We start from the raw sequence: 94,012 nt of genomic DNA, 5'->3' as shown, positions 1-94,012 counted from the left end.
AAACCAATCGCTGTATAGATAAAAAAGTTTTTTTAAAAACAAAGGAATCGTGAGAAAACATGAGTATATGTCCAAACTTAGGGGGTTGACCCGATATATTTTTTGAAATGTCCCATATTCACTTTCAAACGAGCATAAAGCCCTTCTAACGAGCAAAAATTTTTAAGAAAAAGCTAAAATTCTTAAAAATGAGCGATTTTTTTCTTAAAAAGTAAGCTCCATTAGCGGAAAACCAACAGTTTTTATAAAAAAAACATAGATTTTCAACAAAAACTGTTAATTTTTTTAAAAATTTTTACCGTAAATGTAATCTTTGGATCCTACTTTTTAAAAAAATGATCTGGCCTAGGGCAATATGCATAATTTATTCTACGAAGCCTATTAAAAATAAAAGAGAAGAATGGTCCAAGTTAAGAATATTGAGAGAAGGGTTCTTGATCTTCATTAAAATGTCAATGAACCCTTCTTCAATTATGTTTACCCCACCACTTCAAAACAACCTCCTTGCTAACCTCAAAGCTTAATTTATAACCTTAAGGACTGGCTGTAACTATTTTTCATCTAATTTCCTTCACTTTTCAAATTCATCCAAAAGAGAATCCGTTTCTTTACTTTTTCAAACAAAATCATTATGGATAAAATAATGAAACTATTAAAAATCAGACCGGCAAGCACATGATCATATTGCGAGAAATCGGTGTAATATTGTACAAAATGACCCATTCCGGACTGAGCGCCAAACATTTCAGCCATCATCAGGACGATAAATGACAATGTTAGGGCTGTTCCCGTACCCGATAAAATATGAGGGGAGCTTGCAGGCAGGATCACTCTAAACACTAAATCCTTTCCTTTTAACCCCAGTGTTTTAGCATTATCCCAATAATGCTTTTCAATTAAAACAACCCCTTGGATTGTTCCTAGAAATATCGGCCAAAAAGCCCCGATAAAAAGGATTGCAATCGATGCAAGTTTAAATGTAGGCAACAGGGCAATCGAATACGGAATAAATAAAGTAGGTGGTAACGGACTTAACGTATGAAAAAAAGGTGCCAGTATTTCTCTTGATTTTTGATGAAGTCCGAAAAATAGTCCCCCACTAATTCCCAGCAATAATGCAGCCGCAATTGCTGGAATTAATAATCCCATCGAACTAATAAACCCTGTTACTAACTCTCCAAAAGCTCCTACCAGTGCTTTAAGGATGTCTTGTGCAGGCGGAAAAATAATTGGGTTAAGCCAATCACTAAACGAAGTGATGATCACCCAAACAGCGATAAGTGCAATAGCAATTAATAAAGTAATGGAATATTGTCGTATGAGCTTTATCATCCAATCCCTCTTTTATAGATTTTGTTTTTGGTAGCGTTCCAGTGTCTTTTGATAATATTCATCCTCTGGATGTTCCTTAATTAGTTCGTTCAATGCATCTTCATAGAATGTGAGATTGAAATGTTTGTTAATATCCACACCTTTTTCATCTTGAACATAGCCAAGGTCTTTCATTTGCTCCCACATTTTCACCACTTGTTTTTTATTTGGGTCTGCAGAGTTAACAAGATGTTTTTCATTGACAATTTCATTGACTGTTTTTTCATCGACCTTAAGTCGTTCCTTTGAAACCTCAACTGCTTTTTCAGGCGTTTCTAATTTCACCCGCTCAGCTTGAATGATCCCTTTCACAAATTTCTTATATGCTTCCGCATCTTCCTTCGATATGTCTCCTCGACTGACTACGCGGCAGCAAACATGACCCGGTTGTACATCATTGCTCCATGCTACAGGAGCTAAGCCTGCAGCTTGTGCCTTTGTTAAAAACCCGGTGCTTGCGAAAGCGACATCGACTTTGCCGGAACCTGCGGCTTCGATAAGATTCGCCATTGTTTTAAACTCGACAATATTTACGTCTTTTTCAAGATCTAAACCAGCTTTTTTAAGAGCTGAGCGGTAGACAATATCCGGAACACTAAGACGAACAGTTCCGATCGTTTTGCCTTTATAATCTGCAAAGTTCTTATATTGATCCTTATCTTTCTCAGGTACATAAATCGGGTGTCCCCCCTCCATGTATCCACCGATAATATCAAGATCAGCCCCTTGTGAAATAAATGCTAACGGGGTAGACGTACCAAACGTCAAACCAATGTCAATTTTGTTTGCTTGCAAGGCATTGATTCCATCCGTCGAAGCATTAAATGGTACTAGTTCTACTTCTAAATTTTCTTTTTCAAAATATCCCTCTTGAATCGCAATATCCACAAGTGGCGCTCCATTTGCTTTTAAATATCCGACGCTTAAATGATATTTTTTCTCTTCCCCATTCTTCGTAGCCGTTTTCTCAGCAGTCCCGCATGCGGTTAAACCTATTAAAGAAGTTGCCAATACACCGCTTAATAACCAGTTTCTTTTTGATAAAAGCCTCATCCAATACCCCTCCTATATTCCTTCCCCACTTGAAACCTGACCAGATTGATTTAATCGGTCAAAAACGCCTTTATTCATGACTCCTAATAAATAGTCTCGTAATGCAATAAATTTTTGGCTTTCAAACAATGTTTTTCTGTTTCTTGGCCTTTCGAATGGGACATCAATAACATCCATAATTGTGCCAGGCGGCCCAGGTGAAAACATGACAATTCGATCAGCTAAAAATATCGCTTCTTCCACATCGTGTGTCACAAACACAATCGTTCGGTTTTGATCACGATTTATTTGCAGAATTAGCTCCTGTAAATGAATTCTTGTTATGGGATCCAGTGCCCCAAATGGTTCATCCATGAGCATTAAATCTGACCCGACCGAAAATGCTCTGGCAATCGCAGCCCGTTGCCTCATTCCTCCGGACATTTCACCTGGATATTTTTTTATAGCATGGCCCAAATGAACGAGGGATAGATACTGCTCCGCCAATAACTGCAGTTCTTTCTTTGTCTTCGTTTTCTTAAATTTTTGTTTTAATGCCAGAACTAAATTCTCTTCCGCTGTTAACCAAGGAAACAGGGAATAATCTTGAAATACTACCGTACAATCTGGAACGAAATCGGTTATATCCTTTTGGTCAACGATAATGTTTCCTGATTTCGGTTGTGACAAGCCCGCCAGCATACGAAGGAAGGTGCTCTTCCCGGAGCCACTGGGACCCATTAGAACGATTAACTCTCCTTCTTTAATTTCGAGGTTAATATCTTTTAATATTTCTGTTTCACCGTAATTAAAATAAATTGAGTTCGCTTCAAGCTTGGTAACGGCCGAATTTTTTGAAGATGGCGGTGACAGCTGTAATGTTTGTCCCATAGATAGCCCCTCCTTAGCTTAAATTTTGATTGTGGATTATTTTTATTTTTCACATAAGATTAGTCGGTTTAATTCCAATCAAAAGCGCTTAAGCCTTCACCGTACTCCTTACCTTTGGAAAATCTAATCCAAGGTGTTCACGTAATGTATTTCCTTCGTATTCCGTTCGGAATAATCCTCTATTTTGCAGTTCAGGTATCGTATGATCGACGAAATCCTTTATCCCACCAGGGAAATATGGAAATTTCACATTAAATCCGTCACATGCACCATTCACGAACCAATCACTTAATTTGTCTGCAACCGTTTCGCCTGAACCAACTATGAATAAGTGCCCTTGGCTTTGAACGAAATATTTGGCCAGTTGTTGAATGGTCCAATTTTCCTTCTTAGCTAAGTCTGCCAATAATTCAAAGCGGCCCTTTTCTCCATTCACTTGTGCAACATCCTTTAATTCTGGTAAATAATCGTTAGGAGAGTATTGTGATAAATCATGCTCAACATAGCGTGATAACCAACCAATTCCTAATTCTGGCAGGATTAGTTCTTGGAAATGTTCAAATTTCTCTTGTGCTTCCTTTTCGGTTTTTCCAACAAACGGAACAATTCCCGGCATAATATTTAAATGCTTTGGATTTCGGCCATGCTTTGCCACTCTTTGTTTTATTTCATCGTAAACCAGTTTTGCTTCTTTAACGGTTGATGGAGCAATGGTGAATAAAATATCTGCATGCTTTGCAGCGAATTCCCTTCCATCTTCTGAGGCACTAGCGGTTACAATGATTGGATGTCCTTGTGGAGGTCTCGGAATATTGATTGGACCTTTTACTTTATAAAATTTTCCTTCATGGTTAATTGCGTGTATTTTACCAGCATCTAAAAATTGACCCGATTCTCGGTTAAAAAGAAGTGTATCATCCTCCCAGCTGTCCCATAGCTTCTTCGCTACTTCTACAAATTCTGCACCTTGTTCATACCGAAGTGAATGATCGATTTGTTGGGCCAGGCCGAAATTAGCCGCTTCATGATCGTGAGCAGTAGTCACGACATTCCAAGCCGCTCTACCTCCGCTCATATGGTCAATCGTTGCAAATTTTCTTGCAACATTAAAGGGATGATTAAATGTCGTTGACAAGGTTGCAACCAATCCAATTTTACTTGTTACTGCTGCCAAAGTAGCCATCATTGTTGTTGCTTCCAAACGAATTTGTGGTGTATAGGCGATATCTTCCTCATTATGTGCGAGTACGTCAGCTAGAAAAAGCAAATCAAATTTCCCTTTTTCAGATAGCTGAGCAATTTCCTTATACAGACTTAAGTTTGTTACCTGTTCCGTTTTTGTTTCAGGATAACGCCAAGCAGCTAAATGATGGCCCAAAAACGTTTGGAAAAAAGCGCCCAAATGCATTTGTCTTTTTTCACTCATATTCCTTCCTCCTAGTTATGTTGTAACGTTTTGTTCGAATTTCGAAAATGTTTAATTGCAGAAGCCGATGCTAGACTTACTACCATATCATTTAGTGGTGGATTAAATGCCCCACATTGGACATCCCGAAAATACCTTTCAAGCGGGAGATCCTTTGATAACGAATTCCCACCTGCTATACTCATCGCCAGCTCTACAACTTTTTTTGCATGATTGCAAATGGTGTATTTTGTTATATCTACTTCATTTTGCAACTGATTTCTTAGGTGTAAATTGTGATCCCATTTTTCTGCCAATCCATATAATAAGGATCTCGATACGGTAATAAGAATTTCAATTTCTCCTATTTTTTGCTGAACATGAGGGGCTTCCAAAATAACAGCACCCAGACTTGGAGAGTACTTTTCACTTGCATACTTGATAATAAATTCTCTGGCCGCTGTCGCTATCCCCAAATAAATTGCCGGCAACTGCAACCGATAGGCACTGCTATTGCCATTGAAACGATCCGGTACACCCTTTTCGGAATAAGCTAATAGAGCCTCGTCTGGGACAAAAACATTATTCAGTTCAATGTCAAAACTGCCCGTTCCTCTCATTCCAAGGACATTCCAAGTATTGATCAATGTAACAGAATCATTTTTTTCGATTAAGAATTCAGCGATTTTGTCTTCCTCTTCCACATAAGCCAAAACGGTAAAGTGGTTTACAATGGGTGCCAAGGTCGCAAACGCTTTTCGGCCGGTAATGATATAGCCGTCTTCTGTTTTTCTGGCAATGGTTGATGGATTGCCACCCCTTACCACATTTCCAGTTTCACGCTCTGTGGCGTAAACATTTAGTAAAGAACCTTCTTCAACGGCTTGTTTGCATACTTCAGCAAATACTTCTTCCTTCCAAGGACGAAAATCGCTGAGACTAAAGAATGTCATTAAATGCCATCCTACCCCAAGTGCCGTTGAACCAGAAGCTTTCGCTAATCTTTCCTGGACCAGCAATATTTCATATAGAGAAAGTTCCTCACCGCCATATTGTTTAGGAATGGTTAGCTTAATATAGCCCTCTTTCCGCAAAATTTCGTAATGCTCATACGGAAATTCCCCAGTTTCATCATATTTTGAAGCGGTTTTTGAAATTTGTTCCGCAACCCGCTCTGCATAGGCGACAAGATTGGCATCCCGCTCATTTCGAATCGTTTGATTACTGTCACTCATATTCTTTCATCCTCCTTTGTTGATTTTTTGAAAATAAAAAAGACCTTAACCTCAAATCCGAAGATTTGAAATTAAGGCCTCTGGTAATCCAGTCAGCTTATTTTTCTATTTTCAAAAAATTACATTAATTCCTATCTGTTTAGTCATATTAACAACAAATCCTTTTTCTGTCAATAAAAAAATCAGGGGGACGGTTCTTGCGTCACCCGTTTGCCCTTTCGAGTGACAAATAGATACGCAAGAACCGTCCCCTTGATTGCCCCATGGTTGCCCTTGATTATGCTACTTTGTTTATGTCGATTTTCTTTCCTTCTTTAAGTCGCTTTTGATAATCAGCTGCTGCTGTGAAAAGGACGTCTGTTGATGAGTTGAGTGCTGTTTCAAAGGAGTCTTGTAGAACACCGATGATAAAGCCTACTCCAACTACTTGCATCGCAACATCATTTGGAACTCCAAATAGGCTACATGCAAGTGGAATCAATAATAATGAACCGCCGGCAACACCTGAAGCACCGCAAGCAGCTACAGTTGATAGTACGCTAAGGATGATTGCTGTTGGGATGTCCACATCAATATTTAGTGTGTGAACCGCCGCAAGTGTTAAAACAGCAATGGTAACTGCGGCACCAGCCATATTGATGGTTGCTCCAAGCGGAATGGATACAGAATACGTATCTTTATCTAAACCTAATTTTTCACATAATTTCATATTTACTGGAATGTTCGCGGCAGAGCTACGAGTAAAGAATGCAGTAATTCCACTTTCTCTGATGCACTTGAATACAAGTGGATATGGATTCTGACGAACTGTTGCAAACACGATAATTGGATTGACAACTAGTGCCACAAAAAGCATACAACCAATTAAAACAAGAAGTAATTTTCCATAGCTTAGTAATGACTCAATACCATTTGTTGTAATAGACTCAATCACAAGACCCATAATTCCAAATGGTGCAAACTTGATTACCCAAGTTACGATCTTCGAAAGCGCATCTGAAAAATTCGAAATCAATGTTTTTGTTGAATCCGGAGCATTTTTTAACGCTAAGCCAAGTACAACCGCCCAAGCTAAAATACCGATATAGTTCGCATTAAAAATAGCTTTAACCGGGTTATCAACAACGTTTAGTAACAATGTCTTTAGAACCTCTACAACACCACCTGGAGGTGTCAAACCTTCAGCGCCTTTAACGAGTGTTAAGCTAACAGGAAAAATAAAACTTACAATAACGGCGAATAATCCTGCTAAAAATGTACCTAAAAGATATAGGAAAAGAATTGTTTTCATATTCGTTTGCTGACCACTCTTGTGTTGAGCAATGGCCGACATTACCAAGAAGAGCACCAACACAGGTGCAATACCTTTTAAAGCACCTACAAATAAAGAACCTAAAATGACAACAGGCTTTGCTACTTCTGGAACCGCTACAGCTAAGGCAATACCGATAATCAAACCTACGATGATTTGTTTTACCAGGCTCAATTGATTCCACATCTTTAATACACTTTTCATAGATTTTTCCCCCACTAGTAAAATAAAATGTAAGATGGCCAAAATCGGGCTGTTTTCTCTGATAACCCTTCGTCTAATACAGATAGATAAGGTCGAAGTTAACGATTTCTTCGATGGTTGGAAAACCCAACCACATTCCACTCCATAAAGACAACTGTCTTTCTCATAAATAGTATTATAATTACTTTTTTGATATATTACAATATTATTATTTTGATTAAAAAATGTTTTAACTATTAAAATATTCACATTAATTACAAAGTCGTTTTGCTCTAGACGTTTTATTATTATGTTAAAAAAAGAATATCTTGAGAAACAAAAGCTTTTCCCTTTCATTAGTAAAAGAAAAGCAGTGCTTTGATTTTTCAAAAACACTGCCTGCATTTTACTTAAATTTTAAAGCTTGGCCACATACAACGGATTACAAATGATTGAGCTCAATATGTAACCCGACACATTACAAATATTTCTTCATTGTTTTTTTCCATTTACTATAAATTTCATAATCGATTGCTTTGACTTGAGTTTTGAACATTTTCAATAAACCTAAACTGCTTAATCCCATAAAAAAATATTTAGGTACAGGGCGGTTTCGAGTAAAGGACTTCACATGATCGATGACCTTAATCGTTCCGTTATTCGTTACAATGTAATGACGCAAATATATATCATAGTCAGTAAAATTTAACGACTTCATTTCTTTTTGTAAAGCGATAATCTGTTTTGTTATCTCAATAGGTATGGTCCCTTTTTCCTTTAAGTAATCTTTTAGATTTGTTCCCTCAATATATTCCATAACCATATAGTTGGCTCCTGAATCATAAAATCTCGGAAAATAAGCTGATGCTTGGACTTTTCGAAGTGCTTCCACTTCCCATCGGCAATGTTTCTCTTCTGGATATATTTTTACACATTGTTTATTTGACAATTTAAAAACAGCACCTTGCACCCCTCTGCCAACTAATTTATAAGGTGTTGGATTGCTGATCACCTCGACATCATTCCACTCATTGAAGCCAGAAACTTTAATTAATGTAAAATCATTCAACTTCCGTTATTTCCCCCTAATTTTGTATTTACTTATATTATGTTGTTCATTGACAAAGTGTTTGTACATATTCATAGATTTCAAATATCCGGTCCTGTATAATTCTTTTTAAAGAACATAAATATTCTTTAAAAAGGGCGGGAGGTTTCCATTTTGAAACAGTTTGGTTTAATTTTTCTATCCATGCTAACTTTTTTATTTACTTCGTTGGCCACTACATATGCAGAAAAACCTACAAAGCAAGAACCGATTGTTCAGATCTCTTCAACAAATGATTACAAACAAATTACGCTGCACTATTCTTTAATCAATTCTAGAAAGATTCCAGACCTTTATGTCATAAAAAGAGACGGAAAAACTATATACGAAGGATCTACTCAAACCTATACCGATACCAACTTGCACTCAGATACAGACTATTCCTATACAGTTGAAGCCTGGTTTAGAGATACTCTATTAGCAGCTACTTCTTACAATACTTCAACTTATCTTATTCCGGTCTCTTCCCTTTCTGTTTCGACAACAACCTTGCAGGATAATACTGTTCAGGTTTACTGGAACCCAGCTAATTCAGTATTTTCAGCAGATCGATATCAAGTATGGATAGGGATGGAATTACTATATGAGGGAAATTACCCTGAACAGCCCATTACACTTCCTTCCCTTGCCCCTGGTAATTACACCGTTCAAGTTAAGGCTTGGTATCAGGATGAGTACATAGGAATGGGAAGTCAAGAATTTCAGTTTCAACAACCTGAGCCTATTTCGATTGCTTCAATTCAAGCAACATCTACTTTAAACACTGATTTCTCTGCTGATATCAATTTCCAATTAGAAGATTCAGTAGCTAATCCCGACCATTATATCGTTTATTTAAATGGAAACATCGTTTTCAATGGTACCCTTGAGGAATTAAGCGTCCATATTCAAAATTTAAATCCGAGTCAACAGTATACTGTCAAGATTGAGGCCTATAGCCAAATGAATCTGATTGCAGAAGGTAGCTGTAGTTTTACTGCGCCTCATCTCATTGAAGGATCCTATGAATTAATATATTGGAACCCGGATACAAGTGATCATGAGCTTAATCTTTTATTCACGTTTGATCAGAATTTACAAGCTCCAGATCAAATGGTGATTACTAAAAAAAGTATGTTTTATAACAACAATCAATTGGAAGAATCCTTAAATGAGGTTGTTTTGTATAATGGAGCACCTATCAAATCTTTGGTTGAACATTTTAATCCAGGGGAAGCCACCAACTACTATTACATTGCCAACTATAAAAACGGGGTACTTGTAGGGGTAGGATACTTTAAGATTCCGAATTTCATTTACTATTAAGTTTAGATATAGGAGACTAGCGAAGAGGAAACGTTTTACTGATTTAAGAGGACACTGGTTCCGTTATTTCCCTCATTTTCGGCTATTTTGGTAGTTTGGAGGACATAGGTTCCGCTATTTGGCTATTTTCATGTGTTATTGCTTGATTTTTGATGCGATAAGGGCTCTGGTGTCCGCTAAAGTTAAAAAACTAGTAGTTTTAACCTAAATAAGGGATTCTATGTCCGCACAATTCTTTAGAGGACACTGGTTCCGCTATTTCTCTTATTATCGGCTATTTTGCAAATTTGGCGGACACTGGTTCCGCTATTTGGCCATTTACATGTAAAACTGCTTGATTTTTGACCCAATAAGGGCTCTGGTGTCCGCTAAAATTAAAAAACTAGTAGTTTTAACCTAAGTAAGGGATTCCATGTCCGCACAATTCTTTAGAGGACACTGGTTCCGCTATTTCTCTTATTATCGGCTATTTTGCAAATTTGGAGGACACTGGTTCCGCTATTTCTCTTATTTTCGGCTATTTTGGTAGTTTGGAGGACACTGGTTCCGCTATTTGGCCATTTACATGTAAAACTGCTTGATTTTTGACCCAATAAGGGCTCTGGTGTCCGCTAAAATTAAAAAACTAGTAGTTTTAACCTAAGTAAGGGATTCCATGTCCGCACAATTCTTTAGAGGACACTGGTTCCGCTATTTCTCTTATTATCGGCTATTTTGCAAATTTGGCGGACACTGGTTCCGCTATTTGGCCATTTACATGTAAAACTGCTTGATTTTTGACCCAATAAGGGCTCTGGTGTCCGCTAAAATTATAAAACTAGTAGTTTTAACCTAAATAAGGGATTCCATGTCCGCATAATATTTTAGAGGACACTGGTTCCGCTATTTCCCTCATTTTCGGCTATTTTGAAAATTTGGCGGACATTGGTTCCGCTATTTGGCCATTTACATATAAAATTGCATGATTTTTGACCCAATAAGGGCTCTGGTGTCCGCCAAAATGATAAAACTAGTTTTTTTAACCTAAATAAGGGATTCTATGTCCTCACAATACTTTAGAGGACACTAGTTCCGCCGTTATTTCCCTCATTATCGGGACCACTTTACCGGTTTGAGCACAAATAAGTGGTCACATGAAAAATTCATGTCACCACTTACCTGTGCTAGCCTGTCTAAAATCCCTGTTTTTCTAACCATTCATATAAACTTTTCTCACGGTATGATTTTTTCTTTTCGTCTCCATCGTACTTTCCCAATTTCAGCTCATCATGGATATTTCCATCCATAAGGAAAATCACTCTGTCTGCCCTTGCAGCCACTTTGGCATCATGGGTCACAATGATGACGGTAGTCCCTTCGGTATTGACCGCATTGATGATATCCATCACTTCTCTTGTCGTACTGCTGTTTAGCGCTCCGGTAGGTTCATCCCCAAATAAAATATCCGGCTGATTGATCAGTGCCCGACAGACTGCTGCGCGTTGTAGCTGTCCGCCTGAAACCATTTTAATATCATGATCCGCGACACTTGCAATGCCTGTTTTTACCATAAGCGCTTCGGCATTCTGATTTACCTGTTCTCTGGACAGCTTTCCAGACTTAAACCCCGGAAGGATAATATTATCCCGGATTGATAGATTTTTTAGTAAATAGGAATGTTGAAAAATAAAGCCCATCTGCATTAACCGTACTTCACTCATCTTTTCATCATCTAGCTTAGAAATATCTTTACCACAAAACAACACATTGCCGGAAGTGGGTCTGTCCATTCCACTTATACTATAAAGCAGTGTTGATTTTCCAGAGCCGGACTGCCCCATAATCGCGATGAACTCACCTTCAACAACCTTAAAATTTATATTATTTAACACCTGTGTATCCTCAAAGTTTTTACATAAATTCTCTACATCTACTATCGTTTTCACATTCGCACCTCCTTCGTTTGCTATCTGTTAATAATAGAAATAATATTGTATTTTTTAATGGTTCTCACGACTATCCAAGTTACAAACAGGGTCAGCCCCAGTATAAGCAGCGGACAAATGATATACTCGATTACAGGATTGGCAATAAGCTCAACCTTCTTAATCCCAAGTCCTGCAACGCTTAACGCAGCGTTAATAATCTTTTCTCCTAAGACATCCGTTAAGATTATTCCGGTCAAGATGCCGGTTATCGAAACGCATCCTATTTTAATCATGTACTGCTGCTTAATATCATGTTCTGAAAATCCTATCGCTTTTAAAACGGCTATTTCTGATAAATCCTTTGCCAGACGCAGTTTTAAAAATAAAACTGTGATCAGCATCGCTAAACATGCGCCAATGATGACAATCGCCAAAACAATCGTCCGAAGCTGTTTTACAACTCCGCCCAATGTCTGGTTAATGAATTCTTCCATCGGGTCTACCGTAACTCCCGCTCCCATGGTTTCAGACCATTCATCCGCCTTTTTTTCCACTTCTGCATTACTTTTTAGATTCACTGAAAATGAATATTTTTCAGCTTTAAGTCCTGGAAAATCATTTTTTGACTTAGCCGTATATCCTCCACTGGTAACGTCCTGATAAATTCCAGAAATAACAACTTCCTGCTTTTTATCACCAAAGAAAAGGATCATTTTGTCCCCGGAATCTTTACCGATTTTCTCAGCATTAAGATAGGAAATGGCTATTTCAGTTTCCTTTTCGGGAGGCTTCCCACTTAGATACTGCAAATCCTCTCCCGACTGGTCTCCACAGTCTATGTGCAAATTCATCAATTCCTCTTCAGCATCAGCGGTTTGAACACTTACTCTTCGATATTCATAATAGTTTTCAATGGCAACGTCATTTTCCAAAACCTGTTTTACATCTTCATAGCCGGTTTCTAAATGCTCTCCATTTTCCACTTCAATCAGGATATCCTCCAGAGAACTTCCCATATATGTAATAAATTCAGGCGCCTCAAAGGTATTCAACAAATTAACAGGGACTAGGATCATCAGGACTGCAATCAACACAACGGCAAAAACAATAGTCCAATTTTTAAACTGATAGAAAACCTCACGTATACCCATCAGCCAGTTAACAGCAAGTTTCTTAGCTTTATATAGTCCGTCCTTCATACCGCCTTTATTTTTTTCAAATCCCTTTCCACTGACCAGTGCATCCACAACAGTAACCTTTTTGATTTTTTTTAAAACTTTTTTACAATAGTAGTTAATAAGTAGAAAAACAAGGAAACCAACAAAAAGGGATAGTATCACAGCTAATGCGGATATCCTTATGTCTCCAAATGTAGCACTGATATGCTTTGTCACTACACCGCTAAGCAGTAAGGCCAAAATATATCCTGCGATAACACCTGCCATAGCTAACGCCCGGTACTTATAAAGATAAAGGTTCCTAATTTCGGCAAATGGAAGTCCAATCGCTTTCATCGTCCCGATTTCACCAATGTCCTCCTCCAAAGCAGCCATAATCGTGAATTTGACACAGATAAACGAAACAATGATTAGAAGGATGCTCACCAGAAGCAAAACAAAGACAGTAATAATATCCGTTAAAGCACTCAGCATAAAAATGATCGTATAGGTGATCGCCTGACCATTTTGAGGAAGCCCTGCGTTTTCATAGGCGGTCTGAAAATCCGCAGCCTCTTTTGAATTAGTAAAGTACGATTCTATCAGATATTCATTCTCGCCCACCTTTCCGGAAAGCTCATCAAAATCTTTGTCGCTTATTAGGATCCTGGTAGAGGAAGCCATGGTCGAATTCATCATCGAGTCCAAAATGAATTCTTTAATGACAAACTCCTTTTTTACATTATTATTGGTCAAAAGGACACGATCGCCGATTTCCATACCATACTCTTCCTTCAAAATGACGGGCATCCCCATTTCGCCTTCTTGAAGAGTTACTTTTTCATGTTGGGAATTTAACAGTAAATCCTTTTTTTCATTCTGCTTTACAAGACCTATGTCAAGACGGCAGTCTGATAGATCGTTCCTATCCTCGTCACTAACAACAGTAAGAGAGTCACCGAAGACATCAATCATCGTATCCGTTTGCCAATACGTTATGCCTTTATAGTCGGACATAAACTCATCTATTTTCGCCTGATTGATTTCTCCTTTGTGCATCTGAACGAAGTGTGGTGGCTGTGCCGTCTTATATAATTCAGAAATCGAAGTAAAGGTTTGTACCGCCATCACCACTGACAACACTGCTAGACATGCTGAAAACATCATAAATAATAGTAAGGCCAGGTTAATCACTTTATTTCTGATTAAATCATTCTTAACAATTAACCACTTCATTTGTTCTACCTTCCATCTCTTTAATGCTTTTTCTCAAGCCAAAATTAAAGGCAAACACGTAGTTGACATAGATACACTCATCTGTTCTTCTTCCGGACTTATAACATACATCTCCATCTTATACCTATTAGTTTCTGTATACAATTTTTTACAATAATAGTTTTTGGACATCCTACGGATAGTTGCTATTTTTCTTGAATTTTTCGATTGCACTACTTTTAATTAAGATTTATTTGTTTAAAATAAATATGTATAGTTAATTAAAATGAAACAATAGAAATATATAGTTACGTGAAAGGAAAGAATTTCGTGATTAAAAAAACTGATGTAATTGAAAGGTTAAACACATTAATTGGCCAGGAGCTAACTAGCCAAGGGCTTCATGAGGCGTTGTTCTGCGAAGAAAAACATAAAAAAATACTACGCCGCTTCAATGCCGGCACTTACACATATGTTCAGTACAAAATTCAAATAGGTAATAACTCTGATCTGCCATCCTATGTCGACATTACGATACCAGGAAACCCCTACAAATACAGACTCGGATTGGAAGAAAGAGATGGACAAATGATCATCCATTCTGAAGCGAGAATCAATTATTCTATTTAAATCGAGTATGTTACGTTAATCGTACAGGGACCGTTCTTAAACGAAGAAGAGCTGACTTGTTTCTGCAGCGACAGAAATATGTCAGCTCTTTTTATGCTATATGTTCAAGAGCCACTTAGATGAACACCGTAAATTTGGTGAGAGTTTACTCCTCATCCCAGCGGTATTTTTTATTCTTTCGCAGTTTATCGAGACTACAATTCATGCAAAGTCCGTTATGACAACATATCACCTCGCCACATTTTGGACAGCGCCACCTCTCCTCTTCTTTTTCAAGGAACCTCTCCATTCCATTTTCTATAAGGAATTCAAGGTTTTCGATCATGCTCATATGGTACTTAGTGCAATATCGTTGATTGAGTGCTTTCAACCTTTTACATGGGAAATCTACGCACTCATAGCAAAAACGAACCAGTCCTTTTCCCAGCAAATCACATTGTTTTTTCATGTAGGTGCAATTTTTTCGGCGTGGCAGGCAGCCGGGGCAGTATGACTTTCTAAATCCCTGCTTCTTGAGATCGTATTTCATCGCCAGATAACTGACACATATTCCACAGTTCATCCCACAGGGTGCAATAAGTTTAGCTTCCATATCGGTATCCCCTCAACCGGAATCATCATTTGTTCGTATATCAAAGTTTTTTCTTAATTTTTTTCCTAGATCTAACTCTGATTGAAATTAATACCTTGATGTCATTAATCGTTTCTTTATTTTTAACCTCAATCATCAGCCAGCGTCCACCAGCAGAAAATGCCGTTTTTCGGTACAATTCCTTCAGATAAGGCGTAAATATGTCCGCCTCCAACATCCTTTCCGTCTCTTCCTCCTCTTTCGCTCCGACTACGATTAAAGCAATAAAAAAGCCTTTCATTGGATAGAGCGTACATAGGGACTTACCACTCTTCTTGTATTTTATATTCCAACCCGGTTGTGCGGAGCATTTGCTATAAGACATCTCGGGTTTGATCTGATATTCTTCTTCGATATATGAGGTGAGTTCATACCAGGTCGATTGAGCCTCTCCAAGAAAATGCCTTATATCTTCCATTGAAGGCCTGTCGTTAACATTAAAAAGTTCACTCCATTTCATACGCCATCCTCCCTTTTCATATTAGACCTTGTAAAAACAACAAAAGCTTGTCCCTCCATTTCCTCGCTAAATGAGGTACAAGACCTAGTAAGCAAAGAATTAGAAGTGACAAGCTGCACCATCATTATTGATTTAATTATAAAACAACAGGGACGGTTCTGTCGCTTCCTTTTGAAGCAGCAGAACCGTCCCTATGATTACTTATAAAACACCTTGTCAATATTGTATTTTGATTTTAGTTCATTAATAATATGCGTTTCGTAAATTTCTCTATGTACGGGGTCTTCCACGAAACAAACCCGGATTTTAAAGACTTCATCACGATGCGTTTTGATCGGGGAAACATTATCCTCAAAATGCCTTTTAATTCTTTGTCTCAGTTTTCTTGCTTTTCCAACAAACAGAAGCTCCTGTTCCTTGTTATAAAACATAAAGATACCGCCCTTATCTCTAGGGATAAGATGGAAATCAGTAAATCCATAAATATTACTAGTTTCGGGATCGTTCTGTTTGGTAATCGTTACATCTGGTTTTGGTATGGTTATGTTAATCACTTGGTTACACTTCCTTCTTTAATTACTCTATACATCTTACCATAAAATGATACAACTTATCGAAACCCATCAAGATAAGGTTTTACTATTTCTGCGAGAATTATTAACAAAATATTCATTCTATTATTCCCGTTCGACCTTTCTTTTTTTATAAAATAGACATAGAGTTTCAAAAATATGAAAGGATGTGGACTATGCCATATAAATCTCGTGTTGAATCTACTGAATTACAAATTCTTAGGTGCTTAAACACTCGAATGAACTTATCTGAAAAAGACAAGCAGCACTATTTCAACCTTCAAAAGGGCTATGAAGGGGAGATAATGTTTGATGCTTTGACAGAGAAACTTCTACAATGTGAATGCCTAATATTAAATGATTTGCTTTTAAAAATGAATAACACAACGTTCCAAATCGACACTCTTATTATCTTTTCTGAAACGATTTTCTTTTATGAAGTAAAAAATCACGAAGGAGATTATTATTACGAAACAGATCGATTTTATAAGAAACCCAAATCTGAGATGAATAATCCACTAACGCAAATATCCCGAAGCGAATCCTTGTTACGCCAACTACTACAAAATCTTGGATTCAATTACCCCATTGATGCTTCGGTCGTCTTTATCAACCCCGAGTTCACCTTATATCAAGCACCTCTCAACAAGCCGTTAATATTCCCAACACAAGTTACTCGATACTTGAAAAAACTGAACACAGTCCCATCAAAATTAAATGGAAAACATAAGTTGTTAGCTGACAAATTAATTTCACTGCATATTGAAGACTCTCCTTATAAACAATTACCACAATATAATTATGGGCAAGTCCGAAAAGGGATGACTTGTGGTATTTGCAACTCATTTTCGATTTCTGTCCAGGGGAGGAAATGTGTTTGTAATGACTGCGGGTATGAAGAATTCGTTTCTGCTGCCGTCATGCGGAATGTAAAGGAAATAAAGCTTCTTTTTCCCAATCTAAAAATTACTACAAATCTTATTCACGATTGGTGTAAAGTGATTAAATCTAAAAAAAGAATAAAACGGATCCTCGAAAAAAATTTAAGAATTGTTGGAGTACATCGATGGGCTTATTTTGAATAGACTAGTTTTAGGATTGCCAAAAAACAACAAACTTCATATCCTTCATAGATTACTATGAAGGATTTTTTTGCGCCTTTTTCTGGATTTTGTCCTTCATATCACTTATGAAGGACTTTTCCCTTGTACTCCGCCTTCATTTTGTCCTTGATAACCCTTCTTAAGGACATTTCACTGGTGCTCACTCTCCTTTTTGTCCTTGAGACACTTTCTCTTGGACATTTTACTAGTGCTTCCACTCCTTTTTGTCCTTGAGACACTTTCTCTTGGACATCTCCACGGCTCTCACTCTCCTTTTTGTCCTTGACACCCCTTCTCTGGGACATTTCCATAGCTTCCTCACGCCTTTTTGTCCTTGATACCCTCTCTAAAGGACATTTCTATAACTTCCGCACGCCTTTTTGTCCTTGAGACACCCTCTCTAGGACATTTTCACGGATCTCACACGCCTTTTTGTCCTTGAGACACCTTCTCTAGGACATTTCCACGGATCTCACACGCCTTTTTGTCCTTGAGACACCCTCTCTAGGACATTTCTCTGGCTCTCACACGCCTTTTTGTCCTTGAGACACCTTCTCTAGGACATTTTCACGGATCTCACACGCCTTTTTGTCCTTGAGACACCTTCTCTAGGACATTTCCACGGATCTCACACGCCTTTTTGTCCTTGAGACACCCTCTCTAGGACATTTCTCTGGCTCTCACACGCCTTTTTGTCCTTGAGACACCTTCTCTAGGACATTTTCACGGATCTCACACGCCTTTTTGTCCTTGAGACACCTTCTCTAGGACATTTCCACGGATCTCACACGCCTTTTTGTCCTTGAGACACCCTCTCTAGGACATTTCTCTGGCTCTCACACGCCTTTTTGTCCTTGAGACACCTTCTCTAGGACATTTTCACGGATCTCACACGCCTTTTTGTCCTTGAGACACCTTCTCTAGGACATTTCCACGGATCTCACACGCCTTTTTGTCCTTGAGACACCTTCTCTAGGACATTTCCATCACCGCGCCGCTTCTTTTTGTCCTTGACACCCCCTCTCAAGGACATTTCCATACCTTCGCCCCTCCTTTTTGTCCTTCAAATAAACCAATCACTGCTCCAACCTTCATAACTCGTAATCGACAAAAAATCAAAATGAATACAAAAAAAAGAGAACAGGATAAATCATCCCATTCCCTAGCGCGTTCGATACTACCCCCACCGAACCTCAATTTACTAATCACTATATTTCGGCAAACTAATCATCGCCTTAAATAAATCTCCATCTATTTGAATCGTAAATTTGCCTTTTTGTATATCAATCAGACTTTTCGCAATCGATAGACCTAATCCACTGCCTTGACTTGAGCGCGATTCATCTCCTCTTTTAAAGCGCTCCATTAACTCGTCTGCTGAGATATTTAGCTCGTAAGCTGAAATATTTTTGAAGGTAAGAAGGATTTCGTTCTCAAACTCCTCGATATCAATATAAACCCGTGACTCTCTCAGCGCATATTTAAAAATATTGGACAAAAGATTCTCAATCGATCTCCACAATAATTTCCCATCGGCCATCACATATACCTTATCAGAAGGATAATTCAACTTAAAATCTAAATCCAGCGCTTCAATTTTTTCATTCACTTCTCCCAACCCCTGGGTTATTAAAGAAAGAATATCTACCCGTTCAAAGTGAACCGGAATATTTCCACTGGAAGCCTTTGAGGCCTCAAACAAATCATCAGTAAGAACCTTTAATCTTCTCGATTTTTGCTCCAATATTTCGATATATTCGTCAACTTTTTCAGGGTCCTGTTCTTTTTTCAGTAAATCAACATAGGTGATGATCGAGGTTAAAGGGTTTCGAATATCATGTGAAACATTCGTAAGCAGCTCCGTTTTTAGCCGCTCGCTTTTCAGTTCACTATCAACGGCATTTTTCAGCCCATCGGCGATACTGTTTATATTGGCGGCCAACCCGGCGAACTCTCCTTTGCCCTCAACCGTAATACTATGCTGAAGGTTTCCATCCTTTATTCTCTCTACACCTTCTTTGATTGTATTAAATGCCTTTATTTTTCTAAAAGCAAACCAGGCTGCCAGGCCAATTGTTACCGGAAACATGAAGAAGGTTAGTGCAACTAATACCGGATAACCGACTACGATCAGTACTGTCTTTACGCCAACGCTTCCGCTTTTATATACATCCCCAACAAACTTAACCAGCTTATAGAAAATACTGAAAATCAAGGTGTGTTTGATAAACGTCTTATTCTTGAAATGTCTTATGAGTGATAGAATCAGCACAAAGCCAACAGTGGCAATAGGAATCGTAATTGGAATGATCAATTGGTCAATATGTTCAAACACACCCTCTACCATTGCAACCCAAGATGCAATCAGGCAAAGGCAAAGCACTATATTAATATCATTAAATAATTTATCCCCTACATTTAAGTGCAACTCTTCGTCTTTAAATGATTTTCGTCCGATCACCACTACCAGGTATAAAAATGACACGATAAATCCAAGGAAAAATGCGATCAGTAAATAGAAGCTCTCGGTAGCCTGCGCTTTATTTTCCTTCCATTCTTTTACTTTAAGATTTAAAAAGTCATCAGTAAAAGCAACATAAACAACACTGCTTTCCGGATTCAATTCATCTATTCTTTCGGTAATCCGATGCAAATTTTCATTTTCATTAATCTCTTTTGGATAAAACTCACTATTGTATTTCTCAAACAATAAATAAGTAGGATAATTCTTCAGTTGCTCTTTTTCGATCTTCGAACTGTTTGAATAAACATTTACCCCATCACTGGCAAAATACAACGGGTTTTCGTGGTCTTCTAAATTCTGTAACAGTAAATGATATATTTTTAAATCATTCCTAATTAAGTTATCCCTTGCTTGAGTTATCTTTTCTGCATATTCTACTTTAAACGTTTCATAGTTTTTCTCTTCGCCTATTTCAGGGTTATAGCTTTTGGAAGTTACTTTAAACTCTTCAAATAAATTTTCTTCTTCATTTCGTAAGTACTCTTCACTAATCGTCCCGCCATTTAAAATATGTTCCTCATTTTTATATTCACCAATTAACCTTGTTAAGTCGCCAATTATTGTTTCGCTTTCGCGAACATATGAATTGCTTTTAAAATAGTCATCTTCAAAAACGATGCCAAAATCACCATCATTTAATACTTCAACTTCTACAAATTTTTGTATAAGGCCGGTAAAACATAAAATCATAATGATAAAAATGACTAGTTTCGTAATAAACGAGTGGCTATAATTTTTCGACTTTGTACCCAACTCCCCACACCACCTTTAAATACTTTGGTTCCTTTGGATTGATTTCTATTTTTTCTCTGATTTTACGAATATGAACGGTTACGGTATTTTCGGGGCTAAACGACGTTTCATTCCAGACCTTTTCATAAATCTCTTCTATTGAAAATACCTTTCCTGCGTTTGCCGTCAGAAGCTTTAAGATCTTGTATTGAACGGGTGTAAGATGGACCTCATCTCCATCGACGGTTATTACTTTACTTTCATCATCGATGATGAGTCCCCCTGTTTGAAATACATTACTCTTCGTTTCTAGACTTCCAAATGTGATATATCTTCTAAGCTGTGATTTAACCCTTGCTATGAGCTCTAACGGATTGAATGGCTTTGTGATATAGTCGTCTGCGCCTAAATTTAAGCCTAGTATTTTATCGGTATCTTCAGCTTTAGCGGAAAGCATAATCAACGGAATTTTATAGTCCTCCCGAATTTTCGCGGTTGCTCTTATTCCATCCAGCTTAGGCATCATAATATCCATGATGATGAGGTGAATTTCATTTTGTTCAACCACTTCGATAGCTTCTATTCCATTGAAAGCTTTGAAAATTTTGTAGCCTTCACTTTCTAAATAGACACCTATCGCATCTACGATTGCCTTGTCATCATCACATACCAATATGTTCATGCTCGTTCACTCCTGAATATGTATTTGAACATCATCAATCCCTCCTTTTTTTCTCTCTAAGGGAATGATATCAAGCAAATCTTAACAAACACGTTATGCAAATCTTAAGATTTTCTTAGTATTAAAAAAAAGCCAACGTAGGCTCTTATTAGGAAATAAATATACATAAGTAACTATATCAGTTTCCTGTAATTTTACATACACTATTACGAATGCAACTATAAGGAGTGGAAAAATGACTACTAATGTAGTTTCAAATGTTAGATTAGCCTTGGCTCATACGGTACAAGCAATTCGATTTGCCAAGAGTGCATTAAACCTCTTTCAAAAATTGTCCTCTTTTCCCTCGGCCCCTAATCCTATTAAAGAACAATACTACCAGGATACGATTGACCATCTCACCGAAGCTTTCCTTGCCATTAAAGCTTTGCTTTTCGATTCTGAGTATGCCATTGACCCCAGTTATCCCGCCAATCCTTTAGTTCCTCCAATCCAAGACAATCAAGTACTTATAAAACTATCAAACAATCGAGCAGCCCTCGTCCTTGAGCGGACAAACAATGCCATTAACAACATTGACCAAGCTATATTGTTAAGTAGTGAGAATGATAAACTTAGCGGCCAGCTCGTTTTTATTAGATTTGATTTAGTTTCAGCAAGAGATGCACTCGTTGCCGGTTTTAATTCACCCAATTATCAATAGGGACGGTTCTTGTGATTCCAAAAAGGAAGCACAAGAACCGTCCCCTTATTCCACTGAAAATATATCATTTACCACTTTTTCCGAACTTTCATCTGCTAACAGCAGAATATAATCATTTGGCTCAATTACGGTATCTCCTCGCGGAATGATGACTTCATCCTCATTGCGTAAAATGGCGATGAAGACGCATTTTGAAGGAATGTTCAATTCTTTTATCACTTTTTTAACAGCGTTTGATTTTGGATTTACGGTTACTTTAGCAATGGAAAAATTGCCACGATTCAATTTCATCAAAGTCGATATATTTTCCATATCCATTTCTTCCACAACTATTTGGGCCAGTAAATCTGATTGATTGATCGAAACATCCACCCCCATATCACGATTGTAAAGCCACGCATTCCGTGGATTGTTGACACGTGCCACTACCCGGGGGATCCCAAATTCAAACTTGGCGATCGTAGAAGCCACCAGGTTTACTTCGTCACTGCCTGTAACAGCCACTAATACATCCGCAGATTGAATACCTGCAACTTCCAATGTATTGGGATCGGTTCCGCTTCCCAAAATAACGATTTCCTCTGAGAAATCTTTGGTTAATTTTCCAACAAGAAATTCTCGGTTTTCAATAATTTTTATATTTAAACCATTTTCTAATAATAAATAGCCTATATGAGCACCGGCTTGACCTCCACCAATAATAATGACATTCATCGTTTCTCCCCCCTATACTAATCCTAACATTGCCTTTAATTTACTTATGGCACTTGTGACCACTACAATATAAAGGACATCATGTGCTTCTAAAATAGTACCTGATACTGGGATAAACGCCTTATTTCCGCGGGAAATTGTCACTACTTTAATTTCCCCGACACTCCTTAACTCACTTACCGGTCGGCCAATTAACAATGCCGGGGTTTCAATTCTAATCATTTCGACATTCCCATTTTCCGGGACCCAAACACTGTCCAGCTGATTATAACTTAACAGTTCAGTTACTCTTTGAATCCCCCACACGATTGGGGAAATGGTTTGGATCCCAAAGCTTTGATAAATATCTGCTTTCCTTGGATCATATATACGGGCAATAACACGCGGGACTCGATATTCGTTTTTAGCAATACGTGCAAGTAACGCATTCGTCTCATCATTATCTGTAGAGGTAATAACCGCATCTGCCATTCTGATATTTGCCGCTTCTAACACTTTCTTATCAATTCCGAATCCGACTATCGTTTGACCATGAAAAACATTGGGTAATTTCTTAAATGCATCCTCTTGACGATCTATTATCGTTACCTCATGCCCTTTGGCTTGCAAATTGATGGCCAGCCCTGCGCTCATATGACTACACCCAATAATAATAGCCTTCATTTCTTTCACCCTTTTCCATTTTTTTAAAGCTTCATATTGTTATGAGCAAACTTTCTGGAAAAAGCTTTACGTATTTCTTCAATTGCTAGAATAATAGGCGGAATACAGAATAGGAAGAGCCAGCTGCTCACTCCTATAGGTGCGGTTCCAAAAACTTTTTGAAATAAAGGAACATACATAATCATTAATAGAAAAGCGATTTCTAAAATAATCCCAATATTAATGGTGCGATTTTTCCAAAGTCCTTTTCTAAAAACAGATTGGCTTTCAGTACGACAATTCATTACAGCGGCAATTTGGCTAAATACAATGCCGGATAATGTCATCGTGGTAGCGATAATGTAAATTTCGCTGCCTTCTGGAGCCCAGCCTGCTGCTGAATAACCATTGATATAGTTGACAAAGAAGAAGGCAAACATTGACACAATGGATTCTAAAATACCGTACCAAAGAAACGCTTTTAAGATAATTTTTTTATTTAACAAAGGTTCAGTTAAGTTTCTAGGTGGTTTATTCATGATTCCTTTTTCCGGTTCTTCAGCCCCTAAGCCTAATGCAGGAATTAAATCTGTACCAAGATCGATAAATAAAATTTGCATAATCGTAAGCGGTATGGGAATCGCCCCTTTTGAAAATAAGAAGAACGCCGAAGGAACCGCTTCAGGCACATTACTATTTAAAATATACAGTAAGAATTTTCGAATATTATTATAGACAGCACGTCCTTGTTCGACTGCGTGAACAATCGAAGCAAAGTTATCATCGGTAAGAATCATATCGGCTGCCTCTTTTGCAACATCCGTACCCGCAATCCCCATTGCGACTCCAATGTCTGCCCTCTTTAAAGCAGGCGCGTCATTGACTCCATCACCGGTAACCGCTACGATTTCGCCCATTTGTTGTAAATTATCGACGACACGATACTTTTGTTCTGGAGCCACACGGGCAAAAACGATTTCCCCTTTTAAGGCAGTCTTTAATTCTTCATCAGACATATTTTCGAGATCAATACCTGATATAATACGTGGATGTTCACCTTTGACAATGCCAATTCTTTTTGCAATACTTTCAGCAGTCAGGCCATAGTCACCCGTAATCATCACAATCCGAATCCCAGCTTTATGGGCTTCTGCTACAGCATCGGCAACTTCTGGCCGAGGCGGATCCGCCATCACCACTAACCCAATGAAGGTCATCCTTTGTTCAATATTCTCTGGAGAATAAGAACTTAAATTTGCCGGGATATCTTTGTCATCTCTTCCAATATAACGAACCGCAATGGCTAAAACACGCAATCCTAGCCGTGCATACTCATCATTCGCTTCCATTGCACGTTGTTTAACAGCAGCTGTTAATGGAGTGACATCTCCATTTATAAAAACGGTATCGCATAAATTAATTAGCTCTTTTGGAGCCCCTTTTGTATAAGCGACTCGATTTTTTCCGTTAACGGGGTGAGCTAATTGATGAATCGTTGTCATTCTTTTTCTTCTGGAATCAAAATGCAATTCACGAATTCTCGGCAGATCTTTTTGCAGCTGCTCAACACTTATTCCAGCTTTTTCAGCGGCAACCCCTAAACAAGCCTCGGTTGGATCACCCAAAACGGTAAACGCACGGTTTTCTTCATTTGGAGCAACCACTCTGGCATTACTGCAAAGACTTGCAGCCGTTACGATTAATTTTAATGCTGAGTTAGAATCTACTGAAATGACTTGACCATTATCCAATATTTTTCCTTCTGGAGCATATCCAGTACCTGTAACTTCTAGTTCTCTGTCTGGCAACCATATATTGTTCACGGTCATTTCGTTTTGAGTCAACGTTCCCGTTTTATCTGTACAAATAACCGAAGTACACCCCAGTGTCTCAACTGATGAAAGATTTTTAACTAAGGCATTTTTCTTTGCCATTCGTTGAACACCCTGCGCTAATGCCAGTGTAACGGTTGGAGATAATCCCTCCGGAATGAAGGCGACAATCATCCCTAAAGCGAAAATAAACGATTCAGCGATAGGATCCTTTACAAAGAATATAGCCAATAAAAAGAAACAAACACCGAATGTCATGGCAATGATGGAAATTTGTTTCGTCAACCGATTTAGTTCCTTTTGGAGTGGGCTTAATTCATGGATGACATTTTGCGTTAATTTTGCGATTTTTCCAAACTCGGTATCCATACCGGTCTTGATAACAACAGCTTGCCCAGAACCGGTTGAAACAGTACTTCCTGTGAAAATCAAATTGGAAGTTTCAAAGATTGTTAAATCATCGCGGCTGATCGCATCCGAAAACTTTCGAACCGGATTGGATTCACCGGTTAGCGCAGATTGATTAATCTGTAAATCGCTTGACTTAACAAGTCTTGCATCGGCGGATATTTTATCGCCTTCTTCAATCAGCATCACATCCCCGGGAACAAGATCATCTGTAAGAATTTGTTGTTCTTGCCCATCGCGAATAACACGTGCATAGGAAGCGAGCATTTGTTTTAATGCCTCGGTCGCTTTTCCGGCACGATATTCTTGAATAAAACTAAAGACCCCATTTATAAGATTGACACACCAAACAGCAATACCCAACTCTGGCATTCTAGCAATAAATGCAATGGAGCCACTTATCCATAATAGAATCGCCATCATACTCGTAAAGTTGGCTAAGAATTGAATATAAAGCGGTTTCCCTTGTTTCTCTTTAATCGTATTTTTACCATACTGCGCTAATCTTTTATTTGCTTCTTCTGCTGTTAAACCTTCTTCTTTTGTTTGTAAATGTTCAAAGACCTGACCTGGGACCAATTTAGATATGGTTTGCTCTAAATCATGAGACTCTCTTTTTGCATCCATTTTAAAGTTCCCCCATGTTTAAACTTTTTACAACTAGACTGCAAGGTTCATTAGTATTGATCACCTCTTATATATCCATTGAGGTTTTTAAAAAGACCAAATTAACATATAAAAAATAAAAAAGCGTCCGTTTATTACGAAAGCTTTTCTCTTGGTAGCAGCTATTCATCTGAAGAAATAAAATCTAGAAAATATATATCAAGATAATAATACTCCCGTTTTTGAAAAGTGTAAATTTTAAGCAATTAACAGCTATTTATTAATAACAATCGATAATTTATAGCTCACATAATTGCTCAAGTCTGTCAAAAATTCATCTAATATTTCATTGGACGGGAATTTACTTTCGAGAAGATAACAACTATCTCCACTGATTTTGTAGTTATTTATTACGTATTGTTCGTGTTTTTTTATAAACGATAGATAAGGTTGATGATTGGTGCTTTTCGTATAAATATGTATGATTGAGTGGACTGAAAACCCCATTTTCGCTTGATTGACTTTAATAGTATATCCCTCAATAATGCCCTGATCTTCTAATTTCGCAACTCTAGCGGAAGTAGCTTGACCAGTCAAATGTACTTTCTCTCCCAGTTCTTTCATCGTGATACGACTGTTTTCGGAAAGCTCATCTAAGATCCGTATATCGGTATGATCTAACATTTATTCAACTCCTTTCATTAATCAAGTCAAACGACCAAAAGACTTGATTCTATCTATGTAACTGCTAATTGGTCATAGTATAAACTATACGTAGTTCAAAGAAAAGGAGTTATTTAATATGAATATACAACAAATTCGAAACGCTACTGTAGTTGTCCAATATGCAGGAAAAAAGTTTTTAATTGACCCCTTTCTGGCAGATAAGGGGACTTATCCACCTTTCCCTAATTCGTTAAGACAAGATCAAAATAATCCTTTAGTGGGGTTACCCATATCGATTGACAATATTATTTCTAATCTAGATGCTGTCATTGTCACTCATCTGCACTTGGACCATTGGGATGCTGCTGCTAAAGAGGTATTGCCAAAAGATATTAAAATGTTTGTTCAAAACGAAGCGGATGCTGCTGAAATCTTGAAAGCCGGGTTCCAAAACGTTGAAGTATTAACAAAAAGCACCTCTTTTGAAGATATCCAATTAATTAAAACAAAGGGCGAGCACGGCAGAGGAGAAATATTAAAGCTTGCGGGTCAAGTCTGTGGAGTTGTATTCAAACATCGTAATGAGAAAACCTTATATTTTGCTGGAGATACGGTTTGGAATGAAGCTGTTCAGGAAGTAATCGAAACACACAAACCAGAAATCATTGTTGTCAATGGCGGTGAAAATCAATTCCTGGAAGGCGGTTCGCTCGTAATGGGAAAAGATGACATCTATGAAGTGTACAAGGCCGCACCTCATGCAAAAATTATCTCTGTCCATATGGAAGCTGTCAACCACTGGACATTATCCAGAGAAGAATTAAAAAGCTTTATTAGTGAAAAAGGAATTTCCTCTGATATTTTAGTGCCAGATGACGGAGAGTCATACTCATTTTAAGAAAGGCTGTGTTAAAGAACAATGTTGATTTTTGTACGATGTTGATTGGAGCGGAAGGTGCGAGACTCCTGCGGGAACAGCGGGAAAGGTGAGACCCCGCAGGAGCGTAGCGACGAGGAGGCTCACCGCCCGCCCCGCGGAAAGCGAGCACCTGAAGCGGAAATCAACACCCAAGTTTAACAGAGCCTTAAGAAAAAGAACAGACAGAGAAATTTTCTAAAGAGCTCCTACAAAGCTAAGTTAATGAACGGACACAGAGGACCTGATTTTGCAAAATTACCTTTTTTCAAGACTTAAGAGGACATAGGGTACCTTATTTTGCTCAAATAGCCTTTTTTCTATACCTATGAGGACACAGGGTACCTTATTTTCATAAAAACCACTAAAAAATGCCAATTTATGATCAAATAAGGAACCTGATGTCCGCTTAGCCTTTCAAAACAACCCTTTTTGTGAAAATAGCGAACCTGATGTCCGCAACCAAATATGGCAATCCATTTCTATCTGTTCTTGTCCTTTATGAATTTTTCCGTCGTGCTTCCAAAAAGAGCAAACCAGCTAAAGGTCCGCTCTTATGAAAGATCATCGTCCGAAAATGGTTCTTTAATCTCAATAAATTCCGGTGAAGTATGAGTAGCCATAATTCCGTGATAACTAATATCCAGGCCAACTTCTTCTTCTTCCTCTGTCGAACGGATTGGCACCCAAATATTAATGAGTTTTAAACTAATCCATGTTAACCCAAAGCCCCAAGCACATAATACGACTAGGGCGATTACTTGAATCATTAATAAATGCCAGCCACCATCTGTAAAGAGACCACCTTCCGTTGCAAAAAGTCCAACAGCGACTGTACCCCAAACGCCAGAAATAGCGTGAACAGGAAATGCTCCAACGGGATCATCTATTCCCCTAGCCTCCAGCCAGTTAGTCGCAGCCATCATCAATAATCCGGCAACGGCTCCGATAAATAACGCCGACAAATCACTCACATATGCACATCCCGCTGTTATGCCGACTAGCCCTGCCAGTGAACCATTTATCACAGATGGCGCATCTGACCGACCGTAGCGAAACAGGGTGTAAAACATAGTTACAGCTCCACCCGCTGCAGCTGAAAGCATGGTGACAATCGCAATATGACCAATTCGAACATCGGTTGCAGCCAAAGTACTGCCCGCATTAAAACCAAACCAGCCAAACCATAATAAAAATGCGCCAACGGATGCGAGCGGAAGATTACTCGGCAAGGCAACCGAACTCGTTCCGACGGATGAAAACTTCCCTGTCCTCGGACCTATTAGAATTGCTGCAGCTAATGCGGCAAATCCACCCAACGCATGGATGACCGCTGAACCGGCAAAATCCTTCATGCCTAATTCAGCTAACCAACCTCCACCCCATACCCAATGGCCGGCAATCGGATAAATAAAGGCTGTCATGATTACCGCATAAAGAAGATAGGCACGAAAATTCACCCTTTCTGCTACTGCGCCAGAAACGATTGAAATAACGGCAATTACAAAGGCACCCTGAAAAAGCCAATAAGTGTCCAGTGAAATCGTAAGGTCTATATGTGATAAATCACCAGTCATAAAGAAGCCATTTGTACCAAATAAGCCTAATAGATCAGCGCCGTACATAAGACCAAACCCTAAAATAAAATAACTAAGAGTCCCGATTATAATGTCCGCAAAAACCTTCATGATGATATTTACACTATTTTTCTTACGAACAAATCCAGCCTCTAATAGAGCAAAACCGCCCTCCATTAAGATAATCATCGCAGCTGTTAATACGACCCAAATGGTATCCATTCCGGACTGCAAAGCTTCAATATTCACTTTAACGAACCTCCGCTTCCTTCCAAGCTTTTATTTCCTCCATCAAAAGCCCGGAGAGGAATATTTCGCTTTTACTTGGCTCTGAATGGACTAAAGAAATCAGTTTATCTACTAAAACAATACTTTGTTTGATTTTTTCAATACTTTTAAATCGATCTTTCACGTACACCATATATTCAACGGCTTGATGATGACTCGGTGCGCGGCTAGTAAACAACTTTTTTATAGGAGACAACGAACGATACATGGCATCTTCTAATCTTCTTTTTTCTTCATATTTAATTATTTTTTCCTTAATCATTCGAATTTCTTCTTCTTTATTCTTCTTGATGCAATCTAATGCATCTAGAAGCTCATCCGAATTAATTTGAAAAATATTGAATTCATTCACTTCATCAATTAAAATCATGTTAATTCTCCTAACATAACCACGTAACTTCTTCTATCATTATATGGATAAGCACCTAAGGAGTCAATATTTTATAAATATTTTGTTAGAATACTACTTTTTATTATAAATCATCTAATTTAAAGACCACTAATTCCTAGTAGCGGATTTTTTTCTTGCCGTTTTGAGGGAATTTAACTTGTTTTAGGTGGAGGCTAATTTGTCAAAGTAATTTTCGGTTTTTTTAAACAGAAAAGAGCAGGAACTTTTGAATAGATCCTGCTCTATTTATGTCTTATGGGGGATTAGTACCCTCTATTTTCGTTTTATCATGATTTTAGGGCACTAATTGGAGGATTAGTTCCCTCTTTTTTAATTTCACCATGATTTTAGGGCACTTACAGGGCAAGCGGCCCCCTCTTTTGTCCTCATGTTAAACTCTGAGAGATCTTCAATTTTGTTGATTATCTCGAAATCAAGATAATTAACAAAAAGAAAAGCAACCATTCTGCAAGTGGACAAAAGAGATAGTTCCTCTGCGCCCTTTCTCAGACACCCCATTGTCTCATGACTTGTTTTTCTGCTAAAAGTTTTATCTCTTCGCAGCTCACTTCCTTATTTGTAATAACGTTAGTTTGATAATTTTTATTCTTATATTTAACCGTTACGATGACTTCTATCATTGCGACCTGCCTCCTTTCAAAAATATTCTGCATTAGCGGCAATGGTTAATTTACGATTCTTTGTGATCCAGGCATAAATATTGTGCGAAGGCTGCGCGGGAGAAAACTGCGAATTTCTTCTTCGTTATAGCCAACCTGTAATCTTTTTTGGTCCTGGATGATAGGGCGGCGCAGCATTTTTGGATTATTAATTAATAGTTGATACAACTGATGAAGCGGAAGGGTATCAATATTAATATTTAATTGTTGATATGTTTTTGAATTGGTTGAAATGATTTCATCCGTTCCCTCTTCAGTCAATTGAAGAATCGATTTTATTTCACTCTCGGTAAGCGGCTCAGATAAAATGTTTCTTTCGATATAGTCAATTTGATGCTCCTCAAGCCACGCTTTCGCCTTCCGGCACGAAGTACAGCTTGGTGTAGTATATAGATTTACCATTTTGCAACACTCCTTAATGAAGTTGGATTAGTTTGCTTTTTATATAGTATTAATCATTCAGTGAAATGTAACTAAAAAATATACAGTTAGCAGTCAATACAACCTTTTGTATCGACCTTGCCTAATCAGAACTTTTAATTCGATCTAGAACATGCCTAATCGTGATTTGATTTAAATATGATTGAAGATGAAACTCTGCTTCATTAAAAATTTCATCCATTACACTCTGCGTATTTGAAGAAATCACACATGTTTGTTCAGGATCACCTGTGCACCAGTTCGGCTTTAAAGCGCCAACCGAAACGGTCAAATATATTTCCGACAATGTTATCTCATCAGGATCCGAGCTTAGTATATAACCTCCGCCAATCCCCTCTTTAGTCTTTACATAACCATTTTTTCGTAACAAACTCATTACCTTCCGAATTCTGGCCGGATTGGTACAAACGTTTTCGGCAATGACTTCACTATTTGCCATCTGATCAGGTAAGTTTGCTAATAAAACCAGACTATGCAAAGCAATGACAAAATCACTATTCACCCAATAATCAAACCCTTCCTAACGGAACATACTGTAAATATAAAATATACAGTTTAAAAAGTCAATAGGGGACGGTTCTTTTGTGCCTTTTTTTAAAAAAGACACACAAGAACCGTCCCTATGTCATTCCTATGTCATTTTTCTAATTATTTGTTCGTGCTGAGGATAGTCCTTTAGTAACTCTTCCTGCTCAAACAACTCAAAGTCTTCAAAATCAAATCCTGGTGATACCATACAGCCCACCAATGAGAAGGTCTCCTTCTCCATTACTGATGATCCAAAAATTGAATTCTTTGGAACTAACACCTGAGGTACCTCACCCTCTTCAATGTTTAATCCCAGTTTCATTTCTTTGTATTCACCGAATTCATCAATGACGTGAACAGTTAAAGAACTTCCCGCATGATAATACCAAAGTTCATCGGATTTCAATCTATGCAAATGAGATATATCCTCCGATCTTAACAGGAAATAAATGCTCGTATATAACTTGCGTTTTTTTCCAATGCCAACAATTTCACTATCCGAAATGATGGAATTCGACTCATATGTACTTTTATAAAATCCCCCCTCTGGATGAGGAGTTAAACCAAGGTGATGGATCCAATATTCTGCATTCTTATTATTCATGACAATGTCCCTTCGGGTATATATATGTAAGTAAACAAGAAACCAAACCGCTAACCTAACATTATCTTAGCAAATTGTTTTCAAGGTCACAAAGGGACGGTTCTCTTGTGTTCCTTTTTAAAAAAGGAACACAAGAACCGTCCCCATTATTCCCAACTTTCCATGCCGCCGCTTATGTTATAGATATTTTTAAAGCCATTTTGGGCAAGTAATTTACTAGCTTCTTCTGATGTTTTTCCAGTTTTGCAAATGATTAAATAGGTGGTCTCTTTGTCCAACTCTGCTTGTTTGGCTTCTAGGTCTTTGAGTGGGATGTTCTGAGCATTTGGTAAATGGGCTTCAGCATATAATTCCGGGCTTCGAACATCTATTATTTGTACTTCGCTACTCGCGATCATTTTCTTCGCTTCTTCAGAATTTATTGTTTTGAAATCCGCATCAGCAGTTGACTTTTCCTTTTCTTCTGCATCCGTTTTCGGTTTGTATTCTCCACCGCTGGAAATTTTCACGTTACCTTTATCAGACGTTTCTGCTTTGTTTTCTCCTGGTGCACATCCGCTTAATAAAAGAATAGCGATGAATAATATAGTTAATCTTTTCATGTAACTCGCCTCCTATTTTACTATTTTAACAAACGATTTCTTTTCAATATTTTAAATTTATGTGTCAGCTTTAAGCGGCCGCATTGCTCCTTAATGGTCTAGGGTTGATATTTTTCACAATAATTGGAAAGTTATTGATATATTTTTATTTTTACAGATAAAATGAGTTTTTTCTTGATATATTTATTTTTTTACAGATATAATCCTTATTTTTCTCGATATATTCGAATTCTTACAGATAAAATAATTTCTATCATGTTTTATGTAGAAAAAAACGCCTCTGAACTAATTCAAAAGCGGTCCGTACTAAATAACGCATACTCATTTCAGATTTAAAGCTTAAATTCTCCCAATATACTTTGGGTCTCTTATAATTCCCGATTGTCCTGGTACCCAATTAGCTGGGGCGCCCTCCCCTGTCCTTCTGCTATATTGAATTGCTTGAATGACCCTCAAAATTTCATAAATATTTCGACCAACTTCTGGGGGATTTATAAATCTGGAAACAATCATTCCTTCCGGGTCGATGATGATGGTCGCTCTGAACGTAGCTCCCGTTTTCTCATTTAGGACTCGATACGCCTTACTAATTTTATGTGTTCGGTCACTTACTAACGGAAACCGAACCTTTGAAGCAGAAGGAGAAACTTCAGTAAAAACTTTATGGGCGTAAACACTGTCTGTACTTATCGCAAGTACTTCCGTATTTATAAGCTTCAGCTGATCATAAATAGCAGCGACCGCTGCCAATTCGGTCGGTCAAACAAAAGTGAAATCACTTGCATAAAAAAATAAGACAACCCATTGCCCACGATAGTTTTCTAGACGAACCTCTTTTATTTTCTTCTCCACATTGTCGTATGCATCAGTTATAAATAACGGTGCTGTATCCATAGTTTGCGCACAAAACGGAGATACACAGTCTTGTAAAACATCCTTTTGCCTTTTTAATTCCACTTTCCCACCTCAATTCATTCCATCTGTAAGATGATGAGCCTTTTTCCATTCATCATTTCAATAGCTAGTGTATGTCTGTACATTTGTCCCATTGAGCCTATTTCATAATCCTTTTATATAAAAATTATTAAGACCAATATTCAAATTACCCTTGACGAAAACTTCACAATTTTTATATAATTCTACTAAATCTTACATAAAATGTAGCACAAAATGGGGAGCACCACCGAAAGGGTGTCTACTTCGTTTTGTGCTTTTTTTGTGGAAAAATTGATGCATGGGGACGGTTCTTGTGCTTCAAAAAGAAGCACAAGAACCGTCCCCATGACACCCATGTAGGAAGGAGAGAAAAAAAGATGAAGGTAAATGGTGCTTTTATTGCATTAGAGGAAGAACAAACTCTATATGATTTTTTAAGTCTACAAAAATATGATTTAACTACGATCGCCGTTGAGCGTAATGGTGAAATTGTTCCGAAACCGACGTATAAGGATGTTTTCCTCAATAATGAAGACACTTTGGAAATTGTTCGATTTGTGGGAGGTGGTTGATCGATGAAAATAACTGTGAATGGGAAAGAAATCGAGCTAGCTTGTCAAACAGCCTTTGAGGCTCGAGATCAGCTGGGAAATCCAACGGATATTGTGATTTTGAATGGTTTTCAAATTGATAAAGACTGCACACTTAACGAATATGACGTTCTTTCCATCATCCAAAAAGGCGTTATGCCAAAACAAGAAGAATTGGAAAGCATGATGATGGCGAGGCATACCCCGCACGTCCATCAAAAAGTTAAAAAAGGACGTGTAGCCATTGCCGGTTTAGGCGGCCTAGGCTCGAACATTGCGATTATGCTGGCGCGTATCGGTGTTGGTGAGATGCTCCTGGTTGATTTTGATATTGTCGAGCCTAGTAATCTGAATCGGCAGAGCTATTACATAAGTCATCTAGGTATGCCCAAAACGGCTGCTCTTAAGAAGCAAATCGAGGAAATTAACCCTTTTATAAAAATAAACACGAAGACGGTCAAAATAACCGAGGAAAACATTAAAGAACTTTTTAGTGAGTATGACATTATTTGTGAAGCATTCGATAAACCGAATCAAAAATCAATGCTGGTTAATACCGCATTAGAGCAGCTTCCTGAAGTTAAAATTGTCTCGGCATCCGGGATGGCAGGCTTTGACAGCTCCAATCTAATCAAAACAATAAGACCAATGAAGCGTTTGTATTTATGCGGTGACTTGGAAAATGGCGCAAGAGTCGGAAAAGGATTAATGGCCCCACGAGTCCAGATTTGTGCAGGCCATCAGGCAAATATGATTCTGCGCTTATTGGTAGGACAAGAAGATATATAGAGAGGATTTTGGAAAAATGAATGATAAGTTAATCATTGGTGGACATGAGTTTCAATCGAGATTTATTTTAGGATCTGGAAAATTTTCATTAGAGATGATGCAAGCTGTTATCGAGCATGGTGAAGCGGAAATGGTAACCCTCGCCCTTCGTCGAGCCAACGCAGGTGGAGAAGAAAATATATTGGAGTACATACCGAAGAACATTACCTTGTTACCAAACACTTCTGGGGCGCGGAATGCCGAAGAAGCAGTAAGAATCGCACGTTTATCCAGAGAGCTTGGCTGTGGTGATTTTATCAAACTTGAAGTAATTAGTGATTCAAAATACTTACTGCCGGATAACTACGAGACTGTCAAAGCGACAGAAATCCTTGCCAAAGAGGGCTTTGTGGTTATGCCTTATATGTATCCTGATTTATATGCAGCAAGAGATTTAGTCAATGCTGGTGCTGCTGCGGTTATGCCTTTAGGTGCGCCGATTGGCAGCAACAAAGGGCTTTCTACGAAAGATTTCATTCAAGTGTTAGTGGACGAAATAAAACTGCCGATTATCGTTGATGCCGGTATCGGGCGTCCTTCCCAGGCATGTGAAGCAATGGAGATGGGGGTAGATGCGGTTATGTGTAATACGGCCATTGCAACGGCCAATAACGTTGCTTTAATGGCGAAAGCCTTCAAAAATGCGATTGAAGCCGGACGTGCAGCCTATCTTGCAGGCTTAGGACGAGTATTACACTTTAAAGCTGAAGCATCCAGCCCCTTGACAGGTTTCTTGGAGGATTAAATCATGAGAAGAAAACGGACCGATCATATGCAATATTTAGACGGGATGGAAATCATCGAGTCTGATTTTATGGAAAAAGTGTTGGCAGCTGCGGAAAATTATCATTATAACCAATATACAAGTCGCGATGTGGAAAAAGCTTTAAATAAAGAGAATATTTCGCTCGAGGATTATGCCGCCCTTCTCTCTCCTGCTGGGCTTCCTTATTTAGAGGATATGGCACGAAAAGCAATGTCCGAAACGAGAAAGCATTTCGGAAATTCGATTAGCCTCTTTACTCCGTTATACATTGCTAATTATTGTGAAAACGAATGTACGTATTGTGGGTTTGCAGCTACCAATAAAATCAAACGGGGCAATCTTTCAATGCAAGAAGCGGAAGCGGAACTGAAAGCCATTGCGGCAACGGGTTTGAAGGAAATTCTCTTGCTTACCGGGGAATCTCGTCATAAATCTCCAGTGAATTATATTGGCGAAACCGTAAAATTGGCTTCAAAATACTTTTCAACCGTTGGAATTGAAATTTACCCATTGAACACGGATGAATATGCCTTTTTACATGAGTGTGGAGCCGATTTTGTATCTGTTTATCAGGAAACCTATAATCCGGACATGTATGAAAAGGTGCATTTATGGGGTTCTAAACGAATTTTCCCATACCGCTTTCATGCCCAGGAGCGTGCTTTGCGCGGTGGAATGCGCGGAGTAGCCTTTGGTGCATTGCTCGGCTTGGATGATTTTCGCAAGGATGCTTTTGCGACGGGAGTCCACGCAACGTTAATCCAGCAAAAATATCCGCATGCCGAGATTTCTTTCTCCACCCCACGTTTGCGGCCTTATAAAAATAATGCGGATAACAATCCTAAGGATGTTCATGAAAAACAGCTTTTGCAGGTTATGCTTGCCTATCGTCTATTAATGCCGTTTGCCGGAATCACCATTTCAACGAGAGAACGAGCCGGCTTCCGCGACAATGTAATCGGTTTGGCTGCTACGAAAATGTCCGCAGGGGTCAATGTTGGCGTCGGCGGCCATGACGAAGAGCAAAAAGGCGATGAACAGTTCGAGATTTCTGATGAACGGAGCGTAAACGAAGTTCACGAGATGATTGTTAGCAAAGGATTGCAACCTGTTTATACGGATTATATTAGAGTTTAGGAGAACAGTGATGCTCATTCTAGTTACGAATCGAACGCTTTGTAAAGGTGATTTTTTGCAACGGATTCAGCAATTAGCCAAGGGTAAACCACATGCGATCATGCTGAGAGAAAAAGATTTAAGCCTGGATAAATACGAGGCTTTGGCAAAAAAAGTTATGGCAATCTGTCAAGCAAATGGAGTTTCGCTTATTATTAATCAAAATATCTCGGTTGCGGTAAATATGAAACTGCCAAACATTCATTTATCGATGCCTGACTTTAGGAATTTTAAAAATGAATTATATCCATTTAAGCAAATAGGAGTTTCTATTCATTCGGTTGATGAGGCAATCGAAGCCCAGCAATTAGGGGCTTCCTACCTTATTGCCGGGCATATCTTTTCAACGGATTGCAAAAAGGGAGTCCCGCCAAGAGGCCTCTCATTCCTTGAGGATGTATGTGATTCAGTTACGATTCCAGTATTTGCCATCGGCGGCATTACCAGCAATCGTCTAAAAGATATTGCCAACACAGGTGCTAAGGGTGTCTGTATCATGTCGGAGGCGATGACTTGCCTAAATCCGGTTGGGCTTACGAACCAATATTTGGTTTGATCGAGGATCATACAGCTATCTAGTTAAATCGATTCAAATAGTTCTGTTTTTATAACAAAAAGCACTGGGGTTGCCCCCAGTGCTCTTTTGTTCATAATAGGACGTTTTGGTCCCATTAAACGCTTGGAACGTTCGGGACAAACTATAATCCATAAGAAGTTGTTACAGCTATGCTCCATACAATAAAAACAAATGACGTTGTTAACCAAAATGTGTTTTTAATGGTAGGCTGGTTATTTTTTATTTTCTTTAAAATTTCTACAAGATTAATACAGAAAATGATAGCTAAAAAAGGCATTAAATATATACTTATGAACGGAAATATCATCATTTACACACCCACATCCTCCAAGGTAGTTTAATTTTTATCTCAATAAATTAAATATTCTATTTGAGTACCTGCATCTGTTATTAGAGAATATTATTTTTTTAAAAATACTTCATTTATAGGAAAAATTAACATCCAAATCAGTTAGTCCCATTTTTTTTTGACCTTAAAGTCCTTTATTACTGTGAATAATACACCTAAACCAATCACAACAAAAAATAATCCCAAGCTAAAAGTATGGTTAGGGATATTCCAAATCTCCGAAGGTGTTAAATTAATAAGAGCTTCCATTTCACGTACTGTGCCATTGAAAGCTGAAAAAATTAGCACCTTTTCTAAACCACTTAACCCTATTAAAATAGTCCCTGAAATGAAAAACGCAACACCAAAAAGTTTCAAGATTTCCACTCCTTTTGATATGTAGCTTAATTTCCATATTCTATTCACTATTCCCTATTAAACTCTATGGATGGAAAAAAAAGAAACCGATATAAACAATAGCAATATAAATAGCTGCTATTAAGGATACCAATGAAAAAAAGATAGATATTACAGTTAACCACGGTAAGGTTAATCGTTTCTTTAAAAAGGCACATAGTAAAATTATAGATATAAGAGCTAGTATACCTGCACATACAAAACTAGCTGGTCCTAGAAATGCTGGTACAGTTGAAAAAACAATAATTGCTGACACAAAACAAATAAGACTTGTTAGTAACATAGTGTTTATTTTCACAACAAACGCTCCCTAATTATTTCTATTCGTTTCTTCAAAAAAAGCATTCAATTATGTAATGTAAAATCAACAATAAATAGCTCAGCTATAGTTTGATAGCCCAGCCCTTCATATACATGAATAGCCGGCAGATTGTCCGCCAATACACCGAGATAGACATCGGAAGAAAGTCGTTTACCTAATTGTGTCAGTTTGCTGGTCAGCAGCTTAGCCAGCCCTTTTCCTCGATAATCTATTCTAGTAACGATATTCCCAAGCTCTACAAGCTGAGGATCATAGAAATGGAAGCCTCCTACCGCAATAAATTCTCTACCATCCTTAATTCCTAGAAAAGGACAGCGCTCTAACTCACTCCTTGTAAAAAACCTCATTTCTCCTTTTCGTAAAAAATCAATCACCTCGGAAAATTCGTTCTCCTTAACCAATTCTGTTATGTTAGTTTCTAGCAACTTTGATTGATCCTGATGCTTCATCGTTAAAAAACGTTTTGGGGTACCTGCGATTAGACCAAAGGATTGAAAAAGCTGAAGGTCACGATGACAGAGGATTGTTCCGCAAATAGCATTTTTCTCAAGTTGAACAGTCGCTCTTATAAAAGCAATTAGTTCTTGAAAGGAAATTTCCTGATGATGAATGCGGTAAAAAGAAAAGGCCGGAAACGACAGCCCGCTAAAGTATGCTAAGACAGCCGTTAGCTGATTATCTATATATTGACCAATAAATTGAACCTTTTCCTTCCGTTGAGTTAAATAGCTGTAAAAAAGTAGGTGCTGATCCCTATCAATTTGGTGGATTAATTGAATTATTGTATCGCGGGAAAGCAAACGATGTGAAATCATTTTATATACCCTCTCATTAGGATAATATTAGGGACTTTTCTGCCCAAAAAACATTTGAAACATTTCCCTAGCTTATGTTCATGCCAAATTTTAACATATATTCTTCTCGTAACAAGAAATTATCTGTGAAACCTTATTGAACGAACAAGTAAATTAAAAAATCCTGCTAATAACAGAAACGCTCCCTTTCGCTCGATAAAAATTCATATTTCTCCTAAAAATAGTAAATAATAGCTCAGGAGGTGATAATATGGAAAAGGATAAATTAAAACTCACATCTTCCGAAATAGGAACTTTGTGGGGAGAGTATGTAAATGGAACAGCTATTGATATGATAAATAGATATATGTTTTCAATTATTGAAGACGAGTCAATAAAGGCGATTTTTGAGGATGCGATCAACACTTTCGAAAAGCAAAAGCAACAAATCGCTGCTTTTTTGGAGAATGAAAAATTTCCAGTTCCGATTGGGTTTACTAAATCTGACCTTAATAAAGGTGCAAAAAGGTTGTTCACGGATATCTTTTGCTTAAATTATTTACACATTATGACATTACACGGTTTACTAGGACACTCCTCTTCATTAGCTGTTTCTGTCAGAGAGGACTTAAGGTTTTTTTATGACAAATGTGAAAATGATGGAAAAAGGATGTATCATCAAACAATCGATTTATTGCTTGAAAAAGGAAGTTTTCAGAGAGACCCTTTATTTTATCCTGCTGAAAACTCTGAATATGTTACCAGCCAAGATTTCTCAGATGGATTTTTCGGAAAGGGAAGAATGTTAGCAGCGACTGAAATCATAAGTATTTCTTTCAACCTTAAAAAAAGTATAATGGCAAAAACTCTTTCAATCGCATTCGGTCAAGTCACACAAATAAAAGAAGTAAGAGAATTTTTTGAGAGAGCTGAAAAGAAGGCTGATCAACAAATTAAAGATTTTTCAAAAATTATGCAAACAGATAATTTACCGGTCCCTAAATCGTGGGAGACTGAAGTCACAACTTCTACAGACTCTCCATTTTCCGATAAGTTAATGTTGTATCATACTGGTTTCTTATTCCAAACTGCACAAACATATCATGGGGCAGGTTTAGCAACTGCAATGAGAACAGACCTTGTCGCTACTTACGAAAGCACCATTTTACAAAATCTTATGCTTACTAAAAAGTGGTTAAATATTATGGTGGAAAATAAATGGTTAGAACAACCACCTCTTGCTCCAAATAGAAACGAAATTGCTCAACAAAAATAATAACCAAAGATGTCCTTCCACAATAGGATGGGCATTTTAATTTGTCCAATATATTTCTAATTGAACTAAACTTATCCGTTACTTGAGTAAGAAAAAGCGGTCCTTCCTTATTTGAAGGATTTCTCTTCATTTTTTTATTTCACTCCACCAAAAACCGCAAGTTCCATCCACTTAAAATAACAATCCGAATGCTTAAAACCAATGTCTCTTAGCCAATTTACCTGAATATCTACTCGTTCAAGTTTATTATCCTCCTTATCAGGTCGGTTATAATATTCTTTCGCTACCGCTTGACGGTCCCTGTTATTATGACTAGAAAGATGATCAATAAATAACTCATCATACAACTTTTCTATGTCAGAAGTAGCTGAAGCGGTGTGTTCAATATTAATAAATAGCTGCTTATGTAATTTGTATTAGTAAGTTTTTTAGATATTGTTGATTTGATCTAGATTGTGGGAACGCCTATGAGGAGGAGGTGCTGCATTTCTTATATTTTTGGGGAACATTTTAAAAAAAAACACACTTTTATTGATAGATCACCCCTGATTTCTATAAAAAATGTTTATTTTCAAAGAAAAATCTGGCTTTCTTTTTAAAAATAGCGGTTTTTTTACAACTTCTTAAATATATTTGCTCACCGGAAATTCCTTATGCTCCTTTAAATGGGTAAATGGGACATTTCCGGAAATATATGGGTCATTTCCCAAAATATATGGGACAACTTTCGAAATATATCGGACAAGTTGAAATATATATGGGACAAGCTTCAAAATAAATGCTCATGTTTTCCTCGATATGCTCATCAATACCCTTTTATGTACGCTAAGCTAAAATCAACAAATTAACCCAAATGTTTGTAATCTAAAATATCTAAGTTAAGCTTTATTTCTTTCAAACAAATACTGGAATCCGTATAAGAGAAAAGCTTTGTAAAACATAAATAGAAAAAATTGAAATTCATTTAAACGGACTAATTTAACTACTTTTAATTTTTCTGTTACTTTAGCTAATACAAAAGCAAAGAAAGCGTTTAGTGAGGCATTAATCAAAATAAACTTTTTAAAATCACCGAAGGATTTCTTTAATATCCACATTGTACCTACTAAAAACGGACCTATATTCATAGGAAATTCACCTGAAAAATAAGATTTTGGATTATTATAATTTACCCACCATTTTCTCTTTTTCCCAATTTGAGCATTAAATGCTTCCAATATAAAAATAAAGATTGAAGCAGGAAGAAATTTTTTTATATTTCGCTTTCCAAAAAAAGCTAAGGATAACCAAGAAAATAATATCATCGTAATATTTATTAACAATAGTTTTTTCAAAGACATAATAAAATTTCTCCTTTTTTTGTTAGAATTTCCTTTTATCACTATTCAATTTTTGTTTAAATAGATAAAGCCTATCCAAAATGATTGTCGGATAGGCTTTACTTAATTCACATGGTTGAAGGCTTTAATATTAATATGGTGATCTCACCCCTGCCCATCTAATGATCCCGATTCACAAGATAATTCAATAGATGTTTCAGAAAAGTAGTATTGCGAGGCACATGCTCGAGCGCCTCCATTGCCAGACAATAATGCTCCCACATTTCCTTTCTGGCACCTTCAGAGCCTAAAATGGATACAAAAGTCGCGTTATTGTTTTCCGCATCTTTGCCGACAGGTTTACCTAGTAGCGTTAAATCCCCCTCCACATCCAGCAAGTCATCCTTAATTTGGAACGCGATGCCGGCATGGCGGGCAAATTTTTTTAAAGCTTCCTTTTCTGTCTCCTCCGCATTGGCAAGAATAGCCGGCATTAGCAGCGAAGCCTCGAATGCCAGTCCTGTTTTATAAAAACACATTAAATTCAATTGTTCGAGCGCCAATGGTTTCCCTTTAGAATCCAAGTCCATCGCTTGACCCTTGCACATTTCCTCTGTAATATAGGTCGAATATTGAATCAAATTAAGCACCGTTTTTGAATCGAATCCATCAAGTGATGATTGTTCCCCGATCGCCTTCTGGGTTAGATAAAGTCCGGTTAATTCTGCAATGGCTATATTATAGACCTGATGGACGGTTGGACGTCCGCGGCGGGTGGGAGCATTATCCTGGGAAGGCAAATCATCAAAGATCAGTGATGCAGTATGCATATACTCTAATGATCTTAAAAGCGGAGCGATAACCGATTTATTTAATCCAAATTCGTTGACCCCCACAACCCACGCTATGATTGGTCTTAGGCGCTTCCCATCGCCTTCAAGACTGTAATTGGCAGCATCAATAATTGGCTCTTTCAATAAAGAGACGTTATCAGTATTGGGGATTTTTAAAATATCGTTGATCTGATCCCTTACCGATTCGATCGTATCGATAAATTCCTCCTGCTCTTTCCGTTCATTTTTTAAAATCGTAATGATATGATCCCGGAGCAGTTTATCAAAGAAATCGACATCATCTGCTTTTCGCACCATTTTTTGAATAACAAGGTTGAACTGGGGCGTGCCGGAAGTAAAAAAATCCATCACCTCATTATATTTATCGATCCCCATTCTTTCTTTAAACCGTTTAAGACTGTTAATTGCCCGATCCAAAATCACTTCACATGTTTTTGAATCTGAATGATATACGTTATGGATCAAATTGGAAATGACCGTCCAGTATAATTCAAAGGGATTGATTAGATCTGGACGCTCGTCATGATACTTCAAAAAATAGGTATAGGGTGTAACCGCACCGGCGTCCATGTCATCAAACATATCTGTAAAATCATCGGCCAGCTGATTGTAAATCCCATAGAAGAAGGTTCGATTGTCAAAGCCCTCATTAACAGGAGCACCAATTACAGAACGGGCAATTAATCGTGAGTATGAAGATTTCAAAATGATCGGTATGTAAAGTTCCTCATTACTATAGTGTGAATTGGATAAAACCTTATTACGGTCCACTTCCTGGGACTGAAAAAACACATAGGTTTGTTCGAAAAAACTCTTTCTTGTCTCTGGTCTTTGCTTCGTTTTAATATACTCAAACGCTTCCCGAAGTTCAGAATGAATAAACCGGATTAAATCCTCGTTCTTCCCGGTCCATGCTCCCAGTTCTGGAACCGATCCTGTGATAAGTGTAGTGCGGATCAAATCGGAATATTGTTGTTTTTCTTGAGCGGATAAAACTTTGGCGTCAAGAAGATCATCAATGAAGGGATAGGTCAGACCATAGGAATAGCCTAATCTAATCGCGGCATCAAGTTTTTGAGAACGCTCCTCAGGTGAAATCTCACTGTCCATTTCTTCTACGACGTGCATGTAAACACCGGCAATGATTTTGATCAGTTTGCGTTGGGCATGCTCAGCATCCATTCCGATTGGTATATTGGCTGAGACGATTTTAAGTTTATCGATCACCCAAATCATCGTGGATTCGATACCTTCCTCCTGAGCCTTCCGGAATAACCAAGCCATGCTGAACGACTCAGTTCCGGTTGATTCAGTCAAATGCTTTTTCAAATTATCCACTACACTTCGAACTCTTTGCTTTGTTTCTGGTGAGTCCAGGGCCTTACCAAGGTCCCGCATGAATATATACGAAATGCTTCGATCAAGGTAATGATCTAACTTGCCCGTGTAGTCGAGCCACTGAATATAATGATGATACCCCTGGGACTCCGGTTTTCTCTTTCTGCCTGAAAAAATAGAAAATAAGGAATGATGATGAATATGGTTATGTTTCCAGGATTGAATATCTTTTGTTAAGGTAGCGGCATAGGTCTTTTGTGAGACCTGCTCCTTCAATAATTTAAAATAATGGGCAGCCTTCTCTTCAGCCAGCCGATAGCATGCATCGGCATTAGTCAATAATTCCTTATTCATGCTATACATTCCTCTACTTAATGATATCTTGGCTATTTCTACTCAATAAAGATAAATTCATAAATATGTATATTTACGGACACTAAAAAATAGAAGGAACCGAGATCCTTCCAAATTTTTTTATTATTTTTATTGTAAAGCTTTTTCGACTCGCTAAACAATGTTCATTTTATATGAAAATAAAAATTTTTTGTCAATCGTTCTAAAAATGAACCCCCAAAACGTTTTTAACCGCCCATTTATGAAAATCTTGTAAAAAATCAGGAGAACCGTCCCTATGAATCCCTATGAATCATCCCTGAAAAAAGTGCCATCAACATTTTTTGTTGATGGCATTTTTCAAGTCTTGGTAATTTTAAACCAGCGTCCGAAAGCGATTTGAATTATTGACACTACTATTAATAAATCTTTTTACGGTAAACCACCCTAGAAAGGGCTATCCCTAACTCATAAAGTAAAATCAGTGGGACCATGACAATAATTGTAGAAATGAAATCTGGAGGTGTTACAATCGTAGAAATAATTGTCAAAATCAAATAGGAAATCTTCCGTGTTTTAGCAAGGTGAGTGGGATTTAATATTCCTATTTTTGTAAGGAGCATAATAAGAATTGGCATCTCAAATAAGAATCCGATTGGCAAAGTCAAATTGAGAAGAAATTTAAAGTATTTTTCTGCTGTATACATCGTATTCAGTTGGTCTGATGCTAAACTAGTTAGGAATGATAGGACTCCCGGAAAAAGGATAAAATAGCCGAAAGAAATTCCCAACACGAAGAATAGCAATATTACTGGCATATACAAAATCATTGCTTGCTTTTCATTTTTTTGGAGAGCAGGTGAAACAAATCTCCATACATGATAAATCGCAATAGGTATGGTTAAAACAAGGGCAAACGACCCTGCTAATATAAAATATATCCATAGAATATCACTTGGCCCCAAAATTGTAATCGGCTGCTCAGATGAATAACCGATCCACTCGTATATACGGTCAACGAAAGTAAATGCTGAAAAAAGCAGGATCACAAATGAGGCTAACACGATAATCAGCCTTCTCCTAAATTCTTCGGCATGTTCAAGAATATGCATTTCCGTTTGCTCCATAATAACCACCCTTCCTAAAAATAAGAAGATGCAAACAAAAATGTCTACATCTTCTCTCTTTAACAACTATGGAACAGTAGAACCGTCCCCTTAATTCAAAAAGGAACACAAGAACCGTCCCTATGATTCCTTGTCGGTATCGCCGGATACGAGTTCTCTTGTGGAGTTTTTGAATTCGGTTAGGGTTCTTCCGAATGCTCGGCCGATTTCAGGTAATTTGGAGGGACCGAAGATAACCAGCGCAATGACAAGGATTAAGATTAATCCCGGAACGCCTATGTTTTGCAGCATATTATTTCCCCCTTTTCCTATTTATAAGCAACGAAAGCTTCAATTTCGACTAACCAATCGGAGTTGACGAGACTATCGACACCGACTGTGGAACGAGCTGTTTTCACAGGATTTTCTTCTTTGTTGAAAAATTTGCTATATGCATTGAAAAATCCTTGATAGTCTTGTTTATTTCCCTTATTTGGATCCGGTGTGATATAAACACGCAAGTATACAACGTCCTTCAAGGACAGCCCTTTTGCTTCTAATTGTGACTTCAGACTATTAAAAATTCCGATTGCTTGAGCTTCTGTATCGCCATACTTTTCATAAATTGTTTTTCCGTCTCGGTTTATTATTGGAGGAACCGTACCGCTAATCCAAAGCTGATTGTATTGACTTGGGATTGAAACGGAGCTAGAAATGGATGAAGTTGGGGTCCCAAAAAATGCAACATTATCAGTCTTTAAATCTTCTTTTTCTGATCCCGCGTAAACAAATGCTCCAGCCATCAGGCTTGTCCCAAAAACTATGGAGGCAATTAGCGATTTTGATTTCGATTTCATTTACCTTTCAACTCCTTTTATTGTAATTAGCTTACTTTTGCAGCTGTACCACTCTCTTTAAGGGTTCTCTCATGAATTTGGCTGACAGCAACTCTAGCAGATTCAAAGGCCCCAGCCATCCAAGCGGTTAAATAACTTAAATGTTCCCCAGCAAGATAAATCCGTCCTTGTGGCTGATTTAAGATAGGATAATAGTTCTGACGATCTGATGCAGAATACGACACCCAACCGCCCTCATTGTATTTGATTTTATGCCAGGCGACAGAGAAGGAGTTTTCAAATTCGCTCAAATACTGTTTATGTATTTTCGCTCCTTGTGCTAATGCATGTTTCTGACGATCAGCAATCGATAAATTACCGATATCAACCGATGCTTGGCCAAAATTATAATAGCCAATCACTACTCCCTTTTGTGATAAATACCCATAGGATGGATACCAAATTTGGTTTATATCCATATTAGTAGTTGTCATTCCACCTAGAATTCTGTCCTCTGTCTCCCAGAAACGGCTTTTAAATTGAATCCCAATTTTCCCAGTTGTGGCATAATTAATATTTTTCATTGCATTTATCATTTCTGGAGAGAAATCAGCTGGTATTTTTTTCAGAACAGAAAGAGGAATCGTGCAGATACAATAATCACCCGTCATTTCCTTGACTTGTCCTTTAAAATTGTAGACAATTCGGACCCCTTCAGCCGTTTGCCTAATTTCCTGTACCTCGGCACTAAAGGTAATTTTGCCCGGCAACTTTGCTTCAAGCGCTTTTGGAATACTATCCATACCGCCAACAGGCTGGAACATCATCATTTGCTGATCGAAGGAATATTCTGAACTAAAGTTGTTCATCATCCCTGATTCTAATATTTGGCTGAATGTATACGGTTGACCAATTGTACCCGGTTTTAGACCTGCACCAGGAAGCTCCGTATAACCCCGATAGCTTGTACCGGTATATTTTTTATTTGAGTTAAGTGATCCGTCACGCGTTAAAAATGCTGTCAATCTCTCAATATCTTGAGCTGTCATATTTTCATCTAATGCGGATTGGTTTGCTGCTTTTGTGAGTAGTTCTGCCACATATCCACGCGTATCTGCCTTAATTTCACGTTTTCTGATCTTTGTATTAGAAAGTGGTCCTACATTTTCGTGAAAGTAGTATCCAGCTTCATTAATGTTCGTAAAAGCTTCTAACTCGACCCCAAGCTCACGACAATAATCGATGGTAACATGGTGTTGAGGGATTCGAGCAGGGCCTGCATTCATATACTGTCCGTTATCAAATTTGGCTGTTTGTTTAACCCCATTGATTTCAGTTTCTTCAGTTCCTCCTCTGACCGTCCAGTTTCTACCTCCGGTTCGCTCCCTTGCTTCAAGTATGTGACAATCGTAGCCTGCTTTACTTAATTCATAGGCACTTGCCATTCCGGCAATCCCTGCACCTAGAATAATTACTTTCTTACCTACCTTGTTGGCCAAAGCCAATTCACTCTTTTTTGGTGCGTTAAACGAAGATGCACTAGCAAACATCGAATTTCCTAATAAACCTAAGGAGTCCATTGCACCATAAACGGCGACAGCACCACCAACTTTTCCTACTTGATTTAAAAAGTCTCTTCTTGTCATTACTTTGTCTAATTTTCCCGCCAAAAAAATCGACTCCTTTCAAGTTTTTACTACAACTGTATTGTAAACTAGCGATTTAGAAAAAATAGTTAACTTGTCAGATAGACTGACAAAGAATTTGGATTTTTCTCACCAATAGGAAATTAGGCTCATTAACTTTGATAAATTTTTAAGAACGAAAAAAGAGCATTGATGACGATTCAATGCTCTTTTTACTGCGATTCAATTTATTAATATGAGTACTATTTGTACTAAATTTAACCAATCTTTCTCTTTTCATCATTTAATTCCACATCTGCTGGGACTGCCTTGTTGATTCCTAAAGCGTAAAAACTAACGGCAACAATTCCTAGGAAAACAATTCCTGCGATTAGAGACACACGGGTATCATCGTTAAACCACATCCCGACTAGTACCATCACTAAAAAAGCAATTGTTAAGTAGTTTGTGAACGGAGCAAAAGGCATTTTGAATGGATGTTTGTCCATTTCAGCCCCTTTTGCTTTTCTAAAATTAATTTGACTAATTAAAATAACAAACCACGGAACCATACCAGGAAGTACACTTGCACTGTATACATATACGAAAATATTTTCTGGCGCAATATAACTTAATACAACACCAACCGCCAAACCTATTAGTACGCCGATCGTACCTAATAGAGGAACTCCATTATTAGAAAGTTTCGTAAAGACTCTTGGAGCTTGCCCATTGATTCCCAATGTATAAAGCATACGTCCTGCACTATAAATTCCACTATTACAGCCCGACATTGCAGCAGTAATCACTACGAAATTTATAAGGCCGGCTGCGACTGTAATTCCAATTTTTGCAAATGTAGCCACAAATGGACTACCAATTGCACTTAATTGATTCCAAGGGTAGACTGTTACAATTACAAAAATTGCACCAATATAGAAAATCAAAATACGCCAAATAATACTGTTTATCGCATTTGTTAACGTCTTTTGAGGATCCTTTGCTTCACCAGCCGTAATCCCAATTAATTCGACACCCTGGTACGCACCAATAACTAGTGATAGAGCAAAAAAGAAACCTGTCCAGCCTCCAGTAAAGAAGCCTCCGTGTTCCCATAGATTTGATAAGCCGATTGCCACTCCATCGTTACCAAAACCGAAGAAAATAAGACCAAACCCTGCTACAATCATCAATACAATGGTCACGATTTTAATCATCGCAAACCAAAACTCAAATTCACCAAACGATTTAACGGAGATTAAGTTTGCTGCACCAAGAATCACCATTGCGATGATACCGGGTATCCAAGCAGGTAAATCTGGAAACCAAAACTTCATGTATGTCCCCACTGCAATAATTTCTGCCATTCCGACAGTTACCCACTGAAACCAGTTACTCCAAGCAGTCAAATAACCAGCTAAAGGATGAATATACTTATGACCAAAGGTAGCAAATGAACCTGTACTTGGCTCTAAATACAACATTTCACCCATGGCACGCATTATGAAAAAAATAAAAATTCCAGTAATTGCATAAGCGAGCATTACAGATGGACCTGTCCATTTAATTGTACTGGCAGATCCCATAAATAAACCGACACCGATTGTACCGCCCAAAGCAATCATCTGGATATGGCGCGATTCCAATCCTCTCTTTAATTCTTTGTTTGCCATGCTGTTTCCCTCTTCCATTCATAGTTGAAAATTTCAGGCATGCTGGTCATATACTAATAACCATTTATAAATAGATTAATCTTTCAATGTTTATATATTACGCCTGAATTAATTATTTTATTATAATATGTTTTTCTAAAAACACAATTGTATTCAGTAAATAAACACTATTGTATTTGTTTCCAGGAAAAAACCACTAATAATTTTATTATTTTGAAATATATTTTTTTTGAAAAATCATTATTTAATCATTCTCCTTTTTTCTGTGCCTATCTATATTCAATTGTTACGCCATTCGTCCGAGGGGACCATTTTCATTAATAATATCCTGGATATCAAACACAGAAAGTTGGAAAAAATAGGTGAACACAGTAAACACATTTATATTTTGGGGATAAAAGATTAGTTTTGTTTATAATCTTGGAGATATATTAGCTAACATTTTCATCCTGAGTTTTGTAAGAATGTCCTAGAGGGTGGCTATAAAGGACAAAAGATCTTCCTGAACTCATGAAAATGTCCTTGAGCGGGGCTCTTTGGGACAAAACTGTCATCTGAACTTGTGAAATTGTCCTTGAGCGGGGTTCTCTAGGACAAAACTTTCCCTTGATCTCGCTAAATTGTCCTTAAGCAAGGCTCTCTGGGACAAAACTTCCCTTTGAACTCGCTAAAATGTCCCTGAGCGGGGTTCTCTAGGACAAAACTTTCCCTTGAGCTCGCTAAAATGTCCCTGAACAAGCCTCTCTGGGACAAAACTCTCGCCTGAACTCGAGAAAATGTCCCTGAACAAGCCTCTCTGGGACAAAACTCTCGCCTGAACTCGAGAAAATGTCCCTGAACAAGCCTCTCTGGGACAAAACTCTCGCCTGAACTCGAGAAAATGTCCCTGAACAAGCCTCTCTGGGACAAAACTCTCGCCTGAACTCGAGAAAATGTCCCTGAACAAGCCTCTCTGGGACAAAACTCTCGCCTGAACTCGAGAAAATGTCCCTGAACAAGCCTCTCTGGGACAAAACTCTCGCCTGAACTCGAGAAAATGTCCCTGAACAAGCCTCTCTGGGACAAAACTCTCGCCTGAACTCGAGAAAATGTCCCTGAACAAGCCTCTCTGGGACAAAACTCTCGCCTGAACTCGAGAAAATGTCCCTGAACAAGCCTCTCTGGGACAAAACTCTCGCCTGAACTCGAGAAAATGTCCCTGAACAAGCCTCTCTGGGACAAAACTCTCGCCTGAACTCGAGAAAATGTCCCTGAACAAGCCTCTCTGGGACAAAACTCTCGCCTGAACTCGAGAAAATGTCCCTGAACAAGCCTCTCTGGGACAAAACTCTCGCCTGAACTCGAGAAAATGTCCCTGAACAAGCCTCTCTGGGACAAAACTCTCGCCTGAACTCGAGAAAATGTCCCTGAACAAGCCTCTCTGGGACAAAACTCTCGCCTGAACTCGCTAAAATGTCCCTGAACAAGCCTCTCTGGGACAAAACTCTCGCCTGAACTCGAGAAAATGTCCTTGAGCGGGGTTCTCTAGGACAAAAACTCTTCCTAGACTGGTGAAAATGTCCTTGAACATCCCTCTCTAGGACAAAACTGCTGCCTGAACTCGAGAAAATGTCCTTGAGCGAGGTTCTCAAGGAACTCGCTAAAATGTCCTTGAGCAAGACTCTCTGGGACAAAACTGCCGCCTAACCCCTTAAAAGCGCCTTAACAATCTACCTCAAAATAGCTAAAAAAAGTTTACCGCAAAAAATCCAGCCGTCCCGATAAGTAAGCCATACACAATAGCAGGTATTAAGGTCTTACGAATGATTTCCCCTTCTTTCCCCTCTAATCCAACCACGGCACTGGCTGCAACCACATTGTGGACACAGATCATATTCCCTGCTGCGCCGCCAACAAGCTGAAGGGCTAAAACAATTTGGGGATCCAAGCCTATTTGATTGGCAACGTTATATTGGATGGGTGCAAAGGTCAATGTTGAAACGGTTGCGCTTCCAGTGATAAACGCACCGAGTTCACCTAAAAATGGTGCAACAAAAATCCAAATTGCCCCTAAGTTATTTGCAAATGATTGTGCAATATATTGAGGCATGCTGATAAGATCGGCTGCGTTAAGTCCGGAGTTACTGAAGACTTGTACCATTGCAAGGGTTGCAATTAAAGCAATCGATGTTGTTTTCATTGAAGAAATGGACTCTTTCGCTGCCCTAGTAAAAGTGTTCGAAGATTTGCGCTGAATAAGAAAAGCGAGAATGGCCGAAACGGTTAAGATTGAACCTGGAGAATATAAGAATTCCCAATTGGAGTTAATTGCTTCTATGCCCAGAATGCTTTTCCAAGATAAATTAATCGCTGTTTTTGTAAACTCATTTAACCATGGAACAATCCGTGTTAGAAGGAGCAAGCTAACGACAATTAGGTAAGGTGCCCAAGCAGTGATCAGGCCCATATTCGTTTTTTGTGTATCAATCTTGAAGTCATCTTGCATTGCTTCTTTCCATTCTGTTTTTGGTAATAGCCACCCCTTTTTTGCGGTGACTGCAGCAATCAGTAATACTGTAAGTGAGGTTAAAATTGAGACAAATTCATGTCCAAATAAGGAAGAATAAAGGTACGCCAAAGCTGTGTACGTAATACCGATAAACAATGTCCATGGGAGCATTGCGAGGGAAGGCTTTATCCCAGATCCCTTTCCAAAAAAGCTTGTTAAAATGAATATTAAAATAAATGGAATGAACGTTCCGGCAAATAAATCGAGACTGGTTATTTGTACGGCGATTTCATGAAAAAATGGAACACTGGCTTCAGGAATATTACTTAACCCTACTGCAACAGGTGTTCCTACTGCTCCAAAGGAAACGGCTGTACTATCTGCGATTAAGGCGATTGTAGCTGCTGCGACAGGTGTAAAGCCCAATGCAATCATAAGTGGGCCCGTAACCATAGCCGGAGTTCCGAAGCCTGCTGCCCCTTCAATAAGGGACCCAAATAAGAAGGCAACAATAATCGCTTGGACTCGCATATCCCCAGAAATATATTGAAATCCTTGATTAATCCTTGTTATCGCACCTGTGTTGCGCAAGGTGTTTAATAAAACTAACGCTCCAAATAGGATCCATAAAATGGTAAGGGTCTTATGAGCCCCTTGGAATATCGAGGCGAGAATAACCTTCCCCACCATCCCCCACGATGAAAACGCTAATAAAATAACGATAATGGAACTAATAGCCATTCCTTTTGCCGCTGGCATTTTTAAAACTACAAGCATAATAAACGGTACGATAATAGCACTTAATGCCACAAGCAATAACATCCAATCCCTCTTCTCGATGTAGTTTTTCCTGTACGGACGACGATATATCATTTTCCTTTAATCTTATTATTGTTAATACCCTATAAAATATAAAATTTTTATTTAAACTTTTCCTATCAATGAAAATGTATACTTATCCTCCTGAAACAACCTATACCCTTAAAAGACGAGCACATATACTAAAATAGGAAAGTTTCATTCCCTTTTTAGGAGGTAGATAAATGTTTTTAAAAAAGTTTGTCGATGCGTTACCGATTCCATCTGTCTTAAAACCTCATGGTAGGAAAAAAGGACTCCCGTTTTATAAGGTAGATATGAAACAAGTTAAGCAAAAATTACATCGAGATTTGCCGCCCACAAAAGTTTGGGGTTACAACGGCATGTATCCTGGACCAACTTTTGAGGTAAGGAGAAATAAACCCATTTATGTGAAATGGGAAAATAAATTGCCCTATGAACATCTTTTGCCGGTCGATCGCACCATACATGGGGCAGAACCTAAACACCCCTCTGTTAGAACGGTCGTACACTTACATGAAGGTCTCGTTCGTCCAGAAAATGACGGCTACCCTGAAGCGTGGTTTACGAAGGACTTTAAAAATGTAGGACCAAAATTTGTTCATAAAACGTACTATTATCCAAACTGTCAAAGGGCAGCTACGCTTTGGTATCACGATCACACACTTGGAATTACCAGATTAAATGTATATGCTGGACTTGCAGGCTTTTATATACTCAGAGATGATGAAGAGCAAAAATTGAACCTTCCGAGTGGACAATTTGAAATTCCGTTAGTTATTCAAGATCGCTCGTTCTACCCGAATGGGGAGCTTTTCTACCCTATGCAACCTGGTCATGAGCCACCTCCAGCACCACAGATCGATCCCCCAGATCCAGATTTCCCTTTTCCATCGATTGTCCCTGAGTTTTTTGGTAACACCATTTTAGTAAATGGAAAAGTTTGGCCTTATCTCGAAGTTGAACCACGAAAATATCGGTTCAGGCTCCTTAATGGGTCAAATGCTCGTTTTTACCGAATGCAGCTAAGTTCCGGCCAAAAGTTTGTCCAAATTGGCACGGACGGTGGACTATTGGAAAAACCAATCAAAGTATCCCAAATCCTTCTGGCTCCGGCTGAACGTGCCGATGTCATTATTGATTTTTCAAAGTATAAAGGTCAAAAAATTATCTTAACAAATGATGCAAATGCTCCCTTTCCTGCCGGCGATGAACCAACCGATGATCTCAAACAAATTATGCAATTTCGAGTTAAGAGAAAATTAAGCAAACCGGACAAGAGCGAAATTCCGAAAAAGTTGAGTTGCTTCGAAAGACTTGTCGAACCACAACATCCGATTATCCGTAGAGTTACATTAGATGAAGGAACAGATGAATTCGGTCGTTTAAAACTATTATTAAATGAAATGAATTGGGATCAGTTGCCAATTACGGAAAGACCTTTTAATGGGGATATTGAGATTTGGGAGTTGTACAATAATACAGAGGACACTCATCCTATCCACCTGCATCTTGTCACCTTTCAAATATTAGATCGCTTTGACTTTACTGTTAATTCAAACGGGCAATATATATTTGGGTCGCCACAGCCACCCGATCTAACTGAAATGGGCTGGAAAGATACTGTTCGAGCGAATCCTGGACAGGTTACACGGATCATTGCTCGATTTGGTCCATTTAGAGGAATTTATCCATGGCACTGTCATATTCTTGAGCACGAGGACCATGAGATGATGAGGCCATACGAGGTTCTTGATAATCCAAACTTTGACCCACGTGAACCCATACCTGGAGAATGTCCTGACACTTCATTCTCTCAATGTTTTGACTGCGACAAACAAAAACGAGACGATTAAGGCGAATTTTAAAAATATCACCCCCATTTAATGAATATGACCACTATACTCTATTATTTTTCCTATAAAAAAAGAGAAGAGATCTTAATTTCTCTTCTTTTTCTGTTGCCCTCCACTTTAATTGTTCACAGCCATTCGTCCCAAGGGACCCTTTTCATTAATAATATCCTGGATATCAAACACAGAGATTGGAAACATGGGAAAACCTACATAATATGGAGTGATTTCATATAGTTGGAAGTAGATAACAAGAGCTTTGTCAGCAATGTAAAAGTCCTGGTCCGGCCGAATAGCTGTGAAGGTACCAAGCAGTTGAATATCGCGCTGTTTAATCTGAGTGTTAATTAGAGTTGAGAGCCTTTTAATATAATCACTTTCCGGTTTAAACAAATCTTTAAGTTCACATTGCTCGCCTTTTTGTGGGTCAAAGGTTAAAGATTTAATATAGGTCATTCCATGAGCAGCATGAAAGTGGTAAGTATAATTAGAGAGCGATAAGCTTAGGATCTGCCGTTGGTTGTTCTTGATTTCATATAATCCAAGCATTTCTTCCACTGTGGTTGGCATATTTCCAACTTGTTGGTGGATAAGCTGCTGGGTTTGGTAAGTAATCGTACGGTTAATCGCTGCTTCTAATCCTTGATTTTGCATGTCATATACTTGGGGATAAAAGACCGTTCTTTTCGGCTCGTTGCCTATTTTCACTGTTTTAATACTTAACGGGAACGAATGAGGCATATTATCCATCCTCTTGTTTTTAGCTAATTTATTCTTGGAAGGATGAATATGTGCTGGAAGGTGATTCCTTGTAAAAATCAATCCTGCTTATCTTTTATCTGTTCCCGGATCCTTTCCAGCTCCTTCAAGGTTAACCCTTCCAGAGAATTTTTTATTTCTTCAACAATCTTTTCTTTGTTGTTTTCTCGATATTGGTTCCACCATTCTTGCAGCCCTTCCGTATTTTCAAGAAGGGAGCCGATATCTATTTCCTCGATTTCATCGTCTGACAGATAAGTCAGAACTGCCGCTAACATTCGACTTAGGTTTGCGGTTTCATCATGGTTTTTATCTGCTTCAGGGAACAGTTCGTCTGTTGCCTCATCTATTCCCTCGTTAATTGGTGTAGCCTTTCGTGGCATCGTTCTCCTCCTTAGATTTTTACTTTTTCCCTAGTATTTCCCGAAAAAATAATACTGATAATAATTTGAGTCTTCTTCAACTAAAAAAAGAAAAACCTTTATCGATGATTCATTAGTGTCCATCGGTAAGGCTTTTCTTTCGAATTCGCATTACTTCTACTATCTGATTGTTTAACGATTTTTCAAGCGATACATGTTATTATCGGCAATTTTAATTAGGTTTTCAATATCACAACTATCATCAGGATAAATAGCCGTTCCAGCCGAAACAGAAATGTTTTTTTCTGTTTGTTGAGAAAGTTTCTCTAATTCTTTTTCAATATGTTCAATCATTAACTTTGTTCCCGAATGATCTGTATTAGGGGAAATGATAATAAATTCATCTCCTCCCCACCTTGCGATTATTTTAGAATTCTTCGGGGTATTTTGTAGTATGGTCGATATGCTTTTAAGAACGAAATCTCCAGTTCTATGACCATATACATCATTTATTAGTTTAAAGTTATTACAATCCAATATCGTTATGCTTAGCTTTTCGTTTTTTTTATCTGCTAATGATAATAGTTTAGGGAGTGTCTCCTCAATAAATCGTCTGTTATAAAGTCCAGTTAAATAGTCCTTTTCAGAATAATACTTTGCTTTATCGTATTGCTTACCGAGCCACCAAACTGTACAAGTAGTTACAATTAAGACGGATGAATCTATGATTGTCCTATTAAGACTGTGGAGGGTTAGATAATTATAAATTACATAAGGGATCCCAACCATCATACTTATTAATGCTGTTATTATTCTGCCTGTATATTTCAATTTCCCTTCACTCTTCCCGAAAAAAGTAACAATCTATATTTTTAGTATAATTAAAAATAGTAATAATAATAGTTAAAATAATTAATATCATGAATAAATTACGAAATATCCAAAAATATCCTTCTTTTTATTTGAAATTGGAAAAGCGATCCTCCTAAGTGAAGAATCGCTCCTAAAAATTTGGCAGATCATTATGTATTAGATTTTAGTTAAACTCTGATTATTTTCATGTACAATGGTTCTTTCCACGAGCCGTTGATAAAAATAGATGATAATAGCTGTTACAACAGACAATACGTAAAAATGTTTAGGTCTCATTTTCTTAAATTCAAAAACCCCAACTTTAGTAAAGAATTTCACTACATGAAAAACAAAAAAGTAATCAAAAGCCATATTTGTAAAAAGATATTTAAAAAAGTTGTTGAAAGTTAGCTTAAAAATCCAAATTGTTGTTATAAAAAAAAGGCCCAAAAGGTAAGAAAAATCTAAACGAAAGTTTGGAAATAATGCATTTTTAACCTTCCACCACTTTTTTTCATCGGCAATTTCACTTAAAAAACTAAAGATATAGCCTACAAAAGTAGCCACGGGGAGAAAACGAACAAAGGAATTCTTCCCTAATAACGGAGAAGTTAACCACGGGACAACTAATATACAAAATGATAAAGCCTTTCTCTTATCAATCATATGAACCCCCGAGATAATATTTTAATTTTTATTATCCTGAATCCCCTTACTTTTATTCTGAAAGTTCTCTTGAAGAAAGACTTGTACCGCCAAACTGCAAATTTTTATCCATACTTTTTCACTGAATATAATCATGTATTTGGCGGACATAGGAGACCTTATTTTTGGTTTTTTCCCCCTTTTTCTATTCTAAGCGGACATGGATGACCTTATTTATATAAAAAACACTGTATTATGCCAATTTAGTACCAAATAGCGAACCTGATGTCCGGTTAGCCTGTTAAAGTAACACTTTTTATCAAAATAACGGAACGCATGTCCGCATACATATTATATTGCCACGCCACGGTAATTGTTTTTTTGTCCAACCGCTCCTCCCTTCTTTTCATAAATAAAGACCGTCAAAAGACGATCTACAGTTTGTTTCAAGTGACATTATTTCGAGTGACTGTGTCCCTACTTATTTAGACTTTTTTTGAGCTCTTAAAGCTATTTTTTCTAGTCCATTTTCTCCAGCAAATTCTACATCTCTTTTTGGTAAAACATTTTTATTTTTAAATTGGTCATTCTTGTTTTTCAAATTTATCACCATCCTTGTGTTTATATTTTGCATTCTTTTATTACTGTCTATGCGGTTTTATTTTCTCCTTAATTTAAGTAGTCCGGATGGTCCTGGGATCTTAAGCCTTTAATTTCTTCAAAAATATTGCCCTTTTCTTGAGGAGGGTTTTGTGTTGGATTTTGTTCCACACTCTGCACTAATGGAAAATACATATTAATTAACTTCTTGAACTCCCCGACTGTTAATGGTTTTGCATCGTCATTTAATTCATATCCAAGAAGTCCATTCGGTTCAATGGTAGCAAATTTAACATCCTCAATCTTCGATATCCCTTGATTACGCATTCTCATTTCCAATTGATCAGCTGTTAAACGTAACTTTTTTAAGTTTTTCCTATGCAAGGTACCATTTTCAATTACAATTTTAGATTTACCCGTTATGAATTTTTCAACAAGATTAAATTTAAGTTCTAAATACTCTACAATTATGATGGACGTCACAAATATAGCTGCCCCTACAATTGCCTTCATTACACTTTTTTCTACAATCGGCTGGACGATAATGGTACCAATCGATATCATCACAATGGTTTGAGCGAGAGTCATCTGGGATATAGATTTTCTTCCCGCCGTTCTTAAAAGTAGAATCCCAGCAAAAATCAACAAAAATGACTTCCAAATAAAAGACAAATCCATCTATGCAGCCTCCTTAGAAAAAAATAATTAAATTATTATTCCACTTTTCCTACACCCAATGCAAAATGATCCCAAAGAATATTCTCGATTGTTTCCACCTGAGATTCCTCGCATTTAATCATCATGATGACTTCGGAATGTTTTCCTTTTAATAATCTTTTTTTCTTTTTAATAACCAACTCGATAAATAGTCTGATGGCAAACCCAACTAAAAAGCCGATCACAGCACTTAACAATCCCCAGTAAATAGGCCCCCAGGAAAGTTTAAAGCCAATACTTGCACCGATGACTGAAAAGGCAGTAGCTAGTGCCATTCCTATATCAATAAGAGATGTACCGTCTGAACGGTGAAGCGTATCAAATATCTTAAGCTCCTCTGAACGATTATCGAGTGGAACAGCAAATATACTTTCTCTTTTTACTCCCTTTTTCTCTAATTCAGAAATGGCCATTTCTAAATAGCTAGTTGTTTCAAACGTAGAAAATATATGCACAGTATCACTTCACCTTTTATCCGTTGGGAATATAAAGTTTTTTGACTGATAGTTTTCTCTTAAATAGTTTCTTAGTTCTTTTTCAAAAAGTTTATTATTTTCGATTGTGTTGACATACGCATCATAGGTGGCAAATCCATAATGTGAGGGGATAAGTAAAAGCCATTCAGGTTTTAATACTGATATCGACTGCTTCACTTTACCTAAAAACAAGAGTGATACCGCCTCTTGAGCATGAGAAAAGTAAAAGAAAATGACCAACCAAACAATGACAAAAACGGCTGTCAAAATCCTATGAATATAGAGTTGACCTAAACCTGGAATAAAAAGTGACCATATTATTGCAAAAACAGGATTTCGTTTATCTAAGTAGTTTATTTCTATCGCCCCTAAGGCAAAAGAATTAAAACGGTGATCCTCTTGTTCTGCTAACAAATAGACTTTATTCATATCCACAGTTGTCCGATAACTGTCCCATATCCCAAAGAGGTAAACAGGTATATACATGAGAAGCCACCTAGTGTCTAATACTTCTTTAGCAAGATCTATATTTCCTTGAAAGGAATAAATCATCGCGAGGTTAATTTTTGCCTTTATGTTAACAACAACCTCCCAAATAAATAATGCATATCCTCTAAGGTATTTAGATAGGAGCATATGCCCAAATCCGGGGAATGCCGCTGACCACCATGCGATAATATAAGGGCTGCGAAGATGAAGTTGAGTTGTTCCCCAAATACTAACATGAGCCTTATATCTCCTCGCAGTGTTATCGTTTGTGTGATTATCCATTATGTCACCTTATGAAAGTTTTACTATATTCATTTCCATAAAGTTACCTTGAAATAACAACATTACTTAAAATATCCTGATACAATCACCCCGCTTATGTGAAAAAAAAACCGCCCCTGCATTTGCAGAGACGTATCTATTAGAGTAATAAAACCAAATCAAGATTTTTTAATCTTCATTGTTCCTCAATTTTATGCCATCTTAAATCTTCGGTTCTAAATACATTTGTATCTTTAGAATAGCCGTAATAATAAAGTTTTTTTCCGTCTTTATCAAATGCTGTAGGATTAAGAAAGTCTATTTGTTCACTAAATGGATACAAGAAAGAGATACGCTCTCCTTTGTTTATTTCTTTTCTTTCTATTTCAGGTTCTTCACCGGCCTCTATATATGCTACTTTTTTATCGTTTGACACTATACTCAAAAAAGTAAATTCGCCATTTTCAGATGCATAGCTCATACCACCGACTGTTTGAAGTTTATCTGAGCTATATGGAATATAGGTAGTTGCACTACTTCGAAATAGCACCCCTGACTTTTCGGACAAAACAGTTTGGAATTGCTTATCCTTATCACTTTTAAATAAAAATATAAATAATGAACCTGTATTATATTTCTCTACCAACTCAGCATCTTTCGAAAGGAAGGAATTATTTTTAGCTGCACATAATGACGTAAACCTATATCCACTCAAATAAAAGATTAATATGGTCAAAATTATTATAGGTATTACAAACACCCATTTTTTCATGATTTAATCTCCGTTCCATTTATCGTTTTTCTTTTAAAAAAGTCTATCTTTCTTAAAGAAAACTTTGACAAATACTTTGATAGAAAAAAAGCGAAGTTTCTCTACACAACAGGTAAAAAAAATTACGAAAAATTGCCCTGTTTTCCTTATCATATTTGATCCATATGTACAGTTAAGTGATAATCCAATCATTCATATTCTTTAATTATATTTCCATCTTTATCATAGAACCTATAATTTCGATAGGTGTATTCTCGCTTATCGTTTTTTGGTAGATCTACCCAAGTAACAGTTGACTTATCAGGGGTGAACTCTTGCTCAAATCTTTGTCCGTTGATACTTACCTGCATTTTCGCAATTTTATTTTCGTTATTAGTTACAAACAAATACTTTCTTTCGTCTGGAATAAAAAAGCTAAAAGTTTCGTCATCCCTAACCTCAAAACTTTCCCATTCATAGTTGCCATCCTTATTTTTATCAAATTGTATATAGCCTGGACTATTGTTAGATAAAAACGCTGCAATTCTTAAATTATCAAAATCTATTATTTTAAGAACTTCAATTGATTTATTTTCATAACCTTCAATAGAATTAATCACTTTCACAATCGACGCTTCATCATTTCCATATAACTGCTTCGTACCGTTAATATAAAAATTAATGACTGATACAACCAGTAATATTCCAAATGAGACAAGTATTAAATTTCTTTTTTTCAATTTCCTTCTCCCCTCCCCCAAAATCCATTTTTTTGAATGGTATTTTTAACCAGAAGAAATTATCTTTAACAATATCGTCATGATAAGCGATTGAGCGCAAGTAATCACCGCATCATTTTTCCAATAAGTTTTTCCAAACGTTATTACAGGCGTGATACTCTATATTTAAATATTAAGAATTGACATAACTGTTTTTAACTATTTTACCATTTTTTAGATATAATCCCCTCTGGATACAGGAAAATAGTGTGAATAATTATTAAACTAAGTGGCTTAAATCAACAAGGATTGTCCATGCAGCTTAAGATGTTCTTTTCTATTTATCTATATCAAAAAGAGCATTTCTTCTTATTGAAGAAATGCTCCCGTTAACAAAATACTAAGAAGATGCTACCTAACTCCAACCTTGTGAAGCTTAAAAAAATCAACCATAAGTAAAGACTATAGAACAGGTTATTTACACGGACATAGAGGACCTTATTTTGATAAAATACCCTTTTTTCTAGACCTAAGAGGACACAGGATCCCTTATTTACATAAAAACCACTGAATAATGCCAATTTTTTATCAAATAACGGATCTGTTGTCCGCTTAGCTTATCAAAACAACACTTTTTGTGAAAATAGCGGAACATATGTCCGCCAACACTGAATTTTATAATTAGGAAATTGAACTAATAATTTGCTTTAAACCCTCGCTGATTGGAGTAGCAGGACGTCCAAGCAGCTTTTCAAAATCGTTGCTCTCGATTTCCAATGCACCGTTCCGAATACCTTTCTGGATTTCGACAAGGAAAGGTAGGATGAATTCTGGTACGCCGGCCCCTTTCATAATTTCAATATAAGTATCATCATCAACCTGTTGAACGGGTACTTCCTTACCCAATACCGTTCCAATTGCTGCTGCTAATTCTTCTTGGGTCATTAACTTGCCTGAAAGTTCATACACCGTATTTTCATGTCCGTTCCCTGTTAGTACAGCTGCTGCCGCTTCAGCATAATCTTGTTGCAGCGCCCAACCGACCTTCCCGCTTCCTGCAGATGTCACCCATGGAGCTCCTGCCAATACACCTTGAATGCTGCTGGTTTCGTTCTCCAAATACCAGTTGTTTCGCAAGAATGAGTATGGAATACCAGTTTTTAAAATAGCTTCTTCTGCAGCTTGGTGTGGTGGTGCAAGGAACATAGTAGTTTCACTAGCATTGGCTAAGCTAGTATACGCAATAAACTTTACTTGCGCTTGTTGAGCTGCAGCAACCGCATTCGTGTGTTGGCGTATTCTAGTTTCGTTATCCCCATCAGCAGATATGATTAACAGACGGTCGATGCCTGCAAATGCTGTAGTTAATGTTTCCGGTTGGTCGAAATCGCCTTGACGAACCTCAACCCCACGAGCCCGAAATCCTTCCGCTTTCTCCGGATTACGGACACTGACAGCCAATTGACTCGCTGGAACAGTTTTTAATAATGTTTCAACAACTTTTGTTCCCAATTTTCCAGTTGCACCTGTAACTAAAATTTTCATCATTATTTCCTCCAATTAAGTTTTTATTTAAAGACCATTTATTGACTGAATACAATCACCAGTACACTTATAATGAATTAGTGTGTAGTTATTAACACAATAAAATAACTATTTTTTAATATTCTCTAGTTTATAACGTCTTGCTCCCCCACCATCTCCTTGATAAAAAGTTTTACTTGTTGAATGTTCAGTTACAGGTTTATAGTATATCTATAGGCACTTAAATAAAAGTAGGCACTTTTTTATGACATAGTCACAAAAATAGTACCATTAAGTAAAAGAGGGATCATTCAATGGCTCGTTTTAAATTTCAGGGGGAAACCCCTCCAATAGGACAGGAAGAAGTTTGTCCAGTCACATACACCCAAAATTTAACTTCAGGTAGATGGAAAATCAGCATATTATGGCATCTAAGTAAACAGACAAGAAGATTTAATGAACTTCAAAGGTTGTTGCCTGGCATTTCAAAAGGAATTCTGACTAGGCAACTGAGGGAATTAGAAGCAGACCAAATGATCCACAGAGAGGTATATAAGGAAGTTCCACCCAAAGTGGAATACTCACTAACACCAGAAGGTAAAAGCTTTATCCCCGTACTCGACAGTATGGGAGAATGGGGAAAAAAACATATGAACAGAAAGAAAAATGAGCTCCAAGACGAAACAACAAATTAATATAACGTTTAAAACTGCGTTTCCCTATAAATAACAGCGTTAACCATGGATTCATGATTATAGATAGATTAAATATTGAGTGTCTTTTTGAAATCATACTTAATTTCACCCCAACCTTCTTTTTGATTCTTTACCATATTTACCAACTTTTACAAAAAACAAACCGCCCTGATTTGGGCGGTTATTTTCTTAGTAAAAGCCTCTCAAGCCTTACTCTCCAAATCATATAGTCAAATCCTTCGCCCCAATGATTCTTTTCCAAATAGTCGGGTGCTCCAAATTTCTTCTTCCAAATCTTTTGGGCACAGGCATATCCACTATCTAAGCAAAACTCTTCGATTCCGTTCATATGCAATGTTTCATACATTTCTTTTAACAATAAATTTCCTAATCCTTGTCTTTGAACGTTCGGGTATACAAAAACAGTTCCAACCTCGACCAAACCGTTAAGCTCTCCATGAGAATAATGAACAATCATGTCATTAGCAGGACCGTACTCAATCGAACCAATTATATTATCATTCTCTAAAGCTATTAAAAAATACCGATTTTCCCCATTACTATTAAGATCACTATTTAAATAATTTCGCTTCGTTTCAATTTCTTTTTCCAGATCATCATTTAATTCCGATATTCCTTCTTTCGCAAAGGTATCCGTAATCACAATCCGAAAAAAATGATTCAACTCCTCAAAGTCTTCTCTTTTTGGCCTTCTTATTTCAACATTATGAAGATCCATCCCAACCCTCCTATGTTTAGTCCAGCTCTGTTACATCATTAATTCCTCAAGCTGATAATCCACTACGTCTTTAAATCTTTGTTGCAGTCGATACAAATCCTTTTCATATTCGGCTCTTCTAAGGACCAGCCTAACTTCATTAGGAAACCTTTTATATTTCTTGTAAATGGATTTTAGCATTTTTGCATCATCCAGAGGATTGTGGTGTTCAAGTCGGTAAGTTTTATTAACTAATTCGATTGTTTTTAAAAGCGAAGGTTGTTTCTTTAATTTACACTCACCCATGAGAACTTTTTGGTAGTTAATCATTTGGAACTGATTCTGTAATTTATATCGTCTACAAACATTATTCCAAACGATTAAATCATTCTCTCCCCAAGTATAAAACGTAACCCCATCCGTTGAATTTAACTGAGTCTTAAACTTTTCAACCAATTTATTAAAAACCTCTGGAAAAATTGGAGAGTTATCTAATTGCTCATTCGTAATTCCAGTTAGATTATTAATGAGCTTCGTTACTTTAAACCTCTCATAACCAGGGTGAATTGTTGTTTGGTAATTGATCTTTCCATTTAAACTGGTTAACCCAATAGCAATTACCGAGTTGGTGTCATAACTTAACATCTCTAAATCAAGAAAAAGCTTCATTTCAATTCACTCCTGATCAATACTGGTTCGGAAAAACTTTTACCCTCTTCTAAGAAAAGTGCGTTCTACCACTGTTTCGCTTCTTGATGTTTATTCCCCTTCTTTTATCAAAAATATAATTATTTTTAGAATATCCAAAGGTGAGAATATTACCTAGGCCAAATTATTTTGTAGTTATCAAAGCTCTAACCGAGATTACCTCTTGTTTTTCTCGCATAAATCGCGTAAGATTAAATCGTGTACGATTTATTTTTAGAAAACCAACGTTCTAGGAGGAACTTTTTATGAAAACAGTGTATGAATATACAGTAAAAAAGACAAATGGTGACCAAAAATCAATAAATGATTATAAAGGGAAGCCGCTAATCATTGTGAATACAGCAAGTAAATGTGGGTTCACACCTCAGTTTAAGGGTCTCCAGGAATTGTATGAAAAGTATAAGGAGCGTGGCTTTGAGATTCTTGGTTTTCCATGTGATCAATTTAATAATCAGGAGTTCGAAAATATTGAAGAGACAACGGAGTTTTGTCAATTAAATTACGGTGTAACTTTCCCTATTTTTGCAAAAATTGATGTTAACGGTGAGAACGAAGATCCTTTATTTACTTTTTTGAAAGAGCAGAAAAAAGGGGTTCTTACAAGTAAAATCAAATGGAATTTCACAAAATTTCTTATTGATAGCGAAGGTCATGTTGTCGAACGCTATGCACCTACCACTTCTCCAAGTAAAATAGAGGAAGACTTAATAAAATTATTTTAATAACTGATTTCAAAAAGGATGAAAACTGTGGAAGATTTTTTACCGTTAAATAAACAGCTCTGCTTTGCCATCTATGAAACATCCAGCGAGTTTACTAAATTGTATTCAAACGTACTTCAACAATTTGGTTTAACCTACCCTCAGTACCTAGTCCTATTAGCACTTTGGGAAAAGGATGGAATTACAGTCAAGGAGCTTGGCGGCCGATTGAATTTGGGTACTGGAACTCTGACGCCTATGATTACAAGAATGGAAGGAAACGGCTGGCTACGTAAAGAAAGATCTAAAGAGGATGAACGAAAAGTTTTTGTTCACTTACAAACGAAAGCCATCGATGAAAAACCAGCGATCACTCAAAAGGTTGGCGAAGAAATCCTAACTTGTAAAATCGAGCTCGACGAATACGAGCAACTATTAAAGCAATTGAATCAATTACAGCGCAAATTAAGAGATCGTAAATAATTTTAAGAAAAACTCCTCTTGTAGTGGGATTGTTCCTTTACATTGGGAGTTTTTTTCTGTCAACTACAGTATTTGAGTTTTTTCACCAATACTGGTTATTGGTGGGAAATTTTCGTCAGCACTAGGAAAATGTCCTTCATGCTAGGCTATCAAGGACAAAATTTCACATCTGCCCCTGGGAAATGTCCTTAAGATGACTTATCAAGGACAATTTTTCTCATCTGCTCTAAGAAAATGTCCTTGAAACGCCTTATCAAGGACAAAACTTCTCATCTGCTCTAAGAAAATGTCCTTGAAACGCCTTATCAAGGACAAAACTTCTCATCTGCTCTAAGAAAATGTCCTTGAAACGCCTTATCAAGGACAAAACTTCTCATCTGCTCTAAGAAAATGTCCTTGAAACGCCTTATCAAGGACAAAACTTCTCATCTGCTCTAAGAAAATGTCCTTGAAACGCCTTATCAAGGACAAAACTTCTCATCTGCTCTAAGAAAATGTCCTTGAAACGCCTTATCAAGGACAAAACTTCTCATCTGCTCTAAGAAAATGTCCTTGAAACGCCTTATCAAGGACAAAACTTCTCATCTGCTCTAAGAAAATGTCCTTGAAACGCCTTATCAAGGACAAAACTTCTCATCTGCTCTAAGAAAATGTCCTTGAAACGCCTTATCAAGGACAAAACTTCTCATCTGCTCTAAGAAAATGTCCTTGAAACGCCTTATCAAGGACAAAACTTCTCATCTGCTCTAAGAAAATGTCCTTGAAACGCCTTATCAAGGACAAAACTTCTCATCTGCTCTAAGAAAATGTCCTTGAAACGCCTTATCAAGGACAAAACTTCTCATCTGCTCTAAGAAAATGTCCTTGAAACGCCTTATCAAGGACAAAACTTCTCATCTGCTCTAAGAAAATGTCCTTGAAACGCCTTATCAAGGACAAAACTTCTCATCTGCTCTAAGAAAATGTCCTTGAAACGCCTTATCAAGGACAAAACTTCTCATCTGCTCTAAGAAAATGTCCTTGAAACGCCTTATCAAGGACAAAACTTCTCATCTGCTCTAAGAAAATGTCCTTGAAACGCCTTATCAAGGACAAAACTTCTCATCTGCTCTAAGAAAATATCCTTGAGACGACTTATCAAGGGTTGTGCAATTCGTTGTCTACTTAAAGGCTTAAAAATTTTCACTGAATCAAACCCCATTATTCCTTCATGGCTGAAGAATTATTTTTAGGCAATTTTCCTCTCTTTTATGAAAAATACTATAAGCATGTTCGGCCTCTTCTAATGGAAGTCTATGTGAAATGATATCGGAAACATCCAGTTGTTTCGTTTGGAGCAATCTATAAAGAGTTGGGACCGAATGTATCGCCGGTGCAATCCCCATTTTTAAGGTTATATTTCTTGTAAAGAAATCTCCTAATGGAAAGGTATTGTATCTGCTTCCGTACATCCCAACCAACATAACCGTTCCACCCTTTCGGATAACCTGACTTGCAAATGTAATTGCTCCAAGAGCACCACCTTGAAGTCTGAGTGCTGTTTCTACTATCTCTACAGGTTTCATTTTCCCACTCATCCCAACACAATCAATGACAACATCCGCCCCACCTTCGGTTAGCTCGAGCAGAAGACTAGGAAGCTCTTCATTCTTTTCAAAATTAAAGCATTCCGTTTTATTCCATATTTTCGAGTGTTCCAGTCGATAATCTAGCCGGTCTACCGCAATGACCCTCTTTGCTCCGTTTATCCAAGCAAGCTTTTGTGCGATCAGGCCGATTGGACCACAGCCTAAAACGATGACGGTGTCCCCCTTCTTAACACCGCCATTTTGAACTCCCCAAAATGCGGATGGTATGGCATCCGTCAAAAGAACTAACTGTTCATCCGGAATCTCATTATTTTCAGGAATTTTATATGGGGAAAAGTTGGCAAAAGGAACACGAACATATTCCGCCTGACTGCCAAAATAATCACCAAATAACCTTGAACAACCGTAGCAAGCCCCTATTTCTCCTTCGTTATTTACATTCGCACATTGACTTTCAAGTTGATTTTGGCAGTAAATGCATTTTCCACAGGCAATGTTGAATGGGAGAACCACTTTATCCCCTTTTTTAAGCCGACTTACTTCCCTGCCTGTTTCCTCAACGATTCCAATGGCCTCATGTCCTAGAACGTAATTTTCCTCCAAGCTCGGAACCATTCCGTGATAAGAATGAAGGTCAGACCCACAAATGGAAGCATGAGTGACCTTAACGATGATATCCTCAGCGTTTTTTATGATTGGCTCAGGAACCTCTTTTACTTTTACATTAAATATCCCCTGATACGTAACAGCTTTCATTTTCCGTTTCCCCCCTACTTCAAATTCGGCTAAGTTGTTCTTAATATTCATCAATAATTGGTAATTATTCTTATTTTTGGGGATGTTTATATACACCACCTACTCCGTTGCAAAAATAATCCTATTCTAGAGAAATAACTTTTTGATCAATGAATACGTTTTTTTCTTATGTTTGAGCATATTAATAACGATAATATTTGAAAGTGAGATGGGATAAACAATGTCAAATCAAGGTGTTCAAAATAAGGATCAAACGCGAGAGCAAATCGAAAAGCAAGACAAAAAAAATGATGTGGAATTAGGCAATGATTTTCAGATTGGAAACTCACAGTCACAAAGCCAGAAAAAAAGCGGACGTCAAGTTAATAAAAAATAGCCTCTTAATGGGGTTATTTTTTTCGGAATGACGAGCGATTTGAATGAGTAATAAAGAAACCATAGGGGCTGTGCTTTTATGACAAATGAAATTGTGATTGAAGAATTAAATACATTATTAAGAGGAACCTATATGGGAATTCGTTCGTTTGAACACTATATTCAAAGGGTGGATAATGAAGAGTTAAAGAAAACCTTTCAGTCTATGCAGAAAAATACAAAGCTTGACGCACAAAAAATAGCGGAACGAATCCAGAATCTAGGTGGAGTTCCAGCTGATGATGAAGGTGTTTCTGGTTCAATGCATAGCTTTATGCATAAAATGACACTCTCTGATGATCCCCAAAAAATTATTGACGATGCTTTAAAAGGGTTAAAAAACTATGGGGTTCAATATTCAGAAAAACTGATCGCTGGTGATTTAGATCCAGAAAGCAAACAAATTGTCGATGAAGTCATTGATACGAACCGAAAACATGTGGATCAGTTAGGACAATTACTTCATTAGATAATAGACAGCAGTAAAGGCCACACTTCTAATTGAAGTATGGCCTTTTTATCAATAATGTTAAATTAACCCCTTCAAATCCTCAATAAATTTGAGCACTTGATCTTCCTTCGTTGCCCAAGAGGTAACTAAACGAATAGCGGAGTGATCCGCATCCACCTTTTCCCAAATATGAAAAGAATAATTGCTTTGTAGCTCTCTAATTATTGGGTTCGGCAGAATAGGAAATATTTGGTTCGATGGAGAGTGGGTTAGAAACTTTATATTTGCTTTGCTTAGTTCATCCCTAAGAATCATCGCCATTTTATTAGCATGCAAAGCCAAATCAAAGAACAAGTTGTCCCTAAATAGCTCAGAAAACTGGATGCCAAGGAGTCTTCCTTTTGCAAGGAGAGCTCCTTTTTGCTTCATATGAAAACGGAAATCTTCCTTAAGAAAATCACGGCAAATCACTAAAGCTTCGCCAATTAGGGCTCCATTCTTCGTTCCACCAATATAAAAGGCATCCACTAAGGAAGCCAAATCGTTCAACGTAAGGTCATTTTCTGAAGAACTTAGAGCCGACCCTAATCTAGCACCATCCATAAACAAAATCAGATTATTCTCGTGGCAGAAATCACATAGTTGCTCGAGTTCTTGTTTTGTATAAATCGAACCAATTTCCGTTGAGTTTGATATGTACACTAGCTTAGGCTTCACCATGTGCTCGTCTGTATGAGCTTCTAGTACGGCGTTAATATTTGCTGTGGTTAGCTTGCCATTATCAACTTGAACCTCAATAATTTTGTGGCCTGTTGCTTCAATCGCGCCCGTTTCATGAGTAGAAATATGACCAGAACAAGCTGCAATTGCGGCTTCATGCGGTCTTAAGAAAGCTGAAATCGCGGTCAAATTCGTTTGTGTCCCGCCTGCTAAAAGGTGGATATCCACATCCTTCCGTCCGATTCTTTCTTTTAATAATTCAACCGCTTCCCGGGAAAATCGATCCTCCCCATAGCCATCCTCTTGCTCAAGATTGGAATCGATTAAAGCCTGTAAGATTCGTGGATGTGCGCCTTCGCTGTAGTCGTTCTTAAAGCTATACATTGGTTAGCCTCCGTCTTCACTTATTTCATTTATATTATTATCGTAACATATCATTTAATGAAGCTGAACTATCTTTCAGTTATTTCTAAACAATCAAATTAATTATCTGAAGGACAAAAGCTATTGGTTTAGTTGTGAAAATGTCCTTGAGCGGGCTTTTCTTGGACAAATGCTATTGGGAAACACGCGTAAATGTCCTTAAGCGGGCTTCTCTAGGACAAATCCTCTTGAAAAATTCGCGTAAATGTCCTTGAGCGCGCTTCTCTAGGACAAATCCTCTTGAAAAACTCGCGTAAATGTCCTTGAGCACGCTTCTTTAGGACAAATCCTCTTGAAAAACACACGTAAATGTCCTTGAGCAGGCTTTTCTAGGACAAACCCTCTTGAAAAACTCGCGTAAATGTCCTTGAGCGCGCTTCTCTAGGACAAATCCTCTTGAAAAACTCGCGTAAATGTCCTTGAGCACCCTCCTCCAGGACAAATTCTAACGAAAGCCCACGTAAATGTCCTTGAGCAGGCTTTTCTAGGACAAATCCTCTTGAAAAACTCGCGTAAATGTCCTTGAGCGCGCTTCTTTAGGACAAATCCTCTTGAAAAACACACGTAAATGTCCTTGAGCGCGCTTCTTTAGGACAAATCCTAACGAAAAACTCGCGTAAATGTCCTTGAGCACCCTCCTCTAGGACAAATTCTAACGAAAACCCACGTAAATGTCCTTGAGCACCCTCCTCTAGGACAAATCCTAACGAAAAACACGCGTAAATGTCCTTGAGCACCCTCCTCTAGGACAAATGCTCACGAGAAACCCACGTAAATGTCCTTGAACGAGCTTCTCTAGGACAAATGCTATTGGGAAACTCGCGTAAATGTCCTTGAGCGGGCTTCTCTAGGACAAATCCTCTTGAAAAACACGCGTAAATGTCCTTGAGCACTCTCCTCTAGGACAAATGCTCACGAAAAACTCGCGTAAATGTCCTTGAGCAGGCTTCTCTTGGACAAATCCTCATAAAAAACACTCGTAAATGTCCTTGAGCGAGCTCCTCTAGGACAAATCCTCATCAAAAACACGCGTAAATGTCCTTGAACGGGCTCCTCTGGACAAATCCTCTTGAAAAACTCGCGTAAATGTCCTTGATCAGGCTTCTCTTGGACAAATTCTAACGAAAAACCCACGTAAATGTCCTTGAGCACCCTCCTCTTGGACAAACGCTCTCCAAAACTCGCAAAAATGTCCTTGAGCACCCTCCTCTAGGACAAATCCTCATAAAAAACCCTCAAAAATGGTTTCAACCAAGCTACAATGAGCCAATTTTTGTAGTTGCCAGCGCCCCAGCTTGATTGGCAATTTCAAGATATTCTTTCAATTGAGATTCATCCGCAGGAATTCCTTTTTCATGGAAGCAGTATAAAATAGCTGCCATAAAGGCATCTCCTGCCCCTGTTGTATCCACCGCATTTATTTCTATTCCGGGTACCGCTATTTTTTTTCGGTCGTGAACCGCATAGGCCCCTTTCTTTCCTTTCGTTATAAACAGAAATGGGATGTTCCAGTCGGATATTTTGTTAAGTGCTTCTTCGATTGTTTTCTCTTCTGTCAGGAAAAACAATTCGTCGTCAGCCATTTTGACGAGATCGGCTTGTTTTATAAACGAACAAATTGTTTCCCTGCATATTTCTTCACTTTCCCACCGCTTCAAACGAATATTCGTATCGAATGCCACTAATGTTCCGCATTCCCTAGCATAGTGTAGAGCAAATACAGTCGTTTTTCGCGATGTGGGATGAAACAATGTACCAGAGCCAAAGTAAAATATTTTTCCTGATTCAAATGGTTCTTTTGATAGTTCTGTTTCGGTCAGCCATTCATCCGGAGTTTCGTTTATGTAGGAATGAAAGTATCGATCACCATGTTTATTTATATGTACGTATACACAACAGACCTTTTTGGCCGCAGACTCAACACAAAAATCGAGATTGACTTGCTCTTTCTTAAGTTCCTTCTCGACAAAAATGCTTGTTTCATCCGTTCCTAATTTACATAAATAATGCGTAGGAATCCCATATCTTCTCGTTCCCACCGCCACATTCACCGTGGCTCCCCCTAAAAAAGGCTGAAATTTTGTATTTGTTAAATCGAGAGAAATTAAATCAACAAATGCCTCTCCAAGTGAAATAACCCCTTGCTTCTTCAAAAATAGTGCCCCTTTCTTCTTTAAAACTTAAAACCAGAACCAGAACTAGAACTTTTTCCAAATGAAAAGAACCTGATCTCCTTCAAGATTCAGGTCCTCATTATTATTTACCCTTTTATGACATGATAACACACTACCAGAATGGCAATTGGAGCTACATAGCGAATTAAATAAAACCAAATATTGAATAACCCTAAAGGTATTCCCCCGCCCAATGATAATTCTTCATATAAAGCTGACTTCTTTATTTTTAACGGTACAAAAATCGAAATTAATAATGCACCAACCGGCATCAGCACATTACTTACCAAATAATCGGCTCCATCAAAAATAGTCTTACCAAAAACGAGGACTTCACTTAAAACGCCAAATGAAAGGGCCGATGGAATACCGAAAACAAAAATAGCAAGTCCCATTATCCAAGACCATTTGGCCCTTTTCTGAATATCGCCTTTTGAGATTACCGATACAATAATTTCAAGCATGGAAAAGGCAGACGTAAGTGCTGCAAACAAGAATAAAATTAAGAAAGCAACGAAAAAGATTATTCCAAATGGCATCTGATTAAACACATTTGGCAGAACATTAAATAATAATACCGGACCAGCATCCGGCTTCAAGCCAAATGAGAACACGGCAGGGAAAATAGCAAGTCCAGCCAAAATGATAATAAATAGGTTTAAGCCAACAATCGATAAAGCAGAACCAACTAAGCTTTCTTCCTTTGATAAATATGAACTATACGTAACCATAACGGAAACTCCCACACTTAAGGCAAAGAAGGATTGTCCTAATGCAAAAAGAATGGTTTCAGCTGAAATTTGCTGAAAATCGGGTTTAAATAAAAATGTGACACCCTCCATCGCTCCGTCTAAAGTTAGCGATCTTACGATTAAGGCAATAAAAAGGATAAATAAGATCGGCATCATAATCTCACTAGCTTTTTCAATTCCTTTTTGAACTCCTTTTGCGACGACAAAAATGGTGAAGATCATAAAGATAAATTGTACAAATACGCTGCCATAAGGATTTGAAATGGTTGCCCCAAACAATTCCCCATACTCTGATTGAGTCAGTCCGCTAAGCTGTCCAGTGATCGCTTTCCAAATATAAGCAATAATCCATCCACCAATAACACTATAAAATGAGAGCAATATAAAGCATGTGATCATTCCTAAGTACCCAATCAATTGCCAATTCGATTTCGGAGCAAGCTCTTGGTACGCTTCGATCGCATTCTTTTGTGTTTTGCGTCCAATTACAAATTCAGCAATGAGTAAGGGAAGGCCTAAAAACAATGTAAACAATGTAAAAATTAGAAAGAATGCTCCTCCACCGCTCACTCCAGCGATATAAGGAAACTTCCATATCGCTCCAAGCCCAATGGCTGATCCTCCCGCTGCTAAAATAAAACCAATCTTTGATGACCATTGTTCCATATTTTTCAAAACTTCTACCTCCAAAAGATTAAAATAAAAAAAAGTCGTCCTACGTATTGTATTAACGTAGGGACGACTTTTATCGCGGTACCACCCTAATTGAGAATATGTCACCATATTCCCCAGCTTAATTGTCGATATCGAGACAACCCGCCTTTTTCTTCATAGGTCGAAAAAGATACTCCAGGAACGAAATTCATCTTGTTATCTGTACTAGTTTTCACCGCCCACTAGCTCTCTGCAATCAAGGATAAAAAGACTACTAAAAAACCTATCACCGTGTTTTATTATTTTAATATTTTTTAGGATACATTAAAATCTAATAAAAGTATATATTTTTTTATTAAAATAAATAAAATTCGGATAAATTAATTATTTTAGAATAAAAATAAATCAAAACTCTACAATATCAAATGAGATAACTCGATTGGTTCTCGGATTATAAACAACATTCCCTCGAACTCTAATTCTTTCCCGCGGTGATTGTAAAATAAATTCAAAGGTTTCCCTCGTTTGCTCTGCGGAGACCTGGGTTTTTCCAACAGATTTATAATCAATAATGTTATAACCTGGATAGGCCGATTGTGTAACCTCGACTAAGTATTTCCCCCATTTTTCTTCCGCTAAAGCTGGTGATGGAATAATATCAATATTAATAACACCTAAGCTCGGGTTTGCGCCAAGTGCTTCAAAGGCTCTGCGATGCAAATTTATTCGATTTGCAGGGAATCCCGCAACCTGGTCGACTACTGTTACAATAATTTCTCTAGAACCAGGTGTGGTAAGGTTTCTAATTTTAAGCGTCTGTCCACACTTATAAGGAGAATTTGCTCCAACCGCCGCAGTCAAGTATCGATTAAGTGACCACGGGATCCCGCATTTTGTTACCTTTCCTCCCTTTGTCCAAGTAGCCTGGCCTCTAACCGGTTGCTGGCGGTCTAAATCATTTGGATATCCAAATGGAACTCCATTAAAATCATAATATGGTAGCTGTGCATATGGATGTGGTTGAATGGAATCATACCCATAATGATATTGGTTTAAATTTGGCCAATAACGATAATAAGAATTCATACCTTTTCCTCCTGTCTAAAACGTAAACTTTCATATAACTTATGCCCCAACAAGGTTGATTTGTGACAGGAAGTTGGTATTCATGGGCGATTTGAAGTTGGCAACTTGTTCAAAAAGGACGGGTTACGACGTTATAAATTATTCATCTAACCCATTAATTTCGTAATTATTTTTCCCAGGTTCTTTTCTAATTTGGAATCCGCTTTGTCCTAACTCAGTATTCATTTTTTCCGGTGACTTGATCCTCTCGGTAAGAACATGCCTCAGCTTTGTAGCACGATCAAATTTCTTTTCAAATCTTTTCTTATTCATATTGATCGTTACAATGTGTCCAGAAGATAAATACACATCCGTTTTGTGTTTATCCGTTTGCTTATAATCCACTACATGTGCCTGTGCAATCCAGATACAATCCTCATTCGAAGGAGAGTTGCTTGGAAACCAAAAGATACCAAGCTGACTGCAAATAGAAATTGGCAGCATACTTATATTTCCGAGAATCGATTTAGCTCCTGAGCTGGCACCCTTTAGATCCTTTGCAAAATATAACAAACTTTGATTAATTAATTTTCTAGGGGACATCGCTACTAAAAATATTAGTTTTCCTTCAATGACACAGGAATACAAATACCCATTTTTCTCGTACATGGGAATAATCACACTTGTTTTTGTATTAATTACATAATTAGTTAATATCTCCATCTTTTTCACTCTCCATTCGTTTTCATCTTTCCATTTTGAGTAAATTAGGAGTATACTAACACTAAGAGTTGGTATACTCCAGCTCCCCAACCCTTTGGCGAGTGTCTGGCAGGACTTTGCCGCTAAAGGGTTTTTATTTTGCTTTTTTTCACATCAAACTCACCTCCTTAAATTCCATTATGTTCATTTTTAGAGGTTCTATGTTGAAGAGTATTTATATATTAGTGGTTTCACAGTATATTGAAATTCGGCAGCAGTGATTTGTTGTTAGAATTGGTTAGCTAAGGGATTTTGTATATAGATGTGTAAGGTTTTATTGGAATAAGAATGACAATCTTGGAGAGGTATTTCCATGTATTTTTTATTAAAAAATGAGTTTTACTGCGGGAATAACCTTACGATGTAGTTTGATTTATTGAGGAGGTTTATCAGAGAAGTTTGCAGGTGATTTAACGAATGTCATCGTTGAACTTATTGTAAGCTTCATCACCTCCTGTACATTATAAATTATAATTTATTTTATCGAAATACCATTTTTTAATTTTTAAGGAAGAATATTCCTATACTCTACCCTACCCAAATCACCAAGTATTGACATCTTTTTCAATTAAGATATAATAATTTATTTCCTCAAAAAAACAGAACAATTTTTTAGGTTTCTTATCTGAAGAATGAACTAATTTCTAGTTTTTTTAATAATTTCCCCTTCAAAAATTTGCTTTTTCAACAGTCCACAAATGAAAAACACCGCTTTTGCCTATTTTCAGAAAAATTTCACAAATCTATTTTCAGGTTTAATTTTTCATATTAGAACAAATGCCTCTCTTTCCGATTCTGAGCACTCCAAATATATTGCAGCCAATGTATAGATTCATGAATTTTCCAATTCTGTTATTCATTTTATAAAATCCTTTGGACATACTATTAATATTTAATTGGAATTGGGAGGATGTAATATGGCAACCCAAGAAAATACATTATCGATTATGGCCTTAGGTGGTATAAATGAGATTGGTAAGAATATGTATGTTGTCCAATATTCCAATGATATCGTGATTATTGACTGTGGAGGTAAGTTTCCGGATGAGAGTCTGTTAGGAGTAGATTTAATTATTCCCGATATTACCTACTTGGAAGAAAATAAAGAGAAAATCCGTGCATTAATCGTGACACATGGACATGAGGATCATATTGGTGGGATTCCTTTCTTTTTAAAAAAATTAAACGTACCTATTTACGCAACACGTTTTACATTAGGCTTAATTGAATTAAAATTAGACGAACATCGACTCACAAGGGATACGAAGCTCGTCCAGATTGATTCAAATTCACTGCTTAATTTTGGTGAAATCGACGTATCCTTTTTCAGAGTAAGCCATAGTATTCCTGATTGCCTCGGCATTGTGTTTCATACACCGGAAGGAAATGTGGTACATACCGGGGACTTTAAATTCGATTTCACACCCGAGAACAATCAATATTCGGATATTCATAAGATGGCTAAAATCGGTGATGAAGGTGTCTTAGTTCTGATATCTGAAAGCACCAATGCGGAACGAACAGGCTTAACTCCATCCGAGCAAATGGTAGCTAAGCATATGGACACGGCCTTTATGAATGCACAAGGGAAAATCTTTATCTCGACTTTCGCATCCAATATAAATCGTGTTCAACAAGTTGTAGAAGCAGCCATAAAGACTAACCGAAAGATAGCCCTGCTCGGCCGAAGTATGGTCAATGTTGTTTCGGTTGCGATTGAACGCGGCTACATTACGATTCCTGAAGGCATGTTAATTGATGCAAATGAGATAGATAAACTGGCTCCTGAGAAGGTTGTTATTCTATGTACCGGAAGTCAGGGTGAGCCCAATGCTGCCCTAGCCCGTTTAGCGACAGGAAACTATCGGGATGCCTCCGTTTATCCCGGTGATACGGTAATTTTTGCCGCTTCCCCTATTCCTGGCAATGAAAAGGATGTTTCCCGGATCATCAACAACTTATTTGAGCTTGGTGCTAAAGTTATTTATGGGTCTGGCAGCTCCACCGGAATGCACGTTTCTGGACATGGCTATCAGGAGGATTTAAAACTAATGCTCACCTTAATGAAGCCTACCTATTTTATTCCGATTCACGGAGAATATCGAATGCTGCACCATCATATGTTGTTAGCTGAATCCGTTGGAGTAGAGCGTGAAAATACTTTTATTATTAAAAATGGGGATGTTGTCGATGTTAATAACTCTGTTGCTCGTCAGACTCGAAGCATCCCTGCCGGCGATACTTACGTTGACGGGGTAAGTGTTGGTGATGTCGGGGAGGTTGTATTGCGGGACCGTAGACAGCTTTCTGAAGATGGAATGGTCGTTATTGTTTTAACATTAAGTAAACGTGATCTCAAAATCATTCAGGGTCCAGATACAATTACGCGCGGGTTTGTTTACGTTAAAGAATCAGAGGATCTTCTTAAAGAAATTAATGATCTTGTAAAAAGAACCGTCAAAGAACTTCAAGGAGATAACGTACGGCAATGGAATGTCATAAAACAAAGTATTAGAAAGTCGGTTGGACAGTATTTATTCAAACATACAAAAAGAAAGCCGATGATTTTGCCTATTATTATTGAAATTTAGGTTTAAGTCGGTAACGTGGAGGCACCATCCTGATGGATGATGCCTTTTAACATTTTCAACAGTCTTCAGTGAAGGGCTCGACAATTTTCTCTATAAAAATCGAACGCATGTTTGTATAATTATATAGCGAGGAGGTTTTGTTTTGCATATTAATTTAAAGGTACATTTGAATATTGAAGGAAATCGGACAATGTGCGGAGGAGATTTTAAAGTTTGGAAAGAAGACGATATACCTAACTTGGCATATCAATGGATCAAAAAACTTAAGATGGATACCGGCTGTCGTAAAACTGTGATTGAAAAGGTGACTTGGGACAATGAAAATGACATTACTGAAAAAGTAGTAGAGCTAGGTCATGCACCAATTCCACAGGATACATTGCAGTTTTAATTTTTTAAAATTGTTGTTTTTAAAATCAAAAATGACGTGTTCCAATCAACACGTCATTTAAAGCAATTAACCACACGGTAGCATGAAATTGGATATTTTATAGAGCTTTTTTAATAAAAATACTGATTTTTTAGGCAGAATGATAAAGTTTTCCCTTAAAATCCTCTTTTTTTGAGGATTTTCCACTTTTTCATCAAAATATTTGCTCGCGGGAAGGTCGTTATGCTCATCTAAATGTGGATATGGGACATTTCAGAAAATATATGGGACAACTTTTAAATTTTATCGGACAACTTTTGAAATATATGGGACAACTTTTAAATTTTATCGGACATGTTCCGAAATTTATCGGACAACTTTAAATTTTATCGGACAAGTTTTGGATTTATGCACTTGTTTTTATATTTATGCTCATGTATGTATATGAATCTTATTTCCAGAAAAAACTAACCACATCAATTTAATAATAAGGACGGAATTGTATGCTTAACAAGGTTATACTATGGACGATCTTAATTGCTCCGTGGTTCACATTATTCTTTTTAAACAAAGAGGACATTAAACGTTTTGCCCCACCAGCTATATTGGCCTCATATTTAATGATTATTTATAACGTGATCGCAAAAAACGAAAATCATTGGGTAATTAATGAGAACATTATCCCTTGGCTGAAACCCTTATATGTTTCAGGTATTTTTGGTGGTTTCCCAGTCCTCACTTTATGGATTTTTTATTTTACATATGGAAGGTTTTGGAGATACCTTATTACGAACATCATTCTGGATTTCCTGTTTGCAATTTTTCCGTTCCATTATTTGTTTCATAATATTTTAGGTATTTACACGCTAGTTAATATTACTCCATGGGAACGTTTTTTTCTTTTCGTCACATTTGCGATCATTTTATACGGATTCTACAAATGGCAGGAATCAATATTTAAGCCCGCTTTAAAGGAAAAAAGTAGCTCATGATTATTTATTACCATAGAAAAGAGGGATGAATTTGGGATTCTCCGTGTTTTTCTTTGTTGCTTGGCTCGTCTCAGTTATCTTTGCAGTTATCCAAAAAAAAATATCTCTATTAGAAAATACCTTTATCATATTAATTATCCTCATTATTAACGTGAATTGGTCATGGATTATATTTGAGGAATTTAAATTCATTAAAATAACCAACGAACCAATTAATTACACAGCTTTCTTATTACATAGAAGTATTACTATTCCTTTGATTTTAGTGACACAATTAAATTTCCTGCTTCATTCAAAATCGAGAGTTAAGTCCTTAGTGACCATACTTGGCTCGATTTCCCTATTGGCTCTAATGTCAACTCTATCCCTTTATTACAACATTACTCACTTCACCAGATGGAACTTTGCATATGAAATTTTATACTTTATCGCGCTTCACTTAATAGCCTACTACTCCTATAAATTATTCCGCAAATTTGTGATTAGAGAGGTCAAATTCACATGATCTTATGGGACAGCTTTGATAAAAACGAAATAGCCATAATGGTGATGAATGGCTTTGCTTATATCCCAATTTTTCTTTTACGTAAAAAACTTCCCGCTGATATCACAGTTGTAGCTCTAGTATGGGGATTTACAATTGGGATTCTATTTGATTTTACAATTGGCGGTGGTTTAATGGATTTTTATAGGTTAAATGATTCAAATCGCTATGAATTATTTGATCTAGCCTATCATTTCTTATTTGCTCCGTTTGGGTTTATGTTTATTTATTTGTATGAAAAATTAACGATTACTAAAAAGACACTGATTATTTATGTAATCGCATGGGCCTTTATCGGTATTGGAGCGCAGTGGGCTTTTACTAAGCTGGACATCCTGCACTTTCAGAACGGTTATAAACTTTCTTACTCTTTTCCAGTCTTTTTAGTGATTCAAACAATAACGGGTCTATACTACCGGTTAATAAAATCGAGATATAATTAACTAGGTCGGATTAAAAAAATTGCTTATAAACAAAAGGTATCCATTCGGATACCTTTTAAATTTTTATAGAAATTATAAACACTTAGATAATCACTACGATCTTTTAAAACGGTCCCTAACTCGTTTAAGTCTTGCATGATATTTGAGAATATCCAAGCGGGCCTTTTCTGCCTCAGGTGAAATCGGTCTTAACTTCTCCAGTTCCCAGTAATCAACAATTACGTCTAATACTTGATCGAAATATTCCAAAGGTCCATAATTAGCTTCTTTTGCGATAATTGACATTCGATCTTCGAAGTCGGGCATAACAGTGCCTGGCATTTGGAAATTCATGATGACATAACCAAGGTAATAGCAATAATTAGGCTCAAGCTGTAAATGGAATTTAATTACATCGCGATAAAAAGCGTAATGGAGAGTCTCGTCTTTCGCCAACCTTCTAAGGAGACTTGCCAATTCTCTATCATGCTCCCCCGCAACTTTGGCGACATTATTATAAAACACCATCGTCGCCAACTCCTGAAGGGATGTATACACCATCGTTTCAAACGGTGTATGGAAATTCGGCTGCCAGCCGCCTTCTACCGTTTGTTTATGCAATTGATGCAGGCGTTTTGGATCGGTGTTTCTTGTAATTAACAGATAAGTTTCTAAGAGATTAGAATGCTGATCCTCTTCTGCTGTCCATGTATGGACAAAATCCTTAATGACTGAAAGGGATCCTTTGAATGTTTGGTCAAGGTGTGATGTAAACCACGGCAAATTTACCTCTGTCAAAAGAGCAGTCTCCACAGCAGTCACTACACCCGGTGGAAGGGTTACCTGGCTTGGATCCCACGGTACTCTTCGAAAATCCTGAGCTTTGTCCCAAGGCAAGAAATCATGGTAGCCCCAATCAATCTTTTCCGCCCTTTTCTTGTGTTCTTCATACAGTTCCTTCAATTTTGGTTCAAGTCTAAAATCTAAATGATTCGTTAACAATTTTTACCTCCCGGAATTTCCATTATTATTAATGTGTTAATAGTATTTTGATACATTAATTTTACTTTAAAATTCGCTTATTGTCTCTTTTTAAGATAAACAAATTAGTTTCAGTACAAAGGAAATAGTAATCCATTCATCAAAAGAGGGCTGGTTTAAGGATACCGAGGGTTTTATAATTCGGCCGAAAAAAATTAAAGCTGGCTCCACCAATTATCAATCAGTCCGTGCCAGTTATAAAAAAGGGTGCTTCTTGGCGCCAACGAAACGCTGCCAAAATCATCATCATTAAATACTTCTGATCCGATCACGTGTATAGCATTATGAAGGGATGAAGTTTGTAAAAACCATCCCAACTCATCAGACGAACTAAATGATTCCAAATCTCTAGTAATTCGATTTTCTGCTTGTTGTAGTCTCCTGCTCCACCGTGGATGACTTTTAATTTCAAGAGGAATTGACGACCATGGCTCTACCATTCTTGGATTCAGCCCTTGGGTATTGTACCACTCTAAAGCCCTTCTTAAAAAATCACGATGAAATTCAAGGAATTCTACTCCATCACCAGAACGTACATCCATCCCCATATTCCCATGCCAAATTTCGTGCTCTCTAAGAAATCGTTGTGGAAAATTCGGAATTATCGCCATTGTTATCTCCTTTTTAATATTTATCTTATTACGGGATGGTAGATTTGTTTGTATGATTGTCCTTTATTACAAATCAGTAATAAAAAAAATCGAGTGTAAAAATCATTACGATTTTACACTCGATTTCTTTTATAAAGCATTTATGAATTAAGACTATCACTTTACCTGTTTAACTAATAGAAGCTTGCTTGTTAAGCCACCCGCCCATTTTTGCAAAAAGAAGCATAAACACCACAGACATCGCAATTCCTTTTATAAAATTAAACGGAAGAATGCTTGCTACAATATATTGACGAATTTCTGGGCCGCTCATGGCTGGCATGTTTAAGAAATATGTGTAGGCTGGTAGAATAACAAAATAATTAAGAACACTCATGCATACTGACATCAAAATTGTTCCTAGAACTAATGCGATCGTCATGCCAGTTTTTGTTTTCATTTTTTTATAAAAATAATAAGTTGGCAGGATATAAAGCAGACCTGCGAGGAAGTTTGCAATATGCCCAACAGGTACGCCCGTTTCGCTGCCTTTTATAAAATAGTCGAGAATATTTTTCATTAATTCAATTAATACACCAGCTGATGGACCAAAGATTAATGCACCAATTAGTGCTGGAATATCACTAAAGTCAATTTTCAAAAAAGCTGGAAATGGCGGCACCGGAAAATTTAGAAACATTAAAATGTACGCAATGCTGCTTAACATTGCAATTGAAACTAATTGTCTAACCTTGATCTTTTTCATCTTACTCTCTCCTTCTTTAGAATCCATCATTCTTAGAAGGGAAGTGTTAGCAAGCTACCAATCCAATAAAAAACCCTCAAGTTTAATAACCTGAGGGAGTTTTTAAATAGAAGGAATGCTCAATAAACGTTTAATTTGTTTAAATTTAAACGCTGCTAAACCTCCATCTTCTCCCATCCAGACTATACTGTCGGCTTTGGAATCACACCAAATCCTGCCTTAAAAAGGCTCACGGGCTTAGAGAATTACTTCTCAACACCGTCGGTCGGGAATTACACCCTGCCCCGAAGATAGAAACTATTATTTTTTAAGCTTATTATAATACAAAGTTTATACAGATGTGAATATGTTTGTCGAAAAAACTTACAAACAAACTGTTTTTATAGGTTTCTAATGAAGTATAGAGGTGCGTTTTGGAAAATTTTCTCACAAAAAACTTTTATATTGTTTCGGAATCATTTATAATGATTTCGAGATTCACAAACTAAAGGTAAAGGAGGCGAAAAGAATGGCAAAAGCCTGTGGTTGTGGAAACACAAAAAACCCTAATGGAAACTGTGATGGTTCTCACGCAAATAAGAACAGTAAAAACTAATGAAAAAGGCTGTCCTAAAAGTAGCATAATGCAACTTTGGACCGCCTTTTCAGTTCAATTCCTGTATGGAATAATTCCGGCTATCCCTTATTTTTATTCTCTCGTTGCCTTATCCAAGTAAAAATTGATAAAACTACAGACAATATGATCATAAAAACAGGCATTGCTACGGGCTTTTTAATCATGTAATCCGATACCCACGGAAATAACCAAACTTTAATCATGGAAAAAACTCCTTAACATTTCCTATGTATTTTTTGCTTTCAGCACAACTTTTTTAATTAATGTGACGAAAAACAATAAAATAGGAAGTACCCATAAAAGAGGAAGCCATAAATTGTAAGGGAATATATCAAAGGCGACTTGTATATGTTGTTGAAAATTTAAAGATACACTGTGACCTAACATTATAGCTAAAAGGGTAACAATAATGATGATCTTTCGATTATTTTCTGTCTTTGTCAGCAACTGAATGGCTCGAATTGAAAAGAACATATGAAGTGATACTTTAAAAAAAGCCGAAATAAGAAAAAATAAAATACCAAATACATCAAGATGTTGAATGAACTCTGCTATGCTTATTTTTGAAATTAAGGTATACGTTGGGTAGTTGCCGGAAGTATATAAAAAGCCACTTAATCCTGTTATAAGCATCAATTGAGTTATTAAAACAACAGTTCCTGAAACAAGGGTTGCCATAATTGTGGTTTTAACAATATTTTTTTTCGTTGCATTCACTAGCGGCCAAATCATGGCCATTTCTAAAGTTTGCGCAAATCCTTGACTCGCACAAAGTGGGAAGGTAACTTTCCAGATCGGAGCCCATCCGTTTTCTAAAACGGGTTGAAGCTGCGCCACTTTTAAAAGACCACTTCCAATAACTAAAAAGATAATTATGATAAACATTAGTAAAAATATGGGTAAGATGATTTCGCCAACTCTTGCTAAAACCTCTAAACCGCATATCTGGCTATAAGTTAAGATTAGAACAAATGTAATAATTATAGCCATCTTAGGTGTTTCCACCATAATGAGGGAGGTAATTAAAAATTTTACATCATTTAATCCTCTCCCCATTTCGTACAAAGATAACATGGGATATAGCCAAGCAATTGGGGTTCCAAGCCATTTTCCAAGCTGTGACTGGAACCATTCAACTAAGGTTAAACCTGGATTAAAATACATTAAAGCGAGATATAGGCCAATTATAGCCAAGCCTAAACTTGTTGAAATTATTGTAACAATCCAAGCATCTCTACCTGCTGCGCTACCAAAACCAAAAATGATTGTAGTTCCTATTTGAAAAAATGTTGTAAATACAAATAGTTGGACTAATGATATACGCTCCATATAAAACACCTATAGTCTTTCAATAATACCTTTACTATTCTCCAATTATCTCCAAAATAAACAAATATCCCCTAGCCACAAAAATTCACATGTATTTAAAATATAAGCGATACCGGCCACGTTTTGATTTATTTGGTCAATAAAAAACACTTGTGAAAAAATCCAGATCACAAGTGCCTTTTTGTATTTCTTCAATTATTTCCCGTCTTTCCCCATCTGAGGTGGTTCTTCCATCCAACCATTTTTAATCATAATTTTTCCGCCATGATGGGCATATTCAAAAACATCTTTCATGAAAATAGTCATTTTTGTTGGTAAATCATTTCGTAAACTAAAAGCAGTTCCTAATGAATTGCTTCCCATAGAAAAACTACAAAACATACTTGTACAATACATCATTAACTTATCGGAAAAGGGAGCCACTGTTGAAGGGGTTACATTGCCACCCGATGGTTCAGGGGACTGTATACCACTTTCTAATAAGGTTTCGCTTAATTCCTTTACAATACTTTTTGCAAGTTCTGCTCCTTGATGAAAGAAGTTTTTTACTTCTGTTTCATTTGCACATTGAGCAAAGCCGAGAATCATCTGCATCCCTATGACATTTGATTCAATGGAATGATGGAGATGCGCAACTTCAACGGTATTTAAGGTCCGTTTTTCAGTAAATGGATTCATGGCGAGTCCGCTTAAATAACTGGTATCTTTAACAAACTCAATTGAATTTGGCATTGAAACATAAGGAGCTCGAGCAAGCATTCCTTTTTCAAGCAAATATTGGGTGCAAAGATTGTAATATTTTTGAGTCATGGCAGTAAGTTCTTTAAACAATACTATAATATCTTCACGATATGCCATCGTTATATTTAGTGCATGCAATCCCATGCTTATTTGTTTTAGTAAGCGAATAAACATGATGTCAAAACCGTTATCATATAACTTTGGCACCTCTTTGTTAACATCTTGAGAAGTGAACCCTACAGGTATAACAGCACCCTCATTTTGTAAAATCGCTGTTACTTTGCCAACATAAAGGTCAATTTCTCCATATAAATCAGTCATAATACCCTTCGCTTTTTCGTCATCCGCTTTTTCGATAAAATATTCCAACATGCGTAAAATCATTGTTTTTTCTTGATATGTAAGCCATAACGTACCAAGTTCGGATGAAGTAATTGCAGGTTTCACTGGCATAAAAAAACCTCCTTAAGATTTTCTTCTTAGCTTGAACAAAAAATATAAAAAGAACTCATCATTTAGAGTAAATTTTTCATAAATCCCTTTTTGGATATTAATCCTTTCCAAAAAAAAAGAATATCAAACACTATATTTTCAGTGTTTGATACTCGGTTCACAGTTTAACTCAAAAAGAAAACTGCCCATATGGCAGCGAACATCTTTTTTATTTAAAATTGATTCGATTTAAGATTTTTGCTTTTTGATAATGGAAGATTGATTTAGATAATTCAAAAATGGTTCCGTTTGCTAAACAAACTGTATTTTCAATTATCAATGCTGGATCTTGCGGATTAACTTGAAGCAGTCTCGCACTTGCTTCATCAATTTTTTCGCAGTTAATGACTTTGTCAGCAAAAGCAATGTTTAGTTTTAAGTCGTCAATTAGGTAACTATAAATAGAACTCGATGCAATATCTTCATTTAAATATGGCACAATATCTTTTTTAAAGTAACTTATCTCAATGGAGAAGGGTTCATCATCTACCATTCTTAGCCGCTTAATAAAATAAAGTTTGGTTCCCACATCACATCGCAATTGCTTAGCTTTTTCTTCATCCGCTTCTAGCACTTGTAATTCCAGGATTTTTGTCTCAATTGATTTTGATATCAAATCTTTTGTTAGTCCTCTAAGACTTCCTAAATTTATATAATCTGTAACAGATTCTTCCCTAAGAAACATTCCGCTGCCTTGCACCTGATAGACAAGCCCACGATTGACAAGCTGATGAATGGCTTTTCTGATCGTATTTCGGCTTACATCAAAAGCTTTGATAAGCTCATCTTCTGTCGGCAGCTTTTTCGATTGATTAAATTTCCCTTCTTGAATGTCTCTTTCTAAACTGTCAGCAATTTCTTTATATTTTACAGCCATATAATCTCCCTGTTTCCCGTCCTAAATCATTTGCTGATTCTATTATACACAAAACCTCTTGATGAAAATCAAGAGGTTTTGTTTTCCCTACAGCTCTTCTCCCCGCGTTTCAATAATGTGCTTGTACCAATGAAACGACAGCTTTTTCTTTCGATTTAAATTGTCATGATGATCCACATATATAAAACCGTACTGCTTTTTATAACCGTTTAACCAGCTTAATAGATCTATGACAGACCAAGCATAATACCCTTTTAAATGGATCCCTTCTTGAATGGCGCGCTTAACCACCTTTAAATGTTGTTCAATATATTTAATACGAGGAACATCGACAATTTCACCCTCAATAATGGGATCCTCATCACCAAGTCCATTTTCCGTTACGTACATTTTGATATCACCATAACGCACTTTTAACATATGAAGCCCGTCTAAAAATCCTTGAGGGGATATCTCCCAGCCCCATTTGGTATACGTTTTATCTTCCATTTTGACTGTCCGATAAAAGGCATCAAATGAAGGATTGCCGGGGGCCAAGGTGGAAGTTTCTCTCGAATGTTTCAAGGATGAAACCACTTCTTGATTTTTTTCAACTCGAATCGGCTGATAATAATTTAGCCCAATAAAATCATTTTTGTTGGCATTTCTTTTTAACGTATCCAATTCTTCTTCTGTCCAGCTTGGTGTCCAGCCTTTTTCTTGTAATTGCTCAACCACATAAGATGGATATTCCCCTTTTAAAATGGGGTCATAATACCAAAACGTTTCATATTCATTGGCATGTCGAGCAGCTATTATATTCTCTTGTTTATCATCTACACTGTATGCTGGTAAGAAAACATGCGTTATCCCAATCTCTCCATATTGATTCAGTTCTTTATAAACTTCCACAGATTTTGCATGGGCATAAAAAACGTAATGTGTTGCTTGAAAGTATTTATTCGGATCGTTTTGGATACCAGGTGGATGCGCACCCTTTAAATAACCTAAGCCACAAAACATAACCGTTTCATTAAAGGTAATCCAGTGTTTGACACGGTCTCCGAATGCCCGGAAGCAGGTTTCTGCATATTTAACGAAGGCTTCGGCTGTTCGCTTATTTGTCCATCCGCCATCTTCTTCAAGAGTAATAGGCAAATCCCAATGATACAACGTAACAAATGGAACAATCCCGTATTTTAAACATTCATTTATCACATTATTATAAAATTCTAAGCCTTTTTCATTCACTTTTCCGTCTACGCTAGGCAAGATCCGAGCCCATGAAATGGAAAAACGGTATGATTCAAGTCCCATTTCTGCCATTAATTTAATATCTTCTTTGTAACGGTGATAATGGTCGATGGCTACATCTCCATTTGTGCCCTCAAACGTTTTTCCAGGTATTTTTGAAAAAACATCCCAGTTCGTAACCCCTTTACCATCTTCATTCCATGCTCCTTCAATTTGATAAGAAGCAGAAGCTGCGCCAAATAAAAAATCATGTGGAAACTTCATTAATCTGTCCTCCAATTTTTATACCAATCAACAAAATTTATAGTTATATATTAAATTTATAGGTACAAATCTAAAAATGATTGTACACTTTTTCTCGACATTTGACCACATATAATTCATTAAATATCACTGATAGTATTAACTGCGATAGTATAAATAAATCGGAGTGCCTTTAATAAAAACTGAGACGCAATTTAACTGACTTTAATAATAAAAAAAGAGCTATTCAGCTCTTTCTAAATAAAACTATTTCTAAAAACGTATTACTTACACCCACTTCGTTCTACCTGATAATAAAGGGATAATCGACTAAACATTTTTCACATAATCTTCTTTTATTATTCCGTAGTAGATTTTATCATCGAATTCATTTATTTCTTTGTCAAAGAACGATTGTCTTAATACTCCTTCATATTTCATCATTGATTTTTGCAGGACTTTCCCTGATGCAATATTTCTTCCCCTATGAAAAGCCTGTAACCTGTTTAGTCCTGTTTTTTCAAATGTAAAACTAATTAAAGCGGATAGTGCTTCTGATGCATATCCCTCTCCTTGATAAAATCTGCTGATACAATACTCTACATCTGCAAAACGATGAATTACGTTCATTTCACAAAATGCTATTTGTCCTATATTTTCATTTTTCTCTTTCAAAATAATGGCCCATCTATAAAATTCGTTACTAGAATACGATGCTATCCAACTATTAAGGAATTCAACAACTGATTCAATACTTTCATATACTGGTTCACCATAATTTGATTGAACCTCTTTGTCATTAATCCAATTTTTAAACATATCACTAGCGTCTTCTAGTGTGAACCTTCTTAGGAGAAGCCTATCCGTTTCGATTGTCTGTGTACCTATATTCATCAAATACAGCCACCCCGCAAAAAATATTTACTTTTACATCAGTTTTTTTTGCTACAAAACTTCTCCAATACATCGAATTTTGATTAATGAAATTCTTTGGTGTTAATTTCTAATTCCTTAAGGTGGAGTTTTCCGTAAACAAAATCTCCTTTTGAAAAATGCCAAACAACCTTTGTATATGTTCCTATTTTTTGCCCATTGATTTCTTTGTAATCGCTTATCAGGACAGACCAGGGGACCTTACTATAGGAATTATCTTTTTCTTGATACAATTTGTCTTCTGAGGTAAATTGAGTCAATTCCCCTTTTTGGTTGAAGTACAAAATCCCAGATACTATTAGTTCTTTATCATTAAATGTTGCTCTTATTGTTAAGGGATCGATCTCCTCCCAAGTAATCCTTTTATCTACCAGTGCAGCTGGTGTAGTACACATTTCACTTAGAAACACTGCAAGCTCACTTTGATCCATTTCGGGTCCAGTACCTTCAATGATTGTATACACCCCCCCGATTTCCCCTAACATTTTCCCTTTTCCGCTTAAATAACTATCTAAACCAAATACGGGTAAAACTCCCACTTTTAGTTTCATAAATGATAGTCTAGCAGGTTTTTTGCCAAAGAAATTAAACTGTTCTACTGTCATTTTGGACCAGCCATTTCCCATATTAAATTGGCCTTCAGCTGAAATCCGCACGTTATTTACCTTCTCCGCTCCGATTGTCCCAGTATACTTAAGATATTTTTTAACAATTAAAGGGAGATTTTGGACATCCTTTTCATGAATAAATTCAGTCTCTAACTCCATTGTTTGCTTAACTCTATTAGTGGCCTCCCTTATGTAAGTCCTTTTTAGCCCTTGTGATTGATAAAATAGAAAAGCACTAAGAACGACAAATACGGATAAAACGATGAAACTTTTCACCGCAAATACCTCCACTCTTTTTCCAAAAATAATAAAACGTCCAACCCATCACTGTAGAATACAAATGATGTGCGGACGTTGCCAATGATGCAATAATCTCTATAGTTAAAATACAATACTACTTATTAGACTGCAAACAGTAGCCATTGTTATTTTCAGAAAAAAAAGAGTGTAAAGAATTAAATAAATTGTATTAATAGCTGGTTAAACTTGTCACGTTCTTCCCAGAAAGGGCCGTGACCGCTATATTGAAACGGAACAAGTTGAGAATTTTTTATTTTTTGGTTTATTTCTTCAGCCTGTGAAAATGGAATAACTTTGTCATGAATCCCGTGAATAATTAAAGTGGGGGCAACGATTTGTTGAAGGTCCGCATGCAATGTCTCATCCCTTAATAAAACAATAATTGCCGCGGTTGACCAGCTTGCAGCCTGTAATCCCATTTGAACAAACCATTTAGAGAAAGGACCAGTTATATACTGAAAGAAAAAAGTATCGGATACTCCCTGCATCATTTTAGGCCGGTCATTTAACGTTTCCTTAAGCAGTGTATTAGCAGTTTCTGTTGTATAACCAACAGGAGCTGCAGCGTCAATAAGGACAAGCTTAGATACTCCATAACCATTGTATCGAGACATATATCGAATGGCGATCGCCCCACCCGTAGAGTGTCCCACCAGTGCAAAATTATCTAATTGAAGTGAATCCACCACAGAACGGATATCATCTGCCAGCCTGTTATAGTTGTAGCCGCTAATTGGTTTATCGGAATTACCAAAGCCCCTCCAATCTATACCAATACAGCGGTACCCCCTTGCCGGTAGAACATTAAACTGATATTCAAACTGTTTATGGCTTAACGGCCAACCATGAATAAATACGATCGTCTTGCTGCCCCCTGGGTTAATATCTTCGACAAATATATCGACACCTGGCTCTACAGTAACAAAGTATCCCATGAAGATTCCTCCATATTTATGGCTTCAATCATAAGATATTCCTTATTGTAAAATAGGTGATCGCCTAATTCAGTTGGTCAGTCACTTGCTTCCTAGATGAGAATATAGAATATGCTTTTCATTATCCTCTTCCAAAGTGAAGAGACACATCATTAAGAATCGTTTTTCCATCTATCTTCTTAACTAGCATCAGTTGCCTCGAATATATTCATATTGGTCCTCTTTTGTTTTTCTTTATTTTATCATTTTCGATAGAAATCCTTCTAAAACGGCATATTTATTTAAAAAAATTAAATTTTTTTGAATTTTTTAAAAATAAATATTGTTATAGTATATCATTTTCATTTATAATCTGTTTTATAACAATATTTAAATGAATATAGGGGGACATTTAATGAATAATGCTTTAAACGTTGTTGGAATCGAAACCATTGATCCGAATGCAAATCTTCAAAACTATGAAGAAACAGTTAAAGAAATGGACTGGAAAAAAGTTGAACAACACTTTACCTGGTCTAAAACTGGAAGCGTTAACATGATCTATGAAGCAATTGATCGTCATACAGATGAAGGACGTGGCGATAAGACGGCTTTTATTTATAGTGACAACAATCGTAATGAAGAATACACTTTTTCTGATTTAAGAAATTTATCTTGTCGATTTGCTAACGGCCTACGTTCAAAAGGTATCGAAAAAGGCGACCGTGTGTTTATTTTCATGCCGCGCAGCCCCGAACTATATGTAGCTATGTTAGGAATTATCAGAATCGGAGCCATTGCTGGTCCGATGTTTGAAGCATTTATGGAAGAAGCTGTTAAAGATAGATTACTAGACAGTGGTGCAAAGGCCGTTGTTACAACACCTGAACTTCTTAAACGAATTCCGGTTCAAGATTTACCAGAATTGCAATATGTAATTTTAGTTGGGGCTGACGAAGCAACAGCTGAAAATCAGCTTTTATACCAAGATTTAATGAAGAGCTCAGATGAATATGTGATCGAATGGGTAGACCGTGAAGATGGCATGTTGTTGATCTATACGTCAGGTTCTACTGGAAAGCCTAAAGGTGTTCTTCAAGTACATGACGCGATGGTTCATCAATATTTAGCAGGTAAATGGACATATGATTTAAAAGAAGACGATGTATATTGGTGTACTGCAGACCCAGGCTGGGTTACCGGGACATCTGCTGGAATGTGGTCCCCTTGGTTGAACGGAGTAACGAACGTACTTCGCGGCGGCCGTTTTGATGCAGATGAGTGGTTTGCTACTTTAGAAAAGTATGGCGTAACAGTTTGGTTTAGTGCCCCTACTGCATTCCGCTTATTGATGAGCAGCGGTGCTGAGCTTCCGAAAAAATACGATATTTCAAAGCTTCGCCACGTTTTATCTGCAGGAGAACCATTAAATCCTGAGGTTATCCGTTGGGGTCTTGAAACACTAAATTTACGTATCCATGACAACTGGTGGATGACAGAAACCGGATCTTCGATTTGTGCGAATTTCCGTTGTAATCCAATCCGTCCTGGATCAATGGGTAAACCACTACCAGGGATTAAATTAAGTATTATTGATGATCATGGAAATGAGCTTCCTCCAAACCACATGGGGAATCTTGCAATTAAACCAACATGGCCAGCAATGGTACGGACTGTCTGGAACAACCCGGAGCGTTATCAGCAATACTTCTTAAATGGTTGGTTTATCTCTGGGGACTCTGCTTATATGGATAAAGATGGCTACTTTTGGTTCGAAGGCCGCGTCGATGATGTTATCAACACATCTGGTGAGCGCGTTGGGCCGTTTGAAGTCGAAAGCAAGCTTGTTGAGCACCCTGCCG

87 protein-coding genes, 1 riboswitch and 1 other annotated feature (1 of these 89 running past the window's edge) are annotated in these 94,012 nt (G+C 37.3%); of the genes, 22 read left to right on the top strand and 65 right to left on the bottom strand.

What is annotated here, in order from left to right; all coding sequences use genetic code 11:
- Window positions 1-561: 561 nt before the first annotated feature.
- The 7 genes from ACI48O_RS16540 to ACI48O_RS16510 all read right to left on the bottom strand — a co-directional run bounded on the left by ACI48O_RS16540 (window position 562) and on the right by ACI48O_RS16510 (window position 8,498).
- The gene (locus ACI48O_RS16540; protein ID WP_435562944.1) at window positions 562-1,332 is read right to left on the bottom strand and encodes an ABC transporter permease; all 771 of its coding nucleotides are present in this window, start codon (window positions 1,330-1,332) and stop codon (window positions 562-564) included.
- A 12-nt stretch (window positions 1,333-1,344) separates the two neighbouring features.
- Complete coding sequence (locus tag ACI48O_RS16535; protein ID WP_435562943.1) at window positions 1,345-2,424, bottom strand: ABC transporter substrate-binding protein; 1,080 nt, start codon at window positions 2,422-2,424, stop codon at window positions 1,345-1,347.
- Between the two features lie 12 nt (window positions 2,425-2,436).
- Window positions 2,437-3,294, bottom strand: a complete 858-nt coding sequence (locus ACI48O_RS16530) for an ABC transporter ATP-binding protein (RefSeq protein ID WP_435562942.1) — start codon at window positions 3,292-3,294, stop codon at window positions 2,437-2,439.
- 88 nt (window positions 3,295-3,382) lie between these two features.
- Window positions 3,383-4,720 (bottom strand): LLM class flavin-dependent oxidoreductase, encoded by a 1,338-nt coding sequence (locus ACI48O_RS16525; RefSeq protein WP_435562941.1) that lies wholly within the window; start codon window positions 4,718-4,720, stop codon window positions 3,383-3,385.
- A gap of 11 nt (window positions 4,721-4,731) precedes the next feature.
- Complete coding sequence (locus ACI48O_RS16520; RefSeq protein ID WP_435562940.1) at window positions 4,732-5,934, bottom strand: acyl-CoA dehydrogenase family protein; 1,203 nt, start codon at window positions 5,932-5,934, stop codon at window positions 4,732-4,734.
- Between the two features lie 277 nt (window positions 5,935-6,211).
- Window positions 6,212-7,450, bottom strand: coding sequence for a serine/threonine transporter SstT (sstT, locus tag ACI48O_RS16515; RefSeq protein WP_435562939.1), 1,239 nt, complete (start codon window positions 7,448-7,450; stop codon window positions 6,212-6,214).
- A gap of 457 nt (window positions 7,451-7,907) precedes the next feature.
- Complete coding sequence (locus ACI48O_RS16510) at window positions 7,908-8,498, bottom strand: protein kinase family protein (protein WP_435562937.1); 591 nt, start codon at window positions 8,496-8,498, stop codon at window positions 7,908-7,910.
- A 153-nt stretch (window positions 8,499-8,651) separates the two neighbouring features.
- Between ACI48O_RS16510 and ACI48O_RS16505 the strand changes: the two genes are divergently transcribed.
- Complete coding sequence (locus ACI48O_RS16505) at window positions 8,652-9,842, top strand: hypothetical protein (RefSeq protein WP_435562936.1); 1,191 nt, start codon at window positions 8,652-8,654, stop codon at window positions 9,840-9,842.
- Between the two features lie 1,172 nt (window positions 9,843-11,014).
- On the opposite strand, the gene ACI48O_RS16500 is transcribed toward ACI48O_RS16505, so the two are convergent.
- The gene (locus tag ACI48O_RS16500) at window positions 11,015-11,767 is read right to left on the bottom strand and encodes an ABC transporter ATP-binding protein (RefSeq protein ID WP_435562935.1); all 753 of its coding nucleotides are present in this window, start codon (window positions 11,765-11,767) and stop codon (window positions 11,015-11,017) included.
- A gap of 20 nt (window positions 11,768-11,787) precedes the next feature.
- Window positions 11,788-14,142, bottom strand: a complete 2,355-nt coding sequence (locus ACI48O_RS16495; RefSeq protein WP_435562934.1) for an ABC transporter permease — start codon at window positions 14,140-14,142, stop codon at window positions 11,788-11,790.
- A gap of 309 nt (window positions 14,143-14,451) precedes the next feature.
- Here ACI48O_RS16495 and ACI48O_RS16490 point away from each other — a divergent pair, with 309 nt between their 5' ends.
- Window positions 14,452-14,751: a hypothetical protein gene (locus ACI48O_RS16490; protein ID WP_435562933.1), complete on the top strand. Its 300-nt coding sequence runs from the start codon at window positions 14,452-14,454 to the stop codon at window positions 14,749-14,751.
- 145 nt (window positions 14,752-14,896) lie between these two features.
- On the opposite strand, the gene ACI48O_RS16485 is transcribed toward ACI48O_RS16490, so the two are convergent.
- The 3 genes from ACI48O_RS16485 to ACI48O_RS16475 form a co-directional block, all read right to left on the bottom strand.
- Window positions 14,897-15,343: a DUF3795 domain-containing protein gene (locus ACI48O_RS16485; protein ID WP_435562932.1), complete on the bottom strand. Its 447-nt coding sequence runs from the start codon at window positions 15,341-15,343 to the stop codon at window positions 14,897-14,899.
- A gap of 40 nt (window positions 15,344-15,383) precedes the next feature.
- Window positions 15,384-15,842, bottom strand: coding sequence for a DUF3788 domain-containing protein (locus tag ACI48O_RS16480; RefSeq protein ID WP_435562931.1), 459 nt, complete (start codon window positions 15,840-15,842; stop codon window positions 15,384-15,386).
- 197 nt (window positions 15,843-16,039) lie between these two features.
- Complete coding sequence (locus tag ACI48O_RS16475) at window positions 16,040-16,396, bottom strand: nucleotide excision repair endonuclease (protein ID WP_435562930.1); 357 nt, start codon at window positions 16,394-16,396, stop codon at window positions 16,040-16,042.
- A gap of 194 nt (window positions 16,397-16,590) precedes the next feature.
- Between ACI48O_RS16475 and ACI48O_RS16470 the strand changes: the two genes are divergently transcribed.
- Window positions 16,591-17,499, top strand: coding sequence for a nuclease-related domain-containing protein (locus tag ACI48O_RS16470; RefSeq protein WP_435562929.1), 909 nt, complete (start codon window positions 16,591-16,593; stop codon window positions 17,497-17,499).
- Between the two features lie 98 nt (window positions 17,500-17,597).
- Here the strand turns inward: ACI48O_RS16470 and ACI48O_RS16465 are convergent, their stop codons facing one another.
- The 3 genes from ACI48O_RS16465 to ACI48O_RS16455 all read right to left on the bottom strand — a co-directional run bounded on the left by ACI48O_RS16465 (window position 17,598) and on the right by ACI48O_RS16455 (window position 21,455).
- A complete protein-coding gene (locus tag ACI48O_RS16465; RefSeq protein ID WP_435562928.1) occupies window positions 17,598-17,828 on the bottom strand; it encodes a hypothetical protein in 231 nt (76 codons plus the stop codon).
- 890 nt (window positions 17,829-18,718) lie between these two features.
- Window positions 18,719-20,794: a sensor histidine kinase gene (locus tag ACI48O_RS16460; protein ID WP_435562927.1), complete on the bottom strand. Its 2,076-nt coding sequence runs from the start codon at window positions 20,792-20,794 to the stop codon at window positions 18,719-18,721.
- Complete coding sequence (locus ACI48O_RS16455; RefSeq protein WP_435562926.1) at window positions 20,769-21,455, bottom strand: response regulator transcription factor; 687 nt, start codon at window positions 21,453-21,455, stop codon at window positions 20,769-20,771. Before ACI48O_RS16455 ends, ACI48O_RS16460 begins: the two co-directional genes overlap by 26 nt.
- A gap of 235 nt (window positions 21,456-21,690) precedes the next feature.
- Between ACI48O_RS16455 and ACI48O_RS16450 the strand changes: the two genes are divergently transcribed.
- Entirely contained in the window at window positions 21,691-22,158 is a 468-nt protein-coding gene (locus ACI48O_RS16450) for a hypothetical protein (RefSeq protein WP_435562925.1), read from the top strand.
- A gap of 45 nt (window positions 22,159-22,203) precedes the next feature.
- Here ACI48O_RS16450 and ACI48O_RS16445 read toward each other — a convergent pair whose 3' ends face one another.
- The 4 genes from ACI48O_RS16445 to ACI48O_RS16430 form a co-directional block, all read right to left on the bottom strand.
- Window positions 22,204-22,872, bottom strand: coding sequence for a potassium channel family protein (locus ACI48O_RS16445; protein WP_435562924.1), 669 nt, complete (start codon window positions 22,870-22,872; stop codon window positions 22,204-22,206).
- Window positions 22,873-22,884: 12 nt separating this feature from the next.
- Complete coding sequence (locus ACI48O_RS16440) at window positions 22,885-23,535, bottom strand: potassium channel family protein (protein ID WP_435562923.1); 651 nt, start codon at window positions 23,533-23,535, stop codon at window positions 22,885-22,887.
- 23 nt (window positions 23,536-23,558) lie between these two features.
- Window positions 23,559-26,381, bottom strand: coding sequence for a cation-translocating P-type ATPase (locus ACI48O_RS16435; protein WP_435562922.1), 2,823 nt, complete (start codon window positions 26,379-26,381; stop codon window positions 23,559-23,561).
- Window positions 26,382-26,633: 252 nt separating this feature from the next.
- The gene (locus ACI48O_RS16430; RefSeq protein ID WP_435562921.1) at window positions 26,634-27,044 is read right to left on the bottom strand and encodes an Lrp/AsnC family transcriptional regulator; all 411 of its coding nucleotides are present in this window, start codon (window positions 27,042-27,044) and stop codon (window positions 26,634-26,636) included.
- Window positions 27,045-27,162: 118 nt separating this feature from the next.
- Here ACI48O_RS16430 and ACI48O_RS16425 point away from each other — a divergent pair, with 118 nt between their 5' ends.
- Window positions 27,163-27,924, top strand: a complete 762-nt coding sequence (locus ACI48O_RS16425) for an MBL fold metallo-hydrolase (RefSeq protein ID WP_435562920.1) — start codon at window positions 27,163-27,165, stop codon at window positions 27,922-27,924.
- 572 nt (window positions 27,925-28,496) lie between these two features.
- Here the strand turns inward: ACI48O_RS16425 and ACI48O_RS16420 are convergent.
- The 8 genes from ACI48O_RS16420 to ACI48O_RS16385 all read right to left on the bottom strand — a co-directional run bounded on the left by ACI48O_RS16420 (window position 28,497) and on the right by ACI48O_RS16385 (window position 33,947).
- The gene (locus tag ACI48O_RS16420) at window positions 28,497-29,768 is read right to left on the bottom strand and encodes an ammonium transporter (protein WP_435562919.1); all 1,272 of its coding nucleotides are present in this window, start codon (window positions 29,766-29,768) and stop codon (window positions 28,497-28,499) included.
- Between the two features lies 1 nt (window position 29,769).
- A complete protein-coding gene (locus tag ACI48O_RS16415) occupies window positions 29,770-30,177 on the bottom strand; it encodes a hypothetical protein (protein ID WP_435562918.1) in 408 nt (135 codons plus the stop codon).
- A 527-nt stretch (window positions 30,178-30,704) separates the two neighbouring features.
- Window positions 30,705-30,839 carry a BA3454 family stress response protein gene (locus ACI48O_RS16410; protein WP_435562917.1) on the bottom strand — a complete coding sequence of 45 codons (135 nt, stop codon included), beginning with the start codon at window positions 30,837-30,839 and terminating at the stop codon, window positions 30,705-30,707.
- Window positions 30,840-30,884: 45 nt separating this feature from the next.
- The gene (spxA, locus tag ACI48O_RS16405; RefSeq protein ID WP_435562916.1) at window positions 30,885-31,280 is read right to left on the bottom strand and encodes a transcriptional regulator SpxA; all 396 of its coding nucleotides are present in this window, start codon (window positions 31,278-31,280) and stop codon (window positions 30,885-30,887) included.
- A 121-nt stretch (window positions 31,281-31,401) separates the two neighbouring features.
- Window positions 31,402-31,821: an RrF2 family transcriptional regulator gene (locus ACI48O_RS16400; protein WP_435562915.1), complete on the bottom strand. Its 420-nt coding sequence runs from the start codon at window positions 31,819-31,821 to the stop codon at window positions 31,402-31,404.
- Between the two features lie 129 nt (window positions 31,822-31,950).
- On the bottom strand, window positions 31,951-32,451 hold the full coding sequence (locus tag ACI48O_RS16395; protein WP_435562913.1) for a cupin domain-containing protein: 501 nt from the start codon (window positions 32,449-32,451) through the stop codon (window positions 31,951-31,953).
- Between the two features lie 146 nt (window positions 32,452-32,597).
- Complete coding sequence (locus ACI48O_RS16390) at window positions 32,598-33,053, bottom strand: rhodanese-like domain-containing protein (protein WP_435562912.1); 456 nt, start codon at window positions 33,051-33,053, stop codon at window positions 32,598-32,600.
- A 339-nt stretch (window positions 33,054-33,392) separates the two neighbouring features.
- Window positions 33,393-33,947 carry a peroxiredoxin gene (locus tag ACI48O_RS16385; protein WP_435562952.1) on the bottom strand — a complete coding sequence of 185 codons (555 nt, stop codon included), beginning with the start codon at window positions 33,945-33,947 and terminating at the stop codon, window positions 33,393-33,395.
- A 419-nt stretch (window positions 33,948-34,366) separates the two neighbouring features.
- On the opposite strand from ACI48O_RS16385, the gene thiS reads away from it, so the two are divergent.
- From thiS to ACI48O_RS16360, 5 genes are read left to right on the top strand one after another with little or no spacing between them, the layout of a single operon-like run.
- Complete coding sequence (thiS, locus tag ACI48O_RS16380) at window positions 34,367-34,561, top strand: sulfur carrier protein ThiS (protein ID WP_435562911.1); 195 nt, start codon at window positions 34,367-34,369, stop codon at window positions 34,559-34,561.
- 3 nt (window positions 34,562-34,564) lie between these two features.
- On the top strand, window positions 34,565-35,368 hold the full coding sequence (thiF, locus tag ACI48O_RS16375) for a sulfur carrier protein ThiS adenylyltransferase ThiF (protein WP_435562910.1): 804 nt from the start codon (window positions 34,565-34,567) through the stop codon (window positions 35,366-35,368).
- Between the two features lie 16 nt (window positions 35,369-35,384).
- Window positions 35,385-36,152, top strand: a complete 768-nt coding sequence (locus ACI48O_RS16370; RefSeq protein WP_435562909.1) for a thiazole synthase — start codon at window positions 35,385-35,387, stop codon at window positions 36,150-36,152.
- Between the two features lie 3 nt (window positions 36,153-36,155).
- Window positions 36,156-37,310, top strand: a complete 1,155-nt coding sequence (gene thiH, locus ACI48O_RS16365) for a 2-iminoacetate synthase ThiH (protein ID WP_435562908.1) — start codon at window positions 36,156-36,158, stop codon at window positions 37,308-37,310.
- Window positions 37,311-37,320: 10 nt separating this feature from the next.
- Entirely contained in the window at window positions 37,321-37,905 is a 585-nt protein-coding gene (locus ACI48O_RS16360; protein ID WP_435562907.1) for a thiamine phosphate synthase, read from the top strand.
- 472 nt (window positions 37,906-38,377) lie between these two features.
- Here the strand turns inward: ACI48O_RS16360 and ACI48O_RS16355 are convergent, their stop codons facing one another.
- Window positions 38,378-38,632: a hypothetical protein gene (locus ACI48O_RS16355; RefSeq protein ID WP_435562906.1), complete on the bottom strand. Its 255-nt coding sequence runs from the start codon at window positions 38,630-38,632 to the stop codon at window positions 38,378-38,380.
- A 384-nt stretch (window positions 38,633-39,016) separates the two neighbouring features.
- The gene (locus ACI48O_RS16350; protein WP_435562905.1) at window positions 39,017-39,808 is read right to left on the bottom strand and encodes a GNAT family N-acetyltransferase; all 792 of its coding nucleotides are present in this window, start codon (window positions 39,806-39,808) and stop codon (window positions 39,017-39,019) included.
- A gap of 250 nt (window positions 39,809-40,058) precedes the next feature.
- Between ACI48O_RS16350 and ACI48O_RS16345 the strand changes: the two genes are divergently transcribed.
- Entirely contained in the window at window positions 40,059-41,063 is a 1,005-nt protein-coding gene (locus ACI48O_RS16345; protein WP_435562904.1) for a DUF3231 family protein, read from the top strand.
- Between the two features lie 878 nt (window positions 41,064-41,941).
- Here ACI48O_RS16345 and ACI48O_RS16340 read toward each other — a convergent pair.
- The 8 genes from ACI48O_RS16340 to ACI48O_RS16305 all read right to left on the bottom strand — a co-directional run bounded on the left by ACI48O_RS16340 (window position 41,942) and on the right by ACI48O_RS16305 (window position 53,457).
- Window positions 41,942-42,403: a hypothetical protein gene (locus ACI48O_RS16340; RefSeq protein ID WP_435562903.1), complete on the bottom strand. Its 462-nt coding sequence runs from the start codon at window positions 42,401-42,403 to the stop codon at window positions 41,942-41,944.
- Between the two features lie 158 nt (window positions 42,404-42,561).
- The gene (locus tag ACI48O_RS16335) at window positions 42,562-44,937 is read right to left on the bottom strand and encodes a polyprenyl synthetase family protein (RefSeq protein WP_435562902.1); all 2,376 of its coding nucleotides are present in this window, start codon (window positions 44,935-44,937) and stop codon (window positions 42,562-42,564) included.
- A gap of 389 nt (window positions 44,938-45,326) precedes the next feature.
- On the bottom strand, window positions 45,327-46,034 hold the full coding sequence (tatC, locus tag ACI48O_RS16330) for a twin-arginine translocase subunit TatC (RefSeq protein ID WP_435562901.1): 708 nt from the start codon (window positions 46,032-46,034) through the stop codon (window positions 45,327-45,329).
- Between the two features lie 120 nt (window positions 46,035-46,154).
- Window positions 46,155-46,325, bottom strand: a complete 171-nt coding sequence (locus ACI48O_RS16325; RefSeq protein WP_435562900.1) for a twin-arginine translocase TatA/TatE family subunit — start codon at window positions 46,323-46,325, stop codon at window positions 46,155-46,157.
- 17 nt (window positions 46,326-46,342) lie between these two features.
- Complete coding sequence (locus ACI48O_RS16320) at window positions 46,343-46,870, bottom strand: Rid family hydrolase (RefSeq protein ID WP_435562899.1); 528 nt, start codon at window positions 46,868-46,870, stop codon at window positions 46,343-46,345.
- Between the two features lie 26 nt (window positions 46,871-46,896).
- Window positions 46,897-48,519 (bottom strand): flavin monoamine oxidase family protein, encoded by a 1,623-nt coding sequence (locus tag ACI48O_RS16315; RefSeq protein ID WP_435562898.1) that lies wholly within the window; start codon window positions 48,517-48,519, stop codon window positions 46,897-46,899.
- A 233-nt stretch (window positions 48,520-48,752) separates the two neighbouring features.
- The gene (locus ACI48O_RS16310; RefSeq protein WP_435562897.1) at window positions 48,753-50,147 is read right to left on the bottom strand and encodes an amino acid permease; all 1,395 of its coding nucleotides are present in this window, start codon (window positions 50,145-50,147) and stop codon (window positions 48,753-48,755) included.
- Between the two features lie 1,723 nt (window positions 50,148-51,870).
- A complete protein-coding gene (locus ACI48O_RS16305) occupies window positions 51,871-53,457 on the bottom strand; it encodes an L-lactate permease (protein WP_435562896.1) in 1,587 nt (528 codons plus the stop codon).
- A gap of 221 nt (window positions 53,458-53,678) precedes the next feature.
- Here ACI48O_RS16305 and ACI48O_RS16300 point away from each other — a divergent pair, with 221 nt between their 5' ends.
- Window positions 53,679-55,331: a multicopper oxidase family protein gene (locus ACI48O_RS16300; protein WP_435562895.1), complete on the top strand. Its 1,653-nt coding sequence runs from the start codon at window positions 53,679-53,681 to the stop codon at window positions 55,329-55,331.
- 117 nt (window positions 55,332-55,448) lie between these two features.
- On the opposite strand, the gene ACI48O_RS16295 is transcribed toward ACI48O_RS16300, so the two are convergent.
- The 10 genes from ACI48O_RS16295 to ACI48O_RS16250 all read right to left on the bottom strand — a co-directional run bounded on the left by ACI48O_RS16295 (window position 55,449) and on the right by ACI48O_RS16250 (window position 63,504).
- Entirely contained in the window at window positions 55,449-56,069 is a 621-nt protein-coding gene (locus ACI48O_RS16295) for a DUF3298 and DUF4163 domain-containing protein (RefSeq protein WP_435562894.1), read from the bottom strand.
- Window positions 56,070-56,146: 77 nt separating this feature from the next.
- Window positions 56,147-56,470 carry a hypothetical protein gene (locus ACI48O_RS16290; RefSeq protein WP_435562893.1) on the bottom strand — a complete coding sequence of 108 codons (324 nt, stop codon included), beginning with the start codon at window positions 56,468-56,470 and terminating at the stop codon, window positions 56,147-56,149.
- 171 nt (window positions 56,471-56,641) lie between these two features.
- Window positions 56,642-57,241 carry a GGDEF domain-containing protein gene (locus ACI48O_RS16285; RefSeq protein WP_435562892.1) on the bottom strand — a complete coding sequence of 200 codons (600 nt, stop codon included), beginning with the start codon at window positions 57,239-57,241 and terminating at the stop codon, window positions 56,642-56,644.
- Between the two features lie 237 nt (window positions 57,242-57,478).
- Window positions 57,479-57,967 carry a hypothetical protein gene (locus tag ACI48O_RS16280; protein ID WP_435562891.1) on the bottom strand — a complete coding sequence of 163 codons (489 nt, stop codon included), beginning with the start codon at window positions 57,965-57,967 and terminating at the stop codon, window positions 57,479-57,481.
- Window positions 57,968-58,615: 648 nt separating this feature from the next.
- Window positions 58,616-59,218: a DUF421 domain-containing protein gene (locus ACI48O_RS16275; protein WP_435562950.1), complete on the bottom strand. Its 603-nt coding sequence runs from the start codon at window positions 59,216-59,218 to the stop codon at window positions 58,616-58,618.
- 41 nt (window positions 59,219-59,259) lie between these two features.
- The gene (locus ACI48O_RS16270; RefSeq protein WP_435562890.1) at window positions 59,260-59,718 is read right to left on the bottom strand and encodes a hypothetical protein; all 459 of its coding nucleotides are present in this window, start codon (window positions 59,716-59,718) and stop codon (window positions 59,260-59,262) included.
- Window positions 59,719-59,727: 9 nt separating this feature from the next.
- Entirely contained in the window at window positions 59,728-60,510 is a 783-nt protein-coding gene (locus tag ACI48O_RS16265; RefSeq protein ID WP_435562889.1) for a hypothetical protein, read from the bottom strand.
- A gap of 175 nt (window positions 60,511-60,685) precedes the next feature.
- Window positions 60,686-61,261: a hypothetical protein gene (locus tag ACI48O_RS16260; protein WP_435562888.1), complete on the bottom strand. Its 576-nt coding sequence runs from the start codon at window positions 61,259-61,261 to the stop codon at window positions 60,686-60,688.
- A gap of 188 nt (window positions 61,262-61,449) precedes the next feature.
- Entirely contained in the window at window positions 61,450-61,980 is a 531-nt protein-coding gene (locus tag ACI48O_RS16255; protein ID WP_435562887.1) for a hypothetical protein, read from the bottom strand.
- 660 nt (window positions 61,981-62,640) lie between these two features.
- The gene (locus tag ACI48O_RS16250; RefSeq protein WP_435562949.1) at window positions 62,641-63,504 is read right to left on the bottom strand and encodes an SDR family oxidoreductase; all 864 of its coding nucleotides are present in this window, start codon (window positions 63,502-63,504) and stop codon (window positions 62,641-62,643) included.
- 293 nt (window positions 63,505-63,797) lie between these two features.
- Between ACI48O_RS16250 and ACI48O_RS16245 the strand changes: the two genes are divergently transcribed.
- A complete protein-coding gene (locus ACI48O_RS16245) occupies window positions 63,798-64,178 on the top strand; it encodes a winged helix-turn-helix transcriptional regulator (protein ID WP_435562886.1) in 381 nt (126 codons plus the stop codon).
- A gap of 181 nt (window positions 64,179-64,359) precedes the next feature.
- On the opposite strand, the gene ACI48O_RS16240 is transcribed toward ACI48O_RS16245, so the two are convergent.
- Both ACI48O_RS16240 and ACI48O_RS16235 read right to left on the bottom strand, forming a co-directional pair.
- On the bottom strand, window positions 64,360-64,917 hold the full coding sequence (locus ACI48O_RS16240) for a GNAT family N-acetyltransferase (RefSeq protein WP_435562885.1): 558 nt from the start codon (window positions 64,915-64,917) through the stop codon (window positions 64,360-64,362).
- A 30-nt stretch (window positions 64,918-64,947) separates the two neighbouring features.
- Complete coding sequence (locus ACI48O_RS16235) at window positions 64,948-65,565, bottom strand: exonuclease domain-containing protein (protein WP_435562884.1); 618 nt, start codon at window positions 65,563-65,565, stop codon at window positions 64,948-64,950.
- A 284-nt stretch (window positions 65,566-65,849) separates the two neighbouring features.
- Between ACI48O_RS16235 and ACI48O_RS16230 the strand changes: the two genes are divergently transcribed.
- Together ACI48O_RS16230 and ACI48O_RS16225 are read left to right on the top strand one after the other, a co-directional pair.
- On the top strand, window positions 65,850-66,326 hold the full coding sequence (locus ACI48O_RS16230) for a glutathione peroxidase (protein WP_435562883.1): 477 nt from the start codon (window positions 65,850-65,852) through the stop codon (window positions 66,324-66,326).
- 27 nt (window positions 66,327-66,353) lie between these two features.
- Window positions 66,354-66,788, top strand: coding sequence for a MarR family winged helix-turn-helix transcriptional regulator (locus ACI48O_RS16225; protein ID WP_435562882.1), 435 nt, complete (start codon window positions 66,354-66,356; stop codon window positions 66,786-66,788).
- A gap of 1,208 nt (window positions 66,789-67,996) precedes the next feature.
- On the opposite strand, the gene ACI48O_RS16220 is transcribed toward ACI48O_RS16225, so the two are convergent.
- On the bottom strand, window positions 67,997-69,133 hold the full coding sequence (locus ACI48O_RS16220; RefSeq protein ID WP_435562881.1) for an alcohol dehydrogenase catalytic domain-containing protein: 1,137 nt from the start codon (window positions 69,131-69,133) through the stop codon (window positions 67,997-67,999).
- Window positions 69,134-69,353: 220 nt separating this feature from the next.
- On the opposite strand from ACI48O_RS16220, the gene ACI48O_RS16215 reads away from it, so the two are divergent.
- Window positions 69,354-69,509 (top strand): hypothetical protein, encoded by a 156-nt coding sequence (locus ACI48O_RS16215; RefSeq protein WP_435562880.1) that lies wholly within the window; start codon window positions 69,354-69,356, stop codon window positions 69,507-69,509.
- A 78-nt stretch (window positions 69,510-69,587) separates the two neighbouring features.
- A complete protein-coding gene (locus ACI48O_RS16210) occupies window positions 69,588-70,016 on the top strand; it encodes a DUF2383 domain-containing protein (protein WP_435562879.1) in 429 nt (142 codons plus the stop codon).
- A gap of 60 nt (window positions 70,017-70,076) precedes the next feature.
- Here the strand turns inward: ACI48O_RS16210 and ACI48O_RS16205 are convergent, their stop codons facing one another.
- The 5 genes from ACI48O_RS16205 to ACI48O_RS16185 all read right to left on the bottom strand — a co-directional run bounded on the left by ACI48O_RS16205 (window position 70,077) and on the right by ACI48O_RS16185 (window position 76,509).
- Entirely contained in the window at window positions 70,077-71,102 is a 1,026-nt protein-coding gene (locus ACI48O_RS16205; RefSeq protein ID WP_435562878.1) for a threonine aldolase family protein, read from the bottom strand.
- A gap of 1,295 nt (window positions 71,103-72,397) precedes the next feature.
- The gene (locus ACI48O_RS16200; RefSeq protein WP_435562877.1) at window positions 72,398-73,294 is read right to left on the bottom strand and encodes a carbohydrate kinase family protein; all 897 of its coding nucleotides are present in this window, start codon (window positions 73,292-73,294) and stop codon (window positions 72,398-72,400) included.
- Between the two features lie 107 nt (window positions 73,295-73,401).
- Window positions 73,402-74,742 carry a sodium-dependent transporter gene (locus tag ACI48O_RS16195; RefSeq protein ID WP_435562876.1) on the bottom strand — a complete coding sequence of 447 codons (1,341 nt, stop codon included), beginning with the start codon at window positions 74,740-74,742 and terminating at the stop codon, window positions 73,402-73,404.
- A 56-nt stretch (window positions 74,743-74,798) separates the two neighbouring features.
- Window positions 74,799-75,020, bottom strand: a binding site (T-box leader).
- A gap of 106 nt (window positions 75,021-75,126) precedes the next feature.
- Window positions 75,127-75,807 (bottom strand): DUF3889 domain-containing protein, encoded by a 681-nt coding sequence (locus ACI48O_RS16190; RefSeq protein ID WP_435562875.1) that lies wholly within the window; start codon window positions 75,805-75,807, stop codon window positions 75,127-75,129.
- A gap of 138 nt (window positions 75,808-75,945) precedes the next feature.
- Window positions 75,946-76,509 (bottom strand): competence protein ComK, encoded by a 564-nt coding sequence (locus ACI48O_RS16185; protein WP_435562874.1) that lies wholly within the window; start codon window positions 76,507-76,509, stop codon window positions 75,946-75,948.
- 956 nt (window positions 76,510-77,465) lie between these two features.
- Here ACI48O_RS16185 and ACI48O_RS16180 point away from each other — a divergent pair.
- From ACI48O_RS16180 to ACI48O_RS16165, 4 genes are all read left to right on the top strand, one after another.
- Window positions 77,466-79,139: a ribonuclease J gene (locus tag ACI48O_RS16180; protein WP_435562873.1), complete on the top strand. Its 1,674-nt coding sequence runs from the start codon at window positions 77,466-77,468 to the stop codon at window positions 79,137-79,139.
- Window positions 79,140-79,281: 142 nt separating this feature from the next.
- Window positions 79,282-79,530, top strand: coding sequence for a hypothetical protein (locus ACI48O_RS16175; protein WP_435562872.1), 249 nt, complete (start codon window positions 79,282-79,284; stop codon window positions 79,528-79,530).
- A 482-nt stretch (window positions 79,531-80,012) separates the two neighbouring features.
- Complete coding sequence (locus ACI48O_RS16170) at window positions 80,013-80,501, top strand: hypothetical protein (protein ID WP_435562871.1); 489 nt, start codon at window positions 80,013-80,015, stop codon at window positions 80,499-80,501.
- Window positions 80,502-81,002: 501 nt separating this feature from the next.
- The gene (locus ACI48O_RS16165) at window positions 81,003-81,488 is read left to right on the top strand and encodes a hypothetical protein (protein ID WP_435562870.1); all 486 of its coding nucleotides are present in this window, start codon (window positions 81,003-81,005) and stop codon (window positions 81,486-81,488) included.
- A 93-nt stretch (window positions 81,489-81,581) separates the two neighbouring features.
- Here the strand turns inward: ACI48O_RS16165 and ACI48O_RS16160 are convergent, their stop codons facing one another.
- The 10 genes from ACI48O_RS16160 to ACI48O_RS16115 form a co-directional block, all read right to left on the bottom strand.
- Window positions 81,582-82,469, bottom strand: a complete 888-nt coding sequence (locus ACI48O_RS16160) for an acyl-ACP desaturase (protein ID WP_435562869.1) — start codon at window positions 82,467-82,469, stop codon at window positions 81,582-81,584.
- A gap of 194 nt (window positions 82,470-82,663) precedes the next feature.
- Entirely contained in the window at window positions 82,664-83,119 is a 456-nt protein-coding gene (locus tag ACI48O_RS16155; RefSeq protein ID WP_435562868.1) for a tyrosinase family protein, read from the bottom strand.
- Between the two features lie 169 nt (window positions 83,120-83,288).
- On the bottom strand, window positions 83,289-83,864 hold the full coding sequence (locus ACI48O_RS16150; protein ID WP_435562867.1) for an ECF transporter S component: 576 nt from the start codon (window positions 83,862-83,864) through the stop codon (window positions 83,289-83,291).
- A 161-nt stretch (window positions 83,865-84,025) separates the two neighbouring features.
- Window positions 84,026-84,160: riboswitch (FMN riboswitch) on the bottom strand.
- Between the two features lie 545 nt (window positions 84,161-84,705).
- Window positions 84,706-85,809: a GerAB/ArcD/ProY family transporter gene (locus ACI48O_RS16145; protein WP_435562866.1), complete on the bottom strand. Its 1,104-nt coding sequence runs from the start codon at window positions 85,807-85,809 to the stop codon at window positions 84,706-84,708.
- Between the two features lie 195 nt (window positions 85,810-86,004).
- The gene (locus tag ACI48O_RS16140) at window positions 86,005-87,003 is read right to left on the bottom strand and encodes a DUF3231 family protein (RefSeq protein ID WP_435562865.1); all 999 of its coding nucleotides are present in this window, start codon (window positions 87,001-87,003) and stop codon (window positions 86,005-86,007) included.
- A 208-nt stretch (window positions 87,004-87,211) separates the two neighbouring features.
- Window positions 87,212-87,919: a GntR family transcriptional regulator gene (locus ACI48O_RS16135; protein ID WP_435562864.1), complete on the bottom strand. Its 708-nt coding sequence runs from the start codon at window positions 87,917-87,919 to the stop codon at window positions 87,212-87,214.
- A gap of 87 nt (window positions 87,920-88,006) precedes the next feature.
- Window positions 88,007-89,416: a glycoside hydrolase family 1 protein gene (locus tag ACI48O_RS16130; protein ID WP_435562863.1), complete on the bottom strand. Its 1,410-nt coding sequence runs from the start codon at window positions 89,414-89,416 to the stop codon at window positions 88,007-88,009.
- A gap of 309 nt (window positions 89,417-89,725) precedes the next feature.
- Window positions 89,726-90,289 carry a GNAT family N-acetyltransferase gene (locus tag ACI48O_RS16125; protein WP_435562862.1) on the bottom strand — a complete coding sequence of 188 codons (564 nt, stop codon included), beginning with the start codon at window positions 90,287-90,289 and terminating at the stop codon, window positions 89,726-89,728.
- A gap of 83 nt (window positions 90,290-90,372) precedes the next feature.
- Window positions 90,373-91,212 carry a DUF6544 family protein gene (locus tag ACI48O_RS16120; protein WP_435562861.1) on the bottom strand — a complete coding sequence of 280 codons (840 nt, stop codon included), beginning with the start codon at window positions 91,210-91,212 and terminating at the stop codon, window positions 90,373-90,375.
- 179 nt (window positions 91,213-91,391) lie between these two features.
- Complete coding sequence (locus tag ACI48O_RS16115) at window positions 91,392-92,171, bottom strand: alpha/beta fold hydrolase (RefSeq protein ID WP_435562860.1); 780 nt, start codon at window positions 92,169-92,171, stop codon at window positions 91,392-91,394.
- A 394-nt stretch (window positions 92,172-92,565) separates the two neighbouring features.
- On the opposite strand from ACI48O_RS16115, the gene acsA reads away from it, so the two are divergent.
- On the top strand, window positions 92,566-94,012 hold the 5' portion of the coding sequence (gene acsA, locus ACI48O_RS16110; RefSeq protein ID WP_435562859.1) for an acetate--CoA ligase. It continues 275 nt past the right edge of the window; the window shows 1,447 of its 1,722 coding nt (coding positions 1-1,447); it begins with the start codon at window positions 92,566-92,568; its stop codon lies off the right edge, out of view.

It is taken from the genome of Neobacillus terrisolis, from assembly GCF_051233475.1.
Taxonomy (GTDB): domain Bacteria; phylum Bacillota; class Bacilli; order Bacillales; family Cytobacillaceae; genus Bacillus_BU.
The sequence above is the reverse complement of the archived record's forward strand: the minus strand, read 5'-3'. Positions and strand labels throughout refer to the sequence as shown.

Coding starts and splice junctions, on each gene's coding strand:
- ACI48O_RS16300 (WP_435562895.1), top strand. CDS start 53,679: ATGTTTTTAAAAAAGTTTGTCGATGCGTTACCGATTCCATCTGTCTTA.
- ACI48O_RS16370 (WP_435562909.1), top strand. CDS start 35,385: ATGAATGATAAGTTAATCATTGGTGGACATGAGTTTCAATCGAGATTT.
- ACI48O_RS16140 (WP_435562865.1), bottom strand. CDS start 87,003: ATGCCAGTGAAACCTGCAATTACTTCATCCGAACTTGGTACGTTATGG.
- ACI48O_RS16165 (WP_435562870.1), top strand. CDS start 81,003: ATGATCTTATGGGACAGCTTTGATAAAAACGAAATAGCCATAATGGTG.
- ACI48O_RS16450 (WP_435562925.1), top strand. CDS start 21,691: ATGACTACTAATGTAGTTTCAAATGTTAGATTAGCCTTGGCTCATACG.
- ACI48O_RS16170 (WP_435562871.1), top strand. CDS start 80,013: ATGCTTAACAAGGTTATACTATGGACGATCTTAATTGCTCCGTGGTTC.
- ACI48O_RS16520 (WP_435562940.1), bottom strand. CDS start 5,934: ATGAGTGACAGTAATCAAACGATTCGAAATGAGCGGGATGCCAATCTT.
- ACI48O_RS16440 (WP_435562923.1), bottom strand. CDS start 23,535: ATGAAGGCTATTATTATTGGGTGTAGTCATATGAGCGCAGGGCTGGCC.
- ACI48O_RS16425 (WP_435562920.1), top strand. CDS start 27,163: ATGAATATACAACAAATTCGAAACGCTACTGTAGTTGTCCAATATGCA.
- ACI48O_RS16435 (WP_435562922.1), bottom strand. CDS start 26,381: ATGGATGCAAAAAGAGAGTCTCATGATTTAGAGCAAACCATATCTAAA.
- ACI48O_RS16205 (WP_435562878.1), bottom strand. CDS start 71,102: ATGTATAGCTTTAAGAACGACTACAGCGAAGGCGCACATCCACGAATC.
- ACI48O_RS16485 (WP_435562932.1), bottom strand. CDS start 15,343: ATGGAAGCTAAACTTATTGCACCCTGTGGGATGAACTGTGGAATATGT.
- ACI48O_RS16265 (WP_435562889.1), bottom strand. CDS start 60,510: ATGGATAATCACACAAACGATAACACTGCGAGGAGATATAAGGCTCAT.
- ACI48O_RS16285 (WP_435562892.1), bottom strand. CDS start 57,241: ATGATGGTTGGGATCCCTTATGTAATTTATAATTATCTAACCCTCCAC.
- ACI48O_RS16465 (WP_435562928.1), bottom strand. CDS start 17,828: ATGGAAATGTCCCAGAGAAGGGGTGTCAAGGACAAAAAGGAGAGTGAG.
- ACI48O_RS16320 (WP_435562899.1), bottom strand. CDS start 46,870: ATGAAATCGAAATCAAAATCGCTAATTGCCTCCATAGTTTTTGGGACA.
- ACI48O_RS16310 (WP_435562897.1), bottom strand. CDS start 50,147: ATGGCAAACAAAGAATTAAAGAGAGGATTGGAATCGCGCCATATCCAG.
- ACI48O_RS16305 (WP_435562896.1), bottom strand. CDS start 53,457: ATGTTATTGCTTGTGGCATTAAGTGCTATTATCGTACCGTTTATTATG.
- ACI48O_RS16145 (WP_435562866.1), bottom strand. CDS start 85,809: ATGGAGCGTATATCATTAGTCCAACTATTTGTATTTACAACATTTTTT.
- ACI48O_RS16260 (WP_435562888.1), bottom strand. CDS start 61,261: ATGAAAAAATGGGTGTTTGTAATACCTATAATAATTTTGACCATATTA.
- ACI48O_RS16295 (WP_435562894.1), bottom strand. CDS start 56,069: ATGCCTCATTCGTTCCCGTTAAGTATTAAAACAGTGAAAATAGGCAAC.
- ACI48O_RS16180 (WP_435562873.1), top strand. CDS start 77,466: ATGGCAACCCAAGAAAATACATTATCGATTATGGCCTTAGGTGGTATA.
- ACI48O_RS16290 (WP_435562893.1), bottom strand. CDS start 56,470: ATGCCACGAAAGGCTACACCAATTAACGAGGGAATAGATGAGGCAACA.
- ACI48O_RS16115 (WP_435562860.1), bottom strand. CDS start 92,171: ATGGGATACTTTGTTACTGTAGAGCCAGGTGTCGATATATTTGTCGAA.
- ACI48O_RS16125 (WP_435562862.1), bottom strand. CDS start 90,289: ATGAATATAGGTACACAGACAATCGAAACGGATAGGCTTCTCCTAAGA.
- ACI48O_RS16350 (WP_435562905.1), bottom strand. CDS start 39,808: ATGATTTCACATCGTTTGCTTTCCCGCGATACAATAATTCAATTAATC.
- ACI48O_RS16130 (WP_435562863.1), bottom strand. CDS start 89,416: ATGAAGTTTCCACATGATTTTTTATTTGGCGCAGCTTCTGCTTCTTAT.
- ACI48O_RS16155 (WP_435562868.1), bottom strand. CDS start 83,119: ATGGCGATAATTCCGAATTTTCCACAACGATTTCTTAGAGAGCACGAA.
- ACI48O_RS16210 (WP_435562879.1), top strand. CDS start 69,588: ATGACAAATGAAATTGTGATTGAAGAATTAAATACATTATTAAGAGGA.
- ACI48O_RS16215 (WP_435562880.1), top strand. CDS start 69,354: ATGTCAAATCAAGGTGTTCAAAATAAGGATCAAACGCGAGAGCAAATC.
- ACI48O_RS16325 (WP_435562900.1), bottom strand. CDS start 46,325: ATGCTGCAAAACATAGGCGTTCCGGGATTAATCTTAATCCTTGTCATT.
- ACI48O_RS16340 (WP_435562903.1), bottom strand. CDS start 42,403: ATGTCTTTGAAAAAACTATTGTTAATAAATATTACGATGATATTATTT.
- ACI48O_RS16530 (WP_435562942.1), bottom strand. CDS start 3,294: ATGGGACAAACATTACAGCTGTCACCGCCATCTTCAAAAAATTCGGCC.
- ACI48O_RS16185 (WP_435562874.1), bottom strand. CDS start 76,509: ATGGAGATATTAACTAATTATGTAATTAATACAAAAACAAGTGTGATT.
- thiF (WP_435562910.1), top strand. CDS start 34,565: ATGAAAATAACTGTGAATGGGAAAGAAATCGAGCTAGCTTGTCAAACA.
- ACI48O_RS16395 (WP_435562913.1), bottom strand. CDS start 32,451: ATGAATAATAAGAATGCAGAATATTGGATCCATCACCTTGGTTTAACT.
- ACI48O_RS16455 (WP_435562926.1), bottom strand. CDS start 21,455: ATGAACATATTGGTATGTGATGATGACAAGGCAATCGTAGATGCGATA.
- thiS (WP_435562911.1), top strand. CDS start 34,367: ATGAAGGTAAATGGTGCTTTTATTGCATTAGAGGAAGAACAAACTCTA.
- ACI48O_RS16230 (WP_435562883.1), top strand. CDS start 65,850: ATGAAAACAGTGTATGAATATACAGTAAAAAAGACAAATGGTGACCAA.
- ACI48O_RS16240 (WP_435562885.1), bottom strand. CDS start 64,917: ATGGATCTTCATAATGTTGAAATAAGAAGGCCAAAAAGAGAAGACTTT.
- ACI48O_RS16335 (WP_435562902.1), bottom strand. CDS start 44,937: ATGTATAGCATGAATAAGGAATTATTGACTAATGCCGATGCATGCTAT.
- ACI48O_RS16235 (WP_435562884.1), bottom strand. CDS start 65,565: ATGAAGCTTTTTCTTGATTTAGAGATGTTAAGTTATGACACCAACTCG.
- ACI48O_RS16390 (WP_435562912.1), bottom strand. CDS start 33,053: ATGAAAAGATTAACTATATTATTCATCGCTATTCTTTTATTAAGCGGA.
- ACI48O_RS16345 (WP_435562904.1), top strand. CDS start 40,059: ATGGAAAAGGATAAATTAAAACTCACATCTTCCGAAATAGGAACTTTG.
- ACI48O_RS16135 (WP_435562864.1), bottom strand. CDS start 87,919: ATGGCTGTAAAATATAAAGAAATTGCTGACAGTTTAGAAAGAGACATT.
- ACI48O_RS16470 (WP_435562929.1), top strand. CDS start 16,591: ATGCCATATAAATCTCGTGTTGAATCTACTGAATTACAAATTCTTAGG.
- ACI48O_RS16415 (WP_435562918.1), bottom strand. CDS start 30,177: ATGATTTTAATTGATGAAGTGAATGAATTCAATATTTTTCAAATTAAT.
- ACI48O_RS16190 (WP_435562875.1), bottom strand. CDS start 75,807: ATGAATTCTTATTATCGTTATTGGCCAAATTTAAACCAATATCATTAT.
- ACI48O_RS16430 (WP_435562921.1), bottom strand. CDS start 27,044: ATGTTAGATCATACCGATATACGGATCTTAGATGAGCTTTCCGAAAAC.
- ACI48O_RS16480 (WP_435562931.1), bottom strand. CDS start 15,842: ATGAAATGGAGTGAACTTTTTAATGTTAACGACAGGCCTTCAATGGAA.
- ACI48O_RS16525 (WP_435562941.1), bottom strand. CDS start 4,720: ATGAGTGAAAAAAGACAAATGCATTTGGGCGCTTTTTTCCAAACGTTT.
- ACI48O_RS16360 (WP_435562907.1), top strand. CDS start 37,321: ATGCTCATTCTAGTTACGAATCGAACGCTTTGTAAAGGTGATTTTTTG.
- tatC (WP_435562901.1), bottom strand. CDS start 46,034: ATGGAGCAAACGGAAATGCATATTCTTGAACATGCCGAAGAATTTAGG.
- sstT (WP_435562939.1), bottom strand. CDS start 7,450: ATGAAAAGTGTATTAAAGATGTGGAATCAATTGAGCCTGGTAAAACAA.
- ACI48O_RS16445 (WP_435562924.1), bottom strand. CDS start 22,872: ATGAATGTCATTATTATTGGTGGAGGTCAAGCCGGTGCTCATATAGGC.
- thiH (WP_435562908.1), top strand. CDS start 36,156: ATGAGAAGAAAACGGACCGATCATATGCAATATTTAGACGGGATGGAA.
- ACI48O_RS16250 (WP_435562949.1), bottom strand. CDS start 63,504: ATGAAAATTTTAGTTACAGGTGCAACTGGAAAATTGGGAACAAAAGTT.
- spxA (WP_435562916.1), bottom strand. CDS start 31,280: ATGGTAAATCTATATACTACACCAAGCTGTACTTCGTGCCGGAAGGCG.
- ACI48O_RS16495 (WP_435562934.1), bottom strand. CDS start 14,142: ATGAAGTGGTTAATTGTTAAGAATGATTTAATCAGAAATAAAGTGATT.
- ACI48O_RS16280 (WP_435562891.1), bottom strand. CDS start 57,967: ATGATTGATAAGAGAAAGGCTTTATCATTTTGTATATTAGTTGTCCCG.
- ACI48O_RS16220 (WP_435562881.1), bottom strand. CDS start 69,133: ATGAAAGCTGTTACGTATCAGGGGATATTTAATGTAAAAGTAAAAGAG.
- ACI48O_RS16540 (WP_435562944.1), bottom strand. CDS start 1,332: ATGATAAAGCTCATACGACAATATTCCATTACTTTATTAATTGCTATT.
- ACI48O_RS16535 (WP_435562943.1), bottom strand. CDS start 2,424: ATGAGGCTTTTATCAAAAAGAAACTGGTTATTAAGCGGTGTATTGGCA.
- ACI48O_RS16410 (WP_435562917.1), bottom strand. CDS start 30,839: ATGATAGAAGTCATCGTAACGGTTAAATATAAGAATAAAAATTATCAA.
- ACI48O_RS16150 (WP_435562867.1), bottom strand. CDS start 83,864: ATGAAAAAGATCAAGGTTAGACAATTAGTTTCAATTGCAATGTTAAGC.
- ACI48O_RS16245 (WP_435562886.1), top strand. CDS start 63,798: ATGGCTCGTTTTAAATTTCAGGGGGAAACCCCTCCAATAGGACAGGAA.